The following is an 82444-nucleotide window of genomic DNA, read 5'->3' on the forward strand; positions in this document are numbered from 1 at the left end:
AGCTTGAAATCATCGATGGTCTTCAGGAGAACGGACTGATCATATTCCATGGAGACGAGCCGTTACTACAGGAAAGGCTGAAGGACTATACAGGTAATGGTCAGCTGAAAACCTTTGGGGCAAGCCAGGATAATGACCTTTATCCGGTCAGCATCGAGTCGATCGAAAATGGTAACAAATTCAAGACTAACGTCGGTGATGAAACCTTCTATCTGCCGGTACTCGGCAACCATAATATCCTGAATGCGCTTGCGGCGATGCTTGCGGCAGAGTTCCTGGGCGTTCCTTTTAAAAAAATGAATGACGGTTTTGCGAGCTTGAAGCTGACGAATATGAGAATGGAACTTTCCGAAGGTGCTCATGGAGAAAAGATAATCAATGATGCCTACAATGCGAGTCCAACCTCCATGAAGGCTGCAATCGACCTTGTTGCCAATCTGTCAGGCTACAATCGCAAAATCCTTGTGCTCGGTGACATGCTTGAGCTTGGGCCCCTGGAGGAAGAGTATCATTACAAGCTTGGTTCTTCCATCGATGCCGGAAAAATTGATTATGTATTCACCTTTGGCAAGCTGAGCGAAGCGATCGTCAAAGGGGCAAAAGAAGTTCTGGGCGACGACAGAGCATTTTCGTTCCAGGATAAACAGCAGCTGAGCAATGAACTGAATAACTACGTAACAGGTGAAACAATCGTCCTCGTAAAAGGTTCACGTGGCATGGCGCTCGAAGAAGTCGTCCATGCATTGCAGAAATAATTCCCTACAAAAAGATGTCCTGTTGCCAGGGCATCTTCTTGAGTTTAAAGTTCTATAGTTCAAAAGGCATTATCGAGGAATTTCCGGGTTAAATGATTTAAAATGGGGAAAGATTAAATACGAGAAAAACTAATGGGTGATTGGTTATGATAGGTTGTCTGTTAATACATGGTTTTACCGGGTCACCGTTCGAAGTGGAACCACTTGCCCAGTCGCTGAAGAAGAGGACCGATTGGAAAATAGTAGTTCCTACCCTGCCTGGCCATGGTGATGAGCTTAGATTGAAGGGAATCAAGCATAATGAATGGCTTGACCATGCCGAGAATGAATTGAAGGCGCTATTGAAAGAGTGTGACACCGTGTATGTTGTCGGATTTTCGATGGGCGGGCTGATTGCCAGCTATCTCGCCTCGAATTATCAGGTTGACAAGCTTGTCCTGCTAAGTGCGGCTGCTTATTATGTAAATCCGAAACAGCTTGCTTCTGACATCAAGGAAATGATGAGAGACACGGTAAAAGGAAAATTAAAAGAAAATGAATTATTCAAGCGTTACACAAGAAAAATCAAGGAAACACCCATGACCGCTACCTTGCAGTTTCGCAGGCTTGTGAGCAAAATCAAGCCTATTCTCAACGATGTGAAGGTGCCTACATTGATCGCGCAAGGCGAGAGTGACGGCATCGTCCCCCCGAAAAGCGCCCGTTACTTATATGAAAATATTGGCGCTGAAGAAAAACGGCTGATTTTTTATAAGAATTCCAAACATCTGATTTGTCACTGTGATGAAAAAGAACACTTATTTGACGAGGTATATGATTTTTTGACCTCCACACCGAGAGAAGGAATCAGGAGCTGAAGCAATTCCTCGAAAATTGCTTTTCCTTCCTAAAGATGGTATCATGAATATTGAGTGTCTAACTGAGAAAATCCTTTAAGCGGACATACTCCCGTGATGGAGAATGTCTTTTTTTGCTAATATTTCAGGTTCTGTGCTTCAGCGTGTTGTAATTGCTGATTCAGCCCTGCTTAAAAAACAAGGTGCGAACACCTTTTGCCGTAAAGGTACGACAAACTAACCAGAATCAGAAATGGTTTGGATCCTTAAACAGCCACTTAAATAAACGAAGCATCGGTTATTGCCGATGCGGGATAAATGTGAACATAAAGGAGAATGAGCAAAGTTGACAATGTTCCAAGAGATGGGCATTAGCCCCGCAACATTAAAAGCTGTAAAGAATATGGGTTTTGAGGAAGCAACTCCAATTCAAGCAGAGACGATTCCAATCAGCCTTGAGAATAAAGACGTGATTGGCCAGGCGCAGACAGGTACTGGTAAGACTGCTGCTTTCGGTATTCCTCTAGTGGAAAAAATCAAGAAAGAAAACCATAACATCCAGGGAATCATCATCGCGCCAACTCGTGAATTGGCAATCCAGGTTTCCGAGGAACTATACAAGATCGGTGCTGGCAAGAGATTGGGCGTTCTTGCAATCTACGGTGGCCAGGATATCAACCGCCAGATCCGTGCATTGAAAAAAGGGCCTCACATCATCGTCGGGACGCCAGGACGACTTCTTGACCACATCAACAGAAAGACAATCCGTCTTGATACTGTCGAAACTGTAATCCTTGACGAAGCTGATGAAATGCTGAACATGGGCTTCATCGAAGATATCGAAGCAATCCTTGCGAAAATCCCTAGCGAACGCCAGACATTATTGTTCTCGGCAACAATGCCAGGACCAATCCGCAAGATCGCTGAGCGCTTCATGAAGGACCCTGAAGTTGTTCGTGTCAAAGCGAAGGAAATGACAGTTCCTTTGATCGAGCAATTCTATGTTGAAGTACAGGAGAAGAACAAGTTCGATGTTCTTACACGACTTCTTGATATCCAATCTCCAGAATTAGCAATCATCTTCGGACGCACGAAGCGCCGTGTTGATGAGCTTGCTGAAGCATTGAACCTGCGCGGCTATACTGCTGAAGGAATCCACGGAGACCTTACGCAGGCAAAGCGTATGTCTGTTTTAAGAAAGTTCAAGGAAGGTTCAATCGACGTGCTTGTTGCGACAGACGTGGCAGCTCGTGGACTTGATATTTCCGGTGTAACGCACGTTTACAACTTCGATATCCCACAGGACCCTGAAAGCTATGTACACCGTATCGGACGTACTGGCCGTGCAGGTAAAGAGGGTATGGCGATCACGTTTGTTACACACAGAGAGACTTCTTACCTTCATGTAGTGGAAAAAACGACAAAACGCCGCATGGAAAAAATGACTCCTCCAACCTTGGACCAAGCGCTTGAAGGCCAGCAAAGAGCAGTTGTTGACAAGATTACACAAACAATCGAGTCAAATAACCTTCAATACTACCGCCAGGCTGCAGATGAGCTATTGAAAAATCATGATGCTCAAACAGTCGTTGCTTCCGTATTGAAAATGCTGACTAAAGAGCCTGATACAACTCCTGTTAAGCTTACTGAGGAAAAGCCACTTCCAAACAGAAACAAAAAGCCTCAAGGAGACCGCAAAAGATTCGATAACAGAGGCAGCGATGGACGCAATAAAAAGCCTTACAAGCCACGCTCTGGAACAAAACGCACAGGTGGCGGCGGCGGCAGCAGAGAAGGCGGCAGCTACAAATCAAGATCATCACGCTAAAATAAACACAGTATCCCCGGTTTTTAACTGAACCGGGGTTTTTTTATGTGATTTTATACAATTAAACTGAGATTTTACTTTAATTCGATCTTTAGATTAGTCATTTTAAACCAAAATCGTAAATTTTAGCTGTGAAAACCCCATCCTATCAACCAAATGATGGATAAGGAACCGCTACATACGACCACTTGATGGATAATAAATTACATTTTATGATAATTCGACCACATTCCTGAATAATTCGACCACATTTCACGATAATTCAACCACATTTCCGGATAATTCAACCACATTCCAAGATAATTCGACCACATTCCACATTATTTCGACCAACCTCATATAAGCAGTAATTTGCCGGTCTCCATCCCTCGAACTTGGGCATACTACCAATAAAAAATGGGGGGTGGCTGAAATGACGATCGTCAGGCTTGGTTATGTGGCGATGAGCGAGGAACTGAAGAATGCTTCGCCGTCACAGACGATGACTTTCAAGCAATTCCAGGGAATTAAAGACAGGGATGCGGCCATTAATAAGCTGGAAAGAATCTCGATCTCCAACCTTGAAAACTGTCTGCGTCTATTAAGGCATAGCAAAGCGAACGAGATTCACTTTTTCCGGCTGAGCTCGAGGTTGATTCCTCTTGCCAATCATGAAGAGCTTTCAGATTGGAAGTATATGCGAGCGTTAAAAGAACCTTTAAAGGATATCGCGGATTTTTTACACGAAAATCCGATGCGTGTTGATTTTCACCCGGATCATTTTGTCCTGCTGAATTCGTTGAAAACTGAGACGTTGAACAATTCAATCAAGACTCTTGCGATGCATCATGCATTATTGAAGGGGATGGAAATCGACCCCGAGCATCGATGTGTCCTCCATGTGGGGGGCGTTTATGATAACCGGGAAAAAGCACTGGAGCAATTCATCCATAACTGGGGACTGGTTTCAACAAGGCTGCAAGACATGATCATCCTCGAAAATGATGATACATCGTTCACGCTCCACGATACACTTTACCTTTGCGAAAAGCTTGGGATTCCGCTCGTTTTCGATTATCACCATCACCTGGCCCATCATGAGGACATAAACTGGCAGGAACAATGGGGGCGAATCATTGGGACATGGGAACACTCGAAGCTCCCAGTGAAAATGCATATTTCGAGTCCTCGTTCGGAAAAAGAGTTTCGGGCGCACGCCGAATATGTCGATGCTGACATGTTCAAGGATTTCCTTAACGGCATTAAAGGTTCAGTCCCGGAAATCCACTGCATGATCGAAGCGAAAAAGAAGGATCTAGCCCTGTTCAAACTTGCTGAGGAATTAAAGCAAATGCCTGAAGTAGAAGTCATTGACGGCAGCAGCTTCCTATTAAAATAATCGGGATCACTCATATTCCTCCCAATTTAGTGCCATACTTACGGATTGTTGTTGTATACTTAGAAGGTGCTATTAATTGGAAAAATGGGAGGAAACTTTATGACGATTTCTGAGCCGCAAAAGCGGATTTCCGAGCAGGCATTGACTGTCTGGAAAATTGCCGCAAGCCTTCATTCCCTGGTGGTATGGGTATTAGCGGGCGGTCTGATCGCCATTACGATATTTTTTGATTTTCCTAAATGGATGATCGCTGCAGCCATAGCTGTGGCTGTTGTATATAGCTATTTATTTATCTTGTTACTGCCGACCTTGCGCTGGAAACGCTGGCGCTATGAAGTGCGGGAGCAGGAGATTGAACTTCAATACGGGGTATTCATCATAAAAAGGACGCTCATTCCGATGATCCGAGTCCAGCATGTTGATACACAGCAGGGGCCTTTGCTGCGGAAATACCGTTTATCGACGGTGACGGTTTCGACAGCTGCAACCATCCATGAAATACCTGCGCTTGATATGGAAGAAGCCGAAAATTTGAGGATTTCCATTTCAAGACTTGCAAGGGTGGCGGATGAAGATGTCTGATCCGAAAAGGCTGCATCCGATCGCCGCTGTCGTCAATGCGCTGCGCCAGCTGAAGGAAATGATCATCCCTTTCCTCATTTTCGTCGTCTTCGGGAGCAGGGGAACGGATTGGGATCTGTTTTACTTCTTTGGTTCGATTGGTGTTGTAGTGTTGGTTTTAGTTTATGGAGTTTTGTCATGGTACAGATTTACATATCGCATTGAGCAAGGTGAATTGCGAATTGAATACGGATTGATTGTCAGGAAAAAGCGATTTATTCCATTCGACCGGATCCAAAGCCTTGATTTGTCAGAAGGGATTTTACAGCGGCTGTTCGGCCTTGTGAAGGTGAAGGTGGAGACAGCCGGGTCCGGGGGAATGGGTCTGCAGGATGGCGAGGCGGTCCTCACGGCGATCACAAAGCAGGATGCGCAAGCAATCCATGACTATCTGGTATCCATCAAAAAGTCGGGGCAGATACTGCAAGGAGAAGAAGAGCCAGAACCATCCGATGACCTTCTATATAAAATGTCGGTTTCAGAGTTATTGATGCTTGCGACTACATCAGGCGGAGTTGGTGTTGTCATTTCCGCGGTGTTTGCGTTCGTTTTCCAATTTGAAGAATTCATTCCTTATGAGCAGATTTTTGATGGGGTCGAGCACTTTGTCCAAAACGGTGTTGTTTTTATCAGTGTCGTGGTCTTTCTCGGGTTCCTGCTTGCGTGGATGATCGCGCTGTTTGGCACGATGCTGAAATACGCTAATTTTACCGTGAGAAAAGTGGATAATGATCTTGTCATAACACGTGGATTGCTGGAAAAACGTCAGTTTACGATTCCGCTTAACCGGATCCAGGCTGTACGAATCAGTGAGAACCTCATCAGGCAGCCGCTCGGGCTTGCTTCGGCATATGTAGAAAGCGCAGGTGGCTCGGCGCTTGACCAGGAAAGTTCCAAGGTCCTTATCCTGCCAATCGTGAAAAAAAGAAAAATCCCCGGCCTGCTTGAGCCTCATTTGACGGAGTACCACTTCCGTGTCAATATATTGCCCGCACCAAAACGCGCATACAGCAGATATTTATTGAAAAGCTGGCTGTTCACGCTGCCGATCATCGTTGTGGCCATCTGGTTTTTGAAACCTTGGGGCTTTGGGGCACTGCTCCTGCTTCCAGTCTCGGCATTATGGTCTTACCTTAATTATAAGGATGCAGGCTGGAGCCTCGATCAGGGGATGCTGACCTTCCGATACCGCAATATTGTTAAGAACACAGTGTATATGAGGAAAAATAAAGTTCAATCTTTCAGCGTCAAAGAAAGCTTTTTTCAGCGGAAAAAGAAACTGGCCACCGTCGAGGCGATTGTCAAGTCCGGGCATGGCGGCGCTGGCGGCAAAGTCATTGACCTTGAAAAAAAGCATGTCGACACGATGTATCATTGGTACTCGCATGAAACAGTTGAGTAAGAAAACCAAACGGTATTAAGTTTGCCTGCTCTTTTCTCATAAGGAAACGTCAACTTTACGAAGGGAAATAGCTGATTCAACCCAATATTGTATGCAATAGCAACAAAGTTTAAGAAAAGAGCCAATCAAAAAGTGGCTTATTCACATCTAACTTTCTAAAATAAAAAAGCGCCCCTGAGGCGCTTTTTTAAAATGATATTATCTTCTATAAGTAGCTGCTCCGGTCAGGAAGCCTGCGAGCATGCCGAAAATATGGGCGGTAATATTGATGTTCGACTGGACGAATGTCATGATCACGGCAATGATGGCGATGGTCATGATTGTCTGGGAGTTTTCACGCGACATCATGGTTTTTCGGAACATAATGATAGAAATATAGAAACCGAACAGGCCGAAGATCGCCCCACTTGAGCCGACATGTGTGTAAGTTAGCGGCTCGAGGATCAGTGTAGCGATGTTTGCGGCGATGCCTGTAAAAAGGTAAAGCAGGATGAATTTAGTTTTGCCAAGCAGCTGCTCGAGTGCCGGGGCGAACAGGACGAGTGAAAAGCTGTTGAACAGCATATGCGCAAACCCTGCATGCATGAAAATCGGTGTGACAAGCCGCCAGTACTCCCCGTTCACAACGTACAGGTTCACACCTGCTAAAAGTCCAAACAGGTATTTACTCGGGAAAATTGGCAATGCTGTCAGCAAGTATAATAAGATATGGATGGTAATGACGATTGAAATAACCGGGTAAAGCCTGATGAAGTCGCGTAAGCTTTCAGTTCTTGTAAACATGGAAACCTCCTCGGTCCTCATTATCGTGAGGCTCGGATATTTGTAAATAAAGAGTTCAGTATGGGTAAAAGTCCTAATTTTAAGGATAGCCCTAATCGGCGAAAGTTGTACACTATTTTCTATGCGGCATTCATCTTTTTTAGAAGGGAGCTGGAAAAATGATCATCGGAACGGGAATCGATATCGTTGAAATTGGCCGGATCCGCAAGCTGGTGGAATCGCAGCCGCGTTTTCCAGAGCGAGTTTTAACGGAAAAAGAAAGGGAAGTTTACAGAAAATATAATGAGCGGAGAGGAATTGAATTTCTTGCCGGTCGCTGGGCCGCAAAGGAGGCTTTTTCAAAAGCGAAAGGGACTGGCATCGGCAAGGAATTGTCCTTCATGGATATCGAAATCGAAAGCGACCCACACGGAAGACCAATCGTCACAAAGCCTTTTATGGAGGGAGTCCACCTCTCGATTTCACATAGTGAACAATACGCTATTGCGCAGGTGGTAATCGAAAAAAATTAAATGCTTGTCAGGTCCCGGGGGCATATTCGCCCAGGTTGTCTCATATATTCATAATGCAGTAAGGGAGACAAGGCTAGGGCGGCGAGAACAAGGCTGCACGAAGACTACTCAAGCAATTTTGCAGCCAGTGTCTTATTCCTGTCCTTTCTTTCCCTTTACACGTTTAAATGAGACTAAAAGGGGTTGGAAGAATGAAGAAAAGGTTATTGTTGCTTCTCGCCGGGCTCATGGTTATTTTTGCTCTGGCTGCCTGCGGTACAAAATCACAGGAATCTGTGGTTAAGGAGTTGGATGGAACGCTCGAAGATCTGAAGAGCTACAAGGCTAAGGCAAAGATGACATTGCAAATGGGTACCGAGCCGCAAGTGTACGATGTGGAGATTTGGCATAAAGATCCGTCATTTTACCGTGTGAACCTAAAGAATGCCCAGAAGGACCAGAGCCAGATGATTCTGCGAAATGAAGAAGGAGTATTTGTTTTGACGCCTGCCCTTAACAAAAGCTTCAAATTCCAGAGCGACTGGCCGAAAAACAGCAGCCAGGCTTACCTTTACGAATCTTTAATCATGGATATTCTCGAGGATAAGCAAGCGAAATTCTCGGCGACGAAGGAACATTATGTGTTCGAAACGAAAACAAGATATCAGAACAACAAAATGCTTCCGATCCAGGAAATCAAGCTGAACAAAAAGAACCTGGCGCCAGTCAGCGTCAAGGTGATGGACCCTGACCGGAATTCACTGGTTACGGTTGAATTCTCCGATGTAAAATTAGACGCAAGCTTTGACAAAGATGCGTTTGATATGAAGAAAAACATGACAGGTGCACAGCTTGATGTTCCGGTTATGGCAGAAGGTGAAGACAAGGAATTCACTGTGAAATATCCAGTCGCTGAAATCCCTGGCGTGACATTGATTGATGAAAAAGAAATCACGACAGAGAACGGAAAGCGTGTGGTGCTCACATATGACGGCGAAAAATCATTCACGTTGATCCAGGAAAAAGCAGACGCAATGCCTGCAATGTCCTCGGCGATCAACATGACTGGAAAACCTGTCGACCTTGGGTTCACAATCGGTGCCATGAACGAAACCTCAGTTTCTTGGACGCACCTCGGAGTCGATTATATGCTGGCTTCAACAGATCTATCACCAGAAGAACTGGAAATGGTAGCTAAATCGGTCCTGGCTGATATGGAAAAATAAGATTCTGAATGCAGGCTCAGTATAACCTGGGCCTGTTTTTTTATGGGTTAAGGATTAAAATCAAATTTTAAGGAATATAATCCGTTATTAAGGAATATATCTATTTTTTTTCGGAATAAAGAGTGTTGCATTTCAACCCGCGTTTCTCCTCCACGAACTTCCTGTTCAAAAATCGATAAATATTATCCATTTGACATTGAGTTCTTTCGGTTTGATAATAAGAAAATATAAATAACGTTCGGATTGAAGGAAGTGGAGTTTTCGTTGGAGGAGCAAGGATTTTTTTACCGTGATACATGGGCGGAAGTTGACCTGGATCGAGTCAAGATGAATGTAAAAGAGATAAAGGGTCATCTGCCTGAAGATGTTGAATTTATTGCAGTTGTGAAGGCTAATGCCTATGGCCACGGGGATTCCCAAGTGGCAGAAGCGGCGTTGGAAGCGGGAGCATCAATGCTTGCGGTGGCGTTCATGGATGAGGCACTTGCGTTAAGGAAAAAACGGATTACTGCTCCGATTCTTGTACTTGGTGCAAGCAGACCAGAGGATGTAAATATCGCCGCTGAAGAAGGGATCATTCTGACCGTTTTCCAGGAGGAATGGCTGGCAAAAGCGCAGGATGTATTGAAAAAGGATTCAACCCTTATGCTTCATATAAAAATAGATACAGGAATGGGCCGGATCGGGATTCGGTCAATTGAGGAATTGAAGGCAGTAGAAAGACTGATTGAAGAAGATGCGAGATTACAGCTTCACGGGATTTACACCCACTACGCGACAGCTGATGAACTGGATAATGCGTATTTTAACAAGCAGCTCGCCTTGTTCAGGGAAATGCTGAGCTCAATGGAAAAGCAACCGCCGGTCGTACACAGCAGCAATAGTGCCGCAGCCCTGATGCACGCAGATGCACAGTTTAATGCTGTAAGAGTAGGGATCGCAATGTATGGACTAGCGCCCTCGATGGAGATCGCACCCGAGTTACCGGTGGATTTGCAGGAGGCATTCACGCTCCATTCGAGGCTTGTGCACGTAAAGAAGCTGGAAAAAGGAGAAAAGGTCAGCTACGGCGCAACCTATGAAGCACCAGAAGAAATTTGGGTAGGAACGCTTCCGATTGGGTATGCTGATGGATGGATACGCAGACTTCAGGGCCAGGAAGTACTGGTCGATGGCAAAAGATCTCCCATCATAGGGCGTATATGCATGGACCAATGCATGGTGAAGCTTCCGAATGAAGTTCCAGTCGGGACAATCGCTACCCTGATTGGCAGCCAGGGAAAAGAGACAATCTCAATCAATGAGATTGCCAGCAAACTAGAAACAATCAACTACGAAGTCCCATGCATCATTTCTTCCAGAGTACCGCGTCTGTATAGGCAGGACGGCAAAGTAGTCGATTTAAACAATTCGCTGTTATAAAACAGGACCAATAATTAACAAACCTGTTTAATTTGGCTAAAAACATGAATGAAACACTATTTTTCGGGCGGATAATACAGAAGAATTGCGGATTTATCTTTGCATCTTGCATAAATAGTGATAAGATTAGAAATGGTAGAGAGATAACGAACTTAATAATGGTATGTAGTGATGATGGTGGAGGTGTATGTTTGTGTCTGAATCCAGCGCGACAACGGAGATTTTGGTAAAGTTACCGCAGCATCTTTTAAGTGAACTAGATGGATTTGTTAAGCAAGAGAACGTAAACCGCAGCGAATTTATTTATCAGGCAACAAAAATGTTCTTGCGTGAGAAGAAAAAGAGACAAATTCGTGAATCCATGAGACGTGGCTATATGGAAATGGCCAAAATTAATCTGACCATTGCATCTGAAGCATTTCAAGCAGAATACGAGGCAGAACACACAGTTGAACGTCTAGTCAGCGGAGGATAATCCTTTGATTGTCAAACGTGGTGACGTCTATTTTGCGGACCTATCCCCAGTTGTTGGTTCAGAACAAGGCGGAGTTCGCCCTGTCCTGGTCATCCAAAACGACATCGGGAATCGGTTTAGTCCCACAGTCATTATCGCAGCGATCACAGCACAGATCCAAAAAGCCAAGCTTCCAACACATGTAGAAATTGATGCGAAGCGGTACGGTTTTGAACGAGACTCGGTCATCTTATTGGAACAAATACGCACAATTGACAAACAGCGCCTAACCGATAAAATTACCCATCTCGATGACGAAATGATGGAAAAAGTGGATGAAGCCCTTCAGGTAAGTTTAGGTCTTATCGAATTCTAAATGAACAGCACGCTCTTTAAAGAGCGTTTTTTTGTAACCGAACACCTGGCCTGCCAGCAGGCCTTATACATAACCATAAAATAAAAACGGATGTTTTCCTGTGTGGAGAGGCAAGCTTAGCGGCTTGTCTCTTTTTTATTGCCCGGATGTTGGACTGGTTATGGAAGTAAAAGAGGGGACGCGGTCGCAAGCAAGGGGTCCCGGACTGGTTTGGACGGAAAAGATGTTATGAATCGTCCGGAATCGTGACAGGTTTGCCTGTGAAAGCGGAAAAGCTATCAAGAAAAGCTCGGAATTAAGACAGGTTTGCCTGTGAAAGCGGAAAAGCTGTCAAGAAAAGCCCGGAATTGTGACAGGTCTGGTTATGAAAGCGGAAAAGCAGTCAAGAAAAGCTCGGAATTGTGACAGGTCTGGCAGTGAAAGCGGAAAAGCTGTCAAGAAAAGCCTGGAATTAAGACAGGTCTGGCAGTGAAAGCGGAAAAGCTGTCAAGAAAAGTCCGGAATCGTGACAGGTCAGGCAGTGAAAGCGGAAAAGCTGTCAAGAAAAGCCCGGAATTGTGACAGGTCTGGCTATGAAAGTGGAAAAGCTGTCAAGAAAAGCTCGGAATTAAGACGGGTTTGCCTGTGAAAGCGGAAAAGCTGTCAAGAAAAGCCCGGAATCGTGACAGGTTCAAGATCATCAAGCGAAAAGCTGTCAAGAAAGAACCTGTAATCCGCCTGTACACAAGGTGATTTGCTAATCGCATTTCCTAAACCAGCACAAGAATTTTATAGCAATAAAATTGAATCCAAGAAAAATAGGAATAATAAAAATATCCGTCATGTGATATCCGTTGAATCCTGTCGACAAGTTGATTTTATTTGACGAACTGAAACTGTTATCATTAAATGGAGATATATAATCTGGATTTTATGAATATTTATTTACAGTTTTAAAATTGGTTTACAATTGGACGGAAAAGGGTAATGTAAAATTTTGTTGTGATAGAATGGGGAGGATGGAATGAATAAAATAATTTCAAATTACATCCAGGCTCACAAGCAAGAGATCCTGGATCAATGGATAGATAGGACAAAGGAAGAAGCGGATGACCGGGTGATTCGCCTTGTATCGGATCGGGTTTTTCAATCTACGAGCAAGGAATTCATCGACCTCATCATCTCTAATTTTAAAGGAACGAGTGAAGAATATAATGAAAGGCTGACTGATTTTGCTGAAAAAGTAGTCAGGCTAGGCTGGCCGTTGACGTTTGTCACGAAAGGCCTTCATACCTTTAATTTGATTGTTTTTGAAGGCATGCAGAAAGAAGGAGTCGTGACGCAGGAGAATCAGATGGAGATCGTTTACGAGTTTGACCGCTGGGCAACTCCGATGAACAATGAAATCGTCAGCGTATATTCGTCAACATGGGAAAGAACAGTTTCCCTCCAGAAAATTGCCTTGCAGGAGCTTTCGGCGCCGCTCATTCCAGTGTTTGAGGGAATTACAGTAATGCCATTAGTCGGTACGATTGATACAGAGCGTGCAAAGCAAATCATGGAGAATCTGCTTAAGGGTGCGGTGAAACACCGTTCCGAGGTGGTCCTGATTGATATTACAGGCGTTCCGGTTGTAGATACGATGGTTGCCCACCATATCATCCAGGCAGCTGATGCTGTCAGGCTCATAGGTGCCAAGTGCATGCTTGTAGGGATTCGTCCTGAAATTGCACAGACCATCGTGAATCTGGGCATTGACCTGAACCAGTTTACAACGAAGAACAATCTGAAAAAAGGAATCGAAGCAGCTCTTGAGCTGACAAATAAAAAAATCGTTTCATTGGAGGGAGCAAAGTGAGAATACCTATCCTAAAGCTGGATGATTGTCTGTTGGTTTCCATACAATGGGAGCTAGATGACCAGACTGCGCTTCAATTTCAAGAGGACTTGCTCCACAAAATTCATGAGACAAGTGCCAATGGAGTTGTCATTGATTTAACCTCTATCGACTTCATAGACTCTTTCATCGCAAAGGTCCTTGGGGATGTCATCAATATGTCCAAGCTCATGGGTGCAATTGTAGTCATTACCGGAATCCAGCCTGCTGTTGCCATAACGCTAATTGAATTAGGGATCGGCCTTGATGATGTCCTAACTGCATTAGATTTAGAAAAAGGTTTGGAGAAATTACAACAGGAATTGGGGGAATAGGTGAATGGACATCCAATCCTGCGTTACGATCATTAACGAATGGGACATCGTCGCAGCACGCCAGCTTGGCCGGAATGTTGCGAAAGAGCTTGGTTTTGGAACTGTTGACCAGGCGCGAATCACCACCGCCATCAGTGAATTGGCCAGAAATATCTACTTGTACGCCGGCAAAGGGCAGATTTGCATCGATAAATTATATGACGGCGGTAAAGCGGGATTGCGAATCAACGCAGTGGACAGCGGACCAGGTATAAAAGAAATACGCCAAGTCATGGAAGATGGCTTTTCAACATCAGGAGGACTTGGAGCCGGCCTTCCCGGAGTGAAACGTCTAATGGATGAATTCGACATAGACTCAACACCCGGACAAGGAACACAAATCAAAGCGACTAAATGGCTCCGATAGGGGGAGAAAGTATGGATTTCCGAGAAATGATGGAATCAAAGTATCGGGATATTCTTGACAATTATATACAAGAGCAATCAGAACAAGCATTATATGCAGGGCAGAAATTCAGCCGGAAGTCGATAGAACATAAGATCGCGCCGGAAGAAATCATCAGCGTGCATAAAAGCTTGCTTCTTGAGATGTATCCTGAACTTCCAGAAGATATTATGCATTCCTTTGATATCCTCCTTGAGGTGATGATTGGTTATGGCATTGCTTATCGAGAGCACCAGAGCTTAAGGCATCAGCAAGAGGAGTTAAGGTCCGAAATGGAAATTGCCGCCAATGTTCAGCAAACCTTGCTCGGTACGAAAATCCCGACTGTGCCTGGAATTGATATAGGGGCAATCAGTGTCCCGGCTAAGCATATGAACGGTGACTATTTCCATTTTGTCCAGGATGAGAACAATAATATCAGCGTAGCAATCGCTGATGTCATTGGGAAAGGGATTCCGGCAGCACTTTGTATGTCCATGATCAAGTATGCGATGGACAGCCTGCCAGAAAACCGACTCGATCCGAGCAGCATACTGGAAAACCTGAACAGAGTCGTTGAGCAGAACGTTGACCCAAGTATGTTTATTACGATGTTCTACGGAATGTTCAATCCTGCCAACAATATCTTCTATTATGCATCCGCAGGGCATGAGCCTGGTTTCTATTACGATTCCAAAAAGAAGGAATTCTCAGAGTTGGTCGCAAGAGGCTTACTGCTTGGAGTGGATAAGCGGACGAAATATACCCAGTATGAAAAAGAAATACTTCCTGGGGATATGGTGATCCTGATGTCTGACGGAGTAACAGAATGCAGGACAGAAGAAGGTTTCATTGAAAAGGAAACATTAATCGGATATATAAATAAATATATTCACTTAAATGCTCAGGAAATTGTCAATAATATCTTTAGGGAACTTGAAAAACTTCAGCATTTCCAATTGCGTGATGATTTTACCTTAATCATTTTAAAAAGAGATGTTTAATCGGGTTCCAAACCGGGTAAATCAAAAGAGCAATTGAATTGTAAAGGGTGGGTCAGTTATGAATATTTCGATAGATGTTAAAGAAACAGAATCAAAGTTAGCAGTTAAGGTAATCGGTGAAATTGATGCATATACAGCTCCACAGCTTCGTGAAAAGCTTTTCCCTTTGTCCGAAAAAGAGGGCGTAAAGATGGTTGTTGACCTTTCGGAGGTCAATTATATGGATAGTACAGGGCTTGGAGTATTTGTAGGAGTATTCAAGAACGTCCGTGCACATGACGGTGAATTTAAAATCGTTGGGTTGTCTGAACGTTTGCAGAGACTTTTCGAAATCACCGGCTTGGCCGATATTATCGATATAAACAGCCAGATTGAGGGTGGAGTGCAATGAACCAGTCATTTGACTACATTGAAATGAAAATCCCGGCCAAACCGGAATTCGTAGGTGTCATTCGTTTGACCCTGTCTGGTATTGCAAGCCGCATGGGTTTTTCCTACGACGAAATTGAAGATTTGAAAATTGCTACGAGTGAAGCTTGTACGAACGCTGTACAGCATGCATATCAAAACAATGAGAACGGCGAAGTCATCATCGGGTTCGGATTATATGAAGACAAGCTTGAAGTGATGGTTGCGGATAATGGCCAGAGCTTTGATTTCCATTCAGCACGCCAGGGACTTGGCCCTTATGATCAGAATAGTTCTGTAGAATTCCTTCGCGAAGGAGGCTTGGGACTGTATCTGATCGAAACCTTGATGGACGAGGTTCGAATCCATCACAAAGAGGGCGTCACGGTCTTTATGACCAAGTACCGAGAAGGAGAGCAGGTGGAGAGAGATGCAGAGACAATCTCAACCTAAGCAGAGGCCAAAAGAAGAGATTAATGAATTAATCAAAGCCTACCAGCTGCATGAGGATGCAGACGCCCAAAATGAGCTGGTTCTTCATTATCAAAACCTTGTCGAAACAATCGCCAGAAAATATTCCAAAGGAAGGTCTTTCCACGAGGATATATTCCAAGTTGGGATGATTGGTCTTTTAGGCGCAATCCGACGCTATGATGAAACATTTGGCAAAAGCTTTGAAGCATTTGCCGTGCCGACCATCATTGGTGAAATCAAAAGATTCTTAAGAGATAAAACGTGGAGCGTCCACGTACCGCGCAGGATAAAGGAGCTTGGTCCGAAAATCAAGACGACTGTCGAAGATTTGACCACCCATCTGCACCGCTCTCCACGAGTAGATGAAATTGCGGAAGCACTTGAGGTTTCCGAAGAAGAAGTATTGGAAGCCATGGAGATGGGTAAAAGCTACCAGGCCTTATCCGTTGACCATTCTATTGAAGCCGATTCTGATGGAGGAACAGTCACCCTGTTGGATATCGTCGGAAACATTGATGAAGGCTATGAAAAAATCAATCAAAGAATGGTGCTCGAAAAAGTATTGCATGTACTAAGTGAACGCGAAAAGTTAATTATCCAATATACCTACCTCGATAACCTCAGTCAGAAAGAGGCTGGTGACAAGCTTGGTATTTCACAGATGCATGTATCACGTCTTCAAAGAAGGGCAATCAAAAAGCTTCAAGAAGCGATCCATGCGGAAAACAATAACTCGGAGTACATTACATGATCCAACAGTTCAAAGACAAAATAGAACTTTATGCTTACCAGACAATCAAAGAAGGTAAAATAGAGTGCGGTGACAGCTATTATTATACGGCTACTGATGATTATTTTGTCTGTGTACTTGCTGATGGATTAGGGTCAGGGCAATATGCCCATGAAGCTTCTGCCGCTGTCGTTTCAGTAGTAGAGCAACACCATCACGAAGATGTAGATACGCTCATGAAATACTGCAACAATATCTTGGTGCAAAAAAGAGGGGCCGCTGTCTCGATCTTCAAAGTCTACTTCGAAACCCGCGAATTTGTATACAGCTGTGTCGGAAATATCCGCTTCTTCCTCTATACCTCAAATGGCAAGCTGACATACCCATTGCCAGTAACAGGTTATCTGTCAGGGAAGCCGCAGGTATTTCACACCCAGAGATTCATTTATGAGCCGGAATCAAAATTCCTGATTTACTCAGACGGTTTTGACAATATCCACGGTGCTAAAACGATATTGAAGGGGTATCGCTCAGTTGGTGCCATCGCAGAGCAAATAAAAAGCGAATATGCAAACTCAATGGATGATGCAACTTTTATTGTGGGAAGTCTACTTTAGCCGGTGGGCTTCTTTTTGTTTTATATTGTAGGTAGGATGCAGTTTAACCCTATGTTTCCCAATGGTGGTTGATGCGCAATGGAAATATAGCAGGAAGTCCAGCGCTCGCTGTAAACCTTCCGCCGATTTTGGTACACTGTTAAAGTGACAAGCAATATCAATACAGATTATGGAGGATTGTCTCTTGACTCAAACAATGGATAAGCAAGATCAATATGTAAAAATCATTGCCAAAGAGCAATCGTTAACAGCTAAACAAGTGCAAAGTGTCATTTCATTAATTAATGAAGGAAACACTGTACCGTTCATAGCCCGTTACCGAAAGGAAATGACGGGTGCGCTTGATGAAGTGCAAATCCGTGACATCGTTGAAAGATGGCAATACATACAGAACTTAGAGCAGCGTAAAGAGGAAGTCATCAGGCTCATCGAAGAACAAGGAAAGCTGACTGACGAGCTTAAGACGAACATTGAAAAAGCAATCAAGCTTCAGGAAGTAGAAGACTTATACCGACCATACAAGCAAAAAAGAAGAACGAAAGCGACTGTCGCCAAAGAAAAGGGTCTTGAGCCGCTTGCTCAGTGGATGCTGGAGTTCCCTGTAAACGGAAGTCTTGAAGAAAAAGCCCGGGAGTTTTTATCAGAAGAAAAAGGTGTCGAATCTATTGAAGATGCGATTGCCGGAGCGAAAGACATTATCGCTGAAATTGTTTCCGATGATGCAGACAGCCGCAAGTGGATTCGGAATGAAACCTATAAATCTGGATCCATCGATTCTTCAGTGAAAAATGAAGAGCAGGATGAGAAGAACGTTTATGAGATGTATTATGAGTATTCTGAGCCAGTCAATAAAGTGGTGCCGCACAGAATCCTTGCGCTCAACCGCGGTGAAAAAGAGGACCTTTTAAGGGTTTCTATAAAGCCAAAAACAGATGTCATTATGAGTTACCTGCAGCGAAAGTGGATTTCTAAAAATCACTCTTTCACAGCCACTCCAGTAACAGAGGCGATCGAGGATGCATATAAGCGACTGATTCAGCCGTCGATTGAACGTGAAATCAGGAATGAATTGACAGAAAAAGCCGAAGAGCAAGCAATTCACATCTTCTCGGAAAACCTTCGAAAGCTGCTTTTGCAGCCTCCGTTAAAAGGGAAGGTTGTCCTGGGTGTAGACCCGGCGTTCCGTACAGGATGTAAGCTGGCTGCGGTAGATGAAACGGGAAAAGTTTTATCGATCGGTGTGATTTACCCGCATACCTCAGGAGCTAAAAATACTGAGGCTAAGGATAAATTCATAAAAGTCCTGAAAGAGTATGATGTGGAGATGGTTGCAATCGGCAACGGAACTGCTTCCAGGGAGACAGAACAATTCGTGTCAGACATCCTGAAAGAGATGGATAAAGAAATTTACTATCTCATTGTTAATGAAGCAGGAGCGAGCGTCTATTCCGCATCCGATCTTGCCCGCGAAGAATTCCCTAACTACCAGGTGGAAGAACGAAGTGCTGTATCGATTGCACGCCGATTGCAGGATCCGCTCGCTGAACTTGTTAAAATCGATCCGAAATCCGTCGGTGTCGGCCAGTATCAGCATGATGTCAGCCAGAAAAAACTATCAGAATCGCTGACATTCGTTGTTGAGACGGCAGTTAACCAGGTAGGGGTCAATGTGAATACAGCTTCTTCTTCTTTATTGCAGTACGTAGCCGGTCTTTCAAAAACAGTGGCCAATAATATAGTAAAGAAGCGAGAAGAAGAAGGAAAGTTTACGAGCAGGACACAGTTGAAGAAAATTCCGCGTCTCGGAGCCAAGACATATGAACAGGCAATCGGATTCCTGCGTGTCATCGACGGGAAGGAACCTCTTGACCTGACTGGCATCCACCCGGAAAGTTACGGTGAGGTAAAGCAGCTGCTTGATAGCCTGGGATTCAAAACAAAGGATTTAGGAACTCCAGCATTAAAGGAAGCACTCGCTAAAATCAACATCGATCAAACGGCAGACGAATTAGGGATTGGCAAACTTACACTGAAAGATATCATTGATGCACTCGTAAGACCTGAAAGGGACCCGCGTGACGAGCTTCCAGCACCACTTTTGAAAAAGGATGTATTGAAGCTTGAGGATCTGAAGACAGGAATGGAGCTTCAAGGTACTGTACGGAACGTGGTTGACTTCGGAGCTTTCGTTGATATCGGTGTAAAACAAGACGGACTTGTCCATATCTCAAAGTTAAGCAACCGTTTCGTAAAACACCCATTGGATATTGTATCCGTTGGGGACGTAGTCACCGTATGGGTGGATAGTGTCGACCAGAAAAAAGGTCGCGTCGCTTTGACGATGCTAAAGCCTGAGCAGGCATAATATAGAAGACTGCAGGAATTCCCTGCAGTCTTTTAATCGTTCAAACTCTGTTTATTTCTATAAAAGTACCAACATTGATTTAAAAGTTTGATCTGATACCGATTTTTCTCATAGAAGGCTCGTTTCATTTGATTCTGAAACCAGACAGGCATGGCAATACCTCCTTAAGATAATGCGTTAAATGGTAACATTAATATATGCTATAATGGGTTGTCATGTTTCTTTAAAAGGCAGGCGTTTTACAGATGACTGATCAAGAATTGCACAATCTTGTAGTGATGATTTCAAATGAATACTTCCATAAGCCGTTCAGGCATAAAGCGTTCTTCAATCCGAGACTTCGAACGACTGGCGGGCGCTATATGCTGAGCAGCCACAACATTGAAATTAATAAAAAGTATTTTGAGCAGCTTGGTGAGGCAGAGTTGATCGGGATCATTAAGCATGAACTTTGCCATTACCATCTTCATATAGAAGGAAAAGGATACAAGCATCGCGATAAAGACTTTCGGGATTTATTAAAGAAGGTAGATGCCCCGAGATTTTGTTCTGCACTTCCTGAGGAGAAGAAGAGAAGGGCTAAACAGAAATTCATTTTTTATCAGTGCAGCAGTTGCAATTTGACCTATCGCCGCAAAAGATCTATAAATACATCAAAATACGTGTGTGGAAAATGCCGAGGAAAGCTGATAAAAGTGAAGGAAATGACTGTAGAATAAGCCTTTGTGGGCTTTAAAAAAAGAAATGAAAAACTTATTTAAAACACCCTTGACTTTTACTAGGCACCTCCCTATAATAGTAAGAGTCGACAAGACAACGACATCGAAAATTAAAGTTATTCCGCAGTAACTCAGTGGTAGAGCAACGAGCGATATCGTCTCTGAGTTTGCTACGAGTTGTACTCATCGAACCGCTCCTTGAATAGGCGTTCTGAGATGAGGACAGTCGGCGAAGAATAACTATTGAAAGAACAAATATGAATATTCCGCAGTAGCTCAGTGGTAGAGCACTCGGCTGTTAACCGAGCGGTCGTAGGTTCGAATCCTACCTGCGGAGCCATTAATTTCAAGGTATGGGGAAGTACTCAAGAGGCTGAAGAGGCGCCCCTGCTAAGGGTGTAGGTCGCGTAAGCGGCGCGAGGGTTCAAATCCCTCCTTCTCCGCCAGAACCTTTTAATATGGCCCCTTGGTCAAGCGGTTAAGACACCGCCCTTTCACGGCGGTAACACGGGTTCGAATCCCGTAGGGGTCACCAAGATTTTTCGCGTTAGCGAAAATAATCATCCTTAACTTCGCGACAGCGAAAGTAACTATTATAATTCCATTTCTGGTCCCGTGGTGTAGCGGTTAACATGCCTGCCTGTCACGCAGGAGATCGCCGGTTCGATCCCGGTCGGGACCGCCATTTTATTGGGCTATAGCCAAGCGGTAAGGCATCGCACTTTGACTGCGACATGCGTTGGTTCGAATCCAGCTAGCCCAGCCATTTACGAGCCATTAGCTCAGTCGGTAGAGCATCTGACTTTTAATCAGAGGGTCGAAGGTTCGAGTCCTTCATGGCTCACCAAAGTTTTTTCGCGCCAGCGAAAATAACTTTCCTTAATTCTCGCTTCGGCGAATGAATATCCATATGCGGGTGTGGCGGAATTGGCAGACGCACCAGACTTAGGATCTGGCGCCGCAAGGCGTGGGGGTTCGACTCCCTTCACCCGCACCATTAATTGCCTGTTGATTAATGAACCTCAATTAGTTATTATATAACCCTGTCATGTTTTGCGGTCGTGGCGGAATGGCAGACGCGCTAGGTTGAGGGCCTAGTGGGGGCAACCCCGTGGAGGTTCAAGTCCTCTCGGCCGCACCAAAAAAAAGTTATTGACATCCTATATCGGGTGTGATAAGATTTAAAAGTTGCTATTAAAACTAATGCGCCCGTAGCTCAATTGGATAGAGCGTCTGACTACGGATCAGAAGGTTATGGGTTCGACTCCTTTCGGGCGCGCCATTATTTTTTCCTTAATAACGGGGAGTAGCTCAGCTTGGTAGAGCACTTGGTTTGGGACCAAGGGGTCGCAGGTTCGAATCCTGTCTTCCCGACCATTCAGCAATTCAACTTTATATGCGGGTGTAGTTTAGTGGTAAAACCTCAGCCTTCCAAGCTGATGATGAGAGTTCGATTCTCTTCACCCGCTCCAATTTCATTGCTCTTTGAAAACTAAACAAACAAGCGTCAACAAACAATAAATGATCATGACTTCTATTATAGAAGAACATGAGCCAACGTTTTAACTTTATGAGCTAACTCATAACTCTTTCTTGGAGAGTTTGATCCTGGCTCAGGACGAACGCTGGCGGCGTGCCTAATACATGCAAGTCGAGCGGATCTTCATTAGCTTGCTTTTGAAGATCAGCGGCGGACGGGTGAGTAACACGTGGGCAACCTGCCTGTAAGACTGGGATAACTTCGGGAAACCGGAGCTAATACCGGATAATCCTTTCCCTCACATGAGGGAAAGCTGAAAGACGGTTTCGGCTGTCACTTACAGATGGGCCCGCGGCGCATTAGCTAGTTGGTGAGGTAACGGCTCACCAAGGCAACGATGCGTAGCCGACCTGAGAGGGTGATCGGCCACACTGGGACTGAGACACGGCCCAGACTCCTACGGGAGGCAGCAGTAGGGAATCTTCCGCAATGGACGAAAGTCTGACGGAGCAACGCCGCGTGAACGATGAAGGCCTTCGGGTCGTAAAGTTCTGTTGTCAGGGAAGAACAAGTATCGGAGTAACTGCCGGTACCTTGACGGTACCTGACCAGAAAGCCACGGCTAACTACGTGCCAGCAGCCGCGGTAATACGTAGGTGGCAAGCGTTGTCCGGAATTATTGGGCGTAAAGCGCGCGCAGGCGGTTCCTTAAGTCTGATGTGAAAGCCCCCGGCTCAACCGGGGAGGGTCATTGGAAACTGGGGAACTTGAGTGCAGAAGAGGAGAGCGGAATTCCACGTGTAGCGGTGAAATGCGTAGAGATGTGGAGGAACACCAGTGGCGAAGGCGGCTCTCTGGTCTGTAACTGACGCTGAGGCGCGAAAGCGTGGGGAGCGAACAGGATTAGATACCCTGGTAGTCCACGCCGTAAACGATGAGTGCTAAGTGTTAGAGGGTTTCCGCCCTTTAGTGCTGCAGCAAACGCATTAAGCACTCCGCCTGGGGAGTACGGCCGCAAGGCTGAAACTCAAAGGAATTGACGGGGGCCCGCACAAGCGGTGGAGCATGTGGTTTAATTCGAAGCAACGCGAAGAACCTTACCAGGTCTTGACATCCTCTGACAACCCTAGAGATAGGACGTTTCCCTTCGGGGGACAGAGTGACAGGTGGTGCATGGTTGTCGTCAGCTCGTGTCGTGAGATGTTGGGTTAAGTCCCGCAACGAGCGCAACCCTTGATCTTAGTTGCCAGCATTCAGTTGGGCACTCTAAGGTGACTGCCGGTGACAAACCGGAGGAAGGTGGGGATGACGTCAAATCATCATGCCCCTTATGACCTGGGCTACACACGTGCTACAATGGATGGAACAAAGGGTCGCGAAGCCGCGAGGTCGAGCCAATCCCATAAATCCATTCTCAGTTCGGATTGCAGGCTGCAACTCGCCTGCATGAAGCCGGAATCGCTAGTAATCGCGGATCAGCATGCCGCGGTGAATACGTTCCCGGGCCTTGTACACACCGCCCGTCACACCACGAGAGTTTGTAACACCCGAAGTCGGTGGGGTAACCTTTATGGAGCCAGCCGCCTAAGGTGGGACAGATGATTGGGGTGAAGTCGTAACAAGGTAGCCGTATCGGAAGGTGCGGCTGGATCACCTCCTTTCTAAGGATATTGCCGTAATGGCAATCGGAACTTAGACCTTATGGTCTATGATGTTGTACGCTTGTTTGTTTAGTTTTGAGGGAGCAATTGCCTCAAAGTTTTTTTGTTCCTTGAAAACTAGATAATCGTAAGTAAGAAGAACCAAGAAAAAACCGAGTGATCGCCATTTTAGTTTTCTCTCTATATTAATAGAGAAATGACCTTTTAGGTTAAGTTAGAAAGGGCGCACGGTGGATGCCTTGGCACTAGGAGCCGATGAAGGACGGGACTAACACCGATATGCTTCGGGGAGCTGTAAGTAAGCTTTGATCCGGAGATTTCCGAATGGGGAAACCCACTGTTCGTAATGGAACAGTATCTTTACCTGAATACATAGGGTATTGAAGGCAGACCCGGGGAACTGAAACATCTAAGTACCCGGAGGAAGAGAAAGCAAACGCGATTCCCTGAGTAGCGGCGAGCGAAACGGGACATAGCCCAAACCAAGAGGCTTGCCTCTTGGGGTTGTAGGACACTCAACATGGAGTTACAAAGGAACGGGGTAGATGAAGTGGTCTGGAAAGGCCCGTCAAAGAAGGTAAAAACCCTGTAGTTGAAACTTCGTTCCCTCCTGAGTGGATCCTGAGTACGGCGGGACACGAGAAATCCCGTCGGAAGCTGGGAGGACCATCTCCCAAGGCTAAATACTCCCTAGTGACCGATAGTGAACCAGTACCGTGAGGGAAAGGTGAAAAGCACCCCGGAAGGGGAGTGAAATAGATCCTGAAACCGTGTGCCTACAAGTAGTCAGAGCCCGTTAATGGGTGATGGCGTGCCTTTTGTAGAATGAACCGGCGAGTTACGATTACATGCAAGGTTAAGTTGAGAAGACGGAGCCGCAGCGAAAGCGAGTCTGAATAGGGCGAATGAGTATGTGGTCGTAGACCCGAAACCAGGTGATCTACCCATGTCCAGGGTGAAGGTTGGGTAACACCAACTGGAGGCCCGAACCCACGCACGTTGAAAAGTGCGGGGATGAGGTGTGGGTAGCGGAGAAATTCCAATCGAACTTGGAGATAGCTGGTTCTCTCCGAAATAGCTTTAGGGCTAGCCTCACGTTGTAAGAGTCTTGGAGGTAGAGCACTGTTTGGACTAGGGGCCCTCATCGGGTTACCGAATTCAGACAAACTCCGAATGCCAAAGACTTATCCGTGGGAGTCAGACTGCGAGTGATAAGATCCGTAGTCAAAAGGGAAACAGCCCAGACCACCAGCTAAGGTCCCAAAGTATACGTTAAGTGGAAAAGGATGTGGAGTTGCTTAGACAACCAGGATGTTGGCTTAGAAGCAGCCACCATTTAAAGAGTGCGTAATAGCTCACTGGTCGAGTGACTCTGCGCCGAAAATGTACCGGGGCTAAACGTATCACCGAAGCTGTGGATTGACATCTTAGATGTCAGTGGTAGGAGAGCGTTCTAAGGGCGTTGAAGTCAGACCGTAAGGACTGGTGGAGCGCTTAGAAGTGAGAATGCCGGTATGAGTAGCGAAAGATGGGTGAGAATCCCATCCACCGAATGCCCAAGGTTTCCTGAGGAAGGCTCGTCCTCTCAGGGTTAGTCGGGACCTAAGCCGAGGCCGAAAGGCGTAGGCGATGGACAACAGGTTGATATTCCTGTACCACCTCTTTATCGTTTGAGCAATGGGGGGACGCAGTAGGATAGGGTAAGCGCGCTGTTGGATATGCGCGTCTAAGCAGTTAGGCTGCAAGTGAGGCAAATCCCGCTTGCGTGAAGGCTGAGCTGTGACAGCGAGGGAAATATAGTACCGAAGTTCCTGATTCCACACTGCCAAGAAAAGCCTCTAGCGAGATAAAAGGTGCCCGTACCGCAAACCGACACAGGTAGGCGAGGAGAGAATCCTAAGGTGAGCGAGAGAACTCTCGTTAAGGAACTCGGCAAAATGACCCCGTAACTTCGGGAGAAGGGGTGCTCATTTGGGTGAATAGCCTAGATGAGCCGCAGTGAATAGGCCCAGGCGACTGTTTAGCAAAAACACAGGTCTCTGCGAAGCCGCAAGGCGAAGTATAGGGGCTGACGCCTGCCCGGTGCTGGAAGGTTAAGAGGAGGGGTTAGCTCACGCGAAGCTCTGAATCGAAGCCCCAGTAAACGGCGGCCGTAACTATAACGGTCCTAAGGTAGCGAAATTCCTTGTCGGGTAAGTTCCGACCCGCACGAAAGGCGTAACGATCTGGGCACTGTCTCAACGAGAGACTCGGTGAAATTATAGTACCTGTGAAGATGCAGGTTACCCGCGACAGGACGGAAAGACCCCGTGGAGCTTTACTGTAGCCTGATATTGAATTTTGGTACAGCTTGTACAGGATAGGTAGGAGCCTGAGAAACCGGAGCGCCAGCTTCGGTGGAGGCGCTGGTGGGATACTACCCTGGCTGTATTGAAATTCTAACCCACGCCCCTGATCGGGGCGGGAGACAGTGTCAGGTGGGCAGTTTGACTGGGGCGGTCGCCTCCTAAAGAGTAACGGAGGCGCCCAAAGGTTCCCTCAGAATGGTTGGAAATCATTCGCAGAGTGTAAAGGCACAAGGGAGCTTGACTGCGAGACCTACAAGTCGAGCAGGGACGAAAGTCGGGCTTAGTGATCCGGTGGTTCCGCATGGAAGGGCCATCGCTCAACGGATAAAAGCTACCCCGGGGATAACAGGCTTATCTCCCCCAAGAGTCCACATCGACGGGGAGGTTTGGCACCTCGATGTCGGCTCATCGCATCCTGGGGCTGTAGTCGGTCCCAAGGGTTGGGCTGTTCGCCCATTAAAGCGGTACGCGAGCTGGGTTCAGAACGTCGTGAGACAGTTCGGTCCCTATCCGTCGTGGGCGCAGGAAATTTGAGAGGAGCTGTCCTTAGTACGAGAGGACCGGGATGGACGCACCGCTGGTGTACCAGTTGTCTTGCCAAAGGCATCGCTGGGTAGCTATGTGCGGACGGGATAAGTGCTGAAAGCATCTAAGCATGAAGCCCCCCTCAAGATGAGATTTCCCATAGCGCAAGCTAGTAAGAACCCTGAAAGATGATCAGGTTGATAGGTCAGAGGTGGAAGCGCGGTGACGTGTGGAGCTGACTGATACTAATCGTTCGAGGACTTAACCAAAATAGATTACTCGTTGCTTCTTATTCTTCTTACACATTATCTAGTTTTGAGGGAATAAAGTTTTTTGCGAAGCAAAATAACTGTCCTTTCCTTAATTAAATAGTCTGGTGGCGATGGCGAGAAGGTCACACCCGTTCCCATACCGAACACGGAAGTTAAGCTTCTCAGCGCCGATGGTAGTTGGGGGTTTCCCCCTGTGAGAGTAGGACGCCGCCGGGCTGTTTTAAAAATTTAAATGGATTCTTATATTATCGACGCGGGGTGGAGCAGTTCGGTAGCTCGTCGGGCTCATAACCCGAAGGTCGCAGGTTCAAATCCTGCCCCCGCAATAATCCATCTTTTTATACATATTGGTCCCGTGGTGTAGCGGTTAACATGCCTGCCTGTCACGCAGGAGATCGCCGGTTCGATCCCGGTCGGGACCGCCATTTTCATAAATTGATAGATTGTCAGGACGAAACATGGTTTCGTTTTTTTTTATTGCCTAAAAACGACGAAAAATGGCTGGTTTTTTTGCCCGTCCTCCTTAAATCGTGTAAACTACATATAGTATCCTCATCCTTAGGAGACATCCTAAGGTTTTTTGTATTATAAAATCGACTGTTAGTTAGGTGATATATATGGCGAGTTATCAATTCATATCAAAGCAGCCGGAAGAGACAAAGGATTTTGCGAAAAGGCTGGCAGGTCTTCTTCAAGCGGGAGATGTGATTGCCCTTGAAGGGGATTTAGGTGCAGGAAAGACGACTTTTACAAAAGGCCTTGCAGAAGGATTGGGAATCACCAGGAATGTGAACAGTCCTACTTTTACAATTATCAAGGAGTACCAGGGACGTCTGCCGTTATATCATATGGATGTATATCGTGTTGAAGATGCGTTTGAAGATCTTGGTTTTGAAGAATACTTTGAAGGTAATGGTGTGACGGTTGTTGAATGGGCTCATCTGATTGAAGCCCAGCTGCCTGAAGAGCTATTGCTCCTTCAATTATATCTTGATGAAAATGGAGCTAGAAGAATCGTTGCTGAGCCGAAGGGCAATCGGTATGAAGAATTGTGTAAGGAGATTTTTTAAATGAAGGTATTATCGATTGATACGTCCAATTATGTTTTAGGTATTGGTCTTCTTGATGGTGAGACAGTTTTGGGCGAGTATATTTCCAATATAAAAAAGAATCATTCGGTACGCGTCATGCCGGCGATCCAGACATTGATGGAAGAGTGCAATATAAAACCAGGTGATCTATCGAAGATTGTCGTGGCTGAAGGGCCTGGATCATACACTGGTGTCCGGATCGGAGTGACGATCGCGAAAACAATGGCCTGGACATTGAAAATCCCGTTATCAGGCGTATCAAGCCTTGAGGTTGCGGCAGCATCGTCTGGCCGCTATTTTGACGGATATGTTTCTCCTTTTTTTGATGCGAGGAGAGGGCAGATTTATACAGGATTGTATAAGTTCGAGAATCAAAAGTTGCAGATAGTAAAAGATGATCAGCTTGTTATGTCAGCTGATTGGGTAAAAACATTGAATGAACTGGACAGCAGAATTCTTTTCACGAGCAATGATTTGAAACTCCATGAAGATGTCATTAAGGAAGAGCTTGGAGACAAAGCAGTTTTTGCAGCTGTCACTGAACAGAATCCTAGACCTGCTGAGCTTGCATTATTAGGGATGGATAAAGAGGCTGTTAACCTTCATACATTCGTTCCTAACTATATCCGCCTGGCAGAGGCAGAGGCCAATTGGCTAAAAGCGCAAGAGACTAAAAAATAAGTGGGAAGAGAAGATGAATAAAACGATAACGTTCCGGAATATGACGGTTGATGATTTGGATCAAGTGATGGAGGTTGAGGTTAATTCCTTTACCATTCCATGGAGCAGGGAAGCTTTTTTCAATGAATTGACGAAGAATCAGTTTGCTCAGTATCTGATTGTGGAAGTGGATCAAAAGGTAGTTGGTTACTGTGGAGTGTGGATCATCATTGATGAAGCACATATCACAAATATTGCTTTGCTTCCGGAATACAGGGGAATGAAGCTGGGTGAGGCGCTTATGGGCAAGGTAATGGAACTGGCTCGTGAACTGGGCGCATTAAGGGTGACGCTCGAAGTCAGGGTGAGCAATGAAAGGGCCCAAAACCTTTATCGCAAGTTTGGTTTCGAAGAAGGAGCTATTAGAAAACAATATTATACAGACAATATGGAAGACGCTTTAGTAATGTGGGTGAATTTATAATGACAAAAGATCAATTAATAATGGGAATAGAGACGAGCTGTGATGAGACGGCTATAGCGATTGTGAAAAATGGACGGGAAATCCTTGCGAATGTAGTCGCCTCTCAGATTGAGAGCCATAAGCGTTTCGGAGGGGTAGTTCCGGAGATTGCATCAAGGCACCATGTTGAACAGATCACGCTTGTGTTAGAGGAAGCATTGGCCCAGGCAAATGTGGATGTTAAGGACCTGGATGCTATTGCAGTTACAGAAGGACCAGGCTTGGTTGGGGCGTTATTGATTGGCGTTAACGCAGCCAAAGCATTGGCGTTTGCGAATGGTATTCCACTCATTGGTGTCCATCATATTGCCGGCCATATCTATGCGAACCGACTTGTAACGGAGATGAACTTCCCGCTGCTTTCACTTGTCGTGTCCGGCGGGCATACTGAGCTCGTCTATATGAAGGAACACGGTCATTTCGAGGTGATTGGTGAGACACGGGATGACGCAGCAGGCGAAGCCTATGACAAGGTAGCAAGGACGTTGCACCTTCCATATCCGGGCGGTCCGCATATCGACAGGCTGGCTCATGAAGGAAAGGCAACAATCGACCTGCCACGTGCATGGCTTGAGGAAGGCTCCTATGATTTCAGCTTCAGTGGGTTGAAGTCGGCTGTGATCAACGTTGTGCATAACGCACAGCAGCGTGGAGAGGAAATCGTACCTGAAGAGCTTGCAGCTAGCTTCCAGGAGAGTGTTATTGATGTACTTGTCACAAAAACTCAAAGAGCTGTGAAAGAATACGGAGTAAAACAAGTACTGCTTGCTGGAGGAGTTGCGGCGAATAAAGGGTTGAGGGAGAAATTATCCACAGAGTTTGCAGATTCAGATGTGGAAATTGTCATTCCTCCGTTGTCTTTATGCACAGACAATGCTGCCATGATTGCCGCGGCAGGGAGTGTTTTTTATGAAAAAGGCCAACGGGCCGATTTAACCTTGAATGGAAATCCTGGTCTGGAGATAACTATCCACAACGAAAGTCGTACGTAAAAAATTTGTTGTCAGACTCTTCTGTGGATATGTTGATGTTTTAAGAACAAAACTGTGTACAATGTGGATAAAACGAGCTGATTTTGTGGATAATGTGGAAAAGTCTCTGGATAAGCCATAAATCAGTCTTTACTATGTGAATAACTATGTGAACAAAAAGTCCCGGTTTTCAACTCGGGACTTTTTTTGTGGATTTTTGCATACTTTAAAAGAGTTTTTTCTAAAAAGCGCCCCTTTTACAAGGGGAAAATTGATTATGAGACAACACTATCTGGGGCAGATCACTTTTTAAAGCGAAAATCCAAGTTTTATAGCGAAAAACTTAATTATATAGCGAAAATCCAAGTTTTATAGCGAAAACAAAAATTATATAGCGAAAATCACATTTTTATAGCGAATTGGAAATTCCAATCGTTTTTTTCCAATTAGTTTTGTGAAATTTAGCATGGGCTCTATTAAAGAGTTTATGTACAAAATAAAAAACCGGGCAACTTCATGCCCGGTTTTCACTCACTAAGCCAGTTCTGTCCACTCTTCCATCAGTTCGTCGAGTTTCTCTTTGGCGGCTTCGATTTTACTATTGATTTCTCCTGCTTTTTCATGATCCTGGAAGACTTCGGGATCACAAAGCAGTTCTTCGTATTCAGCTACTTCTAATTCCAGCTGTTCAATCTTCGTTTCAACTTCTTCCATGCGGCGTTTGCGCTGGCGTTCGAGTTTTTTCGCTTCTTTGTCCTGCTGGTAGGAGGTCTTGTCCTGCTTTGAGTTGTCCACAGCACTTCCTGAAGCTTTGGCGGCCTGCTCGGCCAGTGCCCTCAGCTCTTCCTGCTCAAGCTTTTTCTCGACGTAATAATCGTAATCACCAAGGTATTCAGTTGAGCCACCACGGTCTAGCTCGAGGACCTTTGTGGCAATCCTGTTGATAAAATAACGGTCATGTGAGACGAACAGGATGGTGCCTGGGTAATCAATCAGGGCATTCTCGAGCACTTCCTTGCTATCCAGGTCGAGATGGTTTGTCGGCTCGTCCAAAATTAAGAAGTTCGAGTTTTGCAGCATAAGCTTGGCCAGTGCCAGACGAGCTTTTTCGCCGCCGCTTAGGGTGGAAACGATTTTTAGGACATCGTCACCTGAAAAAAGAAAATTCCCCAGCACGGTACGAATGTCTTTTTCTGATTTAAGGGGGTATTCATCCCAAAGTTCGTTCAAAACCTTTTTATTCGAGCTGAGCTCTGCTTGTTCCTGGTCATAATAGCCGATCGAAACATTTGAACCGTATTGAATATTTCCAGTTATTGAAGGCAGTTTTTCAACGATTGTTTTTAATAAAGTCGATTTTCCGACGCCATTTGGCCCAACGAGTGCTGTGCTGTCGCCACGCGAAAGGTTGAATGTGATATTTTCAGATACGACCTCATTCTGGTAGCCGACAGCAAGTGTATCCACCTTCAGGACATCATTTCCGCTCTGGCGTTCAATTTGGAAGCTGAACGAAGCCGATTTTTCATCGCCTTTGGGCCTGTCCATCCGGTCTATTTTATCAAGCTGCTTCCGACGGCTCTGGGCACGCTTAGTTGTTGATGCCCTCGCCAGATTCCGCTGAATAAAGTCCTGCAGCTTGTTGATCTCATCCTGCTGCTTCTCAAATAGTTTCAGATCACGTTCGTAATTCGCGGCTTTCTGCTCTAAATACGAGCTGTAATTGCCAGGGAACTTCGTCAACTGATGGCGGGAGATTTCGTATACCTGGTTCACGACCTTATCCAGGAAGTAACGGTCGTGTGAAACAATCAGGATAGCGCCGTCATAACCCTGTAAATACTGCTCAAGCCAGGATAGCGTATCGATGTCAAGGTGGTTCGTCGGTTCATCGAGAATCAAAATATCCGGGCGAGTCAATAATAGCTTCGCCAATGCGAGTCTAGTTTTCTGTCCCCCGCTTAAAGTGGATATTTTTGTGGAATAATCAAAAGAATGGAAGTTCAGGCCGTGAAGGACAGAACGGATATCGGCTTCATATTGGTAGCCGCCTTTTTCCTTGAACTGCACCTGAAGAAGGTCATACTCTTTCATGACTCTTTCGTATTCAGTCTCATTTGACAGAATGGCGGGATCCGACATCTTTTCTTCCAGCCGGCGCAAGTCTTTTTCCATGCTGTGCAGATGGTCAAAAACGGCTAGCATTTCATCCCAGATGCTTTTCTCGGATTCAAGCCCGGTATTTTGCGCGAGATAGCCGATCATCGTCCCTTTTGGGCGAATGATCTCGCCGCCGTCATGAGATTCGTACCCGGCGAGGATTTTCAGCAGGGTCGATTTTCCTGCCCCGTTCCGGCCGACAAGCGCTACTCGGTCATTGGTCTGTATTTCAAACTTTATATTCGATAAAATAAGATCAGCAGCAAAATATTTTGATAGCTGATTCACCTGTAATAAAATCATTATTTTCACCTCTATTGCCTTAGAGATAGTGTAACCCAATAATATAGGCACGGCAATATGTGCGAACTGCTATAGGTGGTAAGGTGTAAAAAATTCCCTGTGTATTGTGAACACTGAAACAAAGTTCACACACAAGTTTTATAAAATAGTGTATTATTTGGTAGAAAGGAGCTTTAACATGGCAGAATTTACGCATTTTAATGAAGAGGGAAGAGCGAAGATGGTCGATGTCAGTGAAAAGCCGGAGACGGTCCGTACGGCAGTCGCCCATTCAAGCATAACCGTGAACGAAGATATATATAGTAGAATCACTGAAAATAAGATGAAAAAAGGGGATGTACTGGCTGTCGCGCAGGTAGCAGGCATCATGGCGGCAAAAAAGACATCCGAAATCATCCCGATGTGCCACCCAATTCCTTTGACAGGCATTGACCTTTCGTTCGATTGGGAGCAAAATGGTAATGACTATATTTTAAATATCGCCGCAGCTGTAAAAACAAAAGGGAATACAGGTGTGGAAATGGAAGCGTTAACAGCAGCTTCAGCATGTGCGCTGACTGTTTATGATATGTGCAAGGCCGTTGATAAGGGCATGGTGATTGGCAAGACATATCTGGTCGAAAAAACCGGCGGTAAAAACGGTGATTTCAAGAGAGAAGAAAAGTTGAGATAGAAATAACGGACAGGGTGGAGGATGGAGAATGACGAATGATGCTATGAAGATTCCGCAGGCAACCGCAAAACGTTTGCCACTGTATTACCGGTTCTTATTGAACTTGCATTCTTCAGGGAAGCAAAGGGTGTCATCCGCGGAATTAAGTGAAGCGGTAAAGGTGGATTCAGCAACAATCCGAAGAGATTTTTCCTACTTTGGGGCTTTAGGTAAAAAGGGATATGGCTATAATGTGAATTACCTGCTAACCTTTTTCCGTAAGACATTGGACCAGGATGAGCTGACGAAAGTTGCCCTGATCGGTGTCGGAAACCTGGGAACAGCATTAATGAACTACAATTTTTCAAAGAATAATAATACGAAAATCAAGATAGCTTTCGATGTTGACGCAGGAAAGGTCGGCACGAAAATCGGCGAAGTCTCAATATATCACATGGATGATCTTGACAAGGTTGTCGTCGAGGAAGGGATCCAGGTAGCTATCCTGACGGTTCCTTCAGCCGTAGCACAGCCGATCACAGACCGATTGGTACAGGCGAATATCAAGGGAATCCTGAACTTCACGCCGGCGAGGCTGAATGTGCCGCCGTCGATCAGGATCCATCACATTGATTTGGCGGTTGAGCTGCAGTCATTGATTTATTTCTTAAAACATTATCCAACAGATACTGAAACAACTGAATCAGTCGAATAAAAAATAGCTCCTTCATGAAGGAGCTATTTTTTCTGTACATTCTTCAGTTTGAAATGGAACATAATCATCCTGATGCCGGACCCGAAGTCGAACGTGGCAAGAGCTACAAGCAAATAGCTAAAGAATCCCCAGCCTGTCTCGTTTACATTCTGGATGGCGAAATAGGTGAATAAGCTGCCTAACAAGATGTAGACAATGCCTGAAAATAAAGGCGATTGCTTCATAACTTAAAATCCCCCAATAAAGCTTTGTATTTTCTCTGCTTCTTTTATCATTCTCTCAATGTCTTCCCTAAATACGGATTGAAGCAGGACAACCATTGTATTCATTGTAACGTGGGCAATGATTGGCACGATGATCCGCTTTGTTTTTACATAAAGGAAGGCAAAGGTGAAGCCCATCGCTGAGTATAGGATCACGTGCTCCGGCTCCATATGGGCAAGCGCAAAAATGACAGAGCTGATTAGTGCGGAAAAGAAGAAATTCATTTTCTTATGCAGGCTGCCGAAAATGATTTTACGGAAGACGATTTCTTCTAATATAGGGCCGATAATCGAGCTAACCAAAATGATAACTGGGAACATTTCAATCAATTTAATGATTTCCTGTGTATTCTCCGAGCCCATTTCAATACCAATCATGTTTTCGATGCTAGCCGCGATTGATTGGGCGAACAGAGCAAGGAATACACCTGCGAATGCCCAGGCAGCAGAGCTTGCAGGTGATGAAGCATCACGCAGGTCAGTCTCTGTTCTGCGTTCTTTCCTTAGAAGCAGAAGCACAATCACAAGTGTGAGAGAAAAGCTGATCACGAGCCAGTATGGAATCGAGAGTGTCTCCATTTCCTTAAGGCTTTTTCCCATTGCAGCTCCGATAAAGGCAACAATCGGAATGCCGATCAGGCTTGAAAGCTGCATGACAATATAGGCAATAATGACGTACCAGTATTCCTTTTTCAATATGATAATCTCCTTCTATTCGGATCGGTCTATGTGTATGCCATAAAAGCTATTATAAGAATGCTATCTATCCATTTTACTAGTAATCATCAGGAAAGTTCAAATATCAGGGTGTCTTATGAATGTTTTGGTCAAAATTCCTTTGAACAGGCATACTCTTTAAGGTGGCCTTTTTTGGCCAGGCTGCCTGCAAAACCGCGAAATATAGTACTTGCTGTCGAAGGGAGAGAAGTTAGATTCATCTGCTAACTTTTATAAAAAAAGTTAGGCTTCACGCTTGCAAAAAAAATAGAGATTCATTATTATATAAATTGTGTTAGCACTCTATTGAGGAGAGTGCTAATAAAAAATTCTACATATAATTTGAGGAGGTTGTTTCACTTGATCAAGCCACTAGGAGATCGCATTATTATCGAGCTTGTTGAGTCTGAAGAAAAAACTGCAAGCGGTATCGTTTTACCCGACACAGCGAAAGAAAAACCTCAAGAAGGTAAAGTCGTAGCTGTTGGAACTGGCCGTGTTCTAGAGAACGGCGAGCGCGTTGCTCTTGAAGTTGCAGTCGGAGACCGCATTATCTTCTCAAAATACGCAGGCACAGAAGTAAAGTATCAGGCAACTGAGTACCTGATCCTACGTGAAAACGACATTCTAGCAGTAGTGCAATAATCACTGCGATTATAGACAGAACGTTATAAATTTAAATTCTGAGGAGGTCTTTCTACAATGGCTAAAGAAATTAAGTTCAGTGAAGAAGCACGCCGCGCGATGCTTCGCGGGGTTGATTCTCTTGCAAACGCAGTAAAAGTAACTCTTGGACCAAAGGGACGCAACGTGGTTCTTGAGAAGAAATTCGGTTCACCTCTTATCACTAACGATGGTGTAACAATCGCGAAAGAAATCGAACTTGAAGATGCATTCGAAAACATGGGTGCTAAGCTTGTTGCTGAAGTAGCAAGCAAGACGAACGACGTTGCTGGTGACGGTACGACTACAGCAACAGTTCTTGCTCAAGCGATGATCCGTGAAGGTCTTAAGAACGTAACCGCCGGCGCTAACCCAATGGGCATCCGCAAAGGTATGGAAAAGGCTGTTGTTACAGCTGTTGAAGAGCTGAAGGCTATTTCAAAGCCAATCGAAGGAAAAGCTTCTATCGCACAAGTTGCGGCGATCTCTGCTGCTGACGAAGAAGTTGGCCAATTGATTGCAGAAGCAATGGAGCGCGTTGGCAACGACGGCGTTATCACAATCGAAGAATCTAAAGGCTTCACTACAGAATTGGATGTTGTTGAAGGTATGCAGTTCGACCGCGGATATGCATCTCCTTACATGGTAACGGATTCTGACAAAATGGAAGCTGTTCTTGAAAATCCATATATCTTGATCACTGACAAGAAGATCGGCAACATCCAGGAAATCCTTCCTGTCCTTGAGCAAGTTGTACAGCAAGGCAAGCCATTATTGATCGTTGCTGAAGATGTTGAAGGTGAAGCACTTGCTACATTAGTAGTCAACAAGCTTCGCGGAACATTCAACGCAGTAGCTGTTAAGGCTCCTGGCTTTGGTGACCGCCGTAAGGCTATGCTTGAAGACATCGCTGCATTGACTGGCGGTGAAGTGATCACTGAAGAACTTGGCCGTGAACTTAAGTCTGCTACAATCACTTCTTTGGGACGCGCTTCTAAAGTTGTTGTTACAAAAGAAAACACAACAGTCGTTGAAGGTGCTGGAGACAGCGCTCAAATCGAAAGCCGCGTAAACCAAATCCGCGTTCAAATGGAAGAAACAACTTCTGAATTTGACCGTGAAAAATTACAAGAGCGTCTTGCTAAACTAGCTGGCGGTGTTGCAGTCATCAAGGTTGGTGCTGCTACTGAAACTGAATTAAAAGAACGCAAGCTTCGCATTGAAGATGCCCTTAACTCAACTCGCGCTGCAGTTGAAGAAGGAATCGTATCAGGCGGTGGCGTAGCGCTTCTTAACGTATACAACAAAGTGGCTGGAATCCAGGCTGAAGGCGACGAAGCTACTGGCGTAAACATCGTTCTTCGCGCAATGGAAGAACCAGTTCGTCAAATCGCTCACAACGCTGGCCTTGAAGGTTCAGTCATCGTTGAGCGCCTGAAGCGCGAAGAAGTCGGCACAGGCTTCAACGCTGCAACTGGCGAGTGGGTAAACATGATCGAATCCGGTATCGTGGACCCAACTAAAGTGACTCGTTATGCACTTCAAAACGCAGCATCCGTATCTGCAATGTTCTTGACTACTGAAGCAGTAGTTGCTGACATTCCAGAAGAAGGCGGCGGCATGCCTGACATGAGCGGCATGGGCGGCATGGGCGGCATGATGTAATGACCGCTAAAACCCCTGATAAATAAGGGTTTTAAAGTGATTTGCTAACAAAATGATAACATCAGGTATATAAAAGAGGCTTCTCATTAGTTGATTAAACTTTTGAGAAGCCTTTTCTTTTGCTTACTATTAAAAGGTGATGCAATATACATTATCAATTTTGGACACTCTCGACTTTTAAAATAAATATAATACACCTCCTCCCAATAGAGTGAACCCTATTGGGGAATGCTACACTCAAACGAAGCATTTTGTGGCATAAAAGGGGTATTTAATTTCTTTTTCTTTATTGAAAATGAATAAGTTTCTGTCGAGTAAAGAAAATAGAAAGGATAATTTTATAATGTGTTTTTTAAGGAGAGACAAAAATGACTTCTATAAAAAAATTAACGCCTTCAGAAATTACAAGTTTGTGGAACTCATATTTAACCAACACAATGGCTTTTTGGGTTACTAAATATTTTATTGCGAAGACGCAAGATGAAGAGTTACGTACCATTCTTGAATATGCGGAAGAAATTGCGAAGATTGAAGTTGCTAAGTCAAAGGAATTTTTGGAAGAGGCAGGCCAACCACTTCCACAAAAGTTTGATGAAAATGATGTAGATTTACATGCTCCAGCTATTTGTACGGATAATTTCACAGCTCTTATTAAATACCAATTAGCTCAAGCTGCTCAAATAGTTTATTCATTGTCTTTAAGTACCTCAACCCGTAAAGACATCCGTGCATTTTATCAGGAATGTATGAAAAATTCGATGGAGCTGTACAATCGTTTATCTGATTTCATCATAAAAAAAGGACTTCACCATCCTGAAGTACATATTCCCACTCCTGATCACGCAGAAAAAGTCAGTCACCAACGTTTTTTGGCTGGCTGGTTTGGTGAACGCCGTCCTATCAATTCTGCTGAGATCACTCAGCTCGTTTTTAATTTTAAAGCTACGGAATTACATAAAACATTTATGAAAAGTTTTGCTCTGGCTACACCCTCAAAACAACTAAAGAAACATTTTGAGCGTGGAGTAGATATTCTTCAAAAACATTTAGAGATTTTTCAGTCAATACTTACTTAAAACGATTTACCGAAACTGCCTACTTGGGAGAGTGAGATCGTGGATGTTAAGGTATCTCCATTTACAGATCGATTAATGTTATACAAAATGATGCTACTAACAGCAGAGGCTTCAGGTAGATATGGAATGTCCCTATCCTCAGTCCAAAGAAGAGATTTGGGTGTACATTATGCTCGATTAATGGCAGAAGTATTAAAATATGGTGAAGACAGTGTAAATCTTATGATAGAGCATGATTTTATGGACCAATTCCCTTTGGCTAAAGAAAAATAAGTGAATTTTCAGAAATAATAATCGAACCACGGAAATAGCAAATGAACTCAATCGCGAGTGATTGCTACGACTGCAATATTACTTGAAGAAGCCCCTAAGTTTGAATAACTAAGATTTTTTCTTGTTCTGATATCATACAGCTTTCTGTCCATTGGACGGCTTGGCTGTAACAGTTTACAGATTGATAACAGAGGAAGTTTATCAGAGAGGTAAAAGAAGTTTCTCATTAGTTGTTCAACTTTTGGGAGGCTTCTTTTTTATTTCTTGAGCTTATAGAAAATATTTTATCCTCAATATGATGAGGCGGCTCCATAATTTTTTCGAGTGGACGATCTCAATACAGAAACTCCCTAACAATGTTGTATGGGGAGTTATTTTTGTTCCAGCCACCATCCAAAGGCTCACAGTTCTTTTCCATAAAGACAGGCATAAAATGTTAAGAAGCATGTTGTGGAAGGTGATCAAAATGCATGAGATGTCACTTATGAAAGAAATCATGGAAATAGTTTCAGAGGATGCTGCTGCAAGAGGTTTTAAAAAAGTGAGCAAGATTGATGTCATTGTTGGTGATTTATCGAATGTCCTGCCTGATGCATTGGAGCTGGCGTTTATGTTTTTTCAAAGGCAGGAAGGCAGTTTGATTAGTGAAGATAGTAAGCTGCACATTATCCGGGAAGAAGCAAAAGCGCGTTGTCAATCTTGTAAATGTGAATTTTGCCCTGACTATAGGATTGCGCTTTGCCCAGAGTGCGAAATTCCTGGCAGCCTGCTTGTGAGCGGTGAAACTTTCAGGGTTGAATCCTATGAAGGAAGTGAGGACTACGATGAAAATTAAACTCGAAGCAGATGTGCTGAAGGATAACAACTTAGCTGCTAACTATAATAGAGAAGCATTTAACAGAAATAAAACGCTTGTCATTAATATCATGAGTTCGCCAGGTGCAGGAAAAACAACTCTTCTGGAAGAAACGATAAAAGCATTGCGCAATGATTTTACAGTGGCGGTGATTGAAGGGGACTTGGCTACAGACCGTGATGCGGAACGATTGCGTTTTTTAGGGATAAAAGCCATTCAGATTAATACAGTGGGAGGCTGTCATCTTGACGCAAGGATGATCGCCAAGGTTTTGCCGGAATTTGAGTTAGAAGATATTGATATTCTCTTTATTGAAAACATTGGAAACCTTGTATGTCCGTCAGGCTATGATTTAGGACAAGAATATAAAGTCGTTGTATTAAGTGTTCCTGAAGGCAATGATAAAATCCCAAAATATCCAGTGATGTTCAGACGCACTGATCTTACGATTATCAACAAGGTTGATCTCCTTCCATATGTCTCATTCAATGTGGAGGAAGCGAAACAAGATTTGGAATTTATTAATCCTGCGGCACAGCTAAAGGTCTTGTCAGCCAAGACAGGTGAGGGTCTTGAGGACTGGGTCAATTGGATAAAGGAATCGTATATTCAATGTACAAAGCATTAAGCATCATAGTGACAGGAAGAGTGCAGGGAGTCGGTTTCCGTCCATTCTTATACTCGCTTGCCAAGAAGTTTCACTTAACTGGAACTGTCCAGAACAATCTTGATCATGTCATTCTGATTATAGAAGGAAAAGAACACCATCTAGCAAAAGCTCTAGAAGAACTAAAATGTTCGCCGCCACAGCTGTCAAAAATTAGCCAAATAACTGTAAATGATATTCCCCCTGTCTATTTTAAAGAATTCACTATACTTCCAAGCAAGAAAATAAAAGCTCAGTCCTTACCCTGGGTATCAGCGGATGCTGCCATTTGCGATTATTGCCTGGAAGAAATGAATGATCCATCCTACCGGAGATATAAGTACCCATTCATAAACTGCACGCAATGCGGACCGCGCTACACGATCATTCAGGCCCTGCCGTATGACCGTCCCAATACAACGATGAGTGAATTTGTGATGTGTGATCAGTGTCATGAAGAGTATGAAAACCCGCTGAATCGGCGGCATCACGCTCAGCCAATATGTTGCACTGCTTGTGGGCCTGTCATTAGTCTATATCATCAAAGCGGAGAATTAGCGGCACAGGACGAGCAAGCGCTACTTGATGCAGGTGAACTCATCAGTGGCGGCCATATAGTTGGAATAAAAGGAATCGGCGGTTATCATCTGGCATGTGATGCTCTTCAAGAGAGGGCAATCGAAGAGGTAAGAGCAAGAAAGAATCGTCCTCGTCGGCCACTGGCCCTTATGGCAAGAGACCTGGATGTTGTGAAAAAGCATTGTTATCTTTCAAAAGAAGAAGAGGAAATGCTCACGAGTCCAGTCATGCCGATTGTGGTGCTGCAGAAAAGAAAGGAATGCACCCTTCCGGAAATGCTGTCACCAGGTTTAACGACAATTGGAGTCATGCTGCCCTATACTCCATTGCATCATCGGCTATTTGAAACTAGCAGGCTGGAGTGTATGGTCATGACTAGTGCGAACCCTTCAGGACTTCCGATCCCATACAAAGAAGAATCCGTACAAGCTCACTTATATGATTATCTATTAACTCATAATCGTGATATTCATCTTCCAATTGATGATTCTGTCGTCCAGTTTAGCGATGGGGAAATGCTATATCAGAGGAGGGCTAGGGGTTTTGTGCCAGATCCTTTTCATACGGAATCAGCAGTGGACGGAATCATTGCTTTAGGGGGAAATCAAAAAAATACGTTTGCCATTGGGAAGCAAAAGGAGATTGTGATCAGTGCACATATAGGTGATCTCGACAACGAAGAGATGGTTCATTTTCTTAAAAACCAGCTTCATCACTATCTAACATGGCTGGATACAGAAGTAAAACATATAGCCATTGATAAGCATCCTCTGTACGCGTCAGCGGCACTGGCAAAAGAATATGAATGTAACGTCATACCCATTCAGCATCACCATGCACATCTTGTCTCCTGTATGGAGGATAACGGGATAGTGGAACCATGTATCGGTATTATCCTGGATGGAACAGGTTATGGCGATGACGGGAACATCTGGGGGTTTGAGTTTTTATACGGCAATGCCCATTCCTTTGAACGTCTTGGCCATCTGGAATATACCCCGCTTCCAGGCGGGGAAAAGGCTGTGAAGGAAACATGGAGAAATGCGGTTGGGATGCTGCATCATTATTGGCAAGACGAGGGGATCGAAATGGCTATGAAACTATTCCCTGACAAAGTCAATGAGATCAACATCCTAAAGAGGATGATCACGAATCAAATTCATACGCCTAAGGCTGGTACTTGCGGAAGAGTATTTGATGCGGTCAGTGCAATTTTAGGGATTTGCTTATCTTCCACATATGAAGGAGAAGCGGCAATCAGATTATCGGATTATATGACAAACGAAACGGAACATTCGGCTGAAATTTATCCATACCATCTAAAAACAAACCAGGAAAATCAACTTCAACTAGACCTTTCTCCGATGCTCTCTCAAATCATCCAGGATAAATTCAACGATGTTAGTACGGCCAAAATCATTCACACTTTTCATTCAACCATTGTTTCCTGCTGTGTGGAGATGATTGCAAGATTAGTAAAAATGAATCCACACATGAACAGGACCGTCATGCTGTCAGGAGGCACGTTCCAAAATATTTATTTGCAGAAAGAGATAAAAGCAAAGCTCCAGAATAAAGGGTTTGTGGTTAAGACACATAAAAGTATCCCCTGTCATGATGGCGGCTTATCATTAGGACAAATGATTATCGCTTCTCATTCTATTTAACATAAACGTAAGGTGGTGTATAAATTTGTGTTTAGGCGTACCTGCAAAGGTTATCGAGATTGAGGAGCAAACAGCTCTAGTGGATGTTATGGGTTCGAGGATGTATGTCGGCATCATATTTGTTCCGGAGGTAAAGGAAGGCGACTATGTATTGCTCCATGCCGGACAGGCGATGACGGTTGTAGACGAGAAATATGCTCATGAAAGCATCGAAGAGTGGAGGAATGTTTTGGATGGAAAGTATGGAGGCATTTTCTGATTCGACATTAGCAAGTCGGTCACTTGAAGCCGTTATCGAATTAGCCGAGGAATTCAAAAAGGAACATGGAAGAATACCAGTTTTGATGGAAGTGTGCGGATCACATACGATGGCATTTGCCAAATCGGGAATAAAAACGAGATTAAAGGATCATGTCAGGCTGATTGCTGGTCCCGGATGTCCCGTATGTGTGACAGACCAAAAATCAATTGATGCGATGATTCAATTAGCTCAAGGGCCCAACAGGATCCTATGTACATTTGGCGATATGATGCGTGTGCCAGGTTCCCGGGCCAGTCTAATGAAAACAAAAACGGATGGCAAAGACATTCGGGTCATCTACTCTCCGCTGGATAGCGTAAAAATTGCAGAGGAAAATCCAGATAAAGACGTAATTTTTCTGGGGATCGGATTCGAAACTACGATTCCAATTTTAACTCTCGCCATTCGCGAAGCAGAAAGAAAAGAGTTGAAGAATTATAGTGTATGGATGACAACTAAATTGGTAGAACCAGTTATGAGAGCCCTTCTTGATTCAGGGGAGGTCAAATTGGATGGTTTTATTTTACCTGGTCATGTTTCGGTCGTATTAGGCAAGAGGAGCTTTGAGTTTTTAGTTGAGGACTATAAAATATCCGGGGTTATAACCGGGTTTGAACCGGTTCAATTACTAAGCGGCATCTATAGAATACTGCAACTCTTGGTTGAGAATAAGCATGATGTCATAAATGACTATAAATATGTTGTAAAAGATGAAGGGAACCTGCTTGCTCAAAATTTACTGAAGAAATATTTGAAACTTGATGATGAGGATTGGAGAGGTATGGGGATGATTCCCAAGAGCGGGCTTGTCCTTAAAGACCAATACGCACAATTTGACGCGAAGAAGAAGTACAAGGTAACTGTTGGAGAGCCAAGGAAAACAAAATGTCGTTGTGGTGAAATCATCAGGGGGTTGGTCACACCTGAAGAATGTGTTTTGTTTAATAAAGGGTGTACACCAACCCAGCCGATTGGTCCTTGTATGGTTTCAACAGAAGGAACTTGTGCGGCTCATTACCAATACATGAGAGGGGATTAGACATGGTGCAGAAGATTGGTTTAGCTCATGGAGAGGGTGGTGAACTTACTCACCAGCTTATTCAAGATATTTTCATTAAGTCATTTGGCCATGGAGCGCAAACTAAATTGGATTCTGCCATTCTGACAATTTCTCAAAAAAATATTGCCGTGACAACAGATAGTTTTGTCGTAAAGCCAATTTTCTTTCCTGGATCTAATATAGGAAAGTTGGCCATAGCCGGAACAGTGAATGATTTAGCTGTTAGTGGAGCAATCCCGCGGTTTATTACAGCAGGATTCATTCTGGAAGAAGGCTTCCCCATCCCCGATTTGAAGAGGATTGTCCAAAGTATGGCAGAAGAGGCGGACCGGGCGGGTGTCCAGATTATTGCCGGAGATACAAAAGTGGTCGAAAAGGGAGGTGTAGATGGCATTTTCATCAATACAACAGGGATTGGGGAAATGCATGAGAAGCTACGGCTGAACCCGGAAGATATTAAAAAAGGTGATGCGGTGATCATAAGCGGCACAATAGGCGACCACGGCATTTCTATTTTAAGCGCTCGCCAGGAGCTGGGATTGATGACCGATGTCACGAGTGATTGTGCATCCCTTAGTCATCTCATTCAAGAGCTTACAAATGAAGTTGGTGGTATTCGAATCATGAGAGATCCTACAAGAGGTGGACTGGCGACTACTCTTGTCGAGATATGTGATGACTTTCGTGTGACGATCGAGCTTGAAGAAGCTGCTATCCCAGTGCGGAAGGATGTGCGGGGAGCATGTGATATTTTAGGATACGATCCTCTTTATCTAGCTAATGAGGGGAAAGTTGTAATCATTGTAGACTTAAACTCTGTAGAGAAAACGATCGGAATTCTAAAGAAAAATGGCTTAGGGAGAAACTCCAGTGTGATTGGCCAGGTTTCCTCAATGGATGCAGGCAAACTGTTGTTAAAGACTCCTTTTGGAACAACGCGCAGGTTGCAGCGTCTCTCAGGAATGCTTTTGCCTAGAATATGTTAATTATTCATGGGCTGACGCATAGGATATGAGGAAGCCGCCTTAAGGAGAGGAAGTCATGAACAACACAGAGTTAATCAGATTACAGCTGAATCACCTTGTTACTCAGGCACGGCATGATTTATATACACTATCCAGAACGAATGATCCCTATGTAAAACAACAAATCTTACAACGTTTATGGGATTCACTTTCTTCCATTCAGTTTTTAAGTGAACTGTTGGCTAATCAAGCCTTAAAACATTCCACTTTACCAGATATGCCAGTAATGCAGCAGCCGGTAAATACTAATCAGCCACAAATCCCGCCAATCACTCCCTTGCCAAATCAAAATACCCAATCGAACAATCAACGACTTTTTACTATACAAGAATTAGCAACATTCGACGGTAAAAACGGAAGACCTGCTTATGTTGCTGTCAATGGAACCGTCTATGATGTCACGAACAACCGGGCGTGGGCAGCGGCTACCCATTTTGGTTTAGTCTCCGGAAAAGAGTATACTCAGGAATTCACTTCCTGCCATGCAGGTCAACAGTCCATCTTGACGATGCTGCCAGTGGTTGGGAGGTTAGTGCAATGAAACAACCGATCCTGCCACCTGAGCCATTAACGAATGAGGCAATTGCTGAACGGCTTACAAATACAATTATTCAGCGAATTGATAGTGGTTTGGTCAAGAAAAGGAACTTAGTGTACTTAGAATTAAACGGCTGCTCTGGAAATATTATTTCTTTGCTAAATGGCCAGAACCCTGATTTTGAATATGCGTTAAATTCAATGGTAAATCTTCGGTACAGTAATAGTTTAATGGGAGCCGAAGGAGAACAAGCCATTGAAAAACTAATGGATGCATTGGATGATGATTTCATTTTAGCTGTTGAGGGAGCGGTCGCATTAAAAAATAATGGACTTTACAATATCATCGGCAGCTGGAACGGAAAACCGCTAACTGGTTTGCAGGCAGCCAAGATGCTTGGAGAAAAGGCATCGAGCATTTTTGCTGTTGGTGCATGTGCGACACATGGAGGCGTTTCTGCTGCCAAACCCAATCCATCTGAGTCAGTGGGCTTACAAACGGTTCTTCCAGAAAAGAAGATGATTAAACTGCCAGGGTGTCCCGTCCATCCTGACTGGTTTTTAGGAACACTGGCTCACCTTATCCTTTATGGAGAACCAGAAACAGATAATTTGGGCCGCCCGCTGATGTTTTACAGTACTCTCATTCATGATCGCTGCCCGAGAAGACCATTTTTTGACCGGGGAATTTTTGCTGAAAAATTAGGAGATAAAACATGTCTATTCAAGCTTGGATGCCGGGGTCCTGTGACGAGAGTGGATTGTCCAACCAGACAATGGAATGGCCATGTCAATTGGCCGATAGGGGATGATACTCCATGTATCGGCTGTGCTCAGTTTGGTTTTCCGGATGCGATGGCCCCATTTATCAGTTATGACACGACAAGGGTGGTGAAGGATGAATAAGCGAATTGTGATTAACCCGTTAACACGAATCAGTGGCTTTATGGAGATTGATGTAACGGTAGAAAACAATCAAGTGGTGGATGCAAAGACAAAAGGCAATTTATTTAGAGGTTTCGAGCAAATGCTGATTGGAAGAAGTCCATTTGATTCCGTTTATTTTACCCAGCGGATATGCGGGATCTGCTCAGCAGCACATTCGATGGCATCTTCTTTAGCACTAGAGGATGCCCTAAATATTGAGCCAATGGAACAAGGGAAGTATTTAAGAGATATTATTCATTGCTGCGAGTTCCTGCAAAATCATATTCGGCATTTTTACCAATATACAGTTCCCGACTTTGTGAAAATAGAACAAAATGCTTTATTCCAAACAGATCATGATGATTTCCGATTGCCAAAAGAGATTAATGAGCGGATTGCCAAACATTATTTCGAGTCTCTGGCAATCAGCAGGCTTGCTCACCAAATGTTAGCAGTACTAGGAGGAAAAGCCCCTCATAATCATGGAGTCTTCATCGGAGGAATTACCACACAGGCAACTGCAGAAAAGGTTGTTCATTTGGATTCGATTTTACAGAAAGTATCTGCGTTTATTGATGAAAAAATGATTCCCGATGTATATGATATTGCCAGATATTATCAAGAGTATTTTCAGTTAGGCGGAGGATACGGGAACTTACTGACATATGGTTCTTTTAACAATTATAAAGAGCTTGGGACCTTATATGTTGATCCACTTGTATTGACCACCGAAGGGATACAGGTTTTTGACGAAAGTAAAATTCGCGAGAAAATTGATTACTCTTACTTTACATCAGTGGAAAGTGCGTATGCACCCAGTGAAGGTATGACAGAGCCAAATATGGATAAGAAGGATGCCTATTCATGGGTAAAAGCGCCAAGATATAACGGTCTCCCTTTTGAGGTTGGACCGCTGGCAAGATTAATATTGAGCGGGTTATATAATAATGGAATCTCTGCGATGGATCGAACGATTGCCAGGGCACTGGAGGCAAAAAAGATTGCAGAGGTAATGAAAATCCTGCTCCAGCAGATCATACCAGGAGTGGATGTGCAAAAAAAATATGAACTCCCGGAATCGGCATCTGGAAGGGGATTGGTCGATACGACGAGAGGTGCCCTGGGACACTGGCTTAAAATAGAAAATAAGAAAATTTCATTCTATCAAATTATTACTCCTTCAACATGGGATTTTTCGACTCGTGATGAAAACGGTTATAGAGGAACTGCTGAAGAAGCATTGATCGGGACACATGTCCAAAATCCAGATAAACCTGCCGAAATTGGAAGGATTCTTCGTTCCTTTGATCCTTGTATGTCATGTGCGACTCATGTATACACTTCAGGAAACCAAGTAAAAACAATAAAGGTGTTTTAATGGAGAAAATAATCGTTTTAGGCATTGGCAATCAGCTTATGATGGATGATGGAATCGGAATTTATTTGATTGAGCAACTATCCAAAAGGAATCGAACAACTAATATTTCTTTTTTGATTGGTGAATCGGATATTGATTATTGCATGGAGCAGATAATGGGCGCTTCATTAGTCATCATTGTTGATGCAGTATGTTCAGGAGTCACGCCAGGAAAGCTTACGGTTTATCCCCTTTCCGATTTACACCAACACCATGAATTAGATATTTCCCCACATAATTTTCATCTATTTCAACTGTTGTATCTGCAGAAAGAATCTATAAAAGGGTTTCTCATCGGAGTGGAGCCTTCGGAGATAAGGTTCAATATCGGATTAAGCACATCGTTGATAGAGAAATGGGAGAGCGTTTTACAAGATGTATCGGCTACTATTGAGGAATTGATTGTGGGGTATGAAGTGGAAAAGAAATAAAAAACGTTCATTAGCGATATACAAACGTATAGCAATCTATTGAAAAGGACCTGTCTATTTTTACAGGTCCTATTTGTATATCGCTTCGTTAAGTAAGTTTGGAATTCTGCAATGGTTGTAACTCGCTTTTAAGATTTGTTTCTACTGGTGAAAATTACTCTCTAAACGATATGAAAATTGCGATATATCTGCTACAATAGGCGATATGACTCTTGCGGATTTAGTTGGAATTTGTCATTATTTGAAGTATGGGAGGTGCGATATGCGAATCGATATACAACCGAATGAACAAGCATTCTCAACAAAAGAAGTGGCGGAAGAAGTAGGGATTGCTACACCCACTGTCCGAAAGTACGGTCAAATTCTGGAACGAAACGGTTACGAGTTCTTGAAAGATGGTGACCGGCGTATCTTTGTTCTATCGGATATTCAAGCGCTTATAGCGCTGCGCGATACGGACAAGCCGTTGGATGATACGGCTAAGGATCTCGTGCAACAGCAAAAGGAAAGATTGGAAGGGCCGAATGGAACGGAAATTGCGCTTGGCGATACAGTCGATCATCTGCCGCAGGACCCTAATCAATTAAAAGAGCTTTTTCTTTTTGTCGCAAATGAACTTGCAGCCGCACGTGAAATGAATGTCCAGCTGAAAAACGATATGGCCCAGTTGAAAACAAATGTCTCCCAACTACAGCAGGACCATCATGTGATCAGCTCCAGTATCGGAAATTCAGCACAAAGAACAAATTCGAAGATTGAAAGATTCATTGAACAGCAAAATACCCATTACGAAAGCTTGCTGCAGCAGGAAAGAGAGAGAAGTGAACTTCTACAAAAAGAGATACAAAAAATGCGGGAGGAACAAAAGAGTGAGTGGAATTCCCAAAATGATTTTAACAAACGTCTGGAAGAAGAAATCCAGAAAAGAAAATGGGGATGGCTAACAGCGATATTCAGGAAATAAAGTGTTATAGAAAGCTTGAATTAAGCGATATTCCTGTTGTGTCACGGAGCGTATTGCTGGCCGATATAACAAGTGTGGTTGGTGCAATGCTTGGCAAGCGTCATATATCTCCTGACGATACGCTATTTGAAATGAAGTTATAGACTCAAGACAGACAAGTTAGAGTAAGGTTCCGGAAATCGGTAATTCTACTTTCAAAGTTCAACAATTTCCCGAGAAATATCTACAAATTTCTGATTTGGCATTCGACAAAATTATCAGGTCGAATTAAAGGAATTGAGACCATTATTATCTGCGCGCGGATAAATGATTACATATAATAAAACCCCTTATGGAGGAGCAAACTCCATAGGGGGTTTTTATGTTGCTTATTCTATAATAGTTTCTTCATGCGTCCTGCAAGTGGAATGACGATCAGACCTGCAATCAATACCTGCATTACATTGCCTGGAATTGATCCGAATGGCTGGATCCAGTTGCCGTAAAGGACTACTTCAGTAAAATAGTAGCCTACGATTTTAATGACAAGGGCAGCGAAAACTGCCAGAGAGTATACTAACACTTTCTTGCCAGGCATTTTTTCAGCCATCAAACCGGCTACATAGCCCATCGCGCCGACGATAACAAAGGTGAACGGTGCCCATAATGCCCATCCTGAGATAATGTCGAACAAGCCCATGCCGAACGCTCCTGCTATCGCCCCTGTTTTTCTGCCGTAGACGAAAGCGGCAATAAATAGAGGAATATTGCCCATATGGATCAGGCCTCCATTACCCATGATCGGGAGCCTGATGTTGATGAACATAGTTGCTACGACAGTCAATGCAATAAAAAGTGCATTGATGACTAGAACTTTTGTTTTAGTTGTTTCTTTGGTTGGAGAGTAAGCTGCATTCATTTGGAAACCTCTTTCTTTGTTCAGGACTTTTTCGTATGTCTCGAAATTCCTTTTTACATACTATCATACTCCTTATTGGTAACTTAATAAATACATAATAATATACACTTGTACAGAATTTTGGGAATTTAATTACTCCCTTTTGGCAGAAATGAATCGAAGCATGGATTTCGGGAAACATAACGATATCTTTTTGGAAAACGATCATGGGGAGTTGGCTGAATTGAATAAGGTATCAAATGTGTTCTGGATTTCTCTCGTTCTTGCGAGTGGATTTGTGATTTGGGGAGTGATTGCTCCTGTTCAATTAGGTGAAGTAATGGATCAAACCAAGGCATTCTTTTTAGATTCATTTGGCTGGTTCTATCAATTGGCAGCTTCTTTCTTCCTGCTATTTGCTATATTTTTGATTTTTAGCAAGTATGGAAAAATAAAATTAGGAGCAGATGACGACAAACCAGACTTTAACAGAAAAACATGGTTTGCCATGCTATTCAGTGCTGGTATGGGGATCGGGTTGCTATTCTTTGGAGTCTCGGAGCCTATCTCTCATTTTGCGAATCCACCTATTGGTGAAGGGGGCACACCTGAGGCAGCAAAAGTTGCTTTGAGATACACCTATCTGCATTGGGGTTTTCATGCCTGGGCTATTTACGCTGTCATCGCGCTTGTCCTGGCATACTATAAATTCAGGAAAAAGAAACCTGGCCTGATGAGTATAACTCTTACTCCTCTATTAGGAGAACGCTCAAAAGGAGCGATTGGAACCATCGTGGATGTAGTCGCGGTATTTGCGACGATTTTTGGTGTAGCAGCATCTTTAGGGTTGGGAGCAGCACAAATTAATGGGGGACTTAACTATGTAGCCGGGGTACCAAACAACTTCACGATCCAGCTAATTATTATCGCAATCGTAACTGTCCTCTTTCTGCTTTCTGCCAGCACTGGTCTGCAGAGGGGGATTAAGTATTTAAGCAATGCCAATTTAGTGTTGGCCGTCATTTTGCTTTTTGCATTTTTAATTTTGGGTCCAACAGGATTTGTCCTTGACCTATTTACAACAACGCTTGGAAGTTACGTGCAAAACCTGCCAGGCATGGGCTTAAGACTCACTCCATTTAATGAAGAACAAGCGAGCTGGATAAAGGACTGGACGATTTTTTACTGGGCATGGTGGATCGCGTGGGCACCTTTCGTTGGTACATTCATAGCGCGTGTTTCCAAGGGAAGGACGGTTAGAGAGTTCATGATTGCCGTTCTCGTTATTCCTACACTAGTTTGTGCCTTCTGGTTTGCGATATTTGGAGGTACTGCTATTTACTTCGAGTACTTTGAAGGTGCTAACATAGCAGGGCAAAACTTAGAAACAGCACTTTTTTATGTATATGATCTTTTACCATTCTCCGGTGCATTAGTTGTCGTAACATTATTGTTGATTACTACATTCTTTGTCACTTCTGCAGATTCAGCGACATTCGTTTTAGGGATGCAAACAGCAAAAGGAGATTTGAACCCTCCAAATGTGGTCAAAATTATCTGGGGACTTTTTCTATCAGCCTCTGCTATCGTATTAATGCTTTCAGGCGGACTGAGTGCTATGCAAACAGCCATTATCGTCAGTGCCTTTCCATTAACCTTTGTACTGATTGCTATGTCATTTTCGATATTAAAAGATTTTAAATCGGAGGTCATTGAAAAAAAGCCGAAAAAGGAAAAAGGGAAATTGTTGAAAAAAGAAGATAAGCCAGATCCAAGTCCGGTATAAATGTGTCGCGTTGGAATTACCCTACAGATTGCTAACAGCCAATACAGGTCTCTCCTCAGTTTACTCAACTGGAGGGGGACCTTTTTTTATTGAGCTTGTTTCGTAAACTCTGTTGCCTTTCCGCTAATCGAAAAAGGCTCCTGGCTTGCTTAATAAATTTCAGATTACGCATTGAGTATTGCTTTTTCTAACATTCGAGGAGACTTCTGAAACAGCAGCAAAGTAGACAAGTCATTATTTAAACAGTTTACCTAATACTGCAATGGGTATCATCCATTTTATAAAACATCAAAAATATTTTGGGATTAAAGCGGTTGACAATAATCGTTTACGGATGTAAACTATAAATACAAAACGATTACAGTTGTAAACGAAAGAGGTGCTGGCCATGCAAAAGGAAGAAAAGTTAGAGATTACTGATTCTGAATGGGAAGTAATGAGGGTCGTTTGGACGCGCAAGACGGCGACCAGCAAAGAGATCATCAATGTGCTTCAGGATAAGAAAGACTGGAAGCCTGCGACTACGAAAACCTTTATTGGCCGCCTCGTAAAAAAAGGCGCCTTGAACACAGAGACGTCAGGAAATAAATTTATATACACTGCGGCTGTCAGTGAGGAAGAAAGCCTAAAATCACTGAAAGCCGGATTATTCAATCACATCTGCAATACGGCGGTAGGAAAAACAATCGCCGACCTCATTGCAGAAGCGACACTGAGCCATGACGATATTGCGATGCTTGAGGAAGTTTTACAATCAAAGAAAAAGGATGCAGTAGAGCTGATTGTCTGCAATTGCGTCCCAGGTCAGTGCCATTGTAAAGAAAATCATGATATGGATTGTCATTAAATTAAAGGAGTGTTTATGAATGGAAAAGATCGTATTGAAGATAGATGGTATGACATGCGGACACTGTGTTGGAAAGGTTGAAAAGTCCCTGAAATCGCTCCCTGGCGTAGAAGTAGCCAAGGTGGATTTAAAGAAGGGTACGGCAAAAGTGAAATATGATGATTCGAAACAAACAATAGATAAGATGAATCAGGCGGTTCGTGAAGCTGGATATGAATCTAAATCCACATCCAAAAGGTGGCTGATATAAGATGACTGAAAAAACATTGACGATTGAAGGCATGACCTGTGCATCATGTGCTCAGTCTGTTGAAAAGGCTGCGAAAAAACTGCCAGGCATGCAGGAAGCAAGTGTTAACCTGGCGACTGAAAAATTAAAGGTCAATTTCGATGAAAATTCGCTGACAATAAAAGACATCCAGGATGCTGTAGAGGGTGCGGGTTACAAGGCAATCACAGATGTTGTAAAAAAGACCTTCATCATTAACGGGATGACCTGTTCATCTTGCGTCCAGTCGGTTGAGAAAGCGACAAGGAAACTGAATGGAGTCATGGAATCAAATGTAAATATGGCAACAGAAAAAATGGTTATCCAATTCGATCCGGCCGCCGTTACGGTGGCTGACATCAAGAATGCAGTTGCTGATGCCGGCTATGAAGCACAAGAGGATATTGGCGCTGAGAATTCTGCTGATGCAGACAGAGAGAAAAAGGAATTGCATATCAAGGAAATGTGGAGACGCTTCTGGATATCAGGCGTGTTTACAATCCCATTGCTACTTGTATCAATGGGCCATATGCTCGGATTGCCGCTTCCAGAGATGATTGACCCGATGCATAATCCGGCTGCATTTGCAATTGTCCAGCTGATCCTGACAATTCCAGTGATGTATCTAGGGAAGCCCTTTTTCACAGTCGGCTTTAAGACACTGATTAAGCGGCATCCTAACATGGATTCACTCGTTGCATTGGGAACTAGCGCGGCATTTCTCTATAGTTTGTTCGCAACAATCATGATTGTCCTTGGCGATGAAAACTACGCGGGCAACCTATATTATGAATCAGCGGCGGTTATTCTAACGTTAATCACACTGGGTAAATACTTCGAAGTACTTTCAAAAGGTAAAACGTCTGAAGCAATCAAGAAGTTGATGGGTCTCGCCCCGAAGACAGCTATCGTTTTAAAAGATGGAGAAGAAGTGGAAGTCTCTGTCGATGAAGTCCAGGTTGGCGATATCATAATCGTAAAACCTGGGGAAAAGATGCCGGTAGATGGGATCGTCGTCGAGGGAACGACTTCTGTAGATGAAGCGATGCTGACAGGAGAAAGCATTCCGGTCGAAAAAACAGTTGGCTCTAACATTATCGGTGCCAGCATCAATAAAACCGGGACGGTTCGATATGAAGCAACAAAGGTCGGAAAGGATACAGCTCTTTCCCAAATCATTAAGCTAGTTGAAGATGCACAAGGATCAAAGGCGCCGATCGCAAAAATGGCTGATATCATTTCGGGAATTTTTGTTCCAATCGTCATAGTACTTGCAATCCTTACGGGTCTTGCCTGGTATTTCGGAGGACAGACGGGTCTCTTCGCCTTTACGATCACGATTTCGATACTTGTCATTGCCTGCCCATGTGCGCTCGGTCTGGCGACCCCTACTGCTATTATGGTCGGTACGGGTAAAGGGGCCGAGAACGGTGTGCTCATAAAGAGCGGCGGAGCACTGGAAACTGCCCACAAGATTGATACCATCGTGTTTGATAAAACAGGTACGATCACTGAGGGAAAACCTGTTGTGACTGATATTGTCACGGTTAATGGCATCGCAGAAGAGGAGATTCTCACCCTTGCAGCGTCCGCTGAAAAGGGTTCTGAACATCCACTGGGCGAAGCGATCGTCAGGGAGGCTCAAATGAAAGGTCTCAGCCTGGCAAAAACAGAAGGATTTAATGCAATTATCGGCCACGGAATCGAGGTAATGATTCAAGGTCAAAACTTGTTGCTTGGAAACCGCAAACTAATGGATGACCGTGGAATCGAACTCGCCGATTTGGCAGAGACCTCTGACCAACTGGCTAACGAAGGCAAAACACCAATGTATATCGCAAGGGATGGTAAAATTGCCGGAATCATCGCAGTAGCTGATACGGTAAAAGAAACCAGTCTCAAGGCTGTTGAAAAGCTTCATAAAATGGGGATTGAAGTCGCAATGATTACCGGCGACAACAAACGCACAGCTGAAGCAATCGCCAGACAAGTCGGAATCGACCGCGTTTTGAGCGAAGTCCTACCAGAAGACAAAGCAAATGAAGTCAAAAAGCTCCAGGATGAGGGTCAGAAGGTTGCAATGGTCGGAGACGGCATCAATGACGCACCTGCCCTTGCACAGGCTGACATCGGGATTGCCATTGGCTCCGGAACAGATGTCGCGATGGAGTCAGCCGATATCGTCCTGATGAGAAGCGATTTGATGGATGTACCGACTGCAATAGAATTAAGCAAAGCAACCATCCGCAACGTAAAACAAAACCTGTTCTGGGCATTTGCCTATAACGTCATAGGGATCCCAATCGCAATGGGTATCCTCTACCTGTTCGGCGGACCCTTGCTGAACCCAATGATTGCCGGCGCGGCTATGAGTCTAAGTTCGGTATCAGTATTATTGAATGCATTGAGGTTAAAAGCTTTCAAGCCTTCAAGAGTATAATAATAAATAAGGATCTGTCCCTTTGGGGATGGGTCCTTTTTGCTTTCGATATTCCTTGACGCATTATTAATCAGGAAGTAGTAAAAGGGTCTTATTATTTCATTTTTCCTTAGATAACAATTTTGAAAGTTTTAGTTGTCCTACCCTTATGGTACGTGTTAATATCAGAATATTAAAAATTATATAAAAATAAACCAAAAAGGGGGACCTACTGCTTTTAATTCACCAAGAAGATACATAACCAATTTCGTGAATTTGGGGAGGGTAAAGGATGAAGAAGAGTTTGGCAGTTATATTAAGTGGGGCTATGCTCATGCTTGCGGCGTGCGGCGGCGGAAGTAATCAGGCGAGCGGAGATAAGAAAGAGAAGATGGTTAAGATTGGAATTACGCAGATTGTCGAGCACCCATCTCTGGATGCGACAAGAGAGGGCTTTATTGCTGCTCTTAAGGATGCAGGCTATGAAGAAGGCAAGAATCTGAAGCTGGATTACCAGAATGCACAGGGTGACATGAATAACAATGCATCGATTGCCCAAAAGCTGGTTTCGGATAAGAATGATCTTATTTTAGCGATTGCGACACCTAGTGCCCAGGCGGTAGTCCAAGCGACGAAGGATATACCGATTCTGTTCTCTGCAATAACCGATCCAGTCTCTGCTGAGCTTGTACAAAGTCTGGAAAAGCCCGGCGGAAATGCGACTGGAACATCTGATACTCATCCAAATGCCATCAAGAATACAATCGCTGCAATCAAAAAATTTGTCCCTGATGCGAAAAAGGTCGGGATCATTTATAACAATGGTGAGCCGAACTCTGTCATAAATGTGAAAAATGCAAGGGAAGCGATTAAGGAAGCAGGACTAGAAGCGGTGGAAACAACCATATCAACAAGCTCTGAAGTGAAGCAGGCGGCTGAATCGATGGTCGGCCGTGTCGACGTACTGTATATACCGAAGGATAACACTGTTGTGGCTGCGCTTGAATCTGTCATCGCGGTAGCAAATGACAAGGACATCCCAACCTTTTCCGGCGATGGGGATTCAGTAAAACGCGGAACGTTCGCATCCTATGGATTTGATTATCATGACTTAGGCTACACGACTGGTAAAATGGCAGTAGAGATCCTTAAGGGTAAAAAGCCAAGCGAAGTACCTGTCGGTTTTCCTGAAAACCTGGAACTAATCGTTAATAAGAAAGCAGGAGAAGAGGAAGGAATTACCTTGACTGAAGACATGCTCAAGGACGCAAAGATTGTTGGAGAGTAAAAGGAGGAGGCCTGTCAGGTTTTTGGCAGGCCCTTCTTAATAAAAAAAGAAAGTATAAATTTTACTTCGAGAAATGTTCAGCTCCAGCGCCTAGCCCCTCGAGTCGCTTCGGTCCGCCCAATGAAGTCAAAAAACAACTTCACTGGTCGGCCCTCCAGCGCTTGTCGGGGCTGACCAAGGCGCTTGCGCATTTCTTATGCAGCTGACCAGATACTACTATTTTCCTAATCTAAATAAACCGAAATACCCTTCTAATTAGCACAAGAACATAATACTTTTTAACGATGTGAAAAAAAAGGGGGTATGGGTTTGCGAAGGAGTAAGAGAATAATGTCATTATTGATGGTTTTAATGCTGATGGTGCCGGTTGCTGCAAAAGCGGGAGATTTTGGTGGTGGTTCTTCAGGGACACCAGGAACATGGTACCTAGGTTCTAACCCTTCATGGGTGGATCCTGCAAAAGCGCCGATTGTTTTCATTCATGGGTATAACAGTTCGGCGTCTGTTTGGTGGGATGGCAATGATATGTATGAAACCGCGCTGACCAATGGTTATCAAACGGCATTCATCGATCTGTATCCGGAAAGGGATATGTGGGAGAACGGCGCGATGCTGGCTGGCAAGCTGAAGCAGATTTATGAGTATTTCGGCAACAAGAAGCTTGTCGTAGTTGGCCACAGCAAAGGCGGAGTCGATACCCAGGCTGCGCTTGTCCATTCTGGCGCGCACCAGTATGTATCAAATGTCATCACCCTGTCCTCTCCGCATCGTGGCACACAGCTGTCAGACCTAGCCCACAGCAGCTCAGCCTGGTGGCTGGCCGCTTTGCTGGGAAACAATAATGATGCCACTCGATCCCTCCAGACGGGGAATATGAGTTATTTCCGAAGCATTACAGATAGCCATTCAAACTCTGCAAAGAACCGCTATTATACATTAGGCGGTTATAAATGGGGCTCATTCGGCAGCGCTTTATATTGGGGAGGCTTGTATTTGAGCAGCTATGGCTCCAATGACGGTGTTGTCACAGTCGCCAGCTCCCGTTTGCCGGGCGGAACAATCGTCCGGGAAGGTGCCTGGAACCATACGACCATTCGAGAAGGCTCACATACTTTTTCAGTATTCAAGCCATATACAATGTCAGAACAGCCAGCAGTGGCGAATGCATTTTCAGCAGCTGAGAGCATGGTGACAGAACCCGATACAAACCAGATTGTCAAAGGCGGTAAAGCTGAAAAAGCAATCAAGGAAAGTTTCGTGATTGAAGATGGAGCAGAAGGCTTCCAGATGGCTTTCCTTAGTGAAAAGAAATTGACTTCGCTCAAACTGAAGGGGCCAGATGGACAGGAGTATAAGGCGGCAAAAATCGAACAGGATAAAGGTGACTTTTTTAAAGGAGCCTGGGTCCATACGTTTGATATCGCAAAACCAGCGGCTGGAAAATGGAACGTAACAGGACCAGCTGCGGCATACCTGCTAGTGGTCAGCATCGACAGTCCTCTTGATGTTGAATTGAAACAGGATAAAAATCAAAGTGTGAAAGCTTCCTATAAAACAAAGTGGATCAAATATGACCGGGATGGAAACAAGAAGTTAAAAGAAGCAGGTAAAGGCTCGAAAGCAGGCAAGGTGCTGGATGGTGATCTCACTGAGCCAGGTGTATACAATCTAACCACAGAAGTCACGGGAGTTGATGCAAAAGGTAAGCCGTTCGAAAGGACCATGATTGAATCAGTCTATGTTGATGAAAATGGCAAGACTCATAGATAAAGAAGGAGGCGGCAGCTGGTGAAAACCAGCTGCCGCTCATGAATGGCAGATTGACGGAACTACCCGTACCGAACATCATGCATAAGGGTGCATTTAGCCAAGAAATGAGCCCTTATGTAAGTGAAACCTGGTGCATAAGGGTACATTAATCCATGGAATGTGCCCTTATGCAGCCACGCTCCTAATATAGCCTGTTCTACCTACAATCAATCCAGAACCCTATGCCTTATTCACTAATTTATACATAAATGATGGAGTGGCAGAATTACAGGCCGATATAAAAGATAAGCAGAGTTTGTACACCAGGAGGAGAAAGTAATGCACGTATTGGACTTGATTGTCAGGATCAACAATTGTGTCGAGGAGCTCGATTTTGCTGCCGCAAGAATGTATATGGAAGAGAACATCGAAGTCCTGAACGAGAATCGCAGCCGTTTAAAGTCAAACGCGAGGGAATTGCTTGAGTTTCTGACGAAACGGATGGAAGCTGGGCATCAGCCGCTCACAAGGAAAGACATGGCGGTCATCAATACAGTGAATAGCTATGCTTCAAAGTTTGACTTGAGAGGCTTGAAGGTAATCGTCAGGGATCACTCGCTGTTGTTTTTACGGAATGATATCGAAGCATATTTGAATAACGATGCGAAGATCATCCTTGAGGGCATGGGTGCGATTCCGAAGGCTGCAAGTTAAATAGAATTCATATAAAAGTTGATGACGGCTTCTCGAGACGAGGCCGTTTTTTTATTTCATGATAAAATTTCACCTCGAGAATTTTCTAGCTCCAAAGCCTAGTCAGTTTTCATACTTGAGTTTGCTTCCTTGATGATCTTGCGAGAAGCGTTAGCTTTGAGCAGCTCGAGTCGATTGCGTTTTTTATTTTTATCATGAAACCTTCCTCCGCAACCTTTCGTCTATCACTAAGTGGTTATATTTTCATGCTGCGTATTACAGGATTTTTACAGAAAATAGCGAATATAGACATATTGGAGTAAAAAAGTATTAGTTAACGTAGATAAATAGATTTTAAGGGGGAAATTTCGGTGCGGAATCAGATAAATCCAACAGTTGAAAGAATTCTAGGAAATATTGATAAGGTTATGACGGGTAAACGTAATGTGGCGGAGCTAAGCTTGATTGCATTGCTTGCCGGCGGCCATGTGCTGCTTGAGGACGTGCCTGGAGTCGGTAAGACAATGATGGTTCGAGCACTGGCGAAGTCTGTCAGCGCCAAGTTCAGGAGGATTCAGTTTACACCAGATCTGTTGCCATCTGATGTGACAGGGGTTTCGATCTATAATCCAAAGGAGATGGAGTTTGAATTCCGGCCGGGTCCCATCATGGGCAATATCATTCTTGCCGATGAAATCAACAGAACCTCTCCGAAGACCCAGTCTGCGCTGCTTGAAGGAATGGAAGAGCATAGTGTGACGGTAGATGGTGTGACCCATTTGCTCGGTAAGCCGTTTTTCGTCATGGCGACACAGAATCCGATTGATTATGAAGGTACGTATCCACTGCCGGAAGCACAGCTAGACCGTTTCCTGTTAAAAATGAAAATGGGATATCCTGCACCGGAAGAGGAAATGGAAGTTTTGAACCGGGCGCAGCGGAATCTTCCGATTGAAGACTTGCAGCCTGTTGTATCACTTGAAGATCTGCGCGATCTGCAGCAGAGTATCAAAGAAGTGGTAGTAGACGATACACTTAAGCGATATATTGTGGAACTGGCTAACCGGACCCGCGGACATTCAAGTGTATATCTTGGTGTCAGCCCTCGTGGATCGATCGCTTTGATGAAGGCTGCCCAGGCGTATGCGTTCATTTATGGAAGGGATTATGTCATCCCGGATGATATTCAGTACCTGGCTCCATTTGTTTTCGCCCACAGGATCATTTTAAAATCAGAGGCCAGGTTCGAGGGGATTACAACCGAGGATGTCGTCAACAGAGTGTTGGCGAGAGTGTCTGTACCGGTCCAGAGGCTCGTGAAGTAATATGAAAAAGTATTTCCAAAAGTTCAAAGAAGTTTGGAAGCTCATCGTTTTACTGTTATTGATCTTGATCACCTTTTCCTATGCCATGTTCCAGGGAGGATTTGTCAGCTGGTTCTTGTTTTACAGTTTCTTGCCATTCGCTCTCTATGCCCTGGGTCTCGCTTTTTATTCCATCAAGGATATCAAGGCGGAAAGGGTGTTTACGAAACAGGAATATAACGCTGGCGAGAAGTTCAAGGCTAGCGTTGTGCTTGAAAGGAATATGGGATTCCCGCTGTTTTATGCGATCGGGGAAGAAGAGGCCGGTGATACACTTACGGGGAACAGGGATTTGCAAAAGGCGAAAACGATGTTGTTTCCTGGATTCAACCGGGTATTTGGTTTTGACTATTCCATTGAAAACCTTCCTCGAGGTGAGCATACATTAATAGGCATCAAGTTGAAAACAGGGGACCCGCTTGGCTTAATTGAAAAAGAAAAGGTATTGCCAGTTGAAAACAAGATTCTCGTTTATCCTGCTTATCAGGATATGGTATATAGGCCGGTTGCCCATCATTTTGACCAGGGGATGACCGCCTCGAAGGAGCGTGTCCAGCGTGATACGTCAATGGCAATTGGGGTTCGTGAATACCAGCCGGGAGACCGCTTTTCGTGGATCAACTGGAAGGCGACTGCAAGACGGAATGACATTATGACGAAGGAATTTGAACAGAGGCAGTCACATGATGTGGTCATTTTAATGGATTGTGCCCCTGAACCTCGTTTTGAAGTCATCGTTTCTTACACAGCTTCGGTTATCAGGGCAATTTTACGAAAAGGCGCACAGGTGGGCTTGTTGACGTTAAGCGCTGAGCGCAAGGCGTTTCCGGCACGCGGCGGGGAAGTTCACCAGCAACAGCTTCTCCATCACCTTGCTAAAATTCAGGATGGGAGTCCTGTATCGTTTGACCGGGTCCTTGAGGCAGAGAGCTTTTTAGCGCAGCAGAACAATTCAATTATGCTGATTACCGCCCAACTGACGAAAGAGTTGATTGAAAAAGCTGCCTTCTATAATCAAAGAAATGCATCAGTGAGCATTTTCCTGATTAAAAATGGCCAAGAATCCCCGACAAAAACGGAGAAGAATTTAAGAACCTCGGCAAATGCCAGGGGAATCAGGCTTGTCATGGTACATGACGGCCAGTTCGCGGAAGCCTTCTCGGAGGTGAATAGAGGTTGAGGATCGATAAATCCAAAAAAGACGTCACTTTCTTTTTACTGTATATTTTCAGCTTTTTACTGCTATGGGAGTGGCTGCGGCCATTGGAGGAGTTGACAGATACTGGACACTTAGGTGTTTTTCTAGGTTTTGTGTTTGTCTCACTGATGATGTCCTACTTCAATATGCCAATCTTGCCGTCTGCTCTCATAAAAGTCATCATCATCCTTTATTCCATTCACTTTATGTATTATGAAGGAACCTTCTTCAGCCTGGAATGGTTTGGGCAGCTCTTCAATGAGGTAATCGTGAATTCAGGGGTTATCATCAATGCCGAATGGACTGAAATTTCGAATGTGTTTCGGACATTGTTGTTCTTTACCTTGCTCTGGCTGATGGCATACTTGATACAATATTGGCTGATCAACAGGAAACAAATTTTCGTGTTTTTCTTCATGACGCTGGTTTATATAACGGTTCTGGATACATTCAGTCCTTATGAAGCGGATGCGGCGATCGTCAGGACAGTCATTGCGGGTTTTGCTGTGATGGGGATGCTGGCTTATTACCGGATTGCTGATAGGGAAGTAGTGAAGAAGAACCTCGAAAGTGCGAAAAAATGGATGATACCTCTTGTGGCCATGATTGTCTTGAGTGTGGGGATTGGCTATGCAGCTCCAAAGGCTGATCCGATCTGGCCAGACCCTGTCCCGTTCATTACCTCGTACAATGAGGAGTCAGGCGAAGGCAATGGCGGCGTAAAAAAAGTCGGCTACGGAACGGATGATACTGCTCTGGGAGGGCCGTTCATCGGAGACGACCGGGTCGTTTTTACTGCTGAAGCAGATGGACGTCATTACTGGCGGATTGAGACAAAGGATGTTTATACGGGGAAAGGATGGATTGCAGACAAAGGCACAGCCATGCCGGTAGAATTTTTAACTGAGCAAAACATTCCGATGCAGCCTTTTGAAGAGGAAGTTAAAACGGAACAGCGTACGAGCAGGGTCACCCCGAAGATCGGTTATCCGCACCTTGTTTATCCGCTGGGGGTAACACAAGTGGAGGCATCCGCAGGGAACACCACCCTCCAATTCAGTCTTGATCCAACAACAGAAAAAATCACATCAATCGCTGATGGACAAGAGGGTTCAATTGGGCCATACTCGCTTACCTTTGACCACCCGGTGTACAGTGTAGAAAAGCTCAAGGCAGCCGGACCTGAAGAGCTGGCTACAGAGTTTGCCTTCGTCTCTAAATACACACAGGTACCAGAAGAGCTTCCAGAGCGGGTAGTGGAGCTGGCTGAGGAAATAACGAAGGACAAAGTGACCTGGCTTGAAAAAGCGCAGGCGATTGAGAAGTATTTCCGCTCAAACGAATTTGTATATGATCAAACGCTTGTTGCTGTCCCGGAAGAGGACCAGGATTATGTCGACCAATTCCTGTTTGAAACTCAGCGTGGCTATTGTGACAACTTCTCGACATCGATGGTTGTCATGATGCGTTCGGTTGGCATTCCAGCGCGCTGGGTAAAGGGCTATACCGAAGGCGAATATATCGATACACTTGAGAATGGACGCCGTCTTTACGAGGTTACAAACAACAATGCCCACTCCTGGGTAGAGGGATATTTCCCTGGTGTCGGCTGGGTTCCGTTTGAGCCGACGCAAGGTTTTTCAAACAACGTTCAATTTGAGTATGACAATAAAGACGATTCACAAACCCAGACAGGTCAAGAAGAAGAGGATGATACAACACCTGCTGCTCCTGAAAAACCGGAACTGCCAGAAGAGCAGGCGCAGGTTGACAAGCCAAAGGATTCTTTTTCCGAAGGCCTGAAAAACGCAGGAGCATTCCTGAAGGATAATCTGCAGAAGATTTTCCTGACATTACTCGTACTGGCTGTGTTCGCCGCAATCATGTATAGGTTGAGAGGAAGATGGCTTCCTGTCCTGTATATCCTTCTCTACAAGTATAAAAAGCAAAACAAGTACATGGAGAAAGCTTATATTGCCTTATTGGTGCAGCTGGAAAGATACGGACTGAAGAGAGAGAAAGGCCAAACACTGCGCGATTATGCCGATTATGTGGACTCATTCTTCTCGACAAACGAGATGCGCTGGCTCACAGAAAAATACGAAGAGTATCTTTACCGAGGCGATACGGATGAAGAAATGTGGCAGAATGCGAAAAAGTATTGGGAGTTCATGATTCGGAAAGTTAGTGCTTGACCGCTAAAATATTATACTGATACAATGTTTGCAACTATATAGAATCAACCTTCATATATCCTCGATAATATGGTTCGAAAGTATCTACCAAATCACCGGAAATGATTTGACTATGAAGGCAGGTTTCTTTTTGTACGTAACGGGCTGGATTCCTGCTTTCCTTTTATTTGAGGGGCAGGATTCTGGCTTTTTTTATGTGAAAAACGCGGCAACAAGCCATACTATCTACATAACCTTCTGTTTACGGAAGTTTCCGCGTTTCTATTTTATAATGAGGTGACTTTATGAAAACCGAGCTGCAAGACCAGGAAAAGATTATTGTATTAGACTTTGGCAGCCAGTATAACCAGCTGATCACAAGAAGGATCAGGGAATTTGGTGTCTACAGCGAATTACATCCACACACGATTACGGCAGCTGAAATCAAGGAAATGAATCCAAAGGGAATTATTTTCTCCGGAGGCCCGAACTCTGTCTATGATGAGGGAGCCTTCCGCTGTGATGAAGAGATTTTTGAGCTGGGCCTGCCGATTTTAGGAATCTGCTACGGAATGCAGCTGATGACGATGCATTTCGGCGGCAAGGTCGAGAAGGCGAAGAACCGGGAATATGGAAAAGCTTTGCTGACTCTGCATAACCAGAACAGATTATTTGAGGGAACACCGGGAGAGCAGGTTGTCTGGATGAGCCACGGAGACCTTGTGACGATGTCACCTCCGGGATTCACAGTGGACGGCATCAACCCTTCTTGCCCAATCGCGGCAATGAGTGATGAAAGCCGCAAACTATATGCTGTTCAATTCCATCCGGAAGTACGCCATTCTGTTTACGGGAATGACCTTTTGAAAAACTTCGTCTTCAAAGTTTGCGAATGCGAAGGCAACTGGTCGATGGAAAATTTCATTGAAATCGAGATGGAGAAGATTCGCCAGCAGGTGGGAGACAAAAAAGTACTTTGCGCGCTCAGTGGAGGTGTAGATTCTTCAGTTGTTGCGGTATTGATTCATAAAGCGATTGGTGACCAACTGACATGTATATTCGTCGACCACGGATTGTTGCGAAAAGACGAAGCCGAAGGTGTCATGAAAACTCTAGCTGATGGCTTCAATATGAATGTGATCAAAGTCGATGCGAAGGACCGTTTCCTCAGCAAGCTGGAGGGAGTATCCGATCCTGAGCAGAAGCGTAAAATCATTGGCAATGAGTTCATCTATGTGTTTGACGATGAAGCTGAAAAGCTGGAAGGCATTGAGTTCCTGGCACAGGGAACATTGTATACCGATATTATCGAAAGCGGTACGGCGACAGCACAGACAATCAAGTCCCATCATAATGTCGGCGGACTGCCTGAGGATATGCAGTTCAAATTGATCGAGCCATTGAATACATTATTCAAGGATGAAGTCAGGGCACTTGGCACTGAGCTTGGCATGCCTGATGAAGTCGTCTGGCGCCAGCCATTCCCTGGCCCTGGACTTGGCATCCGTGTCCTAGGTGCGATCTCGGAAGAGAAACTTGAGATTGTTCGTGAATCAGACGCAATCCTCCGTGAAGAAATAAAGAAAGCTGGTCTTGATCGTGAAATCTGGCAATACTTCACCGTTCTGCCTGATATCCGCAGCGTCGGTGTCATGGGCGATGCGAGAACATATGATTACACAATCGGAATCCGTGCAGTAACGTCAATTGATGGGATGACGTCTGACTGGGCAAGAATTCCTTGGGATGTCCTTGAACTCATCTCCACAAGGATCGTCAACGAAGTGGATCACGTGAACCGGGTTGTTTATGACATCACAAGCAAACCGCCTGCAACAATCGAATGGGAATAAAATACGAACATTATTAAAAACGAACATGAAAATGTTCGTTTTTTTTGTTGACTCGGGGCAAAAGTCCTGTTAGAATGATACTGAACTTAATAATTTGTCATAATTCGTCGTATAATCTTGGGGATATGGCCCAAAAGTTTCTACCGAGCTACCGTAAATGGCTTGACTACGAGGTATAGAATTCATGGCTGGCAATCTATCAATCTATTGCAGCCAGGAGTTTCTTTTATTGCCTGCAGTCAACGCCCCGGTATCCCGTGGCGTTTTCTTTTTGGCCAGATTTCCTGAATACTATTCAGGGGGAAATGAAAATATGAAGAAGTATTTTGAGTTTGAGAAGCTAGGCACGAACTATCGCCGCGAATTCATTGGCGGGATGACCACATTCCTTGCCATGGCGTACATCCTGATTGTTAATCCCAATATACTTACACTGTCAGACGTACAGGACCTGCCGGAATCATTGAGGATGGATACTGGTGCAGTCTTCGTCGCGACAGCGCTCGCCGCAGCAGTCGGTTCCATCATCATGGGCCTGATTGGTAAGTACCCGATCGCCCTTGCTCCGGGAATGGGCTTGAACGCATTCTTCGCTTACACAGTTGTCCTTAGCCATGGAGCACCGTGGCAACATGCCCTTGCTGCAGTTTTCATCTCAAGTGTGTTCTTCCTGCTGCTGACGATTTCAGGCTGGCGGGAAAAATTGATCAATGCCATCCCAGTTGAACTCAAGCACGCAGTCGGAGCGGGTATCGGTTTGTTCATCACGTTCATCGGCCTGAAAAACGCAGGAATCATCGTCGATAATCCAGCAACACTTGTAGGGCTGGGAGATTTGACAAACAGCAATACATTGCTTGCATTGTTTGGTCTATTAATTACAGTCATCATGCTGACAAGAGGCATTCACGGTGCGGTATTCTTCGGAATCATCATTTCTGTCATTGTCGGAATGATCTTCAATCTTATTGAAACACCTGAAAGTGTAGTCGGTGCAGTGCCGAGTGTTGCGCCAACCTTCGGAGCGGTTTTCAGCGCTTTTGGTGATCCATCTTTCTATACAGCAACAATGCTCGGAATCATCCTGACATTCCTGTTCGTTGATTTCTTTGATAACGCAGGTACTCTTGTAGCCGTTGCCAACCAGGCAGGATTGATGAAAGACAACAAGCTGCCGCGCGCCGGCCGTGCGCTTTTCGCTGATTCAATCGCATCGCTTGTCGGTTCGATCTTCGGTACGTCAACAACTACTTCCTATATTGAATCATCTGCTGGCGTAGCATCAGGAGCAAGAAGTGGATTTGCTTCACTTGTAACGGCTGGATTCTTCCTGTTAGCACTGTTCTTTTTCCCGCTGCTCTCAGTCGTTACCTCAGCTGTAACAGCGCCAGCATTGATTATCGTTGGTGTCCTGATGGTTTCTTCTCTTGGTAAAATTGAATGGGGCCGATTTGAAATCGCCGTTCCATCATTCCTGACAATGATTGCAATGCCGCTTTCATCCAGCATCGCAACAGGGATTGCAGCAGGCTTCATCTTTTACCCAATCACGATGATTGTTAAAGGGAAGTCAAAAGAAGTACATCCGATTATGTATCTGTTCTTTGTGATTTTCTTGCTTTATTTTGTATTTTTAACAGAATAGAAGAAGGGTCCAGCCTGCGCGGCTGGATCTTTTTTTGCCAAAAATTGAGGTGGGTATAATTAACGCTTCGAATTGACTTATAAATCTCCCTTATATACGATATTTCTATAGAACAGGCTGAAACGGGGATACAGGATGGACCAAATTACAGTAAAAAAAGGGTTGAACAATAATGTCATGATAGCGGACCACCCTGCATTCGGGGAAGTCATCCTGATCGGCAAAGGAATCGGCTTCAACCGGAAAAAGGGGGATTTGATCGAAGAGGGGCAGGCGGAAAAAATGTTTGTCCTCAAGGATGAAAGAGAGCGGGCAAATTACATTAAGTTATTGCCATTCGTCGAAAACGATCTTCACGAGGCCATCATTTCTTCTATTGAGTTGATCAAAAAGAGAGCAGCTAGCCAATTGAATGAACACATCCATGTCGCATTGACGGATCACTTGATGTTCGCTGCGAACCGAATTGCAAATGGGCTTGATTTCAAAAATCCATTTTTAGTCGAGACGAAAACACTGTACCCGACTGAGTTCCAGATCGCCCAAGAGGTTGTTCAGCTTCTTAAGGATAAATCAGGGATTGAATTTCCGGATGGTGAAATAGGCTTCATCGCCCTTCATATTCACAGTGCGGTCATGAATCGAAACCTATCTGATGTGAACAAACACTCGCAGCTTGTGACAAAATTGGTACAAATGATTGAAGAAAACCTGGAAGTCGAAATCGACAAAGAGGGGATTGACTACACCCGGCTTGTGCGCCATATACGTTTCACGATTGAAAGGGTCAATAATGGCGAAACAGTAGAGGAACCAGAAAAATTTGCAACCCTCTTGAAAGAAGAATATCCAGTGTGCTACAATCTTTCGTGGAAACTCATTAAAGTGATGCAGCAGACCTTGAAAAAACAAGTATGCGATGCTGAAGCCGTCTATCTGACAATGCATTTGCAAAGGCTTCAGAAAAAAGTTAAATAAGTAATTATTTTTTACGTGTTACTGATTCGATCAGGCATGAGTAAAGAATGTAATTGAAATGGAGTTTTATGGGTAATATATCCGTATGCTTCTTTCACTACATCTTTCTCATGCCTTTTTTATTTGTTTTTTTGATGTTTGTAACCGCTTTAGGAGAAAAAATTTCAGGAGGTATTCCTATGTTTAAGAAAGCTTTTGGTGTTCTTCAAAAAGTAGGTAAAGCGCTCATGCTTCCAGTTGCGCTTTTGCCAGCTGCAGGTATCTTGCTTGCTCTAGGTGCGGCACTTAGAAACCCTGCTTTGCTGGAGCTTGCTCCATTTTTAGATAACAGCGGCGTCGATATGGTAGCTGCAGTCATGCAGAAAGCCGGTGACGTTGTCTTCGGGAACCTGCCGCTCTTGTTCGCGGTCGGTGTAGCTGTTGGTTTGGCTGGCGGTGAAGGTGTTGCCGGTCTAGCAGCAATTATCGGGTACCTAATCATGAATGTAACGATGGGTACAGTTCTGCAAATCACGCCAGAGGATGTTAACGGTCTTAACTACCAAAACATTCTTGGCATTCCAACCCTGCAAACGGGTGTGTTCGGCGGTATTATCGTAGGTATCATTGCCGCTGCTCTTTACAACAAGTTCTTTGAAATTGAGTTGCCATCCTATCTTGGTTTCTTTGCTGGTAAGCGTTTCGTGCCAATCATCACAGCAGGAACTGCAATTTTGCTTGGTCTGGCAATGCTTGTCATCTGGCCGCCAATCCAAAATGGCCTGAATGCATTCTCGCAAAACATGGTTCACGCTAATTTGACTCTATCAGCATTTATCTTTGGTGTAGTTGAACGTTCATTGATTCCATTCGGCTTGCATCACATCTTCTATTCACCATTCTGGTATGAGTTTGGCCAGTATACTACTTTGGCTGGCGATGTCGTCCGCGGTGACCAGCGTATCTTCATGGCGCAGATTGGTGACAACGTACAAGACTTAACTGCTGGTACGTTCATGACTGGTAAATTCCCATTCATGATGTTTGGTCTTCCGGCAGCAGCTTTGGCAATTTATCACGAAGCACGTCCTGAAAGAAAAGTAGTAGTCGGCGGTTTAATGGTATCCGCTGCGTTGACATCATTCTTAACAGGGATCACAGAACCACTTGAGTTCTCATTCTTGTTCGTAGCGCCAGTACTATTTGGAGTGCACGCAATCTTTGCAGGTCTATCTTTCATGACTATGCACCTTTTAGATGTAAAAATCGGTATGACTTTCTCCGGTGGTCTAATTGACTACATCCTGTTCGGTCTGATCAATCCACAGACAAATGCATGGATTGTCATTCCGGTTGGTTTAGTTTTCGCAGTAATTTACTACTTTGGTTTCCGATTCGCAATCCGCAAGTTTAACCTGATGACTCCTGGCCGCGAAGCATTGGAAGAGGATGAAGAAGAAGGCGGAGCAAAAGGACAAGCTGGAGACCTTCCATATGAAGTTCTTGATGCAATGGGTGGTAAAGAAAACATCGCTCACCTTGATGCATGTATCACTCGACTTCGTGTATCTGTAAATGACATTAACAACGTCGATAAAGATCGCTTGAAAAAGCTGGGTGCTGCCGGAGTGCTTGAAGTCGGCAACAACATTCAGGCAATCTTCGGGCCGCGTTCAGAGACAATTAAAGGTCAGATGAGAGATATCATGAACGGTAAAAGGCCTCGTCCGGTGGAAACGAACCAGGCAACAGAGGTTGAACAGCAAATTGAAGAAGTAAATCCAGAAGCGTTGCAGACGCATCATGATGCAGATGCTAATGCAGATGTATTCGTTTCTCCTATTAAAGGTGAAATTCTGCCAATCACAGAAGTGCCTGACCAAGTCTTCTCAGGCAAGATGATGGGCGACGGTTTTGCTATCGTACCTTCTGAAGGTACAGTTGTATCACCGGTAGACGGAAAGATCGTTAACCTGTTCCCGACAAAGCATGCGATCGGGATTCTGTCTGACTCTGGAAGGGAAATCCTCATTCATTTTGGCATCGACACAGTGAATTTGAAGGGACAAGGTTTCGAAACACTTGTTTCTGAAAATGACACAGTGACAAAGGGACAGCCGCTATTGAAGGTGGACCTTGATTACATCAAGAAGAACGCAACATCAATTATCACTCCGATCGTTTTCACTAACCTTTCTGAAGGGGAAAGCATTGTTATTAATAAGAAGGGCAATGTAGATGTGAAAGACGAGAATATCATTACGATTTCTAAATAAAAACTAATTACAGCTGGTCTCCTATATGGAGGCTGGCTGTTTTAATATATAGAAGAAAAAGAACAGCGGGACTTTTTCCCAACTTTTTCAAGGTTTAAACATGTTGACTCTGGGCATCTCCGGTGATAGTATATAGAAACAGTCGCGAACAGGTTAACAACATTTTGATGATGAAAAAATAAATCAAAAAAAGCTGTTGACATTCAACGCTGTGATGTGATAAATTATTAAAGTCGCTTATGAGCGGCGCGCACAATTTGCTCTTTGAAAACTAAACAAACAAGCGTCAACAAACAATAAATGATCATGTTTCTTCTATAAGAACATGAGCCAACGTTTTAACTTTATGAGCTAACTCATAACTCTTTCTTGGAGAGTTTGATCCTGGCTCAGGACGAACGCTGGCGGCGTGCCTAATACATGCAAGTCGAGCGGATCTTCATTAGCTTGCTTTTGAAGATCAGCGGCGGACGGGTGAGTAACACGTGGGCAACCTGCCTGTAAGACTGGGATAACTTCGGGAAACCGGAGCTAATACCGGATAATCCTTTCCTTCACATGAGGGAAAGCTGAAAGACGGTTTCGGCTGTCACTTACAGATGGGCCCGCGGCGCATTAGCTAGTTGGTGAGGTAACGGCTCACCAAGGCAACGATGCGTAGCCGACCTGAGAGGGTGATCGGCCACACTGGGACTGAGACACGGCCCAGACTCCTACGGGAGGCAGCAGTAGGGAATCTTCCGCAATGGACGAAAGTCTGACGGAGCAACGCCGCGTGAACGATGAAGGCCTTCGGGTCGTAAAGTTCTGTTGTCAGGGAAGAACAAGTATCGGAGTAACTGCCGGTACCTTGACGGTACCTGACCAGAAAGCCACGGCTAACTACGTGCCAGCAGCCGCGGTAATACGTAGGTGGCAAGCGTTGTCCGGAATTATTGGGCGTAAAGCGCGCGCAGGCGGTTCCTTAAGTCTGATGTGAAAGCCCCCGGCTCAACCGGGGAGGGTCATTGGAAACTGGGGAACTTGAGTGCAGAAGAGGAGAGCGGAATTCCACGTGTAGCGGTGAAATGCGTAGAGATGTGGAGGAACACCAGTGGCGAAGGCGGCTCTCTGGTCTGTAACTGACGCTGAGGCGCGAAAGCGTGGGGAGCGAACAGGATTAGATACCCTGGTAGTCCACGCCGTAAACGATGAGTGCTAAGTGTTAGAGGGTTTCCGCCCTTTAGTGCTGCAGCAAACGCATTAAGCACTCCGCCTGGGGAGTACGGCCGCAAGGCTGAAACTCAAAGGAATTGACGGGGGCCCGCACAAGCGGTGGAGCATGTGGTTTAATTCGAAGCAACGCGAAGAACCTTACCAGGTCTTGACATCCTCTGACAACCCTAGAGATAGGGCGTTCCCCTTCGGGGGACAGAGTGACAGGTGGTGCATGGTTGTCGTCAGCTCGTGTCGTGAGATGTTGGGTTAAGTCCCGCAACGAGCGCAACCCTTGATCTTAGTTGCCAGCATTCAGTTGGGCACTCTAAGGTGACTGCCGGTGACAAACCGGAGGAAGGTGGGGATGACGTCAAATCATCATGCCCCTTATGACCTGGGCTACACACGTGCTACAATGGATGGAACAAAGGGTCGCGAAGCCGCGAGGTCGAGCCAATCCCATAAATCCATTCTCAGTTCGGATTGCAGGCTGCAACTCGCCTGCATGAAGCCGGAATCGCTAGTAATCGCGGATCAGCATGCCGCGGTGAATACGTTCCCGGGCCTTGTACACACCGCCCGTCACACCACGAGAGTTTGTAACACCCGAAGTCGGTGGGGTAACCTTTATGGAGCCAGCCGCCTAAGGTGGGACAGATGATTGGGGTGAAGTCGTAACAAGGTAGCCGTATCGGAAGGTGCGGCTGGATCACCTCCTTTCTAAGGATATTGCCGTAATGGCAATCGGAACTTAGACCTTATGGTCTATGAATAGCGAATCTAAAGATTCGCACTGTGGATGTAATCCACATAGTTGTACGCTTGTTTGTTTAGTTTTGAGGGAGCAATTGCCTCAAAGCTTTTTTTGTTCCTTGAAAACTAGATAATCGTAAGTAAGAAGAACCAAGAAAAAACCGAGTAATCGCCATTTTAGTTTTTCTCTCTATTTAATAGAGAAATGACCTTTTAGGTTAAGTTAGAAAGGGCGCACGGTGGATGCCTTGGCACTAGGAGCCGATGAAGGACGGGACTAACACCGATATGCTTCGGGGAGCTGTAAGTAAGCTTTGATCCGGAGATTTCCGAATGGGGAAACCCACTGTTCGTAATGGAACAGTATCTTTACCTGAATACATAGGGTATTGAAGGCAGACCCGGGGAACTGAAACATCTAAGTACCCGGAGGAAGAGAAAGCAAACGCGATTCCCTGAGTAGCGGCGAGCGAAACGGGACATAGCCCAAACCAAGAGGCTTGCCTCTTGGGGTTGTAGGACACTCAACATGGAGTTACAAAGGAACGGGGTAGATGAAGTGGTCTGGAAAGGCCCGTCAGAGAAGGTAAAAACCCTGTAGTTGAAACTTCGTTCCCTCCTGAGTGGATCCTGAGTACGGCGGGACACGAGAAATCCCGTCGGAAGCTGGGAGGACCATCTCCCAAGGCTAAATACTCCCTAGTGACCGATAGTGAACCAGTACCGTGAGGGAAAGGTGAAAAGCACCCCGGAAGGGGAGTGAAATAGATCCTGAAACCGTGTGCCTACAAGTAGTCAGAGCCCGTTAATGGGTGATGGCGTGCCTTTTGTAGAATGAACCGGCGAGTTACGATTACATGCAAGGTTAAGTTGATGAGACGGAGCCGCAGCGAAAGCGAGTCTGAATAGGGCGAATTTAGTATGTGGTCGTAGACCCGAAACCAGGTGATCTACCCATGTCCAGGGTGAAGGTTGGGTAACACCAACTGGAGGCCCGAACCCACGCACGTTGAAAAGTGCGGGGATGAGGTGTGGGTAGCGGAGAAATTCCAATCGAACTTGGAGATAGCTGGTTCTCTCCGAAATAGCTTTAGGGCTAGCCTCACGTTGTAAGAGTCTTGGAGGTAGAGCACTGTTTGGACTAGGGGCCCTCATCGGGTTACCGAATTCAGACAAACTCCGAATGCCAAAGACTTATCCGTGGGAGTCAGACTGCGAGTGATAAGATCCGTAGTCAAAAGGGAAACAGCCCAGACCACCAGCTAAGGTCCCAAAGTATACGTTAAGTGGAAAAGGATGTGGAGTTGCTTAGACAACCAGGATGTTGGCTTAGAAGCAGCCACCATTTAAAGAGTGCGTAATAGCTCACTGGTCGAGTGACTCTGCGCCGAAAATGTACCGGGGCTAAACGTATCACCGAAGCTGTGGATTGACATCTTAGATGTCAGTGGTAGGAGAGCGTTCTAAGGGCGTTGAAGTCAGACCGTAAGGACTGGTGGAGCGCTTAGAAGTGAGAATGCCGGTATGAGTAGCGAAAGATGGGTGAGAATCCCATCCACCGAATGCCCAAGGTTTCCTGAGGAAGGCTCGTCCTCTCAGGGTTAGTCGGGACCTAAGCCGAGGCCGAAAGGCGTAGGCGATGGACAACAGGTTGATATTCCTGTACCACCTCTTTATCGTTTGAGCAATGGGGGGACGCAGTAGGATAGGGTAAGCGCGCTGTTGGATATGCGCGTCTAAGCAGTTAGGCTGCAAGTGAGGCAAATCCCGCTTGCGTGAAGGCTGAGCTGTGACAGCGAGGGAAATATAGTACCGAAGTTCCTGATTCCACACTGCCAAGAAAAGCCTCTAGCGAGATAAAAGGTGCCCGTACCGCAAACCGACACAGGTAGGCGAGGAGAGAATCCTAAGGTGAGCGAGAGAACTCTCGTTAAGGAACTCGGCAAAATGACCCCGTAACTTCGGGAGAAGGGGTGCTCATTTGGGTGAATAGCCTAGATGAGCCGCAGTGAATAGGCCCAGGCGACTGTTTAGCAAAAACACAGGTCTCTGCGAAGCCGCAAGGCGAAGTATAGGGGCTGACGCCTGCCCGGTGCTGGAAGGTTAAGAGGAGGGGTTAGCTCACGCGAAGCTCTGAATCGAAGCCCCAGTAAACGGCGGCCGTAACTATAACGGTCCTAAGGTAGCGAAATTCCTTGTCGGGTAAGTTCCGACCCGCACGAAAGGCGTAACGATCTGGGCACTGTCTCAACGAGAGACTCGGTGAAATTATAGTACCTGTGAAGATGCAGGTTACCCGCGACAGGACGGAAAGACCCCGTGGAGCTTTACTGTAGCCTGATATTGAATTTTGGTACAGCTTGTACAGGATAGGTAGGAGCCTGAGAAACCGGAGCGCCAGCTTCGGTGGAGGCGTCGGTGGGATACTACCCTGGCTGTATTGAAATTCTAACCCACGCCCCTGATCGGGGCGGGAGACAGTGTCAGGTGGGCAGTTTGACTGGGGCGGTCGCCTCCTAAAGAGTAACGGAGGCGCCCAAAGGTTCCCTCAGAATGGTTGGAAATCATTCGCAGAGTGTAAAGGCACAAGGGAGCTTGACTGCGAGACCTACAAGTCGAGCAGGGACGAAAGTCGGGCTTAGTGATCCGGTGGTTCCGCATGGAAGGGCCATCGCTCAACGGATAAAAGCTACCCCGGGGATAACAGGCTTATCTCCCCCAAGAGTCCACATCGACGGGGAGGTTTGGCACCTCGATGTCGGCTCATCGCATCCTGGGGCTGTAGTCGGTCCCAAGGGTTGGGCTGTTCGCCCATTAAAGCGGTACGCGAGCTGGGTTCAGAACGTCGTGAGACAGTTCGGTCCCTATCCGTCGTGGGCGCAGGAAATTTGAGAGGAGCTGTCCTTAGTACGAGAGGACCGGGATGGACGCACCGCTGGTGTACCAGTTGTCTTGCCAAAGGCATCGCTGGGTAGCTATGTGCGGACGGGATAAGTGCTGAAAGCATCTAAGCATGAAGCCCCCCTCAAGATGAGATTTCCCATAGCGCAAGCTAGTAAGAACCCTGAAAGATGATCAGGTTGATAGGTCAGAGGTGGAAGCGCGGTGACGTGTGGAGCTGACTGATACTAATCGTTCGAGGACTTAACCAAAATAGATTACTCGTTTCTTCTTATTCTTCTTACACATTATCTAGTTTTGAGGGAATAAAGTTTTTTGCGAAGCAAAATAACTGTCCTTTCCTTAATTAAATAGTCTGGTGGCGATGGCGAGAAGGTCACACCCGTTCCCATACCGAACACGGAAGTTAAGCTTCTCAGCGCCGATGGTAGTTGGGGGTTTCCCCCTGTGAGAGTAGGACGCCGCCGGGCGAAAAGACAGAGATTTAGATCCCTGTCTTTTTTAATCCCTATATCATTCTTTTCCAGTTATTGCTGGTTGTTAGGTAACACCTGAGGTGTTATTATAGTAACTCAGCTCCACTTGATCGATTGTTTAAAAGACTTTCAAAAAAAGTGTTGACGAGCTGGTTGAAAGATGATAAGATTTAAAAGTTGTCATTTGAACGACAACAACAAATTGTTCTTTGAAAACTAAACAAACAAGCGTCAACAAACAATAAATGATCATGTTTCTTCTATAAGAACATGAGCCAACGTTTTAACTTTATGAGCTAACTCATAACTCTTTCTTGGAGAGTTTGATCCTGGCTCAGGACGAACGCTGGCGGCGTGCCTAATACATGCAAGTCGAGCGGATCTTCATTAGCTTGCTTTTGAAGATCAGCGGCGGACGGGTGAGTAACACGTGGGCAACCTGCCTGTGAGACTGGGATAACTTCGGGAAACCGGAGCTAATACCGGATAATCCTTTCCCTCACATGAGGGAAAGCTGAAAGACGGTTTCGGCTGTCACTTACAGATGGGCCCGCGGCGCATTAGCTAGTTGGTGAGGTAACGGCTCACCAAGGCAACGATGCGTAGCCGACCTGAGAGGGTGATCGGCCACACTGGGACTGAGACACGGCCCAGACTCCTACGGGAGGCAGCAGTAGGGAATCTTCCGCAATGGACGAAAGTCTGACGGAGCAACGCCGCGTGAACGATGAAGGCCTTCGGGTCGTAAAGTTCTGTTGTCAGGGAAGAACAAGTATCGGAGTAACTGCCGGTACCTTGACGGTACCTGACCAGAAAGCCACGGCTAACTACGTGCCAGCAGCCGCGGTAATACGTAGGTGGCAAGCGTTGTCCGGAATTATTGGGCGTAAAGCGCGCGCAGGCGGTTCCTTAAGTCTGATGTGAAAGCCCCCGGCTCAACCGGGGAGGGTCATTGGAAACTGGGGAACTTGAGTGCAGAAGAGGAGAGCGGAATTCCACGTGTAGCGGTGAAATGCGTAGAGATGTGGAGGAACACCAGTGGCGAAGGCGGCTCTCTGGTCTGTAACTGACGCTGAGGCGCGAAAGCGTGGGGAGCGAACAGGATTAGATACCCTGGTAGTCCACGCCGTAAACGATGAGTGCTAAGTGTTAGAGGGTTTCCGCCCTTTAGTGCTGCAGCAAACGCATTAAGCACTCCGCCTGGGGAGTACGGCCGCAAGGCTGAAACTCAAAGGAATTGACGGGGGCCCGCACAAGCGGTGGAGCATGTGGTTTAATTCGAAGCAACGCGAAGAACCTTACCAGGTCTTGACATCCTCTGACAACCCTAGAGATAGGGCGTTCCCCTTCGGGGGACAGAGTGACAGGTGGTGCATGGTTGTCGTCAGCTCGTGTCGTGAGATGTTGGGTTAAGTCCCGCAACGAGCGCAACCCTTGATCTTAGTTGCCAGCATTCAGTTGGGCACTCTAAGGTGACTGCCGGTGACAAACCGGAGGAAGGTGGGGATGACGTCAAATCATCATGCCCCTTATGACCTGGGCTACACACGTGCTACAATGGATGGAACAAAGGGTCGCGAAGCCGCGAGGTCGAGCCAATCCCATAAATCCATTCTCAGTTCGGATTGCAGGCTGCAACTCGCCTGCATGAAGCCGGAATCGCTAGTAATCGCGGATCAGCATGCCGCGGTGAATACGTTCCCGGGCCTTGTACACACCGCCCGTCACACCACGAGAGTTTGTAACACCCGAAGTCGGTGGGGTAACCTTTATGGAGCCAGCCGCCTAAGGTGGGACAGATGATTGGGGTGAAGTCGTAACAAGGTAGCCGTATCGGAAGGTGCGGCTGGATCACCTCCTTTCTAAGGATATTGCCGTAATGGCAATCGGAACTTAGACCTTATGGTCTATGAATAGCGAATCTAAAGATTCGCACTGTGGATGTAATCCACATAGTTGTACGCTTGTTTGTTTAGTTTTGAGGGAGCAATTGCCTCAAAGCTTTTTTTGTTCCTTGAAAACTAGATAATCGTAAGTAAGAAGAACCAAGAAAAAACCGAGTAATCGCCATTTTAGTTTTTCTCTCTATTTAATAGAGAAATGACCTTTTAGGTTAAGTTAGAAAGGGCGCACGGTGGATGCCTTGGCACTAGGAGCCGATGAAGGACGGGACTAACACCGATATGCTTCGGGGAGCTGTAAGTAAGCTTTGATCCGGAGATTTCCGAATGGGGAAACCCACTGTTCGTAATGGAACAGTATCTTTACCTGAATACATAGGGTATTGAAGGCAGACCCGGGGAACTGAAACATCTAAGTACCCGGAGGAAGAGAAAGCAAACGCGATTCCCTGAGTAGCGGCGAGCGAAACGGGACATAGCCCAAACCAAGAGGCTTGCCTCTTGGGGTTGTAGGACACTCAACATGGAGTTACAAAGGAACGGGGTAGATGAAGTGGTCTGGAAAGGCCCGTCAGAGAAGGTAAAAACCCTGTAGTTGAAACTTCGTTCCCTCCTGAGTGGATCCTGAGTACGGCGGGACACGAGAAATCCCGTCGGAAGCTGGGAGGACCATCTCCCAAGGCTAAATACTCCCTAGTGACCGATAGTGAACCAGTACCGTGAGGGAAAGGTGAAAAGCACCCCGGAAGGGGAGTGAAATAGATCCTGAAACCGTGTGCCTACAAGTAGTCAGAGCCCGTTAATGGGTGATGGCGTGCCTTTTGTAGAATGAACCGGCGAGTTACGATTACATGCAAGGTTAAGTTGATGAGACGGAGCCGCAGCGAAAGCGAGTCTGAATAGGGCGAATTTAGTATGTGGTCGCAGACCCGAAACCAGGTGATCTACCCATGTCCAGGGTGAAGGTTGGGTAACACCAACTGGAGGCCCGAACCCACGCACGTTGAAAAGTGCGGGGATGAGGTGTGGGTAGCGGAGAAATTCCAATCGAACTTGGAGATAGCTGGTTCTCTCCGAAATAGCTTTAGGGCTAGCCTCACGTTGTAAGAGTCTTGGAGGTAGAGCACTGTTTGGACTAGGGGCCCTCATCGGGTTACCGAATTCAGACAAACTCCGAATGCCAAAGACTTATCCGTGGGAGTCAGACTGCGAGTGATAAGATCCGTAGTCAAAAGGGAAACAGCCCAGACCACCAGCTAAGGTCCCAAAGTATACGTTAAGTGGAAAAGGATGTGGAGTTGCTTAGACAACCAGGATGTTGGCTTAGAAGCAGCCACCATTTAAAGAGTGCGTAATAGCTCACTGGTCGAGTGACTCTGCGCCGAAAATGTACCGGGGCTAAACGTATCACCGAAGCTGTGGATTGACATCTTAGATGTCAGTGGTAGGAGAGCGTTCTAAGGGCGTTGAAGTCAGACCGTAAGGACTGGTGGAGCGCTTAGAAGTGAGAATGCCGGTATGAGTAGCGAAAGATGGGTGAGAATCCCATCCACCGAATGCCCAAGGTTTCCTGAGGAAGGCTCGTCCTCTCAGGGTTAGTCGGGACCTAAGCCGAGGCCGAAAGGCGTAGGCGATGGACAACAGGTTGATATTCCTGTACCACCTCTTTATCGTTTGAGCAATGGGGGGACGCAGTAGGATAGGGTAAGCGCGCTGTTGGATATGCGCGTCTAAGCAGTTAGGCTGCAAGTGAGGCAAATCCCGCTTGCGTGAAGGCTGAGCTGTGACAGCGAGGGAAATATAGTACCGAAGTTCCTGATTCCACACTGCCAAGAAAAGCCTCTAGCGAGATAAAAGGTGCCCGTACCGCAAACCGACACAGGTAGGCGAGGAGAGAATCCTAAGGTGAGCGAGAGAACTCTCGTTAAGGAACTCGGCAAAATGACCCCGTAACTTCGGGAGAAGGGGTGCTCATTTGGGTGAATAGCCTAGATGAGCCGCAGTGAATAGGCCCAGGCGACTGTTTAGCAAAAACACAGGTCTCTGCGAAGCCGCAAGGCGAAGTATAGGGGCTGACGCCTGCCCGGTGCTGGAAGGTTAAGAGGAGGGGTTAGCTCACGCGAAGCTCTGAATCGAAGCCCCAGTAAACGGCGGCCGTAACTATAACGGTCCTAAGGTAGCGAAATTCCTTGTCGGGTAAGTTCCGACCCGCACGAAAGGCGTAACGATCTGGGCACTGTCTCAACGAGAGACTCGGTGAAATTATAGTACCTGTGAAGATGCAGGTTACCCGCGACAGGACGGAAAGACCCCGTGGAGCTTTACTGTAGCCTGATATTGAATTTTGGTACAGCTTGTACAGGATAGGTAGGAGCCTGAGAAACCGGAGCGCCAGCTTCGGTGGAGGCGTCGGTGGGATACTACCCTGGCTGTATTGAAATTCTAACCCACGCCCCTGATCGGGGCGGGAGACAGTGTCAGGTGGGCAGTTTGACTGGGGCGGTCGCCTCCTAAAGAGTAACGGAGGCGCCCAAAGGTTCCCTCAGAATGGTTGGAAATCATTCGCAGAGTGTAAAGGCACAAGGGAGCTTGACTGCGAGACCTACAAGTCGAGCAGGGACGAAAGTCGGGCTTAGTGATCCGGTGGTTCCGCATGGAAGGGCCATCGCTCAACGGATAAAAGCTACCCCGGGGATAACAGGCTTATCTCCCCCAAGAGTCCACATCGACGGGGAGGTTTGGCACCTCGATGTCGGCTCATCGCATCCTGGGGCTGTAGTCGGTCCCAAGGGTTGGGCTGTTCGCCCATTAAAGCGGTACGCGAGCTGGGTTCAGAACGTCGTGAGACAGTTCGGTCCCTATCCGTCGTGGGCGCAGGAAATTTGAGAGGAGCTGTCCTTAGTACGAGAGGACCGGGATGGACGCACCGCTGGTGTACCAGTTGTCTTGCCAAAGGCATCGCTGGGTAGCTATGTGCGGACGGGATAAGTGCTGAAAGCATCTAAGCATGAAGCCCCCCTCAAGATGAGATTTCCCATAGCGCAAGCTAGTAAGAACCCTGAAAGATGATCAGGTTGATAGGTCAGAGGTGGAAGCGCGGTGACGTGTGGAGCTGACTGATACTAATCGTTCGAGGACTTAACCAAAATAGATTACTCGTTTCTTCTTATTCTTCTTACACATTATCTAGTTTTGAGGGAATAAAGTTTTTTGCGAAGCAAAATAACTGTCCTTTCCTTAATTAAATAGTCTGGTGGCGATGGCGAGAAGGTCACACCCGTTCCCATACCGAACACGGAAGTTAAGCTTCTCAGCGCCGATGGTAGTTGGGGGTTTCCCCCTGTGAGAGTAGGACGCCGCCGGGCGAAAAGACAGAGATTTAGATCCCTGTCTTTTTTAATCCCTATATCATTCTTTTCCAGTTATTGCTGGTTGTTAGGTAACACCTGAGGTGTTATTATAGTAACTCAGCTCCACTTGATCGATTGTTTAAAAGACTTTCAAAAAAAGTGTTGACGAGCTGGTTGAAAGATGATAAGATTTAAAAGTTGTCATTTGAACGACAACAACAAATTGCTCTTTGAAAACTAAACAAACAAGCGTCAACAAACAATAAATGATCATGTTTCTTCTATAAGAACATGAGCCAACGTTTTAACTTTATGAGCTAACTCATAACTCTTTCTTGGAGAGTTTGATCCTGGCTCAGGACGAACGCTGGCGGCGTGCCTAATACATGCAAGTCGAGCGGATCTTCATTAGCTTGCTTTTGAAGATCAGCGGCGGACGGGTGAGTAACACGTGGGCAACCTGCCTGTAAGACTGGGATAACTTCGGGAAACCGGAGCTAATACCGGATAATCCTTTCCTTCACATGAGGGAAAGCTGAAAGACGGTTTCGGCTGTCACTTACAGATGGGCCCGCGGCGCATTAGCTAGTTGGTGAGGTAACGGCTCACCAAGGCAACGATGCGTAGCCGACCTGAGAGGGTGATCGGCCACACTGGGACTGAGACACGGCCCAGACTCCTACGGGAGGCAGCAGTAGGGAATCTTCCGCAATGGACGAAAGTCTGACGGAGCAACGCCGCGTGAACGATGAAGGCCTTCGGGTCGTAAAGTTCTGTTGTCAGGGAAGAACAAGTATCGGAGTAACTGCCGGTACCTTGACGGTACCTGACCAGAAAGCCACGGCTAACTACGTGCCAGCAGCCGCGGTAATACGTAGGTGGCAAGCGTTGTCCGGAATTATTGGGCGTAAAGCGCGCGCAGGCGGTTCCTTAAGTCTGATGTGAAAGCCCCCGGCTCAACCGGGGAGGGTCATTGGAAACTGGGGAACTTGAGTGCAGAAGAGGAGAGCGGAATTCCACGTGTAGCGGTGAAATGCGTAGAGATGTGGAGGAACACCAGTGGCGAAGGCGGCTCTCTGGTCTGTAACTGACGCTGAGGCGCGAAAGCGTGGGGAGCGAACAGGATTAGATACCCTGGTAGTCCACGCCGTAAACGATGAGTGCTAAGTGTTAGAGGGTTTCCGCCCTTTAGTGCTGCAGCAAACGCATTAAGCACTCCGCCTGGGGAGTACGGCCGCAAGGCTGAAACTCAAAGGAATTGACGGGGGCCCGCACAAGCGGTGGAGCATGTGGTTTAATTCGAAGCAACGCGAAGAACCTTACCAGGTCTTGACATCCTCTGACAACCCTAGAGATAGGGCGTTCCCCTTCGGGGGACAGAGTGACAGGTGGTGCATGGTTGTCGTCAGCTCGTGTCGTGAGATGTTGGGTTAAGTCCCGCAACGAGCGCAACCCTTGATCTTAGTTGCCAGCATTCAGTTGGGCACTCTAAGGTGACTGCCGGTGACAAACCGGAGGAAGGTGGGGATGACGTCAAATCA

General features: G+C 45.4%; 60 protein-coding genes, 13 tRNA genes, 10 rRNA genes, 1 pseudogene and 2 riboswitches (2 of these 86 cut by a window edge). Of the genes and pseudogenes, 78 read left to right on the top strand and 6 right to left on the bottom strand.

Annotation, left to right across the window (positions count from 1 at the left end; all coding sequences use genetic code 11):
• From AC0VX7_RS01190 to AC0VX7_RS01215, 6 genes are all read left to right on the top strand, one after another.
• A protein-coding gene (locus AC0VX7_RS01190; RefSeq protein WP_475426319.1) for a UDP-N-acetylmuramoyl-tripeptide--D-alanyl-D-alanine ligase crosses the window boundary here: on the top strand, positions 1-755 show its 3' portion. It extends 625 nt beyond the left edge of the window; the window shows 755 of its 1380 coding nt (coding positions 626-1380); its start codon lies off the left edge, out of view; it ends in the stop codon at positions 753-755.
• A gap of 146 nt (positions 756-901) precedes the next feature.
• Positions 902-1612: an alpha/beta hydrolase gene (locus AC0VX7_RS01195; RefSeq protein ID WP_475426320.1), complete on the top strand. Its 711-nt coding sequence runs from the start codon at positions 902-904 to the stop codon at positions 1610-1612.
• A gap of 325 nt (positions 1613-1937) precedes the next feature.
• Positions 1938-3419, top strand: a complete 1482-nt coding sequence (gene cshA / locus AC0VX7_RS01200) for a degradosome RNA helicase CshA (protein WP_475426321.1) — start codon at positions 1938-1940, stop codon at positions 3417-3419.
• Positions 3420-3831: 412 nt separating this feature from the next.
• Entirely contained in the window at positions 3832-4797 is a 966-nt protein-coding gene (uvsE, locus tag AC0VX7_RS01205) for a UV DNA damage repair endonuclease UvsE (RefSeq protein ID WP_475426322.1), read from the top strand.
• Between the two features lie 99 nt (positions 4798-4896).
• Positions 4897-5379, top strand: a complete 483-nt coding sequence (locus AC0VX7_RS01210) for a PH domain-containing protein (RefSeq protein WP_475426323.1) — start codon at positions 4897-4899, stop codon at positions 5377-5379.
• The gene (locus AC0VX7_RS01215; protein ID WP_475426324.1) at positions 5372-6820 is read left to right on the top strand and encodes a PH domain-containing protein; all 1449 of its coding nucleotides are present in this window, start codon (positions 5372-5374) and stop codon (positions 6818-6820) included. The genes AC0VX7_RS01210 and AC0VX7_RS01215 overlap by 8 nt, the downstream gene beginning before the upstream one ends.
• Positions 6821-7018: 198 nt before the next feature.
• On the opposite strand, the gene AC0VX7_RS01220 is transcribed toward AC0VX7_RS01215, so the two are convergent.
• Positions 7019-7603: a rhomboid family intramembrane serine protease gene (locus tag AC0VX7_RS01220; RefSeq protein ID WP_475426325.1), complete on the bottom strand. Its 585-nt coding sequence runs from the start codon at positions 7601-7603 to the stop codon at positions 7019-7021.
• 158 nt (positions 7604-7761) lie between these two features.
• Here AC0VX7_RS01220 and acpS point away from each other — a divergent pair, with 158 nt between their 5' ends.
• The 14 genes from acpS (at position 7762) to AC0VX7_RS01290 (ending at position 19784) form a co-directional block, all read left to right on the top strand.
• Entirely contained in the window at positions 7762-8115 is a 354-nt protein-coding gene (gene acpS / locus AC0VX7_RS01225) for a holo-ACP synthase (protein WP_475426326.1), read from the top strand.
• Positions 8116-8306: 191 nt separating this feature from the next.
• Positions 8307-9320 carry a LolA family protein gene (locus AC0VX7_RS01230; RefSeq protein WP_475426327.1) on the top strand — a complete coding sequence of 338 codons (1014 nt, stop codon included), beginning with the start codon at positions 8307-8309 and terminating at the stop codon, positions 9318-9320.
• Between the two features lie 264 nt (positions 9321-9584).
• Positions 9585-10742, top strand: coding sequence for an alanine racemase (gene alr / locus AC0VX7_RS01235; protein ID WP_475426328.1), 1158 nt, complete (start codon positions 9585-9587; stop codon positions 10740-10742).
• 193 nt (positions 10743-10935) lie between these two features.
• Entirely contained in the window at positions 10936-11217 is a 282-nt protein-coding gene (locus tag AC0VX7_RS01240; protein WP_031308192.1) for a CopG family ribbon-helix-helix protein, read from the top strand.
• Positions 11218-11221: 4 nt separating this feature from the next.
• Entirely contained in the window at positions 11222-11572 is a 351-nt protein-coding gene (ndoA, locus tag AC0VX7_RS01245) for a type II toxin-antitoxin system endoribonuclease NdoA (RefSeq protein WP_041967053.1), read from the top strand.
• A 1003-nt stretch (positions 11573-12575) separates the two neighbouring features.
• Positions 12576-13409, top strand: coding sequence for an RsbT co-antagonist protein RsbRA (locus tag AC0VX7_RS01250; protein WP_041967775.1), 834 nt, complete (start codon positions 12576-12578; stop codon positions 13407-13409).
• Positions 13406-13762 carry an STAS domain-containing protein gene (locus tag AC0VX7_RS01255; protein WP_041967776.1) on the top strand — a complete coding sequence of 119 codons (357 nt, stop codon included), beginning with the start codon at positions 13406-13408 and terminating at the stop codon, positions 13760-13762. The genes AC0VX7_RS01250 and AC0VX7_RS01255 overlap by 4 nt, the downstream gene beginning before the upstream one ends.
• 4 nt (positions 13763-13766) lie before the next feature.
• A complete protein-coding gene (locus AC0VX7_RS01260; RefSeq protein ID WP_041967777.1) occupies positions 13767-14168 on the top strand; it encodes an anti-sigma regulatory factor in 402 nt (133 codons plus the stop codon).
• Between the two features lie 11 nt (positions 14169-14179).
• The gene (locus AC0VX7_RS01265) at positions 14180-15190 is read left to right on the top strand and encodes a PP2C family protein-serine/threonine phosphatase (protein WP_215036397.1); all 1011 of its coding nucleotides are present in this window, start codon (positions 14180-14182) and stop codon (positions 15188-15190) included.
• Between the two features lie 58 nt (positions 15191-15248).
• The gene (locus AC0VX7_RS01270; RefSeq protein ID WP_215036396.1) at positions 15249-15581 is read left to right on the top strand and encodes an anti-sigma factor antagonist; all 333 of its coding nucleotides are present in this window, start codon (positions 15249-15251) and stop codon (positions 15579-15581) included.
• A complete protein-coding gene (rsbW, locus tag AC0VX7_RS01275; protein ID WP_102264925.1) occupies positions 15578-16051 on the top strand; it encodes an anti-sigma B factor RsbW in 474 nt (157 codons plus the stop codon). The genes AC0VX7_RS01270 and rsbW overlap by 4 nt, the downstream gene beginning before the upstream one ends.
• The gene (sigB, locus tag AC0VX7_RS01280; RefSeq protein WP_215036395.1) at positions 16029-16823 is read left to right on the top strand and encodes an RNA polymerase sigma factor SigB; all 795 of its coding nucleotides are present in this window, start codon (positions 16029-16031) and stop codon (positions 16821-16823) included. Before rsbW ends, sigB begins: the two co-directional genes overlap by 23 nt.
• Positions 16820-17419 (top strand): PP2C family serine/threonine-protein phosphatase, encoded by a 600-nt coding sequence (locus AC0VX7_RS01285; RefSeq protein WP_214911617.1) that lies wholly within the window; start codon positions 16820-16822, stop codon positions 17417-17419. The genes sigB and AC0VX7_RS01285 overlap by 4 nt, the downstream gene beginning before the upstream one ends.
• Positions 17420-17615: 196 nt before the next feature.
• Positions 17616-19784 carry a Tex family protein gene (locus AC0VX7_RS01290; RefSeq protein WP_475428055.1) on the top strand — a complete coding sequence of 723 codons (2169 nt, stop codon included), beginning with the start codon at positions 17616-17618 and terminating at the stop codon, positions 19782-19784.
• 32 nt (positions 19785-19816) lie between these two features.
• On the opposite strand, the gene cmpA is transcribed toward AC0VX7_RS01290, so the two are convergent.
• The gene (gene cmpA, locus AC0VX7_RS01295) at positions 19817-19936 is read right to left on the bottom strand and encodes a cortex morphogenetic protein CmpA (protein ID WP_023626316.1); all 120 of its coding nucleotides are present in this window, start codon (positions 19934-19936) and stop codon (positions 19817-19819) included.
• 93 nt (positions 19937-20029) lie between these two features.
• Here cmpA and AC0VX7_RS01300 point away from each other — a divergent pair, with 93 nt between their 5' ends.
• The 21 genes from AC0VX7_RS01300 (at position 20030) to tsaD (ending at position 30055) form a co-directional block, all read left to right on the top strand.
• Positions 20030-20503 (top strand): SprT family protein, encoded by a 474-nt coding sequence (locus tag AC0VX7_RS01300; RefSeq protein ID WP_475426329.1) that lies wholly within the window; start codon positions 20030-20032, stop codon positions 20501-20503.
• A gap of 265 nt (positions 20504-20768) precedes the next feature.
• A tRNA-Asn gene (locus AC0VX7_RS01305) sits at positions 20769-20843 on the top strand.
• 15 nt (positions 20844-20858) lie between these two features.
• Positions 20859-20949: transfer RNA gene (locus tag AC0VX7_RS01310), tRNA-Ser, on the top strand.
• Between the two features lie 14 nt (positions 20950-20963).
• Positions 20964-21038: transfer RNA gene (locus AC0VX7_RS01315), tRNA-Glu, on the top strand.
• A gap of 74 nt (positions 21039-21112) precedes the next feature.
• A tRNA-Asp gene (locus AC0VX7_RS01320) sits at positions 21113-21188 on the top strand.
• 6 nt (positions 21189-21194) lie between these two features.
• A tRNA-Gln gene (locus AC0VX7_RS01325) sits at positions 21195-21269 on the top strand.
• Between the two features lie 5 nt (positions 21270-21274).
• A tRNA-Lys gene (locus tag AC0VX7_RS01330) sits at positions 21275-21350 on the top strand.
• A 65-nt stretch (positions 21351-21415) separates the two neighbouring features.
• A tRNA-Leu gene (locus AC0VX7_RS01335) sits at positions 21416-21500 on the top strand.
• 58 nt (positions 21501-21558) lie between these two features.
• Positions 21559-21644, top strand: a tRNA-Leu gene (locus AC0VX7_RS01340).
• A gap of 64 nt (positions 21645-21708) precedes the next feature.
• Positions 21709-21785, top strand: a tRNA-Arg gene (locus AC0VX7_RS01345).
• Between the two features lie 18 nt (positions 21786-21803).
• A tRNA-Pro gene (locus tag AC0VX7_RS01350) sits at positions 21804-21880 on the top strand.
• Between the two features lie 21 nt (positions 21881-21901).
• Positions 21902-21975, top strand: a tRNA-Gly gene (locus AC0VX7_RS01355).
• A gap of 118 nt (positions 21976-22093) precedes the next feature.
• Positions 22094-23644, top strand: a 16S ribosomal RNA gene (locus AC0VX7_RS01360).
• 207 nt (positions 23645-23851) lie between these two features.
• Positions 23852-26786, top strand: a 23S ribosomal RNA gene (locus AC0VX7_RS01365).
• Between the two features lie 103 nt (positions 26787-26889).
• Positions 26890-27005 (top strand): 5S ribosomal RNA (rrf, locus tag AC0VX7_RS01370).
• The 16S, 23S and 5S rRNA genes sit together here with 13 tRNA genes alongside, the layout of an rRNA operon.
• A gap of 36 nt (positions 27006-27041) precedes the next feature.
• Positions 27042-27115 (top strand) — tRNA-Met (locus AC0VX7_RS01375).
• Between the two features lie 23 nt (positions 27116-27138).
• Positions 27139-27214, top strand: a tRNA-Asp gene (locus AC0VX7_RS01380).
• Between the two features lie 192 nt (positions 27215-27406).
• A complete protein-coding gene (gene tsaE, locus AC0VX7_RS01385) occupies positions 27407-27859 on the top strand; it encodes a tRNA (adenosine(37)-N6)-threonylcarbamoyltransferase complex ATPase subunit type 1 TsaE (RefSeq protein WP_041967785.1) in 453 nt (150 codons plus the stop codon).
• Positions 27860-28561 (top strand): tRNA (adenosine(37)-N6)-threonylcarbamoyltransferase complex dimerization subunit type 1 TsaB, encoded by a 702-nt coding sequence (gene tsaB, locus AC0VX7_RS01390; protein WP_475426330.1) that lies wholly within the window; start codon positions 27860-27862, stop codon positions 28559-28561.
• A gap of 13 nt (positions 28562-28574) precedes the next feature.
• Positions 28575-29024 (top strand): ribosomal protein S18-alanine N-acetyltransferase, encoded by a 450-nt coding sequence (rimI, locus tag AC0VX7_RS01395; RefSeq protein ID WP_475426331.1) that lies wholly within the window; start codon positions 28575-28577, stop codon positions 29022-29024.
• Positions 29024-30055, top strand: coding sequence for a tRNA (adenosine(37)-N6)-threonylcarbamoyltransferase complex transferase subunit TsaD (tsaD, locus tag AC0VX7_RS01400; protein WP_475426332.1), 1032 nt, complete (start codon positions 29024-29026; stop codon positions 30053-30055). The genes rimI and tsaD overlap by 1 nt, the downstream gene beginning before the upstream one ends.
• 513 nt (positions 30056-30568) lie before the next feature.
• Here tsaD and AC0VX7_RS01405 read toward each other — a convergent pair.
• Positions 30569-32497, bottom strand: a complete 1929-nt coding sequence (locus AC0VX7_RS01405) for an ABC-F family ATP-binding cassette domain-containing protein (protein WP_475426333.1) — start codon at positions 32495-32497, stop codon at positions 30569-30571.
• A gap of 178 nt (positions 32498-32675) precedes the next feature.
• Between AC0VX7_RS01405 and moaC the strand changes: the two genes are divergently transcribed.
• Both moaC and AC0VX7_RS01415 read left to right on the top strand, forming a co-directional pair.
• Positions 32676-33170, top strand: coding sequence for a cyclic pyranopterin monophosphate synthase MoaC (gene moaC / locus AC0VX7_RS01410; RefSeq protein ID WP_041967791.1), 495 nt, complete (start codon positions 32676-32678; stop codon positions 33168-33170).
• Positions 33171-33198: 28 nt separating this feature from the next.
• Positions 33199-33864 carry a redox-sensing transcriptional repressor Rex gene (locus AC0VX7_RS01415; protein WP_215036617.1) on the top strand — a complete coding sequence of 222 codons (666 nt, stop codon included), beginning with the start codon at positions 33199-33201 and terminating at the stop codon, positions 33862-33864.
• Positions 33865-33887: 23 nt separating this feature from the next.
• Here AC0VX7_RS01415 and AC0VX7_RS01420 read toward each other — a convergent pair whose 3' ends face one another.
• Together AC0VX7_RS01420 and AC0VX7_RS01425 are read right to left on the bottom strand one after the other, a co-directional pair.
• Positions 33888-34088, bottom strand: coding sequence for a YdiK family protein (locus AC0VX7_RS01420; RefSeq protein ID WP_215036618.1), 201 nt, complete (start codon positions 34086-34088; stop codon positions 33888-33890).
• A gap of 3 nt (positions 34089-34091) precedes the next feature.
• Positions 34092-34823 (bottom strand): CPBP family intramembrane glutamic endopeptidase, encoded by a 732-nt coding sequence (locus tag AC0VX7_RS01425; RefSeq protein ID WP_215036619.1) that lies wholly within the window; start codon positions 34821-34823, stop codon positions 34092-34094.
• 381 nt (positions 34824-35204) lie between these two features.
• Here AC0VX7_RS01425 and groES point away from each other — a divergent pair, with 381 nt between their 5' ends.
• The 14 genes and pseudogenes from groES (at position 35205) to AC0VX7_RS01495 (ending at position 48931) form a co-directional block, all read left to right on the top strand.
• Positions 35205-35489 (top strand): co-chaperone GroES, encoded by a 285-nt coding sequence (gene groES, locus AC0VX7_RS01430; protein ID WP_475426334.1) that lies wholly within the window; start codon positions 35205-35207, stop codon positions 35487-35489.
• A 57-nt stretch (positions 35490-35546) separates the two neighbouring features.
• Positions 35547-37172, top strand: coding sequence for a chaperonin GroEL (gene groL / locus AC0VX7_RS01435; protein ID WP_215036621.1), 1626 nt, complete (start codon positions 35547-35549; stop codon positions 37170-37172).
• A gap of 368 nt (positions 37173-37540) precedes the next feature.
• Positions 37541-38521 (top strand): annotated as a pseudogene (locus AC0VX7_RS01440) (DUF3231 family protein).
• A gap of 466 nt (positions 38522-38987) precedes the next feature.
• Positions 38988-39356, top strand: a complete 369-nt coding sequence (locus tag AC0VX7_RS01445) for a hydrogenase maturation nickel metallochaperone HypA/HybF (protein ID WP_475426335.1) — start codon at positions 38988-38990, stop codon at positions 39354-39356.
• Positions 39346-40005 carry a hydrogenase nickel incorporation protein HypB gene (gene hypB / locus AC0VX7_RS01450; RefSeq protein ID WP_475426336.1) on the top strand — a complete coding sequence of 220 codons (660 nt, stop codon included), beginning with the start codon at positions 39346-39348 and terminating at the stop codon, positions 40003-40005. Before AC0VX7_RS01445 ends, hypB begins: the two co-directional genes overlap by 11 nt.
• The gene (gene hypF, locus AC0VX7_RS01455) at positions 39966-42269 is read left to right on the top strand and encodes a carbamoyltransferase HypF (RefSeq protein WP_475426337.1); all 2304 of its coding nucleotides are present in this window, start codon (positions 39966-39968) and stop codon (positions 42267-42269) included. Before hypB ends, hypF begins: the two co-directional genes overlap by 40 nt.
• A gap of 25 nt (positions 42270-42294) precedes the next feature.
• Positions 42295-42528, top strand: a complete 234-nt coding sequence (locus AC0VX7_RS01460; protein ID WP_475426338.1) for a HypC/HybG/HupF family hydrogenase formation chaperone — start codon at positions 42295-42297, stop codon at positions 42526-42528.
• Positions 42503-43609, top strand: a complete 1107-nt coding sequence (gene hypD / locus AC0VX7_RS01465) for a hydrogenase formation protein HypD (RefSeq protein WP_475426339.1) — start codon at positions 42503-42505, stop codon at positions 43607-43609. Before AC0VX7_RS01460 ends, hypD begins: the two co-directional genes overlap by 26 nt.
• A gap of 2 nt (positions 43610-43611) precedes the next feature.
• On the top strand, positions 43612-44616 hold the full coding sequence (gene hypE, locus AC0VX7_RS01470) for a hydrogenase expression/formation protein HypE (protein WP_475426340.1): 1005 nt from the start codon (positions 43612-43614) through the stop codon (positions 44614-44616).
• A gap of 55 nt (positions 44617-44671) precedes the next feature.
• Complete coding sequence (locus tag AC0VX7_RS01475; protein WP_475426341.1) at positions 44672-45196, top strand: cytochrome b5 domain-containing protein; 525 nt, start codon at positions 44672-44674, stop codon at positions 45194-45196.
• Positions 45193-46098: a hydrogenase small subunit gene (locus tag AC0VX7_RS01480; RefSeq protein ID WP_475426342.1), complete on the top strand. Its 906-nt coding sequence runs from the start codon at positions 45193-45195 to the stop codon at positions 46096-46098. The genes AC0VX7_RS01475 and AC0VX7_RS01480 overlap by 4 nt, the downstream gene beginning before the upstream one ends.
• Positions 46091-47497: a nickel-dependent hydrogenase large subunit gene (locus tag AC0VX7_RS01485; RefSeq protein ID WP_475426343.1), complete on the top strand. Its 1407-nt coding sequence runs from the start codon at positions 46091-46093 to the stop codon at positions 47495-47497. The genes AC0VX7_RS01480 and AC0VX7_RS01485 overlap by 8 nt, the downstream gene beginning before the upstream one ends.
• A complete protein-coding gene (locus AC0VX7_RS01490; RefSeq protein WP_475426344.1) occupies positions 47497-47967 on the top strand; it encodes a hydrogenase maturation protease in 471 nt (156 codons plus the stop codon). Before AC0VX7_RS01485 ends, AC0VX7_RS01490 begins: the two co-directional genes overlap by 1 nt.
• A 262-nt stretch (positions 47968-48229) precedes the next feature.
• Positions 48230-48931 carry a hypothetical protein gene (locus tag AC0VX7_RS01495; protein WP_475426345.1) on the top strand — a complete coding sequence of 234 codons (702 nt, stop codon included), beginning with the start codon at positions 48230-48232 and terminating at the stop codon, positions 48929-48931.
• 373 nt (positions 48932-49304) lie between these two features.
• On the opposite strand, the gene AC0VX7_RS01500 is transcribed toward AC0VX7_RS01495, so the two are convergent.
• Positions 49305-49829 (bottom strand): ECF transporter S component, encoded by a 525-nt coding sequence (locus tag AC0VX7_RS01500; protein ID WP_475426346.1) that lies wholly within the window; start codon positions 49827-49829, stop codon positions 49305-49307.
• Positions 49830-50052: 223 nt separating this feature from the next.
• Between AC0VX7_RS01500 and AC0VX7_RS01505 the strand changes: the two genes are divergently transcribed.
• The 21 genes from AC0VX7_RS01505 to AC0VX7_RS01605 all read left to right on the top strand — a co-directional run.
• Complete coding sequence (locus AC0VX7_RS01505; protein WP_475426347.1) at positions 50053-51594, top strand: glycine betaine uptake BCCT transporter; 1542 nt, start codon at positions 50053-50055, stop codon at positions 51592-51594.
• Positions 51595-51982: 388 nt separating this feature from the next.
• Positions 51983-52441, top strand: a complete 459-nt coding sequence (locus tag AC0VX7_RS01510; RefSeq protein ID WP_215036635.1) for a CopY/TcrY family copper transport repressor — start codon at positions 51983-51985, stop codon at positions 52439-52441.
• A gap of 19 nt (positions 52442-52460) precedes the next feature.
• Positions 52461-52691 (top strand): heavy-metal-associated domain-containing protein, encoded by a 231-nt coding sequence (locus AC0VX7_RS01515; RefSeq protein ID WP_475426348.1) that lies wholly within the window; start codon positions 52461-52463, stop codon positions 52689-52691.
• A gap of 1 nt (position 52692) precedes the next feature.
• Positions 52693-55149: a heavy metal translocating P-type ATPase gene (locus AC0VX7_RS01520; protein ID WP_475426349.1), complete on the top strand. Its 2457-nt coding sequence runs from the start codon at positions 52693-52695 to the stop codon at positions 55147-55149.
• Positions 55150-55420: 271 nt separating this feature from the next.
• Complete coding sequence (locus tag AC0VX7_RS01525; protein ID WP_475426350.1) at positions 55421-56416, top strand: ABC transporter substrate-binding protein; 996 nt, start codon at positions 55421-55423, stop codon at positions 56414-56416.
• A gap of 330 nt (positions 56417-56746) precedes the next feature.
• Positions 56747-58186 carry an esterase/lipase family protein gene (locus AC0VX7_RS01530; protein ID WP_475426351.1) on the top strand — a complete coding sequence of 480 codons (1440 nt, stop codon included), beginning with the start codon at positions 56747-56749 and terminating at the stop codon, positions 58184-58186.
• Positions 58187-58504: 318 nt separating this feature from the next.
• Positions 58505-58879, top strand: a complete 375-nt coding sequence (locus tag AC0VX7_RS01535; RefSeq protein ID WP_215036640.1) for a hypothetical protein — start codon at positions 58505-58507, stop codon at positions 58877-58879.
• Positions 58880-59229: 350 nt separating this feature from the next.
• Positions 59230-60183, top strand: coding sequence for an AAA family ATPase (locus tag AC0VX7_RS01540; RefSeq protein WP_475426352.1), 954 nt, complete (start codon positions 59230-59232; stop codon positions 60181-60183).
• Between the two features lies 1 nt (position 60184).
• Positions 60185-61402, top strand: a complete 1218-nt coding sequence (locus AC0VX7_RS01545; RefSeq protein ID WP_475426353.1) for a DUF58 domain-containing protein — start codon at positions 60185-60187, stop codon at positions 61400-61402.
• Positions 61399-63615, top strand: a complete 2217-nt coding sequence (locus AC0VX7_RS01550; RefSeq protein WP_475426354.1) for a transglutaminase TgpA family protein — start codon at positions 61399-61401, stop codon at positions 63613-63615. The genes AC0VX7_RS01545 and AC0VX7_RS01550 overlap by 4 nt, the downstream gene beginning before the upstream one ends.
• A 31-nt stretch (positions 63616-63646) precedes the next feature.
• Positions 63647-63748: riboswitch (purine riboswitch) on the top strand.
• A 151-nt stretch (positions 63749-63899) separates the two neighbouring features.
• On the top strand, positions 63900-65447 hold the full coding sequence (gene guaA, locus AC0VX7_RS01555; RefSeq protein ID WP_475426355.1) for a glutamine-hydrolyzing GMP synthase: 1548 nt from the start codon (positions 63900-63902) through the stop codon (positions 65445-65447).
• A gap of 87 nt (positions 65448-65534) precedes the next feature.
• A riboswitch (purine riboswitch) is annotated at positions 65535-65636 on the top strand.
• Positions 65637-65760: 124 nt separating this feature from the next.
• On the top strand, positions 65761-67092 hold the full coding sequence (locus tag AC0VX7_RS01560; RefSeq protein ID WP_475426356.1) for an NCS2 family permease: 1332 nt from the start codon (positions 65761-65763) through the stop codon (positions 67090-67092).
• A gap of 135 nt (positions 67093-67227) precedes the next feature.
• Positions 67228-68070, top strand: coding sequence for a glucose PTS transporter transcription antiterminator GlcT (gene glcT, locus AC0VX7_RS01565; protein WP_475426357.1), 843 nt, complete (start codon positions 67228-67230; stop codon positions 68068-68070).
• Between the two features lie 179 nt (positions 68071-68249).
• On the top strand, positions 68250-70325 hold the full coding sequence (gene ptsG / locus AC0VX7_RS01570) for a glucose-specific PTS transporter subunit IIBC (RefSeq protein WP_475426358.1): 2076 nt from the start codon (positions 68250-68252) through the stop codon (positions 70323-70325).
• A gap of 366 nt (positions 70326-70691) precedes the next feature.
• Positions 70692-72242: ribosomal RNA gene (locus AC0VX7_RS01575) — 16S ribosomal RNA — on the top strand.
• Between the two features lie 249 nt (positions 72243-72491).
• Positions 72492-75427: ribosomal RNA gene (locus tag AC0VX7_RS01580) — 23S ribosomal RNA — on the top strand.
• A 103-nt stretch (positions 75428-75530) separates the two neighbouring features.
• Positions 75531-75646, top strand: a 5S ribosomal RNA gene (gene rrf, locus AC0VX7_RS01585).
• 317 nt (positions 75647-75963) lie between these two features.
• Positions 75964-77514, top strand: a 16S ribosomal RNA gene (locus AC0VX7_RS01590).
• A 249-nt stretch (positions 77515-77763) separates the two neighbouring features.
• Positions 77764-80699 (top strand): 23S ribosomal RNA (locus tag AC0VX7_RS01595).
• Between the two features lie 103 nt (positions 80700-80802).
• Positions 80803-80918: ribosomal RNA gene (gene rrf / locus AC0VX7_RS01600) — 5S ribosomal RNA — on the top strand.
• A gap of 317 nt (positions 80919-81235) precedes the next feature.
• Positions 81236-82444 (top strand): 16S ribosomal RNA (locus AC0VX7_RS01605); it runs 342 nt beyond the window's last position.

The organism is Mesobacillus sp. QJM3NY_10 (assembly GCF_056173465.1).

Coding starts and splice junctions, on each gene's coding strand:
- AC0VX7_RS01500 (WP_475426346.1), bottom strand. CDS start 49,829: ATGAATGCAGCTTACTCTCCAACCAAAGAAACAACTAAAACAAAAGTT.
- rsbW (WP_102264925.1), top strand. CDS start 15,578: ATGAACCAGTCATTTGACTACATTGAAATGAAAATCCCGGCCAAACCG.
- AC0VX7_RS01260 (WP_041967777.1), top strand. CDS start 13,767: ATGGACATCCAATCCTGCGTTACGATCATTAACGAATGGGACATCGTC.
- uvsE (WP_475426322.1), top strand. CDS start 3,832: ATGACGATCGTCAGGCTTGGTTATGTGGCGATGAGCGAGGAACTGAAG.
- AC0VX7_RS01515 (WP_475426348.1), top strand. CDS start 52,461: ATGGAAAAGATCGTATTGAAGATAGATGGTATGACATGCGGACACTGT.
- tsaD (WP_475426332.1), top strand. CDS start 29,024: ATGACAAAAGATCAATTAATAATGGGAATAGAGACGAGCTGTGATGAG.
- AC0VX7_RS01530 (WP_475426351.1), top strand. CDS start 56,747: ATGTCATTATTGATGGTTTTAATGCTGATGGTGCCGGTTGCTGCAAAA.
- guaA (WP_475426355.1), top strand. CDS start 63,900: ATGAAAACCGAGCTGCAAGACCAGGAAAAGATTATTGTATTAGACTTT.
- AC0VX7_RS01290 (WP_475428055.1), top strand. CDS start 17,616: ATGGATAAGCAAGATCAATATGTAAAAATCATTGCCAAAGAGCAATCG.
- AC0VX7_RS01535 (WP_215036640.1), top strand. CDS start 58,505: ATGCACGTATTGGACTTGATTGTCAGGATCAACAATTGTGTCGAGGAG.
- AC0VX7_RS01285 (WP_214911617.1), top strand. CDS start 16,820: ATGATCCAACAGTTCAAAGACAAAATAGAACTTTATGCTTACCAGACA.
- tsaB (WP_475426330.1), top strand. CDS start 27,860: ATGAAGGTATTATCGATTGATACGTCCAATTATGTTTTAGGTATTGGT.
- AC0VX7_RS01510 (WP_215036635.1), top strand. CDS start 51,983: ATGCAAAAGGAAGAAAAGTTAGAGATTACTGATTCTGAATGGGAAGTA.
- moaC (WP_041967791.1), top strand. CDS start 32,676: ATGGCAGAATTTACGCATTTTAATGAAGAGGGAAGAGCGAAGATGGTC.
- hypB (WP_475426336.1), top strand. CDS start 39,346: ATGAAAATTAAACTCGAAGCAGATGTGCTGAAGGATAACAACTTAGCT.
- AC0VX7_RS01445 (WP_475426335.1), top strand. CDS start 38,988: ATGCATGAGATGTCACTTATGAAAGAAATCATGGAAATAGTTTCAGAG.
- AC0VX7_RS01220 (WP_475426325.1), bottom strand. CDS start 7,603: ATGTTTACAAGAACTGAAAGCTTACGCGACTTCATCAGGCTTTACCCG.
- ptsG (WP_475426358.1), top strand. CDS start 68,250: ATGTTTAAGAAAGCTTTTGGTGTTCTTCAAAAAGTAGGTAAAGCGCTC.
- glcT (WP_475426357.1), top strand. CDS start 67,228: ATGGACCAAATTACAGTAAAAAAAGGGTTGAACAATAATGTCATGATA.
- rimI (WP_475426331.1), top strand. CDS start 28,575: ATGAATAAAACGATAACGTTCCGGAATATGACGGTTGATGATTTGGAT.
- acpS (WP_475426326.1), top strand. CDS start 7,762: ATGATCATCGGAACGGGAATCGATATCGTTGAAATTGGCCGGATCCGC.
- AC0VX7_RS01485 (WP_475426343.1), top strand. CDS start 46,091: ATGAATAAGCGAATTGTGATTAACCCGTTAACACGAATCAGTGGCTTT.
- AC0VX7_RS01415 (WP_215036617.1), top strand. CDS start 33,199: ATGACGAATGATGCTATGAAGATTCCGCAGGCAACCGCAAAACGTTTG.
- cmpA (WP_023626316.1), bottom strand. CDS start 19,936: ATGCCTGTCTGGTTTCAGAATCAAATGAAACGAGCCTTCTATGAGAAA.
- AC0VX7_RS01300 (WP_475426329.1), top strand. CDS start 20,030: ATGACTGATCAAGAATTGCACAATCTTGTAGTGATGATTTCAAATGAA.
- AC0VX7_RS01490 (WP_475426344.1), top strand. CDS start 47,497: ATGGAGAAAATAATCGTTTTAGGCATTGGCAATCAGCTTATGATGGAT.
- AC0VX7_RS01545 (WP_475426353.1), top strand. CDS start 60,185: ATGAAAAAGTATTTCCAAAAGTTCAAAGAAGTTTGGAAGCTCATCGTT.
- AC0VX7_RS01480 (WP_475426342.1), top strand. CDS start 45,193: ATGAAACAACCGATCCTGCCACCTGAGCCATTAACGAATGAGGCAATT.
- AC0VX7_RS01495 (WP_475426345.1), top strand. CDS start 48,230: ATGCGAATCGATATACAACCGAATGAACAAGCATTCTCAACAAAAGAA.
- AC0VX7_RS01265 (WP_215036397.1), top strand. CDS start 14,180: ATGGATTTCCGAGAAATGATGGAATCAAAGTATCGGGATATTCTTGAC.
- AC0VX7_RS01560 (WP_475426356.1), top strand. CDS start 65,761: ATGAAGAAGTATTTTGAGTTTGAGAAGCTAGGCACGAACTATCGCCGC.
- AC0VX7_RS01405 (WP_475426333.1), bottom strand. CDS start 32,497: ATGATTTTATTACAGGTGAATCAGCTATCAAAATATTTTGCTGCTGAT.
- AC0VX7_RS01420 (WP_215036618.1), bottom strand. CDS start 34,088: ATGAAGCAATCGCCTTTATTTTCAGGCATTGTCTACATCTTGTTAGGC.
- AC0VX7_RS01270 (WP_215036396.1), top strand. CDS start 15,249: ATGAATATTTCGATAGATGTTAAAGAAACAGAATCAAAGTTAGCAGTT.
- AC0VX7_RS01215 (WP_475426324.1), top strand. CDS start 5,372: ATGTCTGATCCGAAAAGGCTGCATCCGATCGCCGCTGTCGTCAATGCG.
- AC0VX7_RS01250 (WP_041967775.1), top strand. CDS start 12,576: ATGAATAAAATAATTTCAAATTACATCCAGGCTCACAAGCAAGAGATC.
- AC0VX7_RS01210 (WP_475426323.1), top strand. CDS start 4,897: ATGACGATTTCTGAGCCGCAAAAGCGGATTTCCGAGCAGGCATTGACT.
- hypD (WP_475426339.1), top strand. CDS start 42,503: ATGGAAAGTATGGAGGCATTTTCTGATTCGACATTAGCAAGTCGGTCA.
- AC0VX7_RS01475 (WP_475426341.1), top strand. CDS start 44,672: ATGAACAACACAGAGTTAATCAGATTACAGCTGAATCACCTTGTTACT.
- AC0VX7_RS01520 (WP_475426349.1), top strand. CDS start 52,693: ATGACTGAAAAAACATTGACGATTGAAGGCATGACCTGTGCATCATGT.
- AC0VX7_RS01525 (WP_475426350.1), top strand. CDS start 55,421: ATGAAGAAGAGTTTGGCAGTTATATTAAGTGGGGCTATGCTCATGCTT.
- tsaE (WP_041967785.1), top strand. CDS start 27,407: ATGGCGAGTTATCAATTCATATCAAAGCAGCCGGAAGAGACAAAGGAT.
- AC0VX7_RS01230 (WP_475426327.1), top strand. CDS start 8,307: ATGAAGAAAAGGTTATTGTTGCTTCTCGCCGGGCTCATGGTTATTTTT.
- groL (WP_215036621.1), top strand. CDS start 35,547: ATGGCTAAAGAAATTAAGTTCAGTGAAGAAGCACGCCGCGCGATGCTT.
- AC0VX7_RS01195 (WP_475426320.1), top strand. CDS start 902: ATGATAGGTTGTCTGTTAATACATGGTTTTACCGGGTCACCGTTCGAA.
- sigB (WP_215036395.1), top strand. CDS start 16,029: ATGCAGAGACAATCTCAACCTAAGCAGAGGCCAAAAGAAGAGATTAAT.
- hypE (WP_475426340.1), top strand. CDS start 43,612: ATGGTGCAGAAGATTGGTTTAGCTCATGGAGAGGGTGGTGAACTTACT.